Origin of the sequence: Ruminococcus flavefaciens MA2007, assembly GCF_000621845.1 — a bacterium.
Taxonomy (GTDB): domain Bacteria; phylum Bacillota; class Clostridia; order Oscillospirales; family Ruminococcaceae; genus Ruminococcus; species Ruminococcus flavefaciens_E.
Genome location: NZ_JHXF01000009.1, coordinates 1 through 115,343, shown reverse-complemented (window position 1 = coordinate 115,343; position 115,343 = coordinate 1). Strand labels below are relative to the sequence as shown.

Sequence of the window (115,343 nt, the reverse complement as noted above, 5' to 3'; positions counted from 1 at the left end):
CTCAGTTGTGCCGCCGCTCTTTTTCTTGTTTATGAAGCCGCTTACCTTGTCGATAATTGCAGGCACTTTCTCGATAGCGTTGCTGATAGGATCGTTGGAGCCCTCCATATTTACCATTTTAGCAGAACCGTCGGGAGAGATAACGAGGAATCCCTCGGGCTTTATGGAAACGCCTGCGCCTGCTCCGCCGCCGAAAAGGTCCTTATCGTACTTTGAAGGCAGGTCTGAGCCGCCCGAAGCAAAGCCGTAGCTTACCTTGGAAACGGGAATGATAGTTGTGCCGTCGGGGAGCTTTATAGGCTCGCCGATAATAGCGTTGACGTCAGCCATTTCCTTGATCTTCTCGATAGAAATTCCTAAAAGTTCGCTTACAGGTGTGTTTTTTGCACTCATTGTATATACCTCACTTCTGCCTTGCGGCTGATTTTTTCATTTTGCGTTTTCTGAGCTTATCAGGGATAAATGTCCTGAAAATATATGTCAGCAGGAACCATGCTCCTGCGATGACTGCTGTACCGAGTCGGAAAGAAAGCTTTCCGGATGTGTCCCAGCGTCCCTTTGATACGCCGAACTGCGGACGGACATCAATAGTTTTCAGCCTTACGGTAAAGAGCTGGCTGAAAAAGGCAATGCCGTTAAATATCAGAGTAGAATATCTTCCGTATTTGAGGGCGCAGTCATAGGCGTCCTCGTCGGCGATTATGAAGTCGATGTAGAAGTCCTTGAGCTTGAAGCCCTTGAATATTTTCAGCATGGGGCGCTGAGCGCTCTCCCATATTCCCACAAGGAACTCAACCTTGTCGCTGAGGGACTTCTTTTCCTCGTCATTTTCCTTATCGTCATCATCTGACTCGAATGGATCGTCGTCGGCTTCGTCTTTTTTCTTTTTATCGTCTTCCTTAGGAGCTTCATCGGTATGCGCCGTAACTCCAGAAGAACTGTTTTCAGCAGTTTCCGTATGGGCTCCGCTGTCCGAATTCTCCGTGACCGCAGGCACCATATCTGCCTCGGGATTGTTTACGGGGATATCGTCCAGTTCCTTTTCCCATTCGTACTTTTCACGCTGTTTTTTCTTCTTTTTGGACTTCTTTTCCTTTACAGGCTTGGGCTTTTTTTCTTTTTTTGGCTTCTTCGGCTTGTCTTTCTTATTGGCTTTGCGCTTTTTCCACCAGCCATAAAGACCTCCGCCCTCTGAATCCATAAGATTTATTATCCAAAGCCTGACTTTATATCTGAATTTACCGTCGATATAGCTGAACTCTCCTCCCGCAGGAGTTATGAGCACGACTAATATCAAAGCCAATACGGCAAGAAGTATATACAGCAGAATTTTGAGAATTATCATTCCTGCCGCTCCTTTACGTTTATTTTATTCCTGATTTGACTCGGAAAGCTCTCTTTCCTCGAATTCGTCCTCTGTTTCCAGCACGAGGTCTCCCTGACCGGGTAACGGCGGAAGATCGGCGACTGAGCTGAGTCCGAAGCTTCTCAGGAATACCGATGTTGTCCTGTAGACTATGGGCTTTCCGGGGACGTCAAGACGTCCTGCTTCTTCAACAAGTCCCTTTTCCACAAGATTGTTGATAACAGACGAGCTGTCTATGCCGCGGACGTTTTCCACGAAGCCCTTTGAAACAGGCTGATTATAGGCAATTATGGTCAGAGCCTCCATTGCCGCATTTGAAAGGGGCGCAGACCTCTTTGTTTCAAGAGCCGCCCTCACCTGCTCGCCGAACTCCTCACGGGTACACATCTGATAGCTGCTGTCGAATTTCTTGATGCAGATACCGCTGCTGTAGTCCTCATAGCGCTCATTGAGCAGTCTTATCATTGACGGCAGAGTACCTGCGTCAACTCCGCTTGCCTCCGAAAGGCGGTATATCTCGATTGGCTCGCCGCTTGCAAAGAGGATAGCCTCTATTGCTCCGAGCTTTTCTTTGATCTCCAAGCTTTTCTCACTCCGTTCTTATTTCCCTTGAAGTATATCATCATATTATCTTCACTGATGGTGATACGTCCGTGTCTGGTGAGCTCCAGAACTGCAAGGAATGTCGCCACTCTTGCGGAGCGGTCGGTAACTCCCTCGTAGAGCTTATCCATGTACACCTCGCCCGATTCATAGAGCTGTCTGAGAATATGTACCACCTTGGTCATTACCGAAACGATACGGCGCTTCACGACAGAGTTTATCTTGTTCTCAACGTGGAGCTTTGCGTGCTCGGACTTGATATTTTTAAGGGATATAGCACTGTATGCAAGTGCAAGTCTCTCAGGCTCATGGACAAGGGTATATGTCATATCAGCCTTTATCTTCATGGGCTCGCGGACGAATATATTACCGCCAACGTAAGCCTCGGCAAGCTTCTGAGCCGCTATCTTGCAGAGAGAATACTCGATAAGAGCACCCTCCAGCTCGCGCTTCATCTGCTCAGCCTCCTCTGGCTGTGGCAGCAGAAATGCTGTTTTTATGTATATGAGCCTTGCAGCCATTTCAAGAAATTCGCCTGCAAGCTCCAAATTCTGCTCATGTGCCTGATCTATATAGATGAGGTACTGCTCCAGCAGCTTGGATATCTCGATATCGCAGATATTCAGCTTATGCTTGGCAATAAGGCTCAGCAACAGGTCGAGAGGTCCCTCAAAGACCTCCAGCTTGAATGAAATACTTTCCATATTATCCTCTGATCGTTTTGATTATAAAGCGAAAAGCTTTGGTATCCACATAACAGAGAGCCAAAGCAGCTCCTCGGCTTTTTCCCTTACAAAGATATACGGCATCATAAGCTCAGGGATACGCAGCGAAAGAAGCAGCAATACGATAAATGCTGTGTTGATAGCCCTGAAATTCCTGAATACCCACATATCGAACTTCGCAGGCATAAAGGAACGAATTATATTGAAGCCGTCCAGCGGTGGAAGCGGTATCAGGTTGAATACAGCAAGGCTGATATTTATATAGGCGAAGGAATACAGCAGTGTTCCCGCTATCTGCGCTGCCGATGTTTTGGTGGATATCTCAAGAGTTTCCACATTTGTTACAACCGCAGCACACGTTAAAACCATGTATATCGCCATTCCGATAAAAGCAGCGAGGAGATTCGACAGTGGTCCTGCAAGGGATACCATTGCCATGCCCAGACGTCTTTTCTTGAACTTTGAGGGATTCACAGGAACCGGCTTAGCCCAGCCTACTCCCAGAATGAGCATGAGTACAAAGCCTGCGATATCCAGATGAGCAAAGGGATTAAGTGTTATTCTTCCTGCTTCCTTTGCCGTATCATCGCCGAACCAGTGTGCAACAAGTCCGTGAGCTGATTCGTGTAAAGGGACAATAAGCAGAAATACCGCCGTTCTTACAACAGCAGTAAGCAAAATTTCGCTTATACCTGTTTCAAACATATTTATCCTTTCAAAACACAGGGCAAAACTGCCCCGATATAGTTATACAATATATATTATACTACATAGCGGTATATATTTCAAGTAAAAAAAGCAAATTAAGTGCCTCAAAAAAATTTTTTTCATTTTTTTTGAAAAAACACTTGCTTTTTTTCTGATTATGTGTTAGAATAATCATGTTGTATTTTTACAGGTTAGTTAAGGAGGTGCAACCTAATGGCAAAATGTGATATCTGCGGAAAGGGCGTAACCTTTGGTATCAAGGTTTCCCACTCACACAGACGTTCCAACAGAACATGGAAGCCTAACGTAAAGCGCGTAAAGGCTATCGTCAAGGGTACTCCTTGTCATATCTATGCTTGCTCAAGATGTCTGCGTTCAGGCAAGGTTGAGAGAGCTTGATCATGTAACGGTAAATTAAGAGCGTTCCTTTGCGGAACGCTCTTTTTTTAAATATCTGACTTAAATAACAAGGAGCCACTATGAACAGCGAGCTGATAAAAAATATTGACAAGCTTCACACCACAGAGCTGGGAGAAGTACGCATAAAGCGAAATCTCTCCCTTGAATGTGATGATACGGTCAGATGGTGCAGAGACAGGATACTCTCCCCCGAAGCCGTTATTGAGCGTAAAGGCAAGAACTGGTACGTGACCGTGAACGGCGCTGTCATAACCGTAAATGCCTACAGCTATACCATAATCACCGCACATAAGCTCAGAAAGGAGAAATAAAATGAACATAAGACGATTTAAAGAATCAGACGCGGCCGCAGTTTCGGCTGTTGTTATAAAAACTATAAGAATATCCAATGTTAAGGATTATCCTGCCGAACTCATGGAGGAGATAGTGAAGTCAATGCAGCCGCAGAATATCCTCGAACGCGCCGGCTGGACGCACTTTTATGTAGTCGAGGATAACGGACAGATAATAGGCTGCGGTTCAATAGGTCCTTTCTGGGGCAGGGAGGATGAGAGCGGTCTGTTCACTATATTTGTACTCCCCGAGTATCAGGGAAAAGGAGTGGGCAGGCTCATCATGGAAACTCTCGAAAATGACGAGTTCTTCCTCCGTGCAAAGCGTATAGAGATACCTGCTTCCATTACAGGCTTTCAGTTCTACAGAAAGTTCGGCTACGACTACAAGAACGGCAAAGCGGAGCTCGACGAGGAAAGGCTCTACCGTCTTGAAAAGTTCAGAACTCCTGCGATACCTGCAATAAAAGCCATAGCAAGAAATAATATTCCAGAATGTACGAAAGTCATAAGAACGAGCTTTATGACCGTTGCCGATGAGTTCGGCTTCACTGTGGAAAATGCTCCCAGATTTGTTGCCTTTGCAACGACTGATGATAAACTGTACTCGCAGTTTGACAGCGAGCACCGTCCAATGTACGGCTATTTTTCCGAAAGCGGAAGAATTATCGGATATTATTCCCTGCTTCTGCTCGAAAACAATGAATGCGAACTGAATAATCTCTGCGTTCTTCCAGAATACAGGCATAGAAACATTGGCAGCGCTCTGTTCGCCGATGCCTGCGCAAAAGCAAAGGATAAAGGCTGCGAAAAGCTTGTATTCAGCATAGTTGAAGAAAATGAGAAGCTCCGCAAATGGTACGAAAAACAGGGAGCTGTACATACAGACACGAAAAAATTCGATTTCTTCCCGTTTACCTGCGGATACATGGAAAAATCACTATAAGAAGGAGTAAACTATGTCCGACCGTTTTTCAAGAACCGAGCTTCTTTTCGGCGAAGAAGCAATGAAAATCCTTGCAGCCTCCCGTGTGGCAGTTTTCGGCGTAGGCGGCGTGGGCGGCTATGCCGTTGAAGCTCTTGCGCGTTCGGGAGTTGGAGCACTTGACCTCATTGACGACGACAAGGTCTGCGTTACCAATATAAACCGCCAGATAATCGCCCTTGACAGCACTGTCGGTATGTACAAGGTGGACGCGGCTGCTCAGCGCATACGTGAGATAAATCCCGACTGCAAGGTGAGCTGCCACAAGATGTTCTATATGCCTGAAACTGCCGATAAACTTGATTTTTCCCAGTACGACTATGTCATTGACGCTATCGACACGGTCACAGGCAAAATAGAGATAATCATGCAGGCTAAACAAGCAGGAGTTCCCGTTATAAGCTCAATGGGTGCAGGAAACAAGCTCGATCCTACGCGGTTTGAGGTCGCGGATATTTACAAGACCTCCGTATGCCCCCTCGCAAAGGTCATGCGTTATCAGCTTAAACGCCGCGGCGTTAAAAAGCTCAAAGTCGTCTACTCAAAGGAAGAACCCATCACTCCACAGGGACAGGCTGTTGACGACGGCTCGGGCAAGACTGATATGCGAAGCGGTTCTGCAAGGCGTTCCACGCCTGCTTCTGTGGCATTTGTGCCCTCGGTTGTGGGACTTATCATCGCAGGCGAAGTCATCAAGGATATAGTGAAAAAAGCCGCAAAGGAGAATGATACATGAAAATAACCGCCGCTGCGGAATCGGACTTTCAGACCGTTAAAGATATAACTCAGCAGACTATAAAGGCTGTCTATCCCAACTATTACCCCAAGGGCGCTGTGAACTTCTTTCTCGCTCACCACAGCTATGAAAAAATAATGCGCGATATCCGAAGCGGCGATGTTTTTCTGCTCTATACCGACACAAATGAAGCGGCAGGCACTGTTACCACCGAGAAAAACGAGATAAACCGCCTTTTCGTGCTTCCCGAGTATCAGGGACATGGCTTCGGCGGAGCTCTCCTGCTCTTTGCCGAGGAGCGTATCGCTGAGAATTATGATATTGCAGAGCTTTCCGTATCTCTGCCTGCAAAGGCTATTTATCTCAAAAAAGGCTATGTTTTTAAGGAATACTGCGCGATCAAGACCGAAAACGGCGATTATCTGTGCTTTGACAATATGGAGAAGCACATGTTAAAACAAAAATAAATATCCCAAGGACTTGATTTATGTCCGTTTTTTTGTTATAATATTTTAGTGAGTTTTTGGGGTATAGCCAAGCGGTAAGGCACAGGACTTTGACTCCTGCATTCGTGGGTTCAAATCCCGCTGCCCCAACCACAAGCTGAGCCAGCTTGACCGCGTCCACGTTGTCGCTTGCAAGCTCGCTCACTCTAAAAAGAAATGCTGCTTGTACATCGCTTACAGCACTATTGCGCCCTGTTTTTTCAGGGCGTTTTTTATTCATTTAAGAAATAATATATCAATTGCGGGACGCCGAGGGCGGCGTCCCCTACAGACTACTAAGCACTAATCACTAACAACTCCAAACTAATTGACTTTTTCAGCGAGATATGCTATTATAAATTATCATTTACGAATAATTCCGAGGTGAAAACAATGAAAAGAACCGATTACATAAGCTGGGACGAGTATTTCATGGGCATTGCAATGCTCTCCGCACAGCGCAGCAAGGACAACTCCACACAGGTAGGCGCTTGTATCGTCAACGACCAGCACAAGATAGTTTCCGTAGGCTACAACGGTATGCCAACAGGCTGTAACGATGACGATATGCCATGGGAACGCAGTGCCGAGTCCCCTCTCGATACCAAGTACCCTTTCGTATGCCACGCAGAGCTCAACGCTATCCTCAACAGCAGCTTCGGAAGCCTCAGCGGCTGCACTCTCTATGTAACACTTTTCCCCTGCAACGAGTGCGCCAAGGCTATCATACAGTCGGGTATCAGGCGCGTGGTCTACTACAGCAATAAGTACGCAGATACCGACGGTGTCAAGGCTTCGTGCATACTTTTCGACAAGTGCGGAGTCAAGACCGAGGAATACAAGCCCAGCGGCAAGAATATAACTCTTTCAGTGTAAGGTGAAAACAATGGTGATAAAACGAATTAACTGCTCGGTGCAGTAATAAAGGGAACGTCCCACCGAGTAAGAATAGTTCCCATACTGCGCCCATATTTGAAAAATAATATTAAAGGAGCAGTTATTATGAATGAATATGTAAATCTTGAAAGAATAGAATTTGTAGTTACAATGGGCTGTACAGGCAGGTGCAGACATTGCAGCGAGGGCAGCCACGATTTCGGCGGCGAGCACATCGACGGCTCAGCGGCTGCAAAAGCCGGTGCCGAGGTCTGTCGACACTACGACATAAAGTCGCTGATGACCTTCGGCGGAGAGCCTCTCCTATACCCCGAGGCCGTCTGCGCTATCCACAGCGCCGCAAGAGCTTCGGGAATACCTCAGCGTGATATAATAACCAACGGCTATTTCAGCAAAAAAGAAAGCAGGATACGTGAAGTCGCTGAAATGCTTGCGGAAAGCGGCGTGAACTGTGTTCTGCTGTCCGTTGACGCTTTTCATCAGGAGACTATCCCACTTGAGCCTGTGACGCTTTTTGCAGAATCTGTGAGAAATGCGGGAGTTCCCATTTTTCTCAGTCCTGCGTGGCTGAGAAGTCCCGATGACAACAATCCCTACAACAACGAGACTCACAGGCTGCTGAAGATATTCACGGACAAGAGCTTCGGAGTTTCTCAGGGAAACATAATATTCCCACAGGGCAACGCAAAGGTGCTTCTTGCGGAGTACTTCGACGAGGATAATACTATTGCAAATCCCTATGAGGACGATCCGAGGCATATCCGTGCTCTGTGCTTTGAGCCAGACGGCAGCGTTCTCGGCGGAAATGTCTATGACACGGATATCATGGATATAATAAAAAACTACAAACCATAATAAAAGTTGAGAGTTGAGAATTAAGAGTTGAGAGTTATTGTATCGCCTGCGGCGATATATTTTAAATAATATGAGCGGAGCAAATACATAAACTCTCCCCTCTCAACTATAAACTCTAAACTAAAAGCGGCTAAGTTAACCATAGTACTTATATAGAAGTTTTATGTTTATTATTGAGAGAACCCCTTTTGAAAAAGGGGCTTCTCTCAAACTCTCTCCCTAAAACTTTCGTTTTGTTTTTTCACAGATAGGGCGCTCCTGCATTTTGCAGGACTTTTTTATTTATGAAGCGCCCTATCTGTGAAAAAACCAGATAAAAGTCTTTGGAAAGTGGTTCGGGGGATAACCTTTCCTCAGAAAGGTTTCCCCCGATAAATAAATATAAGTTTCTATATGAGTATCACGGTTAACTTAGCCGCTTTTGCTATAAGGGAGGTTTATTTTGCACTTGGAGCAAGGTCCTTGACCTTACCGAGAAGAAACTCCTGTATCCTCAGGGCGTCATTGGAGGTAATGCCCTTTACAGATACATCAACGTCGCCGTTGAGCTGTCCCTTTGCAGTAATATGACTGTCCTCAGAGCCGTTCAAGCCAAACTTATTAGGATTTGCAAGGCTCTGCATAATGAGAACAACGTCTGACATATCCACACTGCCGTCGCAGTTAGCGTCGCCGTATTTCACATCAGTAGGCACGGGAGCTGTTGTAGTAGTGGTCGTAGTTGTTGTAACTACAGGCTTTGATGTAGTTGTAGCCGATGATGTGGAAGGCTCAGAGCTGCCCTTGTAAAGGTCCTTCGGGAGCTCGGATAGTGAGATACAGAAATCACTGTTGTAGAGTGCCTTTACTGCGTCTGCGTCCTGATAATCCTTGCCGCAGAGGAAGTGAGCCTGCTCCGAATCATACCACGGGCAGAAATACAGCCAGTAAGCGTGCTCAACCTGCATATTGTTAAGTCCGGGGATAGAGTCATTCTCAGGCATAGACACCATTTTATTGCCCTTTACGAACTTGTTGAGAGTATAGAAGATACCTGCCTCGGCGTCCTCGTTAGGAACGCCCTGCTGCTTGCCGTCGTGACGGTTGTACTGGCAGTTGTACTTGTCAAAGCCAACGATATCAACCTTGTCATCGCCTGAGTACCACTTAGCGGAGTTGTCAGACCACGCATAGAGGTTCTGCTCCCAGATAAGGTTATGGAGACCGTACTCGTTGGTGAGAGTGTCCTGTAGGAAAGCCCAGAGCTGATTGTAAACTACAGCTCCCTCCTTCGACCACCAGAACCATGCTCCCGAACCGTCTATAGGATCGTCGGTATGGCTGGGGTTGCCCTCTGCCTCATGGAAGGGACGGAAGATAACAGGAACACCTGCGTCCTGAAGCTTTTTGAGCTCGGCTGCAAGGTTCTTCATACAGAGCTGGAAGTAATCGTACTCCATAGTGCCCTTCTTCATGCAGTTTGCAGTTACGAAATCTGTATTCTGGGTGTATGTTGTCTTTGCGAAATCAAGAGGCTCGCCGAGAGTATAATCAGCCTTCTGAGTAGGTACGTTTACGTGCCATGAAGCTGTACAGATACCGTTTTTCTTGGTCGCCCAGTCTATCATACGCTGTGCAACGCCGTCGTCCCATGCATAGCACGGACAGTAGCTTCCGAAGTCAAAGCCGCGGATAGCTGGCTCCTCGCCTGTGAGCTCCTTGAGGTATCTCACCTCGAAATCATAGTCGTTATATGTGTAGTTGCGGTTCTGGGTGCTGTAGGTGTAGACCTGTCCGTCGGGACCTGTGCAGTGCCACGGGAACTTCTCGCCCTGCTCCGTCTTGTCCCAGCTCTCCTCGTCGATGACATACTCAACGCCTTTCTGGTCTACGCACTTATTTGCGTTTGCGTCATAGCGGATAGTGGTCTCAACAGCATGACCGCCGCCGTATATCTCCTGCTGACCTGAGAGGATATGCTTGCCGTAAACGCTCTTGAGGTACTTCATGAGAGCCTTTGTCTCGGGAGTAGCCTTAGCGTCAACAGGCGCGTCGCTTGCCTTTGAAAGGTCGGGGAATGAAGCGTGGTCTACGGTTACGGTATCAATAGCCATATAGCCGTACTCGTTGATGAATTCGATAGTATTCACGCCCTTGTTCATACGCACCATTCCAAAGTCATAGTCTATCCACTTATCGGAATAAGCAGCCTGTGTGGTGTACTTTACACCGTTTATCTTGATCGCCTGCTGTCTGCCCTCCTTATTGAGTATCTGTGCGCCGTGAACAACGATAGAATACATACCGTCCTCGGGAACATTCACCTCAAATGAGCCGGGTTTAGCAGTGAGATAGTAGAAGCCCTTTCCTGAGTATCCGGGTATTTCTGTCTGATAGATACTTGTCCAGAGCTCTGCGCCCTCCATGTCCTCGCCCTCGATAGTGTAAGGGAACTTTGTTGCAGCAGACGCCTCACCTGCTGCAAAGGAATTGAAAAACGAGAGGGAGCTGCACTGTACTGCCGCCATAACGCCCGCAGCCGCCAGTGCCAATGATTTTTTAAGCATATTTTTCATGTTTTCCTCCTTTATTGGGAATGCCTATAATTTACCGACTTTATTATACTATCTTTTAAGTCCGATGTCAATACAAAAAGTCCATTTAATATGTAAATAATCTGTGATTATTTAAGTAATCTGCTTAAATAATGAAAAAAGGAACTTATGGGGGGACATAGTTCCTTTTTTCACGTCATTATATTAGAGAGAACCCAAATCTATCAGGATTCGGGGAGAGCTGGCACGAGTCCGAGAAGATATCTCTGAATAGAAAGTGCGTCGGCGTTGGTTATGCCGTTGCCCCTGCGCTCAACGTCCGCATTATCGCGATTTTCGGGAGCGATAGTGTACTTGTTCGGATTTGCAAGAGACTGCATGATAAGTACAACGTCAGACATATCTACCTGACCGTCGCCGTTTGCGTCGCCAGCCTTGCCGACAGGTGCAGGAGCTGTGGTTGTAGTTGTTGTCACAGCAGTAGTGGTTGTGGTTGTGGTTGTCGTCGTTGTAGTTACCGTGGAAGTTGTAGTCTCAACAGGAGTAAGGTCTACATCATATGGATTAGGAGCAGCAGTCTGTGAAACTCCGCCGCTCATGTGGTAGCCAATGCTCTTGTACTGGCTTGAACCAGATGTCTCGGCAAAGCCGTTCGGCTTCGGAGAACCGTCTGCGTTTCTCCACTGCTTGTGAAAATCAGTTCCCAGACCGCCTACATTGAGGCTGATGAAATCGCTGTCAGCAGGAGTGATTATATCGCCAAGCTTAGCACCGTTTGTCATAGTTGTATTTGACTTCGCAAAGTAGTATTTGCTGTTGTAGTAAATGGAATTGCTCATATTTCCTACGAACTTGTCGTTGGAGACCTTGATACCTGCCGCATTGGTCTTTGTTACCTTGCCTGTGTTGATGTAGGACATCATACCGTTGAAAGTAGCAGATGTATCACAGCGGTATACCATATAGTTAGCCTTGCCCTTGCCGCCGATACCGTTGTTGTATGCTGTACAGTTTTTCATATCGCCGAACTTGGGGTTGTTATTGTCTGTGAAGCCGCAGTTGAGGTTCTCGAATGCGAGACAGTTCTCAACATAGTGACGGGTACCTACTCCGCCGCCGCCAAGCTTGAAGCCGTTTCCGTCGCAGTCGCCGTAGCCCTTGCCGTCCTCGGTAAAGCCGTTGCGGAATGCGATACAATTCTTGATAGTTACCTTGCCGATAGGACCTGTTGCCTCCTTTGCGTAGAGGTCCCAGCCGTCATCGGAATTACAGTAAGCGATACAGCCGTCAAATACATTGCCCTCGCCGCAGGTGAGCTTTGCAGCAAAGCCGTCGGCGTTCTCCATAGTTGCATCGTCGCAGTTGTTCCGCGATGTACAGTTCTTGACGAGGTTGTTTGTGGGCCACTGTGCCACTGTATTGTAGGAGCCGTTATATCTTGATATCTGGAGACCTGTATCCTGATTGCGGTCGAATATCATCATCTCGATGATATTATTGTCGCCCGAAAGGAGCATACCGTTGTCGCCTGCGTGTGATATCTCGAAGCCATAGAAATGCCAGTAAGAGCCGTCCAGTACGAAGCCGCGGTTTGCACCGTCAACAGCCTGTCCTGTGAAATCGAACTTTACTGTAGCATTCGGAGCAGCTGCAATTGTCTTGTAAGCGCCTGCCTTACCCGAATTGCTCTCCTCGATCATGATAGTTGAGGTATACTTGTATGTACCGCCGAGAAGGAAAATAGTTCCGCCTGCTGGTACTGACTTTATAGCTGTAAGAACGTCTGTAGGCGAATTCTCTGTCTTTCCGTCACCGCCGCCGTTAGGTGAAGCATATATCACCTTTCCGCCTGATACGGGAGTTATCACGGGAGCAGCTGTAGTAGTTGTTGCCGCAGGCTGCTGAACAGTTGTAGTTGCAGCAGTTGTTGTGATATCGGTAACAATCGGCTGAGTTACGGTAGTAGTTGTAACTGTAGGCGCAGGAGCGTTGTCCTCCTTGAAACCGCTGCCGATAGCTGTTACAGTGCCCTTGTATGAGGTAAGCGCGGATTTGAGTCCCTGATTTACAGCATAGCTCTCGTCGTCAACAGCGTTGTTGAACTGCCACTTGAAATCGCCGCCGTCAACACGGCCTGCCTTTGCAGTAACTATAGCAGGAACGTCGCTTGCCTTATCGGGAGTATAACTGTACATCACGCTTGATGTATCGAAGTTATTATAAGCAGTTCCGCCGCTTTTAGCCTTAACGTCGCCGCCCAGCTTCTCTGTTCTTGAAGAAGCCTCGTAAGCGTCGAAATCTGTTTTGTTCTGCTGATAAGTTGTATAAGCCTTCTGTCCTGTCATATAGTTTCCGAAGGACTTGATAACGCCGCCTGCTTCACTTGAGAATGTTCCGCCTGTTATACCGTCAGAGCCCTGCATAGAAATGAGCATAGGATATTTACAGTTGCGGAAGTAGTTGTTCTCAACGAAACATGAAGCGCCCATTGTTACGCCAACGCCGTACTTTGCATTGCCGTCGAAATAGTTATTGTAGCAGTGTACCGAGCAGGTCCTTATTCTGGGGTGGCGTGAGTCTGAGTGGTCATACCAGTTGTGGTGGTATGTTATATAGTTCTCTGTAGACTCAGACTTCATACCCTGCAAGTTACACTTGCCGTTGTCCCAGAAATGATTGTAAGAGTGAGTAATATAAGTAGAGGTCTTGGTATCAAGTGAACCGTCGCCCTTTGCCTGATCGGCGTCGGAGCCTGCGTCGCCGTAGAAGAAGTCGCAGTTATGCACCCAGATATGATTATTGTTCTGCTGGAGTCCGCAGTCGTCGCCCTCATTGCTGTTGCAGTTCATAAAGCCGAGGTTCCTTACCTCAACATTTGAGCAGTTCTTCAGTACAAGACCGAAGCCGTTGAGAGTAGCGTCGTTTCCGATACCCTCGACAGTGAGACCAGCCTTTACCGAATCGACCATGAGGTCGCCCTTTGTCAGAACAGAGGGATCTGTAATGTTTCCTATAAATCTGATATTGAGAGGTCTTGATTCTTTCCCTTTCTTGTAGCCTGTGATGATATTCTGAACGCCTGTAAGAGTCTCTGCACCTTTACCTGTGGCGTCGATACTTGCCGTAACGCTGTCTTTGTTTCCGTTGGTAACGTATACGACTATTGCATTGCTTTTGAGTGTACCGTCGGCATTATAAGCTCCGTTTGAATTTCCGTTCACGAAGCCGAAGCCACTTCTGTCATGTGCATAGGCATTTGCCTTTGCCTCGGCAGCCTTGGAGCCGTCCTCCTTGCCGCCGATAACGGGAACTATCTTCATTGTGTGACTGCCTGCCTTGAGACCTACAGCGTCTGCTCTCATATAGCCGCTGTACTGTCTTATAAGCATTGTATCTATCTTTGTGCCGTCCACATAAACGTTGTAGCCCGAAGCTCCCGAAACAGAAGACCATGTGGCATACATACCCTCGCCGAAGCCTGCGCTGCTGAGCACCTTTACGCTGCTTTCAGCTGCATAAACTGTGATGACAGACGAGCTCAAACCAGTGCCGAACATTGAGGCCGTTGTTCCCACAGCAGCAGAAACAGTCATCATTGCAGCAGCTGCAACGGAAGCTGCTTTTAACTTCATCACATTATTTCTCATGACGATCCCTCCAGATTTTAATATCCTCTGAAAACGCACCTATCGTGCGCTCTTCTTTTTACTGACTATATTATATATCCCTGCGGAACACTTTTCAATGACATATAGTACTTATAAGCTGACACTTTATGCTATTATGTTCAAAATATCATACACAATCAGTCAATTACGCTTATATAAAAACATATATGTGAATAACCGAGCAAATCTCATATGCTGATTTAGTCATTCCTACAAAGTATTGATAAAGTATGAGAGTTTTTGAGTGCTCAAACGTCTAATAAATAGAAACATATTTTGAATCAACAGAGGGTTTATCCAATGGCGATGTGAACGGCGGCGGAATAACCGTTCAGGACGCAGAACTGATACAGGAAAAGCTTCTCGGAAAAAATTGATCTGTCATGATATAGCAGAAATGCTCCCCGTTTGGGGAGCATTTCTTATAAAACACAAAAAGCTCCGCATAAAGCGGAGCTTTCATAATTCTTAGAAAAGATCAAAATCGCCAAGGATATCGCCGTTGACAACATAGTAAACCTTGTTTACCTCAGGTCTTACATAAACGTCAACCTTCTTGACAGTCTTTGCGCCTGAAGCCTTAGTAGCCTTAGCAATAAGCTCAGCTGTGTTTACCTCTGAACCCATAGCCTGAATAACTACCTTGCTGTCTACAGCAGCTGCAGCTGTTTTCTTAGCAGCGGGCTTCTTAGCAGCTGTAGCCTTCTTCTCAGCAGGCTTCTTAGCAGCAGCAGCCTTCTTCTCAGCAGGCTTCTTAGCGGCAGCAGCCTTCTTCTCAGCAGGCTTCTTAGCGGCAGTTGCCTTCTTCTCAGCAGGCTTCTTTGCAGCAGGCTTCTTCTCCTCAGCAGGAGCAGCAGCTGTTACCTCTACCTTTGTTTCTGCAGTCTTCTTATCTGGCATGATAGTATCCTCCTCGAATTACTTGTTTACAGCGTTCTTGAGAGCCTGACCAGCCTTGAAAGCAGGAGCCTTTGAAGCAGGAGCAGTCATCATCTTCTTTGTCTGAGGGTTGATAACCTGCTTCTCCTTACGGTCACGAACTTCAAAAGTACCAAAACCAACGATTGATACCTTCTCACCGCTTGCGAGAGCGTCTGTGATTGTTGCAATGATAGCATTTACAGCAGTCTCAGCGTTCTTCTTTGTGAAGTCAGCCTTCTCAGCAACTGCACTGATTAATTCGGTCTTTGTCATAGTTTTATCCTCCATAAAATAGATTTTACAATTGAATTATATACCCTTTATAACAATTTGTCAAGAAATTTCCGAAAAAATGACAAATCGACGTATATTACGCCATTTGCGGCCCCGTTTTTATACAAAACAAACATAGTTTAGGGCTATTTTACGTTCCAACGGGCAGAAGGTCCTACCAATTATTATTACTTGCAGTATAATATACCTGATATATTCCGAAAAATAGAATGTTTTTCGGAATAAAAAAGCCTGCAAAAAACGACTGACGTTCATTTTTACAGGCTTTTTTCATAAAATTTTCAGTTTTTATATTTTTACATTAGGATTTGTGTACTGTCCGTGCTTTTTTGTTGCGCCGTTCCAGAACTGGATAGCAAACTCAGGACAGTGGTGCAGACATCTGAAACACAGCGCACATCTGTCCCGAACCCATACGGGCTTGCCGTCCTTTATCCTGATAGCCTTTACGGGACATTTCTCGGCACAGAGACCGCAGCCGATACAGCTGTCCTCCACGGAGAGATTCTTTGTGCTTCTCACCTTTGCGAACACCTTATCCGTAAGCGGATAGATAGCATAAGGCGTTTTCAGATTCATATAATTACCCTTTTTTCTGTGGAGTATCTTGGCTATAGTCCTGTCGATGTTGACCTCAGCCTTTTCGTTCTGCCTTGCCACCTTTTTCGGATCGGACAGATCAAAGGTCACAGTCCAGTTATCTGGCATTTTAATATTGTAAGCCGCACTCAGCCTTATCCCATTTTCTTTCAGCAGTCTGCGAGTCTCCTCACCGCTGCACCCGGGCGTCGTTCCATAAGTAGAAACCACAAAGACGTAGTGTTTGCCGCTTCTTTTTAAATTGAGCTTTTTAAGAAAGGCTCTCACAGGTATAGGCAGTGCCCACCAGTGAGTAGGCGTAACTATGCCGAAGTGCTCGTCCTCCTCAAGAGTTATATCAAAGACGCCCTCCTCGATAGACATTGTCTTTTCTCCTAAAGCCTCGGCAATGCGCTGTGCCGCATACTTACTGTTTCCTGTTGCCGAAAAATATACGATCATATAGATATCCCCCTATACGTTATTATGTCATATTTATTTCTGTCAGGTTGTTTTCTCGAACTGGTCTGCGCCCACACCGCATATAGGGCAGATATAGTCGGCAGGCACCTCGTCACCGATATACTCGTATCCGCAGACCATACATCTCCATACAGTTTCGCCGCTTTCGGTCTTTCCAACAGGTACAGCATCATGTCCGCCGTCCGATACCTTTTCAAAATCAGCTTTGCCGTGCTTGCATATAGGACAGACAAAATCATCGGGAACTTCCTCACCTACGTATTCATAACCGCAGATAACACACCTCCAGATAGTCTGACCGTCGGAGGTCTTTCCAACAGCCTCGGGCTTTGGCTTTATATTGTTCTGATAGTATTCATAGGTAGCAGATGGAGTATCGCTGAGGACCTCCATATCCGTAACATTACCGATAAACATTGTATGTGTGCCAAGATCTATGCTGTGCCATACAGAGCATGAGATATAGGCATTTGTGCCCTTTGTTACAATAAGTGTGCCGTTTTCAGCACGTTTGCAGTCAGTAAAGTCCGCAAACTTGTCCACATCGCGTCCCGACTGGAAGCCGAAGTGCTTGAACAGTGAGAAATCTGCGTCTGTACTTATTACAGAAGCTGTGAATCTTCCTGTAGACATTATCATATCATGAGTAAGATTGTTCTTGGCAACGGTAAGGCTTACCTTATTGGGAGTTGATGTCACCTGCGCAAGAGTATTTGTGATACAGCCGTTGTCTTTGCCGTCACAGCAGGCTGTAACAACGAAAAGTCCGTAGCTTATTTTGTACATAGCTTTCTTGTCCATATATGATACCTCCGATTATATAAAAATTTGCACCTACTATTCGCACTATCTTATATTATAATTTTACCAAAACATTTTCGCGCAGTCAAGTATATTTTGTGAACATTTTAGTTCCTTGACATTTAGCTGAAAAGTGGTATAATAAATATGAAAAAGGGAGCTTGTGTAACAGGCTGAGAGGGAGTTTCAAACTCCGACCTAACCTGATTTGGATAATGCCAACGTAGGGAAATACTTATGAAAAATAGGTGTGTCTCTATGCGGACACACTCTTTTTATTTTTCGAGCTTATGCTCGAAAAAGTTGAGAGCTGAAAGATGAGAGTTCAGAGCTATTGTATGCCATTACAGACAAAGATTTGAAAAAATCTTCAAATAACTCTCAATTCTCAACTCTAAACTCTCAACTGCAAAGCTTTGCTTTGCAGAGGGACATCGGGGGCACCACTTTGTCTCGCTATACAAAATTAATGCTGGGGCATTCGCCCAAAACGATCACAAAGGAGAAATGAATATGAGAACAGCATTAACAATCGCAGGAAGCGACTCCTGCGGAGGCGCCGGCATTCAGGCGGACATGAAGACCATGACCATGAATGGTGTTTTTGCCATGAGCGCGATAACCGCTCTCACTGCGCAGAACACGACCGGCGTAACAGGTATTATGGAGGTATCGCCTGAATTCTTAGCCATGCAGCTTGACGCTGTGTTCACGGACATTCGTCCCGACGCAGTAAAGACAGGCATGGTATCCTCCGACAAGCTAATCCGCACCATAGCTGCAAAGCTCCGCGAATACAAGGCGGAGAACATAGTTGTGGATCCTGTAATGGTAGCTACCAGCGGTTCAAAGCTCATTGCTGATGAAGCCGTGGAAACTCTGAAATCGGAGCTTCTGCCTATCGCCGCTGTAGTAACGCCAAATATCCCCGAGGCTGAGATACTTGCGGATATGAAGATAGCTTCACAGGACGACATGATAAAGGCTGCTCAGATAATCGGCGAAAAGTACGGCTGTGCAGTACTCTGCAAGGGCGGTCACAGTCTCAGCGACGCTAACGACCTGCTCTGGGACAAGGGCAGCACAAAATGGTTCAACGGCAGACGTATCGACAACCCAAACACTCACGGTACCGGCTGCACTCTTTCAAGCGCTATCGCTTCAAACCTTGCTAAGGGCTTCACACTTGAGAAGTCCGTTGAACGCGCCAAGGACTACATCTCGGGCGCTCTCGCAGCAATGCTCGACCTCGGCAAGGGCAGCGGTCCTATGAACCACGCTTTCTCTCTTACAGGCGAGTTCGCCAAGGAGGCAGAATAATGGAACAGAAGCGCACCTCAGTTTACGAAAACGGACTTATATGGTTCGGCGCAGGCGTTTCAATTGCCGAGATAATCACAGGTACATACTTCGCACCTCTCGGCTTCGGAAAAGGTCTTCTCGCCGTAATAATCGGTCATATCATCGGCTGCACTATGCTTTTCCTTGCCGGTCTTATCGGCGGCAGGACTCGCAGGAGCGCTATGGAGACAGTAAAAATGAGCTTTGGCAGCAAGGGTGGTATCTTCTTTTCGATACTCAACGTGCTTCAGCTGGTGGGCTGGACCGCGATAATGATATACGACGGCTCACTGGCTGCAAACGGTATCTTTGACGCAGGAAAATGGGTATGGTGTCTCGTCATCGGCGGACTCATTATCCTCTGGATACTCATCGGTATCAAAAACCTCGGCAAGATAAATACTGTGGCTATGGCTGCACTTTTCATACTTACACTGATACTATGCAAGGTCATCTTCTTTGACGGCAGCGAGCTGCCTGTTTCAGAGGAGAGCATGAGCTTCGGCGCTGCTGTGGAGCTCTCGGTAGCAATGCCTCTTTCATGGCTGCCTCTCATCAGCGACTACACAAGAGAAGCCGAAAAGCCCGTGGCTGCAACCGCTGCAAGCGCTGTAGTTTACGGTATAATCAGCTGCTGGATGTACGCTATCGGCATGGGAGCCGCTATTTTCACCGCTGAATCCGATATCGCTCAGATAATGGTAAAGGCAGGTCTTGGCATAGCAGGTCTCCTTATCGTGGTATTCTCAACAGTTACAACTACATTCCTTGACGCTTACTCGGCAGGTATCTCGGGAGAGTCCATACTTGCAAAGCTCAAGGGCAAATGGGTGGCTGTTGCAGCTGCCGTTATCGGTACAGCAGGAGCTATACTCTTCCCTATGGAGGATATAACAAACTTCCTCTATCTTATCGGCTCGGTATTCGCACCTATGATAGCTGTTCAGATAGCAGACCATTTCATACTCAAAAAAGACAGCTCAGACAAGAGCTTCGACATAATAAGCTGTATCGTATGGGTACTGGGCTTTGCCCTTTACAGATTCCTTATGACCAAGGATATCCCCGTAGGAAATACACTGCCCGATATGGCTGTAACTATTATCATCTGCGTTGCCGCAAAGAAAATATTTGCAGGAAGCGCAAAATCACTCAAGGCTAAAACAGAATAAATGCTAAACAGGAGAATTATATTATGAGAAATTATCATACACAGATGGAAGCAGCTAAAAAGGGTATCATAACTCCCGAAATGGAAGTAGTTGCCAAGAAAGAATATATCACACCCGAGGAGCTCCGCGCTCTCGTTGCAAAGGGCGAGGTTTGTATCCCCTGCAACATCAACCACAAGTCCATATCCCCAGAGGGTATCGGTACTAAAATGCGAACCAAGATAAACGTAAACCTCGGTATCTCAGGTGACGCCAAGAACTACGACGTGGAAATGGAAAAGGTGGACATGGCGCTGAAATTCGGCGCTGAGGCTATCATGGACCTCTCCAACTACGGCAAGACAAACACTTTCAGAAAGGCTCTTATCGAAAAAGCTCCTGCTATGATAGGTACTGTTCCTATGTACGACGCTATCGGCTACCTTGAAAAGGACCTCCTCGAAATAACCGCAGAGGACTTCCTCAGAGTTGTACGTGCTCACGCGGAAGAGGGCGTTGACTTCATGACTATCCATGCAGGTATCAATCGCCGTGCTGTTGAGGCTTTCCGCAGAGAGGGACGCAAAATGAACATCGTCTCACGCGGCGGCTCACTGCTCTTCGCATGGATGATGATGACAGGCAACGAGAACCCGTTCTACGAGCATTACGACGAAGTTCTCGACATTCTCCGCGAATTTGACTGCACTATCTCCCTCGGTGACGCACTCCGCCCGGGCTGTATCGACGACTCTACAGACGCAGGTCAGATATCCGAGCTTATTGAGCTTGGCGCTCTTACGGAAAGAGCATGGGCAAAGGACGTTCAGGTAATGGTCGAAGGTCCCGGTCACATGGCAATGAACGAGATAGCTGCAAATATGAAGATACAGAAGCGTATCTGCCACAACGCTCCCTTCTATGTTCTCGGACCTCTTGTAACTGACATATTCCCCGGCTATGACCACATCACATCTGCTATCGGCGGTGCTATTGCAGCTGCAAGCGGTGCAGACTTCCTCTGCTATGTTACTCCTGCCGAGCACCTTCGCCTGCCTGATACAAACGACGTTAAGGAGGGTATCATAGCAAGCCTTATCGCAGCTCACGCAGCTGATATCGCAAAGGGCATACCACACGCTACAGACCGCGACAACGCTATGGCTGAGGCTCGTCACGCAGTTGACTGGGACAAGATGTTCGAGATAGCTGTTGACGGCGAAAAGGCTCGCGCATACTTCGAGAGCACTCCCCCTGCTGACAGACACACCTGCTCAATGTGCGGCAAGATGTGCGCCGTAAGAACTACAAATATGATACTCAACGGCGAAAAGGTCGAGTTCTGCACTGAAAAGTAATATCCAAGGCGCACTTCATGTGCGCCTTTTTAGTTATTAGTGATTAGTGCAAAGTGATTAGTAAGTAGAAATATCTACTCCGAATTTACTCGCTGATAGTATGAACGGGATTCCTAAGGGACGTGTTCCTTAGGCGGAGTCCAGAGGCAGAGCCTCTGGCGGGTTTGGGCAGAGCCCATGATACGAAGGCGCTCCGCAAGGGTGAATCCCGAAAACAATCCAGTGAATTGTTTTCGGGAGAGGGACGCCCTGCAATTGAGGGCGTCCCCTGACGGGCGGCGAAACGCCGCCCCTACAGTCTTAGTTCTTAGCTCTTAGTTCTTAGCTCTTAGTTCTGACAATTTTGTATATATGCACAAATCAGACTGTGCACTCCTGTTAATTATGCACTTTTTTTGGACAGAGCCGAAAAATTCGTCGTTTCTCTTGATTATTATTTTTATATGTGATATAATGTACTTTATAGTATGGCTAATTTTACTTATTTGAATAAAAGAAAAAAATTTCTCGGAATGGTGAGAGTTTTTTCTTTCCCATACGTCTAATTATTATAAAGCATTTTTCGGAGCTCACCGCTCCGTGGAAGGGAAAAGGTAATACATCATGAAAAAAGTCATTATCATCGGCGCAGGACCTGCCGGTCTTACCGCTGCATATGAGCTTCTGAAGGACGGCTCGGGAGAGTACGACGTTACCGTCCTTGAGGAAACTACCGCTATCGGCGGTATCTCCAAAACTGTAAACTACAAGGGCAACCGTATGGATATGGGCGGTCACCGCTTCTTCTCCAAGATCCCCGAGGTAAATCAGTGGTGGAGCAATATGCTTCCTATGCAGGGCTCGCCGTCATCGGACGACAAATTCCTCAAAAGACACGTAAACGTTGAAGCAGGCGGTCCCGATCCTCAGAAGGAAAACCGCGTAATGCTCAAGAGACGCAGAGTTTCACGTATCCTTTTCAACGACAAGTTCTATGATTACCCTGTTTCACTGAAGCCCGAAACTATCAAGAACTTCGGATTCTTCACAACAATGAAGGTCGGCTTCAGCTACCTCAAGGCTGCTATCCACAAGCGCCCTGAGACAAATCTTGAAAACTTCTACATCAACTGCTTCGGTAAGGAGCTCTACTCCATGTTCTTCGAGTACTACACCGAGAATCTCTGGGGCAGACACCCCAGCGAGATAGACGCTTCATGGGGCGCTCAGCGTACAAAGGGACTCTCTATCGTAGGTATCATCAAGGACTTCTTCGGAAAGCTCTTCAAGGTAAAGAACCGTAAGGTAAATACATCTCTTATCGAGGAATTCAAGTACCCTAAGCTCGGTCCCGGACAGCTCTGGGAGGTAACTGCTGACGAGGTTCAGAAGCTTGGCGGTCACATCATCATGGAGGCTGCTGTCAAGAAGCTTCACAAGAACTCCGACAACGTTCTCACAGGTGTTACATACATCAAGGACGGTCAGGAAGTTGAGCTCAGCGGCGACGTTGTTATCTCATCAATGCCTGTAAAGGACCTCGTTGCTGGAATGAACGATGTTCCCGAGGACGCTTCACGTATCGCAGCAGGACTTCCCTACCGTGACTACATGACACTCGGTGTTCTCGTTCCCAAGCTCAAGCTCAAGAACAAGACTACTATGAAGACTGTGGGCAACATCGTGCCTGACTGCTGGGTTTACGTTCAGGACAGACGTGTTAAAATGGGACGTTTCCAGATATACAACAACTGGTCTCCTTACATGGTAAAGGACCTCGGACATACTGTATGGGTAGGTCTTGAGTACTTCGTAACAGAGGGCGACAAGTTCTGGAACATGACTGAGGAGCAGTTCTCTGACTTCTGCGTTAAGGAAATGGTAAAGCTCGGTCTTATCGACAGCGCAGACGAGGTCATCGACACGCATATGGAAAAGGTTAAGAAGGCTTATCCTGCTTACTTCGATACATACGAAGAAATGGACAAGCTCATCAGCTACCTCGATACTATCCCGAACCTTTTCTGTGTAGGACGTAACGGTCAGCACAGATACAACAATATCGACCACTCTATGGTAACCTCCTTTGAGGCTGTAAAGGCTATCAAGAACGGCAGCACAGACAAGTCTGCTATCTGGAACGTTAATACCGAAAAGGAATATCACGAGGAGAAGCAGAAGTAATGGACGAGATTAAGCAGATATTCCGCGACAAGCAGTTCAAGAAGCTGTTTGTCGGTGATACGGATAATACGCTGATACAGTTCTTCCGCTACCTTTTCGTCGGCGGACTTGCATTTGTCGTTGACTTCGCATTATCCTATATACTGTTCAGATTTGCTTTCGGAGAACAGAAAGAATTCGGCTGGATAGCCAATTCCCTGTCATTTATCGCAGGTCTTGCAGTAAACTATGTTATAAGCACATTCTGGATATTCAAAAACTCAAAGGTAGAGAACAAGTTTGTTGAGTTTATCAGCTTTGCCGCTATCGGTGTTGTGGGACTTCTCATAACCATTGGCATTACAAAGCTTTTCGAGATATGGCTTGGCGATACAACAAGCCTCTTCCAGATAATCGCAAAGGTAGTTTCAACTGCGGTATCGTTCCTCTGGAACTTCTTCGCAAGAAAAATACTCCTTTATACCAAAAAGGAAGACAAGAACTGAAATTAATTATTATAGGCGGATAGTATCCGCCTATAAAATTCTAAGGAGTTGATATCATTGTCAAAAAATAATAAAAACAGCGCCGCAGAAAACACAGAAGACGCTGTTAAAAAGGCTGCCGAAGCTGCACAGGAGGTCAGTGAAAATGCTGAAAAGGCGGCAGAAACCGCTGAGGAGACTGCTTCCGACGTCATAGACCTTACAGAAGACGCAGCTGACGCAACCGAGAATATCCTCGACCTTACCGAGGACTCCGACGAAAAGGCAGATGAAGCCGAGGAAGCTCCCGAAAAGGCTGACGAAAAAGTAGCCGAGGAGGAAAAAACTGAGGAAAGCAACGAAGCTGAGGAAGCTGAAAAGGCTCCTGTTTCTCTCCGTGAGAAGTATCACTTCGACCTGCTCAGCAAGATAATCATCTGGGTAGTCGCAGGCGTCATTTTCCTCGGAGCTGTATGCGTTACTATATACTACGTAACTACTGCTCAGAAAGCAGAGTTCCACGCAGACTGCACAGATACTATCATGTGGGCTAACGCTACCGCAGAGAGCGGTCATGTATACGATCAGGAGTTCAGCTATGCCTGCTTCCTGCCGTTCAGCACAAGCACTATCATGTATCCCCTGCTCCACTTCTTCGGACTCTCAATGACCGCGCATATCGTCGGCATGATGTGCTTCTTTGTACTGCTGACTGTATTCCTTGTATTCATGATACATGAGATGACAGGCAGCTATCCCATGTCACTTGTAGCAACGGCTATTTTCCTTTCCATTACGCTTTCTACTCAGAAAATGAGAGAGATATTCTGGGGACATACCATTTACTACAGCTTAGGTATCCTCTTCCTTGTAATAGGCGCATTCATGTATTTCCGATACCTTACTGTCAGCAGCAAGGCAAGAACCCTCAAAAAAGACGGCAAGAACAATAAAAAGACAATTATCCACAAGCTCGTTATCTTCCTCTGTATCTGCTTATTCATGCTTCTTACAGGTACAGACGGCATCACAGGCTTTACTCTGTTTGCTCTCCCATTCGCAGGAGCTATCTTCGCAGAGCAGTTCGTGAACACCAAGCACCCGATACTCAGCGGCAAGACATTTTCCGTTGCTTTCAGATGTGTGGTATTCCTCGGTATGGCTGTCGCAGGAAACGCTATAAACAACAAGCTCCTCGGAGGCATGACAGCAGGCTATCAGGATGCAAATTCAAACTTCTCACCTATGGAGGAATGGCTGGAGCATTTCCATAATCTCCCGTTTGCATGGATGAGACTTCTCGGCGTAAAGAGCTTACAGTATGTAAAGTTCACAAGCGAAGAGGGTATCCCGAATATGATATTCCTTATGGCTGCTGTCCTTATCGCTGTTATCCCTGTAATCGCTACCTGCTATTACAAGAAGTTCGGCGATGACCGCAGAGCTAAGATGCTACGTATCTGGATATGGATGCACTGGGCTGTTACAGCTGTAAACATCATGGGATATGTTTTCGGTGTTCTTGCAGCAGCAGACTGGCGTATTATCCCTATGATAGGCACTGCCCTTATAGTAAGCATACTCTTCCTTTCATGGTCTGTCACAAGAAGCGCAGATGTTTCGAGAATTACTGTAATACTCTTCGTGCCTATATTCATGGCAGGAGTGCTCCACTGCAACGACGTCAGAAAGATGAAGAAGGACGAGTACAAACACAATACTCAGTATATGATCGCTGATTTCCTTGAGGACGAAGGCGTAAACAGAGGCTATGCTACTTTCTGGAATGCTAACTCGGTAACTGTTATCACAGGCGAGAGCATAAAGGTAAGCGATGTAGACGTAAACGAAAGAGGCGTATTCATGCGTCACTATCAATCCTCTAAGAGATGGTATGAGACTGATCCTGAGCAGGGCGAATACTTCCTGCTTCTTTCAGGCTACGAAATGGATCAGATGAATCTCTCAGACTTCCCGATGTACCATGAGCCGATACGTACAGCTTATAGAAATATCAACGGAACTGATTTCAATCTGCTGGTATACGACCACAATATAGTTACTCCATAACGAAAATGGCACCCGAAAGGGTGCCATTGATTTTATATGCTATTATTCAGCAAGCTTCTGGTTGATAGCGTTTACAAGCTCGTCTGCGTTTACTCCGTGGACCATTGCTGCTTCCTCGATGGACTCGCCCTGTGATGCAGGACATCCGAGGCAGTGCATTCCGATACTGAAAAGAATTGGTGATACGTCCTTATCAAGCTGGAGAAGCTCGCCTATCTTTGTTTCCTTTGTAACCTGTGCCATATTGTGACCTCCGTTTTTTTATTCAGGGCTTGACAAATGTCCAGCCTGTTGTTATAATATTATCATAGTCTTTGACATTTGTCAAGGAGCTACCGTCAACTTTTACAAAGCGAGGTATTTTGTCCATGTATAAAGGCAGCAATAAATCCGCTCTCCTGTCTCAGAAGCTTATCTCAGAAGCGCTTCTGCGGCTTCTTGAAACAATGCCATTCAATGATATAAGCGTAAGTGACCTCTGCCGCGAGGCTCAGGTATCACGCCAGACCTTCTATTCACTTTTCGGCACAAAGGAAAACGTCGTAGTATATGAGCTGAGCCATAACTGCTGCTTTCTTCCCGATAAAAACTCCCCTACCTGTCATTCTGCGGCATTTCGCTCATTCTGCGAGGGCTACAGCAGATATATCGTGGATAACAGCCATATCATAGAGCTTCTGGTGCGAAACGATATGATACACTTTCTCTATGATGTACAGTATAAGTCGCTCCTTGAATGCGAGCATTTCATCGGGGACGTTTCCGACGATGACCGCGTATTTATCGTGGACTTCATAGCCAGCGGCATGAACAGCATAGCAAAGAACTATGTTCTTCAGGGCAGCAAGGCTGACGTAGCATTTCTCACAAGGCTGATGTTCAGTCTCTTCGGAGGACTGTATTTCAAGAATTACAGCAAAAAAAAGGACGTCTGAGACGTCCTTTTTCTTATGTATTACTGAGCAGCAACAGTTTCCTGTACGGGAGCTTCTGCGTTTTCATCAGACTGTATATCTGTTCTGCCGTTTACCAGCTCGATTATCCTGTCGCCGTATGAAGCACACTTGTGGGAGTGTGTTACCTGAAGGATAGTTATGCCTTTCTCCTTGTTTATCTCAGAGAACAGCTTCATTATCTCGGCGCCTGCATTTGAGTCAAGGTTACCTGTGGGCTCGTCTGCAAGGATTATCTCGGGATTGCCGATGACTGCTCTTGCGATAGCTACTCTCTGCTGCTGACCGCCCGAAAGCTCTGAGGGCTTTGCCTTGCGCTTTTCGGTAAGTCCTGTTATACGGAGTATCTCGTCGAGCTGATCTTTCATCTCAGCCTTGCTCTTGCCCTTTACGCTTGATGGAAGAAGGATATTGTCCTCAACGTTGAGATTCTGGACAAGATTGTAGAACTGGAAGATAAAGCCTATCTTATCAAGTCTCATCTTTGAAAGGTCTTTCTCCTTCATCTTGCCGATGTCGTTTCCGCACACATTGATCGTTCCGTTGAAGTATCTGTCAAGTCCGCCTATGAGATACAGAAGCGTAGATTTGCCGCTTCCCGAAGCTCCCATAAGTGATACGAACTCGCCCTTTTCAACGCTCAGCGAAGCTCCTGACAGTACCTTTGTCATGCTCTCGCCCTTGCCGAATGCTTTATATACATTGTTTACTTCTATTACATTTGCCATTGTACTCTCTCCTTTATTCGTATTTCAGCTGTGAAACTACGTCCATTTTCTTCAGTGCTCTTATGGGGAAAAGCGATACCAGTGTGAATACCGCAAACAGGAATATCGCATAGAATATGCACTTGATCACAGGTATGCGGACAGGCATTACCTGCTCCAGAATGTCCATTATCCTGCCAAATTCATAGGACATGAATATTCCCACAGGCACTGCGAACAGAAGCGCTGTTCCCGAGGATATCATATTTTCGATGAGGAACATCTTTGAAAGCTTTTTTCTCGGCATAGCCACCGAGGTCATTACAGCGCACTCACGCTTTCTGCCCTCAAGTCCGATAAGCTGATTGCTTACAACTCCCGCAAAGGTAAGTCCTACGCCAATGAGAATAAGGATATTGAGTATCATCTTTATTGCAGCTCTTGTAAGGGCGATATTAAGGTCATATTCGCTCTTTGTGTAGGCTATCTGTATAAAGTCTCCCGAATGATCCTGTATGGTCTTTTTAAGAGCCTTTGCGTCATCGCCGCGCACAAGCATGAACTGCGGGAAGTCGTTGTATATCTCCTTGTATACTTCCTCGCTTACGATAACGGAGGTTCCTGTTGCTGCCATATAGTCTATCTTGACCTTAGCCTTGATAGTGAACTCTCTTACGATAGGAAGATAGCCCTTATCCATAAAGGTTATCTTTACCTTGTCGCCCTCTTTATAGCCATACTTTTTCATGAGCATTCTGTCGAGGCAGACCTCGTCCTTTTCAAGATGGTCAGCGTCAAGGTCAAATGCAGATAAAAGCTCTGCTCCCTCATTGTTGAAGCCGTAAACATAGCAGTCAACCTTTTCGTTGTCAAGCTTGAGATTATCAACGGTAAGATAGAAGTATTCTACCTTGTCAACTCCGTCAAGCTGCTCGACATAGGATAACAGGTCGGATTTGCAGCCGCTGAGAGTACAGATAACATCACAGTTGAATGCTGCGTGGTCGTACATTGAAGCAAGTGAATTTGAGAAAATATAGATAACGATAGCAAGTGCAGCAGCTGTTACGCACAGTACCGAGCTTCCTACGGTGCTCTTTTTGTTGCCTGCCTCTACTGCCGCAAGGTGTGCGATAGGGAAATTGCGCTTTGCAAAGAGCTTTGCAAGAAGTCCTGCGATACCTCTCTCCACATAGTTGAAAAGCATTGCAACGCTTGCAATAAAGCAAACAAAGCAGGTCATACTGAGCACGAAGCTGTCCTTGAAGAAGAATGTCACAACAGATACTGCCAAAAGGATAATGCCTATTACAGTAAATACTCTGCTTGGACGGTATTCTGTTTCCTTTGTATTGAAGATAATATCGCGGATAGGAGTTTTTATCGCCTTTATAGCCTCCTTTATGGGGCAAAGGCACTCGATGAGCATTGCGCCGATAATAACTGCCGCGATAAGATACCACTTCGGCATAGGCACGGGAGGCTTGATAGCGTCAGTACCGCCTATCACGAAAGCGCTGTCAAAGAAAGGCTTCTTGATAAGACAGTAAGCTATGATACCTATGATACTGCCTACAAGACCGTACAGTGCGTTCTCGAACATGAGAGCAAAAGTAGTCTTCTTAGCTGAGATACCAAGGCTTCGGAATGTTCCTACAACTGACATCTTATCTACTATCATACGCTCGGAAACGGAAATAGTTACAAAGATAACAAGAAGCATACATACTGCAAAAAGCACAACAAATAATCTTGTTACGCTTTTGATAGCGTCGGTCACTTCCTTGCTTTCAAGGAAATTCGTTACCTCAGCTGTAGGATACTTTTTCTTGAAGAACTTCTCGGCTTCGGCTACACGGGCGTCGTCCTTGACGTCAATGAGAACGTCTGTTATTTCAAGCTCGCCGCTGAGAGTAAGCTCCTTCATATCCTCATAGCTGATAACGGCTATCTCGCCCATATTGAAGATACCCTGCTTCTTTTCGATGCTTCCCACGGTAAACTCTACAGGCTTATCCTGCTCGCCGTGGAAAACTATCTTGTCACCGACCTTGTATCCGAATTCGTCGGCAAAGCTCTCGGAAATAGCCGCCTTTTTGCCGCTGAGGTCTGTTCCCTCGCGGATAAGGCTCATCTTCTTGGCTGTATCCTCTTCAAAGCCGAATACTGATATCATTGAACGGTTTACATATGAGCTGTCAAAATCAATATGTCTGTCAAATGCGCTGCCCATTACAGCCATTTTTATAATATTACAGTCGGGAGCACCCTCACCGAAGCTGTCGTCTACAGGAGACTTTGTCTCCACCTCAATATCCGAGGTTCCAAGGGTATTTGATAATACGCCCTTTATCATTCCGTTCAGCGAGCCGCTCATATCAAAGCTTATCATTGCAGTAAAGCTGCACACGGCTATAATAAGTATGAGCAGGACAGTTCTGAGCTTATGCGCCCATATATTCTTGAATAAATGCTTAAATACCAATCTCATCGCTTACCACCTGCTTACCCTTTCCTCGGGAGCTACGTACATTCCGTCACCCTCTTTCAGATCGTATACCTCATTGAACTTTTTGTTCGAAGCAAGGACAGCATTGACTCTGGTCTTGGCAGGACTGTGGGGATCGAGTTTAAGTGAGCTTATAGCGTCGGAATCCACCATTAATGTACACCATGCCTGAGCATAAGCCTTGAAGAGCTTCTTGAGCTCCTCCTCGTCGTCAACAAGATTGGTAACGCACTCGATACCGCTGAGATCGGCATAGTTCTCGCCGTTGGTGAGTTTGCCGTCTACGTGATAGACCTCCATAATGGTAAACTTGCTGTAGTACTCGGCAAGAGCGTCTGCACGCTCCTTGAGCACCTGTTTATCGGTATCGTTTATCCAGCTCGGATCGTACTTTCCGTCAGCATTGTAGTTTATGCAGGTAGAGTCAAAGGCATGACCTATCTCATGTCCAACGACACTGCCCAGTGCGCCAAGATTCTCAGCATTATCGCCCTTTGGATCAAACATAGGCTTCTGCATGATAGCCACTGTGATATTGATACAGTTGCTTGGCAGATACTGAGCATTGAAATCAGCCGCAGACATATCTACCTCGTCAAGGCTTACCACCTTGTCAAGCTTTGCTATCTTGTCATCTGTGAGCTTTTTCTTGATACTTATAACTGAATGATAAAGATCAGCACCTATGACCTTTGCGTCTTTTGGATCTACCTTGTGAGGCGTAGGCGTTGTAAGAAGCTTTATCCCGTGAAGCTTTTTAAGAAGAGCATTTCTTGTCTCGGCAGTCAGCCAGTCAGCCTTGTTGATAAGGTCGTCGTAGCTTTCTATTATCTCGTCGAACAGGTCATGTATGCCCTTGTCCAGCTCGGGAGTATAAAAGCGCTCTGCATAGAGCTCGCTAATAGGAGTTCTTAGGTAATTCTCTACCAAAAATGCCGCAACCTTTTCGTCCTTTTCCTTGCTCTCGGGATTGTAATCCCTGAGGATAGAGTTGCTTTCGGGAATATATGCACCCATTTCCTTTAAATAGCCTGCAAATATGTATGAACGCCATTTTTCAAGGTTTTCATCAGTAATAAGGTCGTTTATAGCCTTGAGCTGGTCGGGATCGTATATGTAAACTCCGTCTGTTTTGCTTACTGCGCCGCCCAGGAACATCTCAACAACAGAGCCGTCAAGATTGCTCATTATGCTGTCAAGCTCGGCAAATGAGCTCTTTGGAGTAGCAAGCATCTCATCTAAGGTCATATTATGCTCGGTATCAGTTGCATTTGCAATATCGATCGCAAGATATACCATTTGCTTGCCCTTTTCATCGGCAGTCTCATAGTCGTCTCCCATTACTCTGTGCATATCTCTTGCAATAGCGTTAGCCGCAGAGCAGTTGCTTGAATCGTCCATTATGTCCTTTAGCGATGTGCCAAGAAAATCATTTGCGCCGTAAAGCTCGATACAGTAACGGGTTCCGTCGGTATAGTCTCTTCCGATATTAAAAGTAAAAATAGACTGAGCGCCATAGTTTGTGCAAAGGTCGCCCCATATCTTAAAAAGCTCCTGAATGTCCTTTGCCGCAAGTATCCTGTCACAGTTGCCCATTATAGTCTTTACTACATCGTCGTTTTCCTTGTAGTCAATAGCCTGTTTGTAAAGATCATGGACAAGCTGTTCATTTGAGCCGTCGGCAAACTTCTCGTTTGAATTTCCTATCTCAACTATCATATTCTCGATAACATCTTGTATCTCCTCACCTGCGAAATATGATGCAGCAGATTCACCGTAAGATATCTCCATGTTCATAAGCTTATCATAGTTGATATAGTCGTAAAAATCGTCCTGAGGGCGTCTTTCCTTTTTGGTATCCTTGTCCTCGGACTTATCCCCGTCGTCTTTTGAGTCCTCTGCTTCGGTCTTTTTGCTGCCTGACGAATCGTCATTAGCCTGCATGGAACAGCCGCAGACATTGACCGTCAGCAGTCCGGCAAGCAGGAGCGGCAGCAGCCTGTGTTTTTTCTTCATTTTGATCCTCCAATAATTATTGTGACATATAAAATAAATATGCAGCAATAGTAATTATACATCAATACGCAGCAGATGTCAATTATTGTTTGCCAGATACCGCCACGCAAGTGTATATATACATTATACACATTGATAACAAGCTTGTCAAGTATTTAACGAAAATTTTTGAAAAACAGGAAACAATAAAAACAGGCATAAAGGATAACCGCAACACTTATATAGAAGCTTACAGTTAATTATGGGGGAAACCTTTCTGAGGAAAGGTTCTCCCCCATACCCCTTTCCAAAGACTTTTATCTGGTTTTTTCGCAGATAGGGCGCTTCTTAAATAAAAAAAGACCTGCAAAAATGCAGGTGCGCCCTATCTGTGAAAAAACAAAACTAAAGTTTTAGGGAGAGAGTTTGAGAGAAGCCCCTTTTTCAAAAGGGGTTCTCTCAATAATAATTATAAAACTTCTATATGAGTATCATGGTTACTCTTTATGCCTGTTTTTATTTGAACTTTAATTATTCGCCGCAGGCGAAACCATAACTCTCAACTTTACGCTCTCAACTCTCAACTTTCATACGTGCGATATAATAAGCTGTGTTCCCAGCAGAAGCACCAGAAGCGTCACGTTCACCAGTGTGAATACGCCCATATACTTGCCTGTCTGAGCTCTTTCAGAGCCGCGGTATATCTGAAATGCGATAAGACTCGCCATTGAAGCGATGATAGTTCCGAAGCCGCCGATATCAACTCCAAGGAGGAGCTGTGTGCCGTTGTCCGTGAACTCCGCAAGCATTACTGCCGAAGGAACATTGCTGATAACCTGTGAAAGAAGCGCCGATACTATCAGCTCCCTGCCTGTAAGTATTCCAGAGAAGAATTCGCTTACCGCGTCGATTCGAGCGATATTTCCTACGAAAACAAAGAAGCAGACGAATGTTGCAAGAAGTATGTAATCTATTTTCAGAAGAAGCTTCACGTCACAGATAAGCGCCGCCGCTATTGCCGCTATTAGACACCCCCAGTCTGGAACGAGCCTGAATACTGCCGCGATACACAACACGAATACGCCCGTATATACTGCCGCCTTTATCACAGGAAGCTTTGCTTCGCTGCGCTTTGGAGCTTCGCATTTGTCCTTTGGCAGGAACAGTGTCAACAGAAGCACCGCCGCAAGACCAAGAGCTCCGACGGGGAGCATGGTTTTCACAAAGGTCATAGCCGTGAGCCCGTATTTATCGTAAAGGAAAAGATTTTGCGGATTGCCGACAGGAGTCATCATGCTGCCCAGATTAGCCGCCGCCGATTCAAGAACAATGGTAAGGATAAGGCTCTTGTCGTCCTTGATATTGCTGTAGATAAGAAGCGTCAGCGGTACAAATGTAATGAGAGCCACGTCGTTGGTGACCAGCATTGCGCTGAAAAAGCATATGAGTATCATCACTGCGCCAAGTCGGCGGACTGTACCCGTCTTTTGCAGTATCACTCTCGTCACCGTGTCGAATATGCCTATGCTGCGCAGTCCCGCTACAGCCGCCATAAGGGCGAACAGCTCGATAAGCACCGTCCTGTTGCAGTAGTCGATGTACCCCCTGTCAGGCGGAACGATGAACATTGTCGCCACAGCAAGAATGAACGCGATGACCAGTACAGGCTGTGCCTTTATAAACTTCCAGACCTTCTCCATAAAACCGTCCTTCCAAATTTTCATGCCTATTGATTATACCACGTTTTTCGGCAGACGTCAACAGATTTATTGAGCAATGACGTCCTGTCGCCCGCTTTAAAACATCGCTTACAAATTGCTGCCTAATTGAAAAGGGCGGATAGCTCCGCCCTTTCATAAAACTATTTAAAATGACTTTATCTCGCCGAGAATGAACTTCTTGAGCAATACAAGGTCTTCACCGTCGATAACGTCGTCAGCATTGATATCAGCCGCCTCGAAGCGCTCTGCGTCGCCCTCAACTGCCGCTCTTCTCATCTGACACATATCGAAGCTGTCAACAACTCCGTCGCCGTTAAGGTCGCCGAGAATAACTTCAGCGGCAGGTGTATTCGGCTTCCACCAGTTCAGATTAAAGAGGTAGCTCTCTCCGCCTGTGAATACCAGATATACATCATGCTTGCCTGAGGTCGGCTCGATAGTGCAGGTCTTGGTTGTCCAGTCCTGCCAGCCGCCTGTGCTTCCGACCTCTGCCTTGCCTATGAGCTTGCCGTCAGCGCTGTCAAGTCTTACCTCGATATTGCCGCCCGAGCCGTTTGAAGCTACACGGAAGTCTGCCTTATCTGCGCCTGTAAGGTCGATGTTCTTGAAGCCGATATAGTCGCCGTCCTCGATGTAGCCCACGTCTGTGCCGCCCTCTGAGCAGGTCTCAGTTTCGATACCCGACTTGTAATCGCAGGATTCAGCCTCGATAACGCCCTCAGCCTCAGCGCTTCCTGTGCCCTTGAGTCGGAGGAGGTGTCCTGATTTGCTCAGTACCTTGCCGCTTGCGTCAAGAACGTATATCCTGTACTCGCCCTCCTTGGACGGAGTCTTGATAGTGCCTGCTGTGCCCCTTGACTTGGTCATATCAGCGCCTGCCTTGAAGCTTGTAGTGCCGTCGGGAGCTATCCATACTGTGCCGTCTACCTTTCTTATGGGGAGCTTGCTGCTGCAAGTCGTTGCACAGCTTGCAGGGAATGCATAGTCCGCAGCCGATTTCAGCCATGTAGGCATCATCTTGCGGTAGTCATCGCCGATACCAGAGTTAAGGCATATCTTGTACTGTGCGAATGGCCACACATTATCGGAAACAACGATAGGAGTGTCAATATCGCTTGTGGGAGGATTCTTGCCCATTTTGTTTACTGTAGCATATGTGCGCTTGATAGTGAGATCGTGTTTCTGACCATAGTCCTCACAGTTGATGGTATAGGTAACGTTAGGGCTTATTTCAAGGACGTTGTCAAGCTCCTTGATGTAAGCCGTGCCCTCGTCATTATGGAGACCGTATGTAGGCCAGCCGGGACCGCCTGCTGGTATACCCTGAACGTAGTTCTCGTTGATTATAGTTCCGGGCATCTGTCCGATAGTGTAGATACCGCCGCTGTCGTGGAGACGGTTAAGTGAGTTTATAACTCTGTTGTAGCATATCTGGTTGTCACGGCAGGTAGTGCTGTCCTTGAAGTTGCACCAGCCCCAGCCGAGGTGGATACCGTTGTATGCTGTCTTTTCGATAGTGTTGTTGAGTATCTTCACGGAGTCAACGAAGTATGCAGTAATGGCTGCACAGCCGCCGAAGCCGTGAACAACGCTTATATCATAGAGAAGATTCTCGGTGATGAGGTCGTTTTTGCATAAGCCCTCAACGCCCTTAGGAAATTTCTCCTTGTTATTGCCTGCTGCGTCCCCGATATAGATATGCTGCGGATGACCGACAGTAATACCGCTTGAGGTGATGTCGGTAACGAAGTTTCCACGGACCTCAGAATCCACAACATCATTGGTCATGGAGATACCGTCTGCACCTGTGTGCTTAACAACATTGCCTTTGAGCTTGATGTTGCTGCTGCTTGTGATATGGATAGCAGCAGGCAGAGTATCAACCATTTCGTATTTCTTGTTGTGCCAGTTTGAATCAGCAAATGCAGTGTAGGTCTGTGCCGCCTGACAGGTAGTTTTACCGTGAGAGCCTGCTACATCTGTGAGCTGATAATCCGTATTGGCAAAGGTAATGCCGCTGAAGCTTATATTCGATACACGGTCTGATGTGGACTTACCTGCAATCTTGATAAGACCGTCAGCAACAGGAGCTTCAACGTCAGCTGTTGTCATATCCTCGCCGTTTCTCGGATAGTAGTACAGCATCTTGGCGGTCTTGTCGAAGAAGAACTCGCCCTCGCTGTCAACGAATGAGAATGCATTGTATATGGTGTGAGTGCCGCCTGTTGTGAAGCCTGCGCCCCAACCAGGAGTCTGAGCGATAGCGCCGTAAGGCTGCTGCATAAGGAGTATCATGCTGCCTCCCTCGTACTTTATATTTCGGGAGCATACAATATTCTCATTCCATGTTGTGCCGTTTACGACCTCCAGGTCATCAAAGTTTGAGGTTATCTTTGGCAGCGAGCCTGCATCATACTTGATGCCGTCGCTCTTTTTTCCAGAAACCCAGGCCCAACTTGCCTGACCTGCTGTTATATTGTAATCACCGTAACCGCCCTTTGCCTGTACCTGAACGCTGCCCATATTGGCGCGGCGGTCATTAACGTAGAGATTGCGGAGCTTATAGTCTCTGTCCAGAGGGGCAGCCCACAGCTTGTCGTTGTACTTCTTCCAGCCTGTGACCTGTGTAGCTCCGTTGATAACGGGAGTTTCTCCCTGATACGCTTCATAGCGTATGGTGTAATCGCCCTTGCCTGAGTCCCTTGTGTCGAACTCAACGGGCTTTGTGATACGGTAATCGCCTCCGCGGAGATAAACAACGATGTCGCCTGTCATCGAGCTGTTTATCTTTCGCACCTCGTCTCGCGCCTTTTCGAGAGTAGCAAAGGGCGAGCCGATAGAACCGTCACCGCTGTCGCTTCCGTCGGGAGCAACATAGAATACAGCCTGCACGTCAGCCGCTGTAGCTGTACTCTGGGGCACTGCAATATCAAACGCTGATATTGCAGCTGCCATGCTGACAACAAGTGCTAAAGCTCTTTTTGTCATATTCATAAGTATTCCTCCTTTTCGGCTCAACAAACTCAGCCTTTGCCTAAAAGACTGTTTTCTTGTTATTAAGGCTGAGTCCGAAAAAGCCAATTTTAATTCCCCTGCTATCATTCACCTCATTTGTGCATGATAGACTAATTTTAACATAATTTTATTATAATATATCATCACAATTTATAATACAAAAATCATGATTTTTATGGTAATTTCCTATCATTTCATGGAAATTTTCCTCCTATACTCCGTTATTTTTACTAAAACAGGAACTGCTTTTTCGTCAATTTAAAATAAATGAAAAAAATTATTCATTTCCCTTGCATTTTTAAAAAATATCCCTTATAATATAATCTGTGTTTAAAACACGGAAAAATATAGAAATAAGAGGTAATGGGTATGAAAAAAATGATTTCTTGTCTCACAGCACTTACTCTTTTTGCGACTATGCCTGCAGCAGCAGTTTTTGCAGCTGATACGACAACAGCCGCATCAACAGCAGCAAGCAGCGTGAGCGAAACAGCTGTTGCAAAGCTCAAGGATATGAATACTATCCTCAGTCTTACCGACGGCGCTGACAGCACTCTGAACGACTTCGTCAAGGTCGAGGATTCACGCTTCAAGACTATCGCAAGCGTAAAGGCATTTATCACCGACACCTGCACAGGCGACCTCAAGGAAATGTTTATCGCAAGCTGCGCAAACTGCCTGAAGGAAGAAAACGGCGCTCTTTACAAAAGAAGCTCGGGACGTTTCTTCTATACATTTCTTACGGACAACGGCGTTGTCATCACAGATCAGACTGATAAGTCATTCAGAGCCGTAACTCAGAAAAGCGACGAGATGAATGATTACGGCAGAGCTGCATTTGCCCTCGAAGACGGCAAATGGAAGATCAACGACTATGAATTCGGCTACTTCACTGTCAATAAATCCACAGAAGACCTTGCAGACGCTGCATATGTAAGAATGTTCCACCTGCAGAGCATACTCGAAACTCTCGCATACGGTGCTCCTGCTGATTCAAAGGATACAATAACAGTCAACGGCAAGAAATACGGCAAAGCAAGCGACAATATGCAGAGCTTCTCGATGTACCTTTTCAAGGAATACATCACCGAGCAATGCACAGGTGAGCTGCGCGACAGCCTAATAAAGCAGGCTGAAGACCGTTTCGTTGAAAAAGACGATGTTGTTTACGCCGCTATTGGTGCAAGAGGAGCATACAGCTTTAATATCAACGAAGGCGTGACCGTTTCAAATGTTACTGCAAACGGATTTACAGCAACTACCGCTGAAAAGAGCGACAAGGACGGCTACGGCAGAATAAATCTTGTTGCTGAAGACGGCAGATGGCTCGTAAAGAGCTACGACTTCGCCGAGACCAACACCGCTCCGAGCTATAACTTGGGAGATGTAAACAGCGACAGCAAGATAGACGCAGTTGACGCCTCAGCTGTACTCAGCTATTATGCAATGGTATCCACCAAAAAGGACGGCGGATTCAACGAAGCTCAGAAGCTTGCCGGAGACGTGGATAAAAACGGTACGATAAACGCAGTTGACGCCTCAAATATCCTTTCCTACTATGCTTATACAGCAACAACAAAGGAAAAAGTAAAGACCTTTGAGGAATTCCTCGCAAAGTAAGAATAAATGATACGAAAAACACCGCAGCTAAGCTATTGCTGCGGTGCTTTTCTTTGAGGAAGTTAAAATGTATGGTAAGTATTCAATTATGCCTTGAAAGCCGCACGCACAAAGTTATAAATATGAGCATGGATAGAGTTATCACCGTGATAACCGCCGTTTACGTAGTGCCAGATGTGAGGAACACCGTTCTTTGTAAAGCTGTCGTGATAGCCGTTAGGTGTTGTATAAACGACCTCGTCATTGCTTCCTGCTGTCATGAACAGAAGATGAGGCTCTTCGCCGCTCTTCCACTTGAAATCGCCTGTTACACCGGGTGCAGGGCAGATAGCTCCGATATATCCGAAGAGGTCGGGGCGCTTCATGCCGATAAGGAGAGACTCGCGTCCGCCCATTGAGAAGCCTGTGATAGCAGTATTGTCTCTGCCTGTCTTTACGCTGTAATTCTTCTCGATGTAGGGCATGAGGTCCTTTGTGAGGTCATTGATGAAGTTGTCGTATGCACGGTTATTATTGTCGTCCATACCTGAGCAGTCCTTCTGTGTTGCACTTGAATAGATATACGGGAATACGCATATCATTTCCTCTGCCTCGCCCTCAGCGATAGCATTGCCGATTATCTGGCGTGTGTACATAGTACCGTTGCCCTTGATTATCATTCTGTCCTGATTTTCATAGTAGCCGTGCATGATGTACATTACAGGATACTTCTTATTCGGATCATAGTTTGCAGGAAGCAGGATATTGAAAGGCTTCTCGCGGTTGCAGGTAGTTGAAAAATACTTGTCGCTCTTTACTGTGCCGTACTGAACTCCGCCCTTTTCCTGACGTGCGGAATCAGGCTCCTTGTTTGCGACCTTTGGCTCCACAAGCTTGGTGTACTCAGCCATTGTATACTTTGTAGACGCAGTCTGTTCTTCTACTTGTCCGCCGCTACTGGCACTTTGGGAGTCGGACTTGCCGAACTCCGAGATCTTGCCCAGTACAAAGCTCTGAATCTGAACCAGATCACTCATCTCTACCTTGCCGTTCTTGTCAACGTCAGCTGCTCTCTTAGCTCTGTCATCAGCGAACTTCTCCGAGAGCAAGCCTTTTCTTGCAGCAACGATATCGAAGCTGTTGATAACTTCGTCGCCGTTTACATCACCGAGGATAACGCTTACTGCCTTTGGTCCGTCTACTACAGTTCCTGCAACACCGCCTACAGCCTCGTCAACATAGAAGCTGTAATCGTCGGAATCTGTCTCAACGTACATCTGTAAATTAGAAGCACCCTCAGGTATTTTATAGTTTGTATTTGCCAGCTGAACCCACTCGCCCTTTGGCAGCTCGTCAACTGTAGCTATCTTGTCGTAGTTTACATCGCCGTTTGCTTCATACTGGAGAGTGAGGTAGAACTTCTGAGAAGCAGGTCCTTCTGTGTACTTTACAACAGTGCTGAAGCTGTACTCCTCGCCTGCCTTGAATACGCTGGAGGAAAGTGACTTTGAAGCGCCGTTCCAGCTTGCATTTCTGCCTGTACAAGCAAGAGAGCCCGAGCCGTCGTAAGCCTCTGTCTTATCCACAGCAACGCTTGCAGAGCCTCTGCCCGTCCATGATTCTGTGCCGCTCTCGAATGTATTATGGAAGTAGTAGCCGTTCTCGTCGGGCTCGATGATAACGGGAGTGCCGCTGAGGACCTTGCTGCCGTTACAGCCGTTCCATGTCTGACGGTCATACTCAAAGAAGTCGATATCAGCATATCCGCCTGTGGACTTTGTAGGATAGCTGTAGATACCGCTGCGGTAGCCTGTGAAGAGCTTAAGGTCGTAGGACATTGAGAGCTCCTGACCAAGCTTGTTCCAGTTCTGACCGTCGTATGAATAATAGAAATTAGCCTTGTCTATGTTGTTTGAGGAGCTGCCGTCAGAATTAACGTTAGCGAACTTGAAGTCGACCTTGAGGTAAACCTCGTTGCCGTTCATATTCTGCTCTGCAACTATCTTGTTGGAGCTCGTCGGAACATCGCTGCCGGTATTAACAGACATATAGACCTTCTTATTGCCGCTGTCGTCAACGCGGACACCGATACAGCCGTATTTCAGCTGGAATGCCGAAAGACCTGCGTAGTCTCCTGGCTTCATATTTGAAGCGTCAAGCTTGATATAGCTGCTGCAGGCAGGTCCCTCTGTACGCATTGTGAGGGTATTTCTTGCATTGAGCAGATGTGACGCCATATTCTTGTTTTTAAGACGGAGCCAGCCGGGACGCTCAGTAACAGACCATGCGCTGTTATCTGGGTTATGGTTCCAAGACCACTCAAGAGCGAGGTCGTTTGTGGTGTAGTCAAAGCTGTCGTCGCCTGCCACATCAGTACCCTTTGTTGTACCGAGGTCAAGAGTGAGAGGCGCCTTGCCGTTTACGCCCATCATCGGCCAGTCATTCTGCCAGTTTACGGGAACAAGGACAGGGATACGTCCCACTGCGCCGTGGTCCTGGAAAAGAAGTCCGTACCACTTGCCGTCAGGAGTATCAACGATACCGCCCTGAGCGCAGCCGCTTCCGTATGAGCCAAGTCCTGAGTCAAGAATAGTCTTGCTCTCCCAGTTTCCTGTAAGGCTCTTTGAACGGTATACGAACTCAAGTCTGCCGTGACCTGACGGCCATGCGATACCGAATATATAATAATAGCCGTTTATCTTCTGGATATGCCAGCCCTCACCTGCAAGGTTGTTGAAATTGGTCTTGAAGAGCTGCTTTTCAAGTCCGCCGGACTTCCAGCCTGTCATCTCCGAGTTGAACTCCTTGATGCTGCAAGTGCCGCCTGCGCCTGAAACGAGGTAATTTCTTCCGTCGTCATCAAAGAGAATCGAAGCATCGTGGTACATACCGTTGAGCTCAACTCGTGACCACTCGCCGTTTTCTATATCATCAGTAGAGCATATGTATGACTTGTTTGAGCCGTAGCTTCCGAAGAAAGCATAGTACTTGCCCTTCTTCTCATTGTAGCGAAGGCTTGTAGCCCACTGTCCGTGAGAGTAGTCGTGCTTGCCGTTCTTCAGGTTCTGCACATCGCCGTTAGCGTAAGTATCGAAGACGTAGTTGCATATCTCCCAGTTAGCCAGATCCTTTGACTTCATAATAGGAGCACCCGGGCTGAAGAACATGGTCGTGCTGACCATATAATAAGTGTCACCGACTCTGATGATGTCATCATCGGGTACATCTGCCCATATGATAGGGTTGTTAATTGTGGACGCTGCCGATACAGGGGTGCTGATAAGGCTTGACGAAGCCGTTATCGACGGCAGAGCAACAGCTGCTGCTACAAGAACAGATGCGGCAGCTCTCCTGAGTTTTAATTGTTTCATGAGAATTCCTCCTTCAATTTTAATATCCCACTTTTCATTAATACTATTTTGTACACAATGACAAAAAAGTTTTTCTCCGATACGTCATTATAAACGTATATTATTACTCCAATTTTAATTAATTCTAACATTTTGTTCAAAAAATCGCAACCGAATAAATGCGGATTAGGTGGACAAAACGAATATAATAGCGCAATATAAATAATTTATAACATGATTTTTTTATTATGTTCGGAATATTGACATTGTTACATATATATTTTTATATCAATACTTTAGCAGAAAAGCAGCATATCAGTATTTGTGAAATCACATGAATATAAAAAAGCTGCGGAACAGTTGATACCATTCCGCAGCTATGTGCTTTTGATTATTACTTCTTTTCAGGCTCTTCTGCCTTGTCCTCGAAGTCCTCGATAGTAAGATCGTCGTAATCAAACTCAAGGAGCTCATCACAGTTAGGGCAGTTCATGGAGCCCTCTTCGATCATGCCCTCGTCAAGGAGAATAGTATCTCCGCAGGTAGGACATGTGATCTCATAAAGCTCATCGTCATCATCGTCGAAGTCGAATTCGTCGTCATCGTCCCAATCATCATCTTCGTCGCACTCATCGCAGTCGTCGCAGTCATAGTCGTCATCATAGAAATCGTCCTCAACTGCGCCAAGATCCTCATCAAGGATATCGCAGAGCTCTGTGAGCTCGTCCACCTGTGACTGAAGGTCCTCAACGTAGAGTACCAGCTCTGACATTACCTCGGACATCTGCATAAGAGCCTTTCCCTCCTTAGTGGAAGAATCGATCTCAAGACCGTCGATAAGTCCCTGTAAATATGACATTTTCTCGGTAAGCTTCATAGCAAGCTCCTCCTCTCGAATTATAGTATAGAAAGTATATTTCCGAGCTTATGCTCTTGACATATACTCGCCTGTTCTTGTATCAACCTGAATGATCTCGCCCTCGTCGATAAAGAGAGGAACCTTGATCTCTGCACCTGTCTCAAGTGTAGCAGGCTTTGTAGCGTTTGTAGCTGTATCGCCCTTGAAGCCCGGATCAGTCTGTGTAACCTTGAGCTCTACGAAGTTAGGCGGCTCAACGCCGAATACGTTGCCCTTGTATGAAAGGATCTTACAGATCATCTCTTCCTTAACGAACTTGAAGCTGTCGCCGAGGATAGAAGCGCTGATCGGAACCTGCTCATATGTCTCAAGGTCCATGAAGTAGTAAAGGTCGCCGTCGTTGTAGCTGTACTGCATATCCTTTCTCTCAACGTAAGCTGTAGGGAACTTAGCTGTTGGGTTGAAAGAAGTTTCAACAACTGAACCTGTGATAACGTTCTTATATTTTGTTCTTACAAAAGCAGCACCCTTACCAGGCTTAACGTGCTGGAATTCGATGACCTGAACTACCTGTCCGTCAAGCTCAAAGGTAACGCCGTTTCTGAAATCTCCTGCTGAAATCATTATAAATACCTCCGTATTTTTCAAATTAATATGATACTTTATTTTATCACATTTTCGGGATTTTTGCAATACCTAATGTGATATTATTATAAAGATATGAGAGTTTTTGCCGTTTTTGTCAAGTTTTCACAGCCGTTTTCAGTCAAAATGACAAAATCTTCTATTCTCACACCAAACTTGCCTGCGATATAGATACCGGGCTCTACGGTAACTACTGCTCCCTCATTGAGAGGCAGCTTGTAATTCGGCGAAGCATTGGGCTTTTCGTGTATCTCCATGCCAACTCCATGACCAAGAGAATGTCCGAAGCAGCTTCCATAGCCTGCCTGCTCGATGATATCACGGGATACCTTGTCAAGGTCGCTGCCCATTATGCCTGCCTTAGCAGCTTCAATGCCTTCAAGCTGAGCATTAAGGACGATTTCATAGACCTTTTTCATCTCGTCATCGGGCTCGCCAACGCAGACAGTTCTTGTCATATCGCTGTGGTATCCGTTATACACAGCACCGAAGTCCATGAGCACGAACTCGCCGCTCTCAACCTTTTTGTCCGAAGGCACTCCATGAGGCATGGAAGTGTTTGCTCCTGCGAGAACAATGGTGTCAAAGGACAGGTCCTCTGCGCCGTAAGCGTACAACAGACGGTTCAGCTCCAGAGCTATCTCACGCTCGGTAACGCCGACCTTGATGAAGCCTAAGAGCTCGTCAAAGGCTTTCTCGGCAATTGCCTGAGCCTTTCTGATACACTCTATCTCCTCAGCGTCCTTGGTCATTCTGAGTGCTGCTATTGCATTGCTCAGGGATTCATTCTGAATAAACTCAAACTCCGTGAAGAAATGCTCATAGGCGTGGAGTTCCTTGACAGTCATTGTCTCGGACTCGATAGCGATAGTCTTTGCGCCGTGATTTTTCAAAAGCTCCATAAGCTGTGGATAGAGCTTCTTCATCTCGATTACCTCGGCGTCCTTTACTGTAGCTCTCGCCTTTTCGATATAGCGGAAATCAATGAGCAGATACGCCTTTTCGGGAAAAGCAAGAACTACTCCAGCTGAGGACTTCATGCCTGTGAAATATCTGCGGTTTATGTCAGATGTTATGAGTACGCAGTCAGCTCCCTCAAACACCTCAAAAAGCTTTTCAAATCTGGTCATTTCTCACCTCTCAGAGCTCCGCAAGAGCCTGAACTGCAAGGTAGTAGCTTCCGAAGCCAAAGCCGCTTATACTGCCCTTGCATACAGGTGCGATAACGGAATTGGAGCGGAATTCGTCGCGTGCGAAAACATTGCTGATATGTACTTCTATAACGGGTATCTTGATAGCTGCGATAGCGTCGCGGATAGCGTAGCTGTAGTGTGTGTAAGCTCCTGCATTGAGGATAACGCCGTCGAATGTCTTTCTTGCGGCGTGAAGCTTGTCGATGATAGCTCCCTCATGGTTGGACTGGAATATCTCGCACTCCAGCCCCTGTTCCTTTGCACGGTCGATTATGTTGCTGTTGAGAGTGTCGATGTTTGCGTTTCCGTAAACACCGGGCTCGCGCTCTCCCAGCAGATTAAGGTTAGGACCGTGTATAACAAGTATTTTCTTTATCATAATTTCTCCTTTGTATCGTCGGCAAATTTTTTAGGAAGAAATGGCTTTTCAAGAACTCTCTTGAAGCGTATGAAGCGCTTTGACTTTGGTTCAAGCTCCATAGGCTCGACGTAGAGCATTTTCACTCCTGCGAAGTTTGCTCCCCACACATCGGTAAAGAGCTGGTCGCCTACTGCGGCGGTTTCCGACGGAGTAAGTCCCATTTTCTCCATGGCTGCCTTGTATCCCCTTTTCAGCGGCTTGCCGCTGTCGCTTACGAAGTCCAGTCCCAGCGGCTCCGCAAAAGGCTTGACTCTTTCAGCGCAGTTATTCGATACTATAATAAGCTTTATGCCGTTATTTTTCATATTTTCCAGCCACTCCCTGATACCCTTTGCAGGTACGGGGTGGTCGTGTGTCGTGAGCGTGTTGTCGACATCGAGTATGAGACCCTTAACGCCATGCTTCTTCAGAAAATCGGGAGTGATATTTACCGTTTTCCTGAACGCAAAATCCACGTCAGTCCTTGTAATTTTGTGTTTGAATCCCAAGCTTTATGTCAACTCCGTTCAACAAATGAAAAAGCGAGCCGCAGCCCGCTTTTATCAACATTAATAATTCCGCAAGATCAATACTTACGCTTACGAGCTGCCTCAGACTTCTTCTTACGCTTAACTGAAGGCTTTTCGTAGTGTTCTCTCTTACGAACCTCAGCAATTACGCCGTCCTTTGCACATGATCTCTTAAATCTCTTAAGAGCTGTGTCTAAAGACTCGTTTTTGCCAACACGAACTTCTGCCACTAAATTTCCCTCCCTTGTTCAGAGGTTGCTCGGAGCAGTGCTCCAAAGCTCTATACTAAGCACCAAAAGGTGTTAGTCATCATATACCCCACCGTATAGCAGATTTACTTAAATTAATATAAAAGAATATAGTATAAGTTTACCACATTTTCTGCTCGTTGTCAAGCATTTTTTCTTTTACTTAAAAATTCGTTATTTTGCAACAATATTAACAAGTTTATTTGGTACATATATCTGCTTGACTATGGTCTTTCCGTCGATAGACTCCTTGACCTTTTCATCAGACATAGCCATTTCCATTACGGAATCCTTGTCAGCGTCAACAGCGATGTTCAGCTTTGCCTTTACCTTGCCGTTTATCTGGACAACTATCTCGATAGTATCCTCCTTGCAGAGCTCCTCGTCGTAAACAGGCCACTGCTCAAAGGCGATAGTATCATTGTGTCCCATAATGCTCCAAATTTCCTCGCCCATGTGAGGTGTGATACAGGACAGCATCTTGATAAGTCCCTCGGCGTACTCCTTGGGGCACTTGCCGTTCTTGTATACAGCATTTACGAATATCATCATCTGGCTGATAGCTGTATTGAAAGCAAGCTTCTCGTAGTCGTCGGTAACCTTCTTGACTGTCTGGTGGTATACCTTTGTGAGACTGCCGTCGTTGTCGTCAGTGAGGTTCTCGGCTTCTGTGAAGAAGTTCCATACTCTCTGGATAAATCTCTTAGCGCCCTCAACGCCGTTCTTGCTCCATGGCTTGCTGACCTCGAGAGGTCCCATGAACATCTCGTAAAGACGGAGAGTATCTGCGCCGTAGTCTCTTACGATATCGGAAGGATTTACAACGAACTCAGGGAAACGCTTACCCATTTTGATGCCGTTCTCGCCAAGTATCATGCCCTGATGTACAAGCTTCTTGAAAGGCTCCTTTGTAGGTGCCAGTCCCTTATCGTAGAGGTATCTGTTCCAGATACGTGAGTAGATAAGGTGTCCTACAGCGTGTTCCGGACCGCCTATGTAGAGGTCTACAGGCATCCAGTGCTTCAGGAGCTCCTGATTTGCGAACTCCTTGTCGTTGTGTGGATCGATATATCTGAAGTAGTACCAGCTTGAACCTGCACTTCCCGGCATAGTTGAAGTCTCTCGTGTGCCCTTTATGCCGTTCTTGTCGTACTTCTTCCACTCTGTTGCATTTTCAAGAGGAGCCTTGCCGTTCTTGCCCTTGTAGTCGTCAAGCTCGGGAAGAATGAGCGGCAGTTCTTCGTCGTCAAGAACGTGTATCTCGCCGTCCTCACCGTGAACTATCGGAACAGGCTCGCCCCAGTAGCGCTGACGTGCGAATATCCACTCACGGAAGTGATAGTTGACAGTGCGCTTAGCTCTGCCCATTTTTTCAAGCTTCTGTGTGATAGCTTCCTTGGCTTCCTCAACGGTAAGACCTGTGAACTCCTCGGAGTTGATGAGCTTGTAGCCCTTGCCGAGATATTCGGTCTTTTCCATAGCGGCTTCGGAAACGTCGATGTGACCATCCTTGCCGTCGATTACCTGAATCATGTCAATATTATGTGCAATGGCATACTCGAAGTCACGCTGGTCGTGGCTCGGAACAGCCATAACTGCACCTGTACCATAGCTTGCAAGTACGAAGTCGCCGATGAACATACGGACTTCCTTGCCGTTTACGGGATTTATACAAGTTACGCCCTTGAGCTCGCAGCCAGACTTGGTCTTGTTGAGCTCTGTACGGTCCATGTCGTTCTTCTTCTTGGTCTCAGCAATGTAAGCCTCGACCTCTTCCCTGTTCTGAACACGGTCAAGGAGGCTCTCTGTGATAGCTCCGTCGGGAGCGAGAACCATGAATGTGATACCGTAGATAGTCTCGATACAGGTGGTGAAAATAGAGAACTTTCCGCCGCCGACGATGTCGAATTCTACCTCGACGCCTGTGGACTTGCCTATCCAGTTGCGCTGTATAGCCTTTGTGGACTCAGGCCAGTCTATCTCGTCGAGTCCTTCAAGGAGCTTCTCAGCGAATGCAGGCTGGTCGATTACCCACTGCTTCATGTTCTTTCTTACTACAGGGAAGCCGCCGCGCTCGGACTTGCCGTCGATTACCTCGTCATTGGAGAGAACTGTTCCCAGCTCCTCGCACCAGTTTACAGGCATATCGATGTACTTTGCGTAGCCGTCCTTGTAGAGCTGCTTGAATATCCACTGAGTCCACTTGTAGAACTCAGGATCTGATGTTGCTATCATCTTTGACCAGTCATAGTCAAAGCCCAGCTCCTTGAGCTGCTTTGAAAAGGTCTTGATATTCTCCTGAGTAAAGCCGTTGGGGTGGTTGCCTGTGTTTACGGCATACTGCTCTGCGGGAAGACCGAATGAGTCATAGCCCATCGGGTGAAGGACATTGTAGCCCTGCATACGCTTCATACGGGAAACTATATCGGTAGCGGTATAGCCCTCAGGGTGTCCTGCGTGGAGGCCTACTCCCGACGGATAAGGGAACATATCCAGCGCATAGAACTTAGGCTTGCTGAAATCCCATACATCAGTCTTGAAGGTCTCATGTTCTTCCCAGTATTTCTGCCATTTGGCTTCAACAGATGTGAAATCATATCTGCTCATTGTAATATCATTCCTTTATAATATAATTAATAATTTACTGATCTGTAGAATACGCTCTTGACATCGCGGTTAAAGCACAGCAGAGCTGCACAGCCGAGGTCGATAACGCCCTCTAAAAGATAGATCCAGTTACTGCCGATATTGGCTATATTCTGCGGCAGATAAACTATCGCGATAAGCGCGAGGACTGCGGCAAGAACGTAGTTCACATACTTGAACCTTGCAAAGAACAAAGCCGCCTCTGCAAGGGCTATAACTAAAGTAAGAAGTACAAAATGCTTCGCCAGTATCATGTTAAGCACAGCCTTTGCGACAACGTATACCGCCATAGCTATGCATATCTTGTTTCCTTTTTCCTTCTGATCGAACAAATAACTCACTCCTTGGTGATAAGGCTGCTGATATCCATCTGCTCGCCGTCAGCCCACAAGCCCTCCAGCTTGTAGAAATTACGGGTATCCTTATAGAATACATGAACGATTATATCAGCATAATCAAGGATTATCCATGTGTTTCCCGTATCAGCCTCACGGCGCTGAGGCTCAATGCCCTTCTGTGAAAGGACGAACTCGACCTCGTCTGCAAGTGTTCTTGCGTGAGTATTGCTGGTACCGTTTACTATTACGAAATAATCGGCAAGTATGGTGAGATCGGCTATCTTTATTGCCTGTATGTCCTCGCCTCTTTTGCTGTCGAGAGTTTTTATTATAAGTTCAAGCTTTTCCTGTTCGGTCATTTATTCTTCATACTCCTTCCATGCAGGTCTCATTTCGGGATTTCTCATAGGCTCGGTAGCTGTTTCAAGCTCCTCAAAGGTCATTCCCGTATCGTCGTACAATTCGTACTCATATTCATATTCGCTTACATATTCAACGATGTTGCTGTCAGACAGAAGCATAGGTCTCTGATATGGTCTGAAGTTCTCATTGAGCTTATCTATGGTAGCTCTCTTGTGTATTGAGTAAATGCTGTACACCTGACCGTTATAGGCAATGTATTCAGCGTCCTCACCCGGCACCATATCAACCTTTACGTTTTCCATTTGCAGTGTCGAGCCGAAATCAGCAAGCTTGCTGAGATCCTCGACGCTCATATTCGTAGCTATCCACTTGTTCTTGTAGATAGTATTGAGATAGCTGTAAAGCTTCATCTTGCCCTCGTTCTTGACGATATCAAGAAGCTTCTTCATAGCAGCCCGCATGAAGCGGCGCTGGTTCTGTACACGTCCGATATCGCCCTGGAGCCACTCGTGACGGAAGCGGACGAACCATTCAGCCTGATTACCGTCAAGGACAACATCTCCTGCAGGGATACGCTTGTCAGCCTCATAGATTATCTCGTTGTCGAGATGGATCGGGATTCCGCCGATAAGGTCAACGATATCAACGATATCAAAGCAGGCAGTCGTTATATATGCGTCTATCGGTATACCGAAGTTTTCCTGTACGCAGTTTACGACGCGCTGTATCTTGCTTATCTGGGGATCACCGCAGCTGTATACGCTGTTTATCTTGGTGGTCTCGTTGCTTGTATAGTTTGGAACTGCGCAGTCACGGGGAACCTGTAATATATTGAGCTTTCCGCCTCCGATATCGAACTGGCATATCCAGATAACGTCTGTATTCTCAACGTCCTCGTCAAAGCCGAGGAAAAGCACGGTATACTGTCCCTCAACAAGCTGAGGAAGATCAAGTCCGTCTGTGAAGTCCTCCTTTACGATATCAGTATCAACATTGAGGTCCATCTGGGGCTTTTCAAGCTCTCCCTCGATGTCAACAGTAGGCTGCCAGCGCTTGAAATAGGTCATTATGGACACTCTCTCATCGGGCTGACCGCTCTTTTTATACCAGAGTATGGGCATATTCAGGAAAAGAGCGATTATTGCTGCGATACTCAGCAGTATTGACGTAAGCTTTATGAGCGCGTCCTTTTTACTCTTTTTCTTTTTCGGCTCGTCGTCAAAGTCGTCGAGATCGTCATCATAATCTGCCGATTCCACGTATCTTTCCCTGCCCTTTTCGTGGAGCCCGTGATACTGCTGCTCTCTTATCTGCGGTCTCGGAGGCTCTTCCCCCTCGATCCTTATATCTATTGAAGGAGCCTCGTGCAATCCGTGATACACTGGCTCTGTCGGTCTATGGTCATCAACTCTTTTGAGCTTGCGAAGAGGTTTTACCTGCCTCGGAGCTCCGTTTGTTCTGCTAAATAACTCCTCGTTACGTTCTTCTCGGTTCATTTGAGTCCTCTTTTCAAATTCCCAGTATTTTTATTTCTCTGCTTTTGAAAGTCGGGTATAAAAATTATATCCCTCTGCGGTACAAATAGGTATTACTCCGCCTTTTTTTATAACCGATTTCATGGAAAACGCAAAAGCCTCCAGCATAGCCGCGTTAAGGTCGGTATATGCCAGTTTGCGCATTTTATCCACGTCCTTGTAGTCTCTTTCGGCTGAAATGAGGTCGCCGATATAAACTATCTCCTCAAGTCGTGACATTCCTGCCCGTCCAACTGTATGAAATCTGATGGAATTAAGGATATCTATATCCTCTATCCCAAACTCTTTCTTAATAAAATATGCTCCTGCAATACCATGAAGCAGTGAGCGTGTTTCAAGCTCCTCGCGGCATACCGTGTAGCCGCTCTCCTCTACAAGAGCTCTCTGCTGATCGTCGGGCATTTCCTTGCAGATATCATGAAGAAGTCCTGCAAAATATGCCTTTTCTGGATCCTCTCCGTACTTTTCCGCAAGCTTTCTGCACTCGTCGGCAACATTCAGAGAATGTGTATATCTTTTCACTGATAAATTAGCTTTCAGATATTTCTTTTTATCGTCTGCATCGTAATGCAATTTTCCTTCACCTCTGACTGAATATAATCCCTTCGATCTTATATATTGTACTACATTTTCGTCAAGATAGCAAGCGAAATCCTTATTTTTTGCAATTTTTTTTCTGATCTCGGTGCTTGAAATCACCGTAGGATCAGCCTCGGATACCAGTATCTTGCCGAATTTGCTGAGTTCCTCTGCCTTTGCTCTCAGAGCAGGCAGGTCTCCGCTCTCACGGGATACGACACATAATGTTACCTGTGCCAGTATCTCCTCAAAACGGTGCCATGTATCGAAGCACATGAGCATATCGCTTCCCACCATGAGGAAAAGCTCTGCCTCGGGAAATTCGGCGCGGAAGTGTTCCACCGTGTATATAGTATAGCTCACGCGGTCACTTTTTATCTCATAATCGCTGACAAAAAGCCTTTCGTCCGTCTTGCAGGCAAGTCTGAGCATTTCAAGTCTGTCCTCGTCGGGAGCGTACTCCGCAATGGAGCGGTGGGGAGACTTCTTCGACGGCACCAAATAAAGCCTGTCGAGAGAAAAATCGCGGAGCGCCGTCTGCGCAAGATGTATATGACCGTTATGTACGGGATTGAAGCTTCCGCCGTATATTCCTATGCGCATTTCATCACTCCATTCATTTCCACGGACGCTTGCCTTCTGTCCAGCCCTTTTCCTTCCAGTAGTCCACGTCGGCTTTGTTCCAGCCGTTTTTCTGCAAAAGGCTCATTATCTTGAAAAAAACCTTTGTTTTCAGTGAAACAGGTACCTTTTCCTGCCTTTTCAGTATCTTTTTTGCGATACTGTCGGCTTTTTTATTGATTTCGTCCTTTATCTTCGGCTTTACGCTCTGCCAGTCAACTGCCGCAACAGCTCTGCCCAGCTTATAGGTCTGAGGTATTCCCCAGAAGAAGCAGCTGTCCGCCATGTCCTTCATAGTGGACTTCACGCCTGCTCCCGCAGCTGTTGCAACCACTACCGCCTGCTTGCTGAACATTTTCTCCTCGGGGCGGTGCGCCATCCAGCGCCAGCCGTAATGGTCGAGGAGCGCTTTCATCTGTCCCGTACAGTGATAAACGTACACAGGTGATGTCAGTATGATAACTTCCGAGCTGTCAATAAGCTCCGTTATGGAACTTAGTTTCGCAGCATGAGGGCATTTGTCCTCTCCTTTTGTGAAGCAGCTTGTGCAGCCGCAGCAGAACTCATCAAAATCACGGGGCAGGAACACCTCTCTGATATCCTCGGGCTTGGTCAGCTTCTCAGCCATGATACGCCCGATATTGTAGGTTGAGCCCTTGTGGTTTGTGCCGCTTATTATAAGAACCTTCATGACTTACTTAGCCTTTGGGATATTCTCGATAACAGGTTCTTTCTCGTTTCGCTTGAAAAGCACGAACTTGCTGCCGATGACCTGTACTACATCGGCGCCTGTCTGCTCTGCGATAGCGTCGGCAGCCTCTCTTGCTGTCCAGCCCGAATTGTCAAGAACTCTCAGCTTTATAAGCTCTCTTTTTGTAAGAGCAGCTTCGATGTCCTTGCACATAGCCTCGGTAACGCCGCCCTTGCCTACCTGATAGATAGTCTCATATGTGGAAGCGATACCGCGCAGGTACGCTCTCTGTTTGCTTGTAAGCATATCATTCACCAAATCTTTCTTTCAGATACTTGTACAGCTCCCTGAGAGCCGCACCTCTGTGGCTTATAGCGTTCTTTTCATCTGCAGTGAGCTCCGCCATTGTGCGCTCGCCTACCATGAAAACGGGATCGTAACCAAAGCCGTTGGTGCCGCGCTGCTCATGTCCGATAGCGCCTCTGCACTCCCCTGTCATGGTGTGGCTGCCGCTTTCGTCGATGTACGCGATAGTACACTCAAATGCAGCTCCGCGCTTACCGTCGGGAACGTTCTTCATTTCCTCAAGGAGCTTCACGCAGTGCTGTCCCTCGGGAGCATATCTTGCGGAGTATACCCCTGGTCCGCCGTCCATAGCGTCAACGCATAGACCGCTGTCGTCTGCGATAGTCGGGAGCTTTACAGCTTCGTAAACTGCTTTTGCCTTGATAAGTGCGTTCTCGGCAAAGGTAGCGCCGTTTTCCTCGGGATCGCAGTTTGCTCCTGCTTCGCGCTGTGAGAGGACCTCTATCCCGAGAGGCGCAAGTATCTCTCTTGCCTCGCGGAGCTTGTTTGCGTTGTTTGTAGCCATTACAAGCTGCTTAATCATTGTCCTTACCTCCGAACAGTCTGCTGAAGAAGCCGCGCTTTTTCTTCTTTTCGGGCTCGGCAGCAGTCTCTGTTTCTTCCTCAGCTGTCTCTTCTTCATCAGCTTCGTCAGTATCCTCGTCGTTATCGGATTCTTCCTTATCGGACTCATAATCTGCTCCCTCAGTCAGCTCGCTTTCCTCTGCCTCTGTGTCCTCGTCAGCTTCTGCCTCGTCCTCGGTATTGTCCTCAGACTCAGCCTCTTCGCTCTCGGTTTCTTCGTAGTCCTCCTCTTCCTCATACTCAGGCTCTGCTTCATCGGCTTCTTCGTCTTCCTCATAGGCAACGAATGCGCCGTACTCGTTGTAATAGCCCTTTACGCCGTCTATCTCAACGGTATCCTCGTCCTCTTCGTACTCGGTATCCTCAGTGTAGCCCTCGGACTCGTTCTCCTCGTCCTCCTCAGCGGCAAGCTCTTCAAGCTGCTCAGGACTTGCAAAGAGAGCGTCAACGAACATATTGCTGTCAAACGGCTGTAAGTCGTCTATCTTCTCGCCTACGCCAATGAGCTTTACAGGTATGCCCAGCTCGTTCTTTATGGAGATAACGATACCGCCCTTGGCTGTACCGTCGAGCTTTGTGAGAACTATACCCGTGATAGGTGCAGTCTCGCTGAAAAGCTTAGCCTGATTTACCGCATTCTGACCTGTTGTAGCGTCAAGTACAAGGAGCACCTCACGAGAGCAGTCCCCTGCCTTTGTGTCGATGATACGGTTTATCTTTTTGAGCTCCTCCATAAGGTTCTTCTTGTTGTGGAGACGTCCTGCGGTGTCGATAACTACAACGTCGCACTCTCTTGCCTTTGCAGCTTCGAGAGCGTCGTATACTACCGCACCCGGATCTGAGCCCTCGGCGTGCTTTACGATGTCAACTCCTGCTCTCTGCGTCCATACTTCAAGCTGGTCGATAGCTGCTGCACGGAATGTATCCGCGGCGGCAACGAGGACTTTTTTGCCCTCCTGCTTGAACTGGTGACAAAGCTTGCCGATAGTTGTGGTCTTGCCTGCGCCGTTTACGCCGATGACCATGATAACTGCGGGAGATACAGACAGGTCAAGTCCTGTGTCGTTGCCCATTATCTCTGAGATGACCTCATGGATAAGTCCCATTATCTCCTTTGGATCGGTGATACCGCGCTCCTTTATCTTCTTGCGGAGCCTGTCGCATATCTCCTCGGAGGTCTCAACGCCGATATCGCTCATTATCATCTGCTCCTCGAGCTCGTCGAAGAGGTCTTCGTCAATGACGGTAAACTGATTCAGTACCCTCTGGATACCGCCGAAAAGAAAATCCTTGGTCTTTTTGAGACCGCTGGCAATTTTAGAAAAAAGTCCCATTATATCCTCCAAACATGGTCTATTATACATATCGAAATGAAAAACGAATTTGTGACAAAAAAATTATTGAATATCCGCAACGTCCTCCTGGAAGTCCACCTGCTCCATTTTCAGAAGCTTGGAAATACCGTCCTCCTGCATGGTGACACCGTAGAGAACGTTGGCTTCTTCCATAGCGCTTCGTCTGTGGGTAACAAGCACGAACTGAGTGGTATCAGTGAACTTTTTGAGGTACTGTGCGTACTTTCTTACGTTTACCTCATCGAGAGCCGCGTCTATCTCGTCAAGAATACAGAAAGGCGCAGGTCTCAGCTTGAGTATAGCGAAATAGATAGCTATAGCTACGAAGGACTGCTCTCCTCCCGACAGTGAGATAAGGTTCTTGATGACCTTACCGGGAGGCGCTACGCTTATCTCGATACCCGATTCCAGAACGTTCTCGGGATCGGTGAGTATCAGCTCAGCCTTGCCGCCGCCAAAGAGCTCCACGAATATGCTCTTGAAGTTTGAATTTATTATCTCAAAGCTCTCGGAGAATATCCTGCACATCTCCGATGTAAGGTCTGTGATTATCTTTTCGAGCTCTGTCTTGGACTTCTGCACGTCGGCTATCTGCTCGGACATGAACTGATAACGCTCGGATACTTCCTTGTACTCCTCGATAGCGTCAACGTTTACGCTTCCGAGGGCGCGTATCTTGTTCTTTATGGTGGTGAGCTCTGCCTGTGCGGCTATCATATCGTCTATCTTCTCAGCCATGGCAACAGCCTCGGAGCGCGTCAGCTCGTAGACCTCCATGAGCTGTCTGATGATATTGTCGGTATCGCGGCAGACTGTCTCCTTGCGCTCTTCAAGACGGGTGATATCTGCTGACAGCTTTTCCTTTGCTTCGTTGATAGTTTTCAAGCCATTCTGCATCTCATTTACGAGACGGTTCTGCTCTGTATGAGTTGCGTGACAGCGCTGTATCTCGGCATTGTATGTCTCGGTATTGTCCTTGAAATCGGAGAGCTGTTTTTTCAGTTCATCTATCTCAGCCTGCTTCTGTGAGATTATCTCCTTCTGGCGGAATATCTCCTCCTCGAAGCGGTGAGCGCCGTATTTCAGTTCTTCCTCTCTGCGGTCGATACGGGAGAGCTCCAGCTCCTGAGCCTGCACGTCCTTTGCAAGCTCCATACCCTTTATCTTCAGCTCTGACAGCTTATCGGACAGCTCCGCACGCTGTAATCTCAGCTTTTCACGGATATCCTGTCCCTGTGCAAGCTTTTCCTCAGCCGCCTTTATCTCGGCGTCGGTATCGGCAAGAGCCTTTTCAGAATCGACTATGCTCTGCTTTGCGGCAGCTATGCGCTGCTGTATCTCTGCTGCTGCTTTCTCGGAGTTCTCCGACTGTGCGCGGAACTGCTCCTCCAGTGAAGCAAGACTGTTGAGCTCTGCTCCAATGCGGACTCTGTCAGCCTCACACTGTGCCTGTTCTTCCTTTGCAGCCTCCGTATCAAAGCGGAGCTTCTCGGATTCGGCGCGGAGCTTCTCTGCTCTTTCGCGGAGAGAGTCCCGCTCTGATTCCAGCTTTACTATCTCGGCGTCGAGAGTGTCTATCTCGTTCTTACGGGTTATGATACCGCCCGAACGCTGTGCGGAACCGCCTGTGAAGGAACCGCCTGCGTTGATGACCTGTCCGTCGAGAGTTACTATCTTGAACTTGTAGCCGTATTTCTTGGCTATAAGAGTTGCGGTGTCGATATCCTCTGCGATGACTATGCGTCCCAGAAGTGAAGCGATTATGCCGCTGAATTTCTGGTCATAGGTCACTATCTTGTTGGCATTTGCCACGAAGCCCTCGCAGTTTTCAAGCCCCTGCTCGCGGAGCTCGTAGCCCTTTACAGATGTGATAGGCAGGAATGTGGCACGTCCGCCCTTCTGCTCTTTAAGGAAACGGATACAGCGCTTTGCGATGTCCTCGTTTTCGACGATGATGTTCTGCATTGCGCCGCCCAACGCAGTCTCAACTGCTACTGCGTACTTTGGCTCAACGCCTATATTCTGAGCTACAGTGCCCATTACTCCGCCGATTCGTCCCTGCTTGGAGGCTTTCAGAACCTGCTTTACGCTGCCTGCGAAACCCTCCATATTGTTTTCAAGGTCGGTGAGTATCTTGCGTCGCTGCTGCTTGTCTTTCAGCTCATATAGCGCCCGCTCGAAGTCGTTCTTAGCCTGCTCGAAGCCCTCGCGGCGCGACTTGTAAAGCCTTTCAAGTCCGCTGAGCTTGTTGCGGAGCTCCTCGGCTCTCGCTGCATTCTTTTCCTTTTCTGCCTTTATCTCGGCAGCCTGACTCTGATACTCGCTTAGCTTGCGGCTGATATCGCCGCTGCTCTCGCGGAGCTCGGCAAGACGGGCGGTCTGCTCCTCTATGGTCGCCTTTGAGGACTCGATAGTGAAGCGGTGCTCGCTCTGCCTGATGTACATAGCGTTTATCTCGCTGCCTGCCTTGTCAACGGAGTCGCCCAGCTTTGAGCTCTCGCTCTCGGCTTTCTCGAAGCTCTCCTCGGCAGCCTTTATCTCGGCCTCAAGAGCCTTTTTCTTTGCTTCAAGCTCTGCAAGTCCGTCAAGAGCAGCCTTGCGCTCCTGCTCCAGAGCTTTCTTGGCTTCTTCTGAGCTGTCGATGTTCTTCTGAGCAGCTTCAACTGCCTCGTTGCAGTGCTTTATATCGTTTTCGAGAACGGCGATACCAGACTTCATTTCAGATGAGGTCTGCTCTTCCTCCAGCATTTTGCGGCGGAGCTCGTCAGCACGCATGGTGCTCTCCTGCATCTTTCTGATACCGTCAGCTATCTTCTGCTCCTCGCGCTGGATATCGTTCTCGATATTCTCGTACTCGTTCTTGCTGACGAGTATCTTGCTCTCTATCTCGTCAAGCTTTATCTTCATCTCGTCCAGCTTTGTCACCCAGACGGAAATTTCCAGCTTCTTGCGCTCCTCGGCAAGCTTTATGAACTTCTCAGCCTTTTGCGACTGTATGCGGAGAGGCTCAACTCTTCCCTCTAATTCTGACAGGATATCCGTCAGACGAAGCAGGTTTTCCTGTGCGGCGGTGAGCTTTCTCTCAGCCTCCAGTTTCTTGTAGCGGAACTTTGAGATACCTGCCGCTTCCTCGAATATGTCACGGCGCTCGGAGCTCTTTGCGCCGACTATCTCGGCGATACGTCCCTGTCCGATAATGGAGTAGCCGTCACGTCCCAGACCTGTGTCCATGAAGAGCTCGTTGATATCCTTGAGACGGCAGGGCTTGCCGCATATCATGTACTCGCTCTCGCCGCTTCGGTAGAGCTTACGGGTGATAGCCACCTCATCGTCCATATCGGGGAGAGTCTTGTCGGAGTTGTCGATATTCAGCGTAACTGCCGCAAAGCCCATTGGCTTTCTCGCAACAGTACCCGAGAAGATGACGTCCTCCATTTTGTTGCCTCGGAGCGTTTTTGTGGACTGCTCGCCCAGTACCCAGCGCACTGAGTCGCCGATATTGCTCTTGCCGCTTCCGTTAGGACCGACAACTGCGGTAAGTCCCTTGTCAAAGGTCAGACTTATCTTATCGGGAAAGGACTTAAAGCCCTGTATTTCCAGTGATTTCAGGTACATTCGCTCACCTCCTCAGCATACATCTGTATTTCGGGACGCTTTCGTCTCCGATTATCTTGATATCTGTTCCAAGATTCTTGAAATAGATGATATTTGACTTTTTCTGTCCTGTTGCCTTGCTGATACAGGACGGATTCACTGCAATTACAGCAGTTTTTGGCATTTCGCCTGCGCTTTTCAGCTCAAATTCCATATTATGGCGGTAAATAAGCGCTTCACACAGCTCTCTGAAAGCAGGGTGGTAAAATCCGCCAACCATGTCATGCTCAACGAATTCGCTGGCGTGAAGTCCGCATTTTATTACTCTTATGCCGCTGTCCTCGAACATAGCCATTGCAGAAGCGGCCATCTCCACCGCCTTGTCAAAGCTGAAAGGCTTGTATTCTCCCGACAGCAAAAGCTCTCCCAGACGGGTGCTTTTCAGCACAACTACGGGATAGATACGGACCGTATCGGGGCTGAGAGCAATTATACGCTCAATGGTCGCCCACTCCTTTTCTGGAGTGCTGCCGTAGAGCCCTATCATCATCTGCAAGCCCAGCTCAAAGCCGAATGCTCTTATAAGCTGACAGGCGTCCTCAACGTCCTGTGCGGTATGTCCGCGCTCGTTAAGGGTAAGCACCTCGTCGTCAAGTGATTGCGCTCCCAGCTCTATGGCGGTGACGCCGTACTCTTTTAGGAGCTGCAAAACTTCAAAATCTATGCAGTCGGGACGTGTGGAACAGCGTATACCGCTGAACTTTCCCTCGCCTATAAACTCATGCGCCGCTTCAAGGAGCTCCACCATATAATCACGTGGAATTGCGGTGAAGCTGCCGCCGAAAAAGGCTATCTCAGCGTTTTCGGGCTCTTTTACCTCACGGACAGCCCTTTCGCATATCTCCCTGACCTCGTCTCCTGTAGGAGCGTGCTGTGCTCCGCTGATAGTGCGCTGGTCGCAGAAGCTGCACATATGAGGGCAGCCGATATGGGGAATGAATATGGAAATATTACTGTGCTTCATAGCCCATAAGCTCAAGCGCTTCCTTTGCTGCAAGCTGCTCGGCTTCCTTTTTGCTCTTGCCTCTGCCCTTGCCTATTACCTGATCGTTGAGACATACCTCAACTACGAAGCTCTTATTGTGGTCGGGACCTTCCTCGCCGATGAGGACGTACTCCACCTTTTCCTCGGGATTCTGCTGGACTATCTCCTGCAAAACTGTCTTGAAGTCGTTGAAAACAGGCTTCTTTGCGTGCTGTATATCCTTTGGCATGAAGCGGAGTATGTGCTTTGAAGCAGGCTCTATGCCGCCGTCAAGATATATAGCCGCGATAACTGCTTCAAAGGCGTCTGCAAGTATTGAAGGACGCTGACGTCCGCCTGTGTTCTCCTCGCCCTTGCCGAGGAGCAGATAATCTCCCAGTCCTATCTGCTGTGCGAAGATATGCAGGGACTTCTCGCATACCAGAGAGGCTCTCATTTTTGTGAGCTCGCCCTCTGCAACGTTGAGGTTCTTGTATAAAAAGTCCGATACTACTATTGACAGTACGCTGTCGCCGAGAAATTCAAGGCGCTCGTTGCTGCCGTTGGGACGCTTTCTTTCATTTGCATATGACGAGTGAGACAAAGCCTGCTTGAGCAGCTCGATATCCTTGAATTTATATCCTAAAACTTCTTCAAAACTTGAAAGGTCTTTCATTTTAATCACTCCTTGTCTGCGGCTGACATACGGGCAACATAGCCCTCTATTACGCCTGCGACATTGCCGTCCACACAGCGTTTAGCCTGCCTTACGGCATTGAAGAACGCCGTACCGTCAGAGCTGCCGTGTGCTTTTATAACGGGCTTTCTTACGCCTAAAAGCGCCGAACCGCCCACTTCCTTGTAATCCATTTGCTTTCGGAATGTGTTTATCTTGCTCATTGCAAAAAGAGCGCCTATCTTGCCTGCTCCCGAGAAGAACCATTTCAGCTTCTTTGAGAAGAAGCTGCCCATGCCCTCGTAGAGTTTAAGTGCGATATTGCCTGTGAATCCGTCGGTAACGACTACCTGCACCTCGCCCTTCGGCATATCTCTTGCCTCGATATTGCCTGCGAAATTGAGCTCGGACTCCTGTAAGAGCTTATATGCTTCTATCTCCAAGTCTCTGCCCTTGGTCTCCTCAGCTCCGATATTCAGCAGGGCTACCTTGGGAGACTTTACTCCCATGACCTTTTCCATGTAAGCGCTGCCCATAACAGCGAATTGCAGCAGCATATCCGCACGGCACTCGGTATTTGCACCTGCGTCCACAAGCACGAAGCTGCCCTTGTCGGCAGGCATAACAGGTGACGGAGCTATACGCTTGATACCTTTGATACGCTTGACGATGAAGGAGGCTCCCATAACGAGAGCGCCTGTGCTGCCTGCGGATACAAAGGCGTCGCCCTTGCCCTCTGCCAGCAGACTGAGACCAACAGCCATGGAAGTATTCTTCCCTGACTTGATTATCTCCTTCGGTTCCTCATGTATATCAAAAATATCATCGGTATGAACTATCTCCATGCCGTCAAGGCTGAGTCCGTTCTTCTCTGCACAAGCCCTTATCTCGGGCTCTCTGCCTGTGAGCACTATGCTCACGCCAAGCTCTCTGACTGCTCTTTCACATCCTCGGATAACCTCCAGAGGAGCGTTATCTCCTCCGAAGGCGTCAACTATAACTCTTACAGCCAATTCTTTCAAGCTCTCCTCTCAGCGAGTTTACTGCACGCTGGGCATATGCGCCGTAGCGTTCCTTTTTGTCCTTTATCCTAACGCCGATGTCGGGTAATACACCCATATTCGCACCCATAGGCTGGAAGCTGCCGCTGTTGAACGGATCGCTTATATAGCCTGAAAGAGCGCCTGTCATCGTATCTCTCGGGAGCTTCAGCGGCTCCAGTCCTTTCAGCTTTCTTGCAGCGGCGATACCTGCTATAAGTCCGCTTGCCGCCGATTCCATGTAGCCCTCAACGCCTGTTATCTGTCCTGCGAAATATATCTCGGGACGGCTCCTCATGGAGAAATCGGAGTTGAGAAGCTCGGGGCTGTTGATAAAGGTATTTCTGTGCATTACGCCGTAGCGCATGAACTCGGCATTTTCAAGTCCCGTTATCATTGAGAATACACGCTTCTGCTCGCCGAATTTCAGATTTGTCTGGAATCCTACAAGGTTGAAAAGCGTACCCTCGCGGTTCTCCTTGCGGAGCTGTACAACTGCATACGGTCTTCTGCCTGTTCGTGGATCGTCGATACCCACGGGCTTCATAGGTCCGAAGCGCATGGTGTCCACACCTCGGGAGGCAAGCTCCTCGATAGGCATACAGCCCTCGTATACGCTGAAGGGATGTGTCTCGAAGTCCTTCAGCTGCACCTTTTCAGCGCCGATAAGCGCTTCATAAAATGCAAGGTATTCTTCTTTGTTCATGGGACAGTTGACGTAATCTGCGTCGCCTCTGTCATAGCGCGAAGCATAGAAGGCTCTATCCATATCTATGCTCTCGGCAGTAACAATAGGCGCAGCCGCGTCATAAAAGCTTAGTCCCTCGCCGCAGAGCTCCTTTATTATATCAGCCATAGCGCCCTGTGTAAGAGGACCTGTAGCGATAATGGTCGTACCCTCGGGCAGCTCGGTCACCTCGCCGCCTATAACTTCAATAAGGGGGTGGCTCTTTATCTTTTCCGTAACTGCGTCGGAGAACTTCTCACGGTCTACTGCAAGAGCGCCGCCTGCTTCAACAGCGTTTGCCTTAGCGCAGGGCACTGTCAGCGAACCGAGAAGCTCCATTTCGTATTTCAGAAGTCCCGCAGCAGATTCAAGTCTTGCGGCTTTCAGCGAATTGGAGCATACAAGCTCCGCAAATCCGCCGTATTTATGAGCAGGAGAAAACTTCTCGGGCTTCATCTCATAAAGCCTTACGTTTATGCCTGCTTCGGCAACAGCCCATGCGGCTTCGCAGCCTGCAAGTCCTGCGCCGATAACATTTACTATCATTTTTTCAGCTCTCTTTCATAGCCGCAGCCCTCGCTCTCACAAACGAGCTTGCCGGATTTTCCGCCCTTCATAAAGAGACTCTTGCCGCACTGTGGACAAAGCTCCTTTGTTGGGACGTTCCATGTCATGAAGCTGCAATCGGGGAAGCCCTCGCAGCCGTAGAAGCTTCTGCCCTTCTTGGACTTTTTGAGAAGCATCTTTTTGCCGCATCTCGGGCAGCTGCCCTCAGTCTCGGTAACTATCTTCTTGGTGTTCTTGCACTCGGGGAATCCCGGGCAGGCAAGGAATTTTCCGTACTTGCTGTACTTGATGACCATGTTCCTGCCGCAGAGCTCGCAGACCACGTCGGTCTCCTCGTCGGGTACCTTTACGCGCTTGCCGTCCATAGCCTCCTCGGCTTTTTTCAGCGTTTCGGAAAAGTCATCGTAGAACTCGCGGAGAGTGCTTACCCAGTCCTTTTCGCCGTGCTCGACTTCATCGAGATTGTTTTCCATTTCCGCTGTGAACTTTGCGTCAACTATCTTCTTGAAGTGGTCCTTCATAAGCTCGGTGATGACCTCGCCGAGATTTGTTGGCTTGAGAGCCTTACCCTCATGCTCCACATAGCGGCGTGAAGTAATGGTTGTTATTGTAGGAGCATAGGTACTTGGTCTGCCTATGCCGTTTTCTTCAAGAGCCTTGATAAGTGAAGCCTCTGTGTATCGCGGAGGTGGCTGTGTAAAGTGCTGATTGCCTGCTATAGACTTTAATTTGAGCTTGTCGTCGTTTTTTAGCTCGGGCAGCATCTTCTTGCTGCCGTCCTCGGAGTCTGTAGACTCAACATACAGTGCCATAAAGCCGTCGAACTTTACAGAATATCCCGAAGCTCTGAATGTACAGCCGTTTGCTTCGATATCGGCAGAAACTGTATCAAGGAGAGCGTTTGCCATCTGACTTGCAATGAAGCGCTCCCAGATTAGCTTGTAGAGCTTATACTGGTCGGAGCTGAGACTGGACTTTACTCTTTCGGGAGTGAGCTCGGGAGTTGACGGACGAATAGCTTCGTGGGCGTCCTGAGCGTTGCTCTTGGTCTTGAAGTTTCTTGGCTCGGGCGGCAGATAATCGCTGCCGTAAACAGTTCCGATATATTCAGCGGCAGCCTTTTTAGCCTCGTCGGATATACGCAGGCTGTCGGTTCTCATGTATGTGATAAGACCTACTGCGCCAACGCCCTGTACGTCAACACCTTCGTAAAGCTCCTGTGCAGCCTTCATGGTACGCTTTGCGCTGAAGCTGAGCTTACGTGAGGCTTCCTGCTGCAATGTTGATGTAATGAAAGGAGGTGCAGGCTGCTTCTTGGTAACACGCTTCTTTACAGAGGTTACTGTGTATTCGGCGTTCTCCAGTCTTTTCAGAAGCCCGTCTGCTTCTGCCTGATTGGGTATCTCCAGCTTTTCGCCGTCAACGGCTACCAGCGCTGCGTCGAATACCTTTCTCGACGACGGAGCTGTGAACTTGGCGTCGATAGACCAGTATTCCTTGGGAACGAAAGCTCTTATCTCGTTCTCGCGGTCAACTACAAGACGTACAGCGACTGACTGTACACGGCCAGCGGACAGACCTCTCTTGACCTTTTTCCACAGGAAAGGACTGAGCTCGTAGCCTACCAGACGGTCAAGGATACGGCGAGCCTGCTGAGCGTTCACAAGGTCAACGTCTATCTTGTGAGGGTGGCTCATGCCGTTCTTTACGCCTGTTTTTGTAATTTCATTGAATGCCACGCGGTTGTCGTCGTTCATATCAAGCTTCAGCATCTGTGCTATATGCCATGATATAGCTTCTCCCTCGCGGTCAGGGTCGGTTGCGAGATATATCTTGTCGCACTTCTTGGCGCGTTTTTTCAGTTCTCTGATAACGTCTTCCTTGCCCTTCATATCTGTGTACTGAGGCTTGAAATCGTTATCTTTGTCCACGCCCATTTTGGACTTTGGCAGGTCGCGGACGTGTCCCATTGAGGCTATTACCTCATAGCCCTGTCCAAGGTATTTCTGAATAGTTTTTGCCTTTGCAGGCGACTCTACTATAACTAAATCTGACATTTATAGTTCCCCTTATCTGATAAGTTCATACATTTTTCCGGGGAGCGAACGGACGATACCGAATATCTCCAGCTCTGTGAGCTCCGTCATAAGCTCCGAGGAATCTATTTCAAGGCGTGCAGCAAGCTCGTCTGCGTGCATAGCGCCGCTGAGAAGTTCTTCCGAAATACGCCTCTGCTGCTCGGTCAGGTCGTTGGGCAGCTCAAAATCATCATCTGAGGCTTTTTCCTCACGGACATCGTCCGCGAAAATATTAAGGTGTTCCATAGCCGAAGCTATCTCGGCTTCACTGATATCCGCCTGTATCTCAGGCTTTTCAGCTTCTCTTTTAACTACAGGCACAGGCGCTGAAACAGCCTTTTTGCCCGTTATGCATTCTATGACATCGGAAGCGTCATACATTGGAACAGCACCGTCGCGGAGCAGCTTTATATTGCCTGCATAATCGCCGCTGAATATGTCGGCAGGCGGCAGACACAGTACGTCTCTCCCCTGTCCTGCGGCAAGATTAGCGGTTATCAGCGAACCGCTCTTGGCTCCTGCCTGAAATACTACCGCAGCCTTTCCCAGTGCTGCAAGTATTCGGTTTCGCTTTGGAAAATTAGGCGAATTAGGCGGAGTTGCAGGCGGAAATTCGGATATAAACACTCCTCCTGCGGATATTATGGCGTCTCTGTAGGCAAAATTCTGTTTCGGGTAGTCCACGTCCACACCGCAGCCCATTACGCATACGGTAGGACGTCCCATATCAACGGCAGCCATGCTGCAAGCAAGGTCGATACCTACTGCAAAGCCGCTGATTATAACAGCTCCCCGAGCGGAAAGCTCCGAGCATATCTCCTTTGCGGCTTTAAGGCTGTAGGCAGAAGCCTTTCGCGTACCGACAGCCGTAACAGTCAGCTCAGTTTGCAGGCAGCCGATATTGCCCTTGTAATACAGCACCGACGGCGGATTATATATATGCCGCAGCTGCTCAGGATATTCGGGACTTGTTATGGATATGACTCCGATACCGCGCTTTGAGCAGTTGGCAAGGAATACCTCTGCATGACGCAGCTGTACCGAGTGGACATTTTTGTTTTCGTTCTCGTTGAGACTCACTACGGAGCTGTCCGTACTCAGTGAAAGATACGCCTTTTCAGCCGTGCGGAAAAAGCTCATTATCTCCCAGATACGGTGATTTCCCGTGCCGAATACCATATTCAGCCACACCCAGTATTTAGTCTCCTCCATAGCAAAGCCCCCCTTTTGCCAAAACGTCAAATAAAATTTACTTGCTGAGCTCCCACATAAGAATACCTGCCGCCATAGCAGCGTTGAGGGAGTTAATATTTCCGTGCATAGGTATGATAACGCGGCGCGTACAGCGCTGTGCGATATCGGCAGGAAGTCCGTTGCCCTCGTTGCCGATGAATACTGCCTGCGTGCCGTCAAAGCTGCAATCAGTAACAGGCTGCGCGTCCTTGTCAATCACAGCGGCAGATGTAACGGCTCCTGCCGAATCAAGCTCCTCAAAGAGCACATCTGCGTCGTTTTCAACAGCTATTTTCATTCTGAAAACCGAGCCCATAGTCGAGCGTATCACCTTTGGACTGTACAGGTCGCAGCTGCCAGACATGATAACGCCGTCTATGCCGAGAGCGTCGGCAGTTCTTATCATCATGCCCACATTTCCGGGGTCCTGCAAGCCGAAAAGCACAAGATACTTTCCGCCGCTTTTCATTATGCTGCCGACATTCCGTGCCGCAGGTATCCTGCACATGGCGAATACTCCCTGAGTGGTGTCTGTAGAAGCGATTTTGTTACCAAGCTCATTTGAAATGACAATTGTCCTTGTGTTTCTCAAATCAGCCTGCAAAAGCTCCTCGCCGAAACGCTCCTGCGCTTTCTGGGTAAGTATCAGCTGTGTTATGCCGCTGTCCTCACGGAGTGCGTCTGTGACTATCCTGAGCCCCTCCAACACGAATAAGCCGTACTGAAGCCTTTCTTTTTTCGATGAGGAAAGCTTCTGATACAGCTTGACTGTGGGATTATCTTTTGAAGTGATGATGTTTTCCAATAGCACAACACCGCCTGTTCAGACCGTATGTATGCGGTCAGAGCGCGAAGCTCCGCCGCATATCACGGATCACGAATTAACAAAAACACGCTCTTAATGTAATTAAGAAGCGTGTTTATTTTCTTGAATTAAAGAGCAGCTTTTGCCTTGTCAGCAATTGCTGTGAAACCAGCTGCGTCTGTGATAGCGATCTCGGAGAGCATCTTTCTGTTGAGAGAGATACCAGCCTTCTTACAGCCGTTCATGAATGTTGAGTAGTTCATGCCGTTGAGCTTAGCAGCAGCTGAGATTCTTGTGATCCAGAGCTGTCTGAACTGTCTCTTCTTCTGCTTTCTTCCGATGTATGCATAGTTGCCTGACTTCATTACGGCCTGCTTAGCCATCTTGAAGTGCTTGCTCTTTGAACCCCAGTAGCCCTTAGCAAGCTTTAAAGTCTTGTTTCTTCTCTTACGAGTCATCATTGCACCTTTAATACGTGCCATAGTCTTTTACCTCCAAATATTAAAATTACGGGAATTAGCTCAAAACTTTGCGGATACACCGCACAGATTACATATAAGGAACGAGCTTCTTGATTGTAGGTGCATTTGTGCAGTCAGCAACACCTGCGTTACGAGCGATTCTCTTGCGCTTTGTATCCTTCTGAGTAAGTCTGTGTCTCTTGTTGGTGTGCTGGTACTTTACCTTACCGCTTCCTGTAATCTTAAAACGCTTCTTAGCGCCCGAATGAGTTTTAACCTTTACCTTTGCCATTATATTATCCTCCTTACTTAGCGGCCTTTGGTGAAACGAACATTACTATGCTGCGTCCCTCCATTTTAGCCGGCTTATCCACAGTGCCTGCCGCAGAAACTGCCTCCTTGAAGCGATCAAGAAGTTCGTTGCCAAGTTCGGGATGTGCAATAGCTCTTTTACGGAATCTTACGGATACCTTGAGCTTGTCGCCGCCCTCTAAAAATTTGACAGCCTGATTTACCTTCGTCTCAAAATCGTGAGTGTCGATAGTGGAGAACATTCTGATCTCCTTGATAGAAACGACCTTCTGATTTTTTCTTGCTTCCTTCTCACGCTTAGCCTGCTCGAAGCAATACTTACCGTAGTCCATGATGCGGCATACGGGCGGTGTTGCCTGCGGAGCGATCTTTACGAGATCCAGATCCTGATCGAATGCAATCTGCTGAGCCTCTTTGGCGGACAGTACGCCGAGCTTTTTTCCGTCAGCGTCGATTACGAGAACTTCCTTGTCTCTTATCTCTTCGTTGATCTGCAGTTCCTGTTTGCTAATAGTCAAGCACCTCCAAGCAATATAATTTAAAAACAAAAATGAGTGCAGAAATTATCCGCACTCACCAATACACACTGATATATCACAGCTGCCGCAAGAACAGCCCGATTACCGATACATATTGACCGTTTCAGCATAGCCCGACGGTGAGAACGCATAGTTCTGCTTTGTTTACTCAAATATTATATACCCTTTTCCTGTAATTGTCAAGGCGTCTCTTGATTTTTGGCATTTTGCACATCATCATCGCTGATAATACTTTTTATTTTGTCCCAAATTGCAAATCTAACCTTGTATTTTCTCGGTTTGTGAAGTATATCCAGTTCTTTTTCGTCAAAGTTCGCCTCTGCCGCGGACTCGTCCTCACCTACTCCGTCCTCTGCTTCACAGGCGGCTGGCAGACACAGCGGCGGATACATGACGCACCACCAGTTATGTCCCTGAGCGCTTCCTATTTTAATGCGCAGAGCGCGGTATCTCCCCGCAGGCATGGTGATATCGCCGTATGTCCTGTCGCCGAAGTCAACGTCCGCAAGCTCCGCGGTCACCTTGTGGTTACAGCCGTTTTCGCGGAGAACTCTCTCCGCAATATCAGTTATCTTATCAAGCTTTTCCTCTGCTATAGCTTCGGCTTGAGAAAGGCTCTCCGCCGACTCAAACAGGCCGCTTTCAAGCAGCTTATCACGCACCATGAGCTTCAGCCGCTGGTCTTGCTCACTGTCGGAATTGGCAAGGATATGCAGTCGGAGCACACTCCCCCGAAGCTCGTCAAGCTTTCGCCCGTCACTGATAAAACTTCCGATATTAGAAATAAGTATAGCCAGTATCAGACCTGCCGCCATGACAGCTCCCACCTGTTTTCTCATAAATATCACCTCAGGAGCTATAATTGGCAGATACTGTCCTGATTATACAGCAATTGCGGCTTTTTTGTCAAGTATCGCCGTAAACTCCTCGCCCGTTATGGTCTCGCGTTCAAGAAGATACTGTGCCAGCTCATGGAGCTTTTCCCTTTTGTCGGAAAGTATTTTCAGTGCTTTTTCATGTGCACTTTTTATAGTACTCCTCACCTCTTCGTCAACCATTGCCGCAGTCTCCGCAGAGCATACAAGCGAAGTATCACCGCCTAAATATCGGTTGTTCAGAGTTTCCAGTGCCGTCATATCAAAGCGCTCGCTCATTCCGTAACGAGTTACCATTGCACGGGCAAGCTTGGTCGCCTTTTCGATGTCGTTTGCCGCTCCAGTGGTACAGGTGTTGAAAACAAGCTCCTCCGCAGAGCGTCCACCCGTGAGAACAGCTATTTTTGCAAGAGCCTCCTCCTTTGACAGCAGGAACCGCTCATTCTCGTCCACTTGCATGGTGTAGCCCAGAGCTCCCGATGTTCTTGGGATTATGGTTATCTTATGTACTGGTGCGGAGTCCTTCTGCATTGCCGCCACAAGTGCGTGTCCTATCTCGTGATAGGCTATGATCTCCTTTTCCTTTGGGGATATGACTGCGTTTTTACGCTGATAACCTGCGATCACAACTTCAACGCTCTCTTCAAAGTCGGACTGCTCCACAGAGCTCCGCCCACTGCGTACAGCTCTCAGTGCCGCTTCATTTATAATGTTGGCAAGCTCAGCACCCGAAGCTCCTGCGGTAGCCCTTGCAATGGCGCCGAAGTCGATATCGCCGCTCAGCTTCACCTTTTTGGCGTGAACGCGGAGAATAGCTTCTCTGCCTGCAAGGTCTGGGAGCTCCACGGGTATGCGCCTGTCGAAACGTCCCGGGCGCAGCAGCGCAGCATCGAGGGAATCGGGACGATTTGTCGCAGCCAGTATCACCACGCCCTTGTTGCCGTCGAAGCCGTCCATTTCCGTGAGAAGCTGATTCAGCGTCTGCTCGCGCTCATCGCTGCTGCCCGACTGTCCGCCGCGCTTCTTGCCGATAGTATCTATCTCGTCGATAAACACGATACAGGGCGCTTTTTCCGCAGCCTGTCTGAACAAGTCCCGAACCTTTGCCGCGCCAACTCCCACGAACATCTCCACGAACTCCGAGCCCGATATGGAGAAAAACGGCACATTCGCCTCCCCTGCCACAGCCTGTGCGAGGAGTGTCTTTCCTGTGCCCGGAGGTCCCACGAGAAGAGCTCCCTTGGGCAGCTTCGCGCCGATATCCGCGTATTTTTCGGGACAGTGGAGAAAATCCACTATCTCCGCAAGAGCCTCTTTCGCCTCGTCCTGCCCTGCCACATCGGCAAATGTCCTGCCCGTCTGAGCCTTGACGTATATCTTCGCACTGCTTTTCCCGAAAGCCATGGCATTGCCGAAGCTCCCGAACAAGCCGTATCTTCTGTTTTTCATGTATGCTCAACTCCTTTATGGATTACGGTAAAATTATAACATACACAAAAATCGAAAACAACAAGTAAATGTTGGCATAAAAAAAGCTGCACTTTTCAGTGCAGCTTTCGGTATTTTACAGAGTTTTTACCTTGCCGAGAAGGAATTCCTGTATCATAAGAGCGTCGTTTGCTGTGAGTCCCTTTACCTTTGTATCAACGTCTGCATTTGCAGAGCCCTGCTCGGTAAGGCGCTTCTTTTCGCTGCCCTCAAGACCGTACTTGTTGGGGTTTGCAAGAGCCTGCATGATAAGAACAACGTCTGACATATCTACCTGTCCGTCGCAGTTAGCATCGCCGGCCTTTGTTACCTTGACATCGCTGTTCGGCTTGCCGCTTGCAGTTGTTGTAACTGTTGTAGGACCTGCAGTTGTGGTAGTCTTGGCTGTAGTTGTTGTGCCGCTCTTTGTTGTGGTAGTTGTAACAGTCTTTGGCTTTGTAGTAGTTGTGGTCTTGTCCTCTTCCTTAGCAGCGGGCTTTGTTCCGTCAGGCTCGGTACCGCCTACGAGAACGCCGTCGTCGTATACGCAGATATAGTCTGTGCGCTGCTCCGGCGGATCGTCAACTGCGAAGAAGTCTGTACTGTCGCCTATTTTAAGATCCTTGTAGCTCCAGTCGTTCTTAGGATCCCATACGTCGCCGTAGTACATACCGAGATCGAACTGGTACTTCTTTCCTGAGTTTGCGATAACGTAGTCCTCCCATGTTATCTCAACATAGTAGGTATCAGCGACCTTGTCGTACTTGAAAGGACCTGTGAGCTTACCGTCAGCGCCGATAGCTCCGTCCTCAGTGCTTGACTGATCGTAGAGCTCGCGAACCTCGCCGAGGCCGTCGATGCCCTTAGCCATTTCGCTTACATTGAAGAAGTAACGTACTGATGTCTTCTTTGAAGGATTGCTCTCGCCTGAGAGGACCTTGAAGGATACCTGTGTTGTACCTGAACCGTCGCCGTTGAGGTTTGGCTTGTCAACGCCGATAGCCTCTATCCAGTAGCCGCTTCCGCCGCCGTCGCCGCCGTTTGTGCCGTAAACTCTCTTCTCGTCCTCAGGTGGGAAGTTTGGAGTTATAGCCATTTCTGGAGTGCCGTATACAGCATAGAGAGCTGCTGCTGCACCCGGGAGACAAGCGTTATAGTCGATAGTTACCTCGTTCTCTGTCCAGTCCTTTGTAGCGTCGTCATGTCCGTCGCTTGCGTCAGGACCGCCTGCAAGAGCGCCCCAGAGAATGTGCTTCTGCTCACGGGGATCCTCAGCCATGAGGAGTCCTGAAGCTGCACGGTGATGAGGATTCTTTACAGCGCTGTCATTATAGCCGACAACGAATGCTCTTGGACCGTGAGTACCGTTCTTGCCTGCAAGAACTGCGTACTTGGCATCTTCCTTGTACTTGATATCGTTCTTTCCGAGAACGTAATCCATCTGCTTCTTAGCCCATTCGCTCCACTCGCTTGGCTTGCTGTCATTTACGTACTTATCATAGATGAGGCAGATGAACTGCATAGCAGTATTGTAACGGCAGCTGCCCCATGTGTCAAGGTGAGCAAATCCGCCGGGAGTCTCCTTCTGCTTCCATGCCTTGAGGCACTTGCCTACGCAGTCGTCGTCCCAGAAGTTGTCGAAAACATACTGGTTCTTGCCCTGTGCGTCTCTGACCTTCTGAACGAGGTCGAGCTCAGGGTGCTGCTGGTTTACTATAGCCCACATAACGCCTGCACCGCTCCACATATCGTTCCAGCAGTAGCACCAGCCCGAAGGAGCGTAGTAATCGAATATCTTAACAGCGTAATCGAAAGACTTCTCGTCCTCTGTTACAATATACATCCATGCAGCAGCCCAGCAGTAGTCGTCTTCCCACTTGCTTGACTTGTAGAACTGTACAGGACCGTCAGCGTTATCTGAGATAAGCATATCCTTGTCCTTTGTGCTTGTAGGACCGTACTCTTCGATAGCGTCGTTCGCAAACTTCCAGAGAGCCTTTGCGTATTTCAGCGACTTGGCTGCGTAATCGGGATCGCTCTCCTTGAAGTTGAGGTAGTTGATAGCCAGTGAAGCACAGGCTGAAACAACATAATCGATCTGCGGCTTCTCAGCTGTAAGGAAGAATGCCGGACGAGGCATAGTATCAACCTCAGGGCTGTTCCAGATCGCGTGGTCTATGTTACCCTCGCCTACCTGATAGCAGTGAGCGATGACCTTGCCGTCATCGTCGATAAATGTACACTTCATAAGATAATCGTTGAAGTGGCGGAGAATAGTCTCCATGTGTTCGTCCTGCTTGAGCTTCTTGAATACGTCGCCGTACTCATAGTATTCCCAGCCGAGAGTAGCAGCTGTGTAGTTCTCAGGCATACCGAACTCAACGTGGTCGCCTGCGTCGTGGAAGCCGCCTGCAACGTCGATAGTACCGTCACCGTCAGGATCGAGAATGTCCTTATACTTGGACATGAATTCTGCTGAAAGGTTAGTACCGCCTGTGCTGGTCTTTGTAGTAACGCCGTCCCACTCTATCATAGGAACATGAGCGTCATAGGTGTGGCAGCTGCCGCGCCATGAGAGCCTGTTCTCGTTTTCTTTGAATTCTCCGCACATATTTGCGTCGTAGAAATAGAGCGAGTACTGAAGTGCACGGGCATAGTCGATATCAAGTCCCGAGTCCTTAACGACCTCGCTTATGGGAGCGCAGAACTGCTGCTCCTCAGTAGTGTCAGCGTCTACCGCATTTACAGGCGATATCACCGAGCACAGTGAAGTTGCCGCAGTAACGATACTAAGTAACGCTGCGGTCAGTTTTTTGTGATTCATCATAATTCCTCCCTTTTAATGTGAACCAATATTTATTTTTTATTTATCCCACTTTGAAAGACCGAGAAGATACTTCTGTATCTCCAGAGCGTCGTTTGAAGTGAGTCCTTTGCTTGTGGTGTCAACATCGGCGTTTTCCGCGCCCAGCACAGTGATGTGTTTTGCGTCGGAGCCGCTTGTGCCGAATTTATTGGGATTTGCCAGAGACTGCATTACCAGTACAACGTCGCCCATATCAACTGAGCCGTCGCAGTTTGCGTCGCCCTTCTTATACTTTCCGTCAGTGGGCTTCACTGTTGTAGTGGTAACCGCTGAAGAAGTTGTTGAAGTCGGCTTAGGAGCTGTTGTGGTAACTGCTGTAGTAGTTGTACTACTGACAGGCTTTGCTGTTGTGGCAGTTGTAGTCGTAACAACAGGCTTTGCAGTGGTAGTTCCCGAAACAACTGTCTCACCGCCGCCGCTTATAGGATACTTCTTTAAGTCGGGCAGCTCGTCAAGAGTGATACAGTAGTCGCTCTGGTATATCTCGATAAGGTTGTCAACAGGATTGTTCTGCTCGCTGGTGAGGTAGTTCATGTACCACGGGCAGAAGTAAAGCCATGCAGCCTTGTCATTCACGAGATTTTCAAGTGACGGTATAGAGTCGTTCTCGGACATGGTCACCATTTTCTCACAGTCGGTTATCTGTACCATGCTGTAGAATGTGGACGACAGCGAGCTTAGATTTGCTACACCGTCAGCGCAGTTGTACTTGTCGCAGCCGAGGATATCCACAACATCATCGCCGGGATACCAGTCCTTTGCGGCAGGTGAAGTTGAGCTTGTCCATATCCAGATGATATTATCCAGACCATACTCGTTGGTCAGCTTGTCATAGAGGAGACGGTAGAGCTTCTTGCAGGGCTCAGGTCCCTCAGCTCCCCACCAGAACCATGCGCCCTCAGCCTCGTGGAGAGGTCTGAAAAGTACAGGAACATCGGCGTCCTTGAGCTTTTTGAACTCGCCTGCTATGAGCTCGATATCCTTCATTATGACTTCGTTTTCCCATGTTCCCTCTTCGAGAGCCTTGGAAATACTGAATGTAGTAAACTTTGGATTTGCAGATTCAACATAAAATGCAACGTCGTCGCTTCCCTTTTCGCAGGGCACGTTCCAGTGCCATGAGACAGTTGCGATGCCGTGGTACTTGTTTACCCACTCGATAACACGCTCTGGAGCGTGGTCGCGCCAGTCCGAAGAGGTGTTGTAGGCAAGGAAGTCGATACCGCGGATAGCAGGCTGCTTGCCTGTCTTTTCCTTGATGTACTCGAACTCCGCCTCATTGTCCTTGATGAACACATCGGGACTGTTCCACAGATTGTAGTTGTGGTCGCCGCAGTACTCCTGCTGACCTGAGATGACGTGCTTTCCGTAGACGTCGCAGAGGTAGCTGTAAAGCCTCTTTGTTGACTCGGAAGCCTTTGGGTTGCAGAGCTCTCTCGTAGGTGAGAGATTTGTCAGCTTCTCGGAAGCAGGCTTCAGGGTAAGGTAATCAAAGAAGGTATAGCCCCAGTAAGCCTTGAGCTCAATGGTGTTCTTGCCTTTTTTGAGGTTTACCACGCCGCCTGAGGTCTCGGCGAACTTGTTGGTGTAGGGACAGGTCAGCTCTCCCTGATTGACGCCGTTGACATTGAGGTACTGCACCTTCTTGCGCGGATCGCTGGGCTCGCAGTAGCAAATGGTCAGCTCATAGAGACCTGCCTCGGGCACATCGACCTCAACGCTGAGGGTAGTACCCTTCTGGTCGAGGTAAGCAAAGCCTTTTCCCGAGTATCCGCTAAGGTCGGTATCTTCGGGGAAGTCGCCAAGCTTTACGTCTGAAACTCCGTTTGAATGGATCTTTCCTCCGCTGGTCTTGCCGTCCTCGAACTCATATTTGAGGACATTGTCGGCAGCCGATACTCTCGCAGGAGCTTTCGGCGCAGAGGGAAGGCTCATCGCCGCCGCAGCGATGACAGCAGCCGCTACAGTGCTCACGGACCGCTTTAGTTTTTCTTTCTTCAATTTGATCCCTCCAGATCATTGTATAATATTTATTAAACCGATAATTTAAGTGCCTAATCTTAAATATCGGACTTAACGCATACACACATATATATCATAGCATATTTTTACAGAAAAAGCAAGCTATTTCTGCAAATATTCCTCAAAATGGTAAGCATTTTACAAAGCGCAATTTATGGTCAGAGCCGCTGTAAGCGTTAATTATTTAAGCTATTGGTCTGACCAATCAGTAAAAACAATTCTCAGAAAGGATAATATCAGTATCAAAACTATAACAGCTCCCACAAACACCTCACATAAGCGGTTTCCCTCAGTCCCATTATCAGTTCCCGTCACCGAAAATGCCTCCGAAGCCTTTTCTGCTTCATAAAAGCGAAAACCGTTTTCTTCGGCATAGCGCTCCGCGACAGAACCTTTACTCCCCTTTACGAGGAGCTCCCGCTGACGAAGCACTATATTCCCGTCACAGGTATAGCCAACAGCCTGAGAGCCAATTTGCTTGCAAACAGGCGGAATGTAAAGGCTTTTAAGCCTGCCGCACATAAAAAAAGCCCTCTCCCCGACTGAAAGCAGTTCCTCCCCTGTCTCGGCTTTTTCAATGGAGGTGCAGCCTGCAAAGCAGAAATTTCCTATCTCTTTCAGCTGATTTGGCAGCTTTATCTCCCTAAGCGATGTGCAGGCTCGAAAGCAGGAATCGGGCAGTATCTCCAGAGTATCGGGTATCGACGCAGACGTCAGTCCCGTACAGCCGCAGAAGCAGCCCTCGCCAATCTCGGCAAGTCCCTCAGGAAGTTCCGCACTTTTCAGTGAATAACAGCCATAAAAGCTGTGATGTCCTATCTTCATAAGAGTGTCGGGCAGAGTCATGCGTTTCAGCGACGTACAATTACAGAATGCGTTGTCACGTATCTCAGTAACGGGGTAACAGCCGATAAAATCGGGGATTTCGACCTCTGTCGGCTCCCCCTTGAAGCCGACTATCACCGCTTCGCCGCCGATAATGGAATATTCAAGATCATCTTTTTCCGCTCCGTAAGCTTTGAAAACTGCGGTCATAAGCAAAAAAACAGCGGCAAAAATGCCGAAAAGAATCCTTTTCACTTCACTCACTCCTTTTAAAGCAAGTATAACAGCTCGGGAGCTGCCTGCAAAGCAATTATTCTCAACATTTTCCGCCGCATTATCCTTTTTTTCTGTGGGTTCGGACATTTCTCAGCATTCAGAAACAGCTTATTCAGGTAAAAAAAGTCGGTTCCTCCCGAATTATTCCCGCAAAAGCCGTCGTAAACGCACGAAGCTGCCGACAAAAATCGGCAGCTTCATTATCCTCTTTCGATTCCCCATCTATACTTTTCATTTCCGATGTTCAGGCATCGGATAAGTCAAGTACTTTTCTTGTATACATTATAACATAATACTCTCAGTAAGTCAAGCATAAATTGGAGGTTTTTGCATTATTTCGCTGTTTCAGCTAAACACAAGCGTTCTTTTTATATATTATAACGAAATAAGAAGCCATCATTTATACGCGCAGTAAATCAAATATAAAGTATTACCCAGCGGTATCAAACTTTGCCGCAGTTTTTATCGAAAGAAGGATTGCAGGCATAGAAGTTCTTGGAGTTCAGCTTATCCTGCGCTATCCTCAGAGCTTCTCCAAAGCGCTGATAATGAACTATCTCGCGTTCGCGGAGGAAACGGATAGGATCGCGTACATCGGGATCGTCAGCAAGTCTGAGGATATTGTCATAGGTGGTTCTCGCCTTCTGCTCGGCAGCCATATCCTCGGAAAGATCGGTTATGATATCGCCCTTTGACTGGAAATAAGTTGCAGTAAAGGGAGTTCCCGAAGCCGCTACAGGATAAATGCCTGTGGTATGGTCTACAAAATAAGTGTCAAAGCCGCTTTTCTTTATCTCTTCCATGGAAAGGTCCTTGGTAAGCTGATAAAGTATAGCTGATATCATCTCGAAGTGAGCCAGCTCCTCAGTTCCGATATCGGTCAGAAGCCCCTTTACTTCGCCGTAGGGCATTGCATATCGCTGGTTGAGATAGCGCAGGGACGCAGCAAGCTCGCCGTCAGGACCTCCAAGCTGTGAAATAATGACCTTTGCCAGCTTTGCGTTGGGTGTTTTTATCTTAACAGGGTACTGTAATTTATTACAATATCTTTGTTGTACATATAGATCACAAGAAGTCCGCACTCAGCGAAAGGTCTGAGAATGGCTTATTTCTGCACATTCTCTCGGTCTTGCAATAGTATATCTTCCTGACAGCTGTATGAAGCAGTCTGTTTTTTTCTTCGGCGTCTGAGCTTTCAAAATTATCTATGACGTATTGCAGCCGTTTGACGGCTTTATCAGGCAGCAGCGCAGGCTTTTGTTCTCTTTCAGCTTCCATGACAGCCGCTTCGAGCATTTTTATTCTGTCATTTACTATTTCCGAGCGTTCAATGAACGTTTCCTTATCGTAGACCTCCTGTTCCAGCAGGTCATACAGCCTTAAAAGCTGACGTCTTGCCTTTTCCAGCTCCGCCGCAAGCGCAGCTTTTATATTAGGCTGGCTGCCGAACTCGCTGGTGCCTTTGCATTTTAGATTTTCAAACTGCTTGATACGATAGCGTAATGCAGCTATCACAGCCTCGTCAACAGCTTCAATAGCGGAGCTGACTATCTTACCTCGGCACTCACTATGTACGCAAAGCATATGCTCTTGACCGCTGCTTGCAATGAGGCGGCGTTTCAGCTGATGTCCGCAGTTTTTGCAGTAAAGGATACTGTGATAGTAATTTTTCAGCTTGGCATTTGGGCGCAGCTGAACCGCAGGAGCTGTGCGCTTTTTCTGCTGAGCGTTGTTGAAAGTTTCCTCACTGATTATCGGCTCATGAATTCCCTTGTAGAGAGTATCGCCGTTGGACTTGCTTTTCCAGCCAACAAATCCGCAGTACAGCGGATTTGAGAGTATCTTCTTAATGCTCGGCGGCTCCCAGAATGCGCTCTTTTGCGGACTGACGCCCATACGGTTCAACTCGTTTGCGATGAACTTTGCGCCGTGTCCGTCGAGATAAAGCCTGTATATAAGTCTGATTATTTCGGCTTCTTCGGGAACAACTTCAAGGGTATGCACCTTCGGCTCGGGATTGATTTTGCGGTAGCCATAGGGCGCTGACGCACTTATATAATTTCCCTCTTTGACAGAAGCAAGTCTGCCGACCTGCATACGGCGCTTGATAGTCTTGTACTCGCGTCGGCTCATAAACAGCGAGAACTCGAAGTATTCCTCATCAAATTCATTATCAGGATCGTATGTCTTTACAGGAGTAACTATCTTAGTCGAGGACTCCCGAAACGCCTGAGCTACTATGCCTTGGTCAATGGTATCACCACGGGCAAGACGCTCGATCTCCACAACGAGGACTCCTGCATATTTCCCCTGAGTGACGTCCGCAAGCAAAGCCTGCATTTGCGGACGGGCAGCTATACTGTCTCCGCTGACTATCTCCTTATATATCTTAACTACGCTGAGCTTCTGCCTTTTTGCAAGCTCAATGAGCATATTCTGATGACGGGCCAGAGTTTCGCCCTCGCCTCTTGCCTCGGCTTCAACATCAGCTCTCGACTTTCGCAGGTACATACAGTATTCTTTCATTTTTGTCCTCCTTTCGTGCTATTATATTACCGGTAACACAAGTATAGTACAAGTAATACCGCATATAATTCACTGAAAGGAGGGTAATTATGAACAAAAAGAAAAAAGCCCTCCCCTCTTTGTGGGAGCGCTCTGAATATGATGTGATAAGCGAGACCGAGAATGGCACCGAACTAATCGCCGTTCTGCGCACACGATACAGCGGCACAACGGTCACCTGCCGCATTCCAAAGCACACTAAGGAAGAGGAAGAAAAGCTCGCAGCAGACATTACATATGCGCTTATGCAGATAGCCTGCACAGGTCAGGACATATCACATATAAAAAATATGGAGATACTTATAGACTGAACTGAAAAAAAGTCCCGAGGTTAACCGCAATACTCATATAGAAGCTTATAGTTAATTATGGGGGAAACCTTTCTGAAGAAAGGCTTTCCCCCATACCCCTTTCCAAAGACTTTTTTAGCTGATTTTTTCTCATATAGGGCTCGCCTAAAATAAAAAAGCCCTGTAATAATACAGAGCGAGCCCTATATGAGAAAAAATAAAACTGAAAGTTTTAGGGAGAGAGTTTGAGAGAAGCCCCTTTTTCAAAAGGGGTTCTCTCAATAATAAGCATAAAACTTCTGTATAAGCACTATGGTTAAACGTGATACTTTTTTAGATGTTCATACTTTTTAACGGGCGCGTTCAAGAGCTTTTATCACGTTCTTATGGACAGGGAATCTCCTGCTTCTCGGATAATCCTTTTTGTACTGTTCAAGGAGCGCTTCGGCGTCTCCTGCCGAAAGCCTTTCCGCCAGCTCCAATGTAAGGCTGTGAACTGCATTCATCGGCATTACAGCGCTCTGTGGCTGCTCCTCATCGCAGGGCACACGGTACATGAAGTCCAGTACAGCACGTATATCCTCAGAGGAAGGCTTCTCCTCCGCAAAAGCTTTAAGGAGCTTTTCAAGCTCCTCGTAAAAGCGGTCATGGCAGGGATCATCAGAGAGCTTCTTCCCCATTCCTAAAAAACCGTCCCAAGCCTTTCTCTCGCCCTCAAGCTTTGCTACCTGTGAAGTGTACTCCTCATAGACTGCGCGAATATCATTCAGTATCATTCCTCTTCCTCGCTGTCGTCGGATCCTTCTATAGCTTCGGGAGCTTCCTCGGTGATAACAGCGTCCTTCATCTCTCTCTGAAAGAGATTATATGAATACACAATAAAGGCAATATCTGCCGCTATGAAAACTATTCCGATTATTCTGCATAATGTAACGCTCATGGTAGTATCCTCGGCAAAAAATATCTTGAATGCAAGATATGCGATATATGCTCCCACAATTGCCCTGAGGAGCGCACCCTTTCCTGCCTTTGTACGCTTTGCCATATCGTATTTTATACCGTTCATCATTAAGATCCCTTTCCATTATAAACTGCGGCTCGGAGCACAGAACTGTCCCGAGCCGCACATGGTATCAGCTTAACCTGCCTTACCGGTCTTTTTGTTGGATACAACGTCAAAGATAACAGCTACAAGAAGAACTGCACCCTTGACTACGTACTGCCAGTTGTTGTCAAGTCCCTTGATAGACATACCCTGATTGATAACGCCGAGGAGGATAGCTCCGACTACAACGCCTCCGACAGTACCGCTTCCGCCGTATGCAGAAGCACCGCCTATGAAGCATGAGCCGATAGCGTCCATTTCAAAGGAGTTACCTGTATCGCCGTTGATAGAACCGATACGAGCGCCGATAAGAAGTCCCGAAAGACCTGCAAGGAGCGACATTGAGGTATAAGCTAAGAAGTAGACCTTGTTTGTGTTGATACCTGAAAGCTTTGTAGCCTTTTCGTTTCCGCCGACTGCATAGAAGTAGCGTCCGAATGCTGTCTTTGAGGTAATGAATGCATAGATGAATACAATAGCAAGTACCCACAGAGCCATTACAGGAATGCCCTTGTAGTGTGCAAGCTTCCATGTGTAAGCGATGACCAGAAGGTCGATAACAGCTATCTTAGCGAACTGTGATACAGCAGAAGCCTGCTTGTAGCCCTTCTTTGCCTTCTTTATACGATTGAAGGCTGTTACGACAACAAGTATGCAGGCAACAGCTATACCTGCGATAAACGCCGACCATTTAACGTCCTTGTCAAGCCCCGGTATCTCGATATAAGAAGCAAAGGTATCGAGGAATGTCTTGTTGTTGATAGCTATGGTCTTTGACTCAAGTATAGCACGACCTATACCTCTGAACAGGAACATTCCCGCGAGAGTACAGATAAAGGGCGGTATGTGGATATATCCTATCCAGAAGCCCTGCCACATACCAATAACGACAGACAGAAGCAGACAAAGTATTATGACCGCATAGGCGTTCATATTATGCTTCGACATGAGCTGCGCCGCTATGGCTCCGATAAGGCAGACCGTTGAGCCTACCGAAAGGTCGATGTTACCGCCTGTAAGTATACATAAAAGCATACCGCAGGCCATTACGAGCACGTATGCATTCTGGAGCAGAAGATTCGACATATTCTGCGCAAGCAGGAGCTTGCCATCTGTCCAGAATGAAAAGAATATGAATACCACGACCAATGCAATGACCATGGTGTATTTTTTTACGAATGTTTTGACGTTCATATTATACTCCTTCGATCATTTATTTTTTATCAGACTGTAGGATAGCCGCCATTATCTTCTCCTGCGTTGCTTCGGAAGCAGGCATCTCGGCGACCATTTTGCCCTCGTTCATAACGTAGATACGGTCACACATACCGAGAAGCTCGGGCATTTCCGAGGATATCATTACCACGGACTTTCCCTGTGCCACAAGGTCGTTCATGATGCAGTATATCTCATACTTTGCACCTACGTCGATACCTCTTGTGGGCTCGTCGAGAATAAGCACCTCAGGATCAGCAAACATCCACTTTGAAAGCAGTACCTTCTGCTGATTTCCGCCCGAGAGATTTCCAACAGCCTGCTGTACAGAAGGAGTCTTTGTTCTGAGCTTTTCCCTGTATTCTTCTGCCACAGCATTTTCTTTGTCAATATTTATGATACCCTTGCTGCAAACCTTTTCAAGGCGCGACATTGTTACATTCTTGGCAATGCTGTCTGCAAGTATAAGACCATTGCCCTTTCTGTCCTCAGTAACATATGCAAGTCCTGCCTTGATAGCGTCACGAACATTTTTCAGTTCCTTCGTCTCACCGTCTATCTTGAGTTCTCCGCTGATATCCGAGCCGTAAGACCTGCCGAAAATAGACATTGCAAGCTCAGTGCGTCCTGCGCCCTGAAGTCCCGAGAAGCCTACTATCTCGCCGCGGTGAACGTTGAAGGAAACGTTGTCGACAACCTTTTTCTCCGTATATAACGGGTGGTGAACTGTCCAGCCCTTGACCTCCATGCCGACCTTGTCGCTGATATTGTGCTCGCGTGATGGATAGCGGTCACTGAGCTCACGTCCGACCATTCCGCTGATGATACGCGCCTCGTCCACATTGTGGTCTGCGTTGTCTATGGTCTCGATAGTCGAACCGTCACGAATAACAGTTATCTTATCCGCAACATATGATATCTCGTTGAGCTTATGGGAAATAATGATAGAGGTCATGCCCTTCTGCTTGAAGCTTATGAGCAGGTCAAGGAGCATCTTTGAGTCCTCTTCGTTCAGCGACGAAGTAGGCTCGTCGAGGATAAGCAGCTTAACGTCCTTGCTGAGAGCCTTTGCTATCTCAACCAGCTGCTGCTTGCCTGTACCGATGTCCTTGATAAGAGTAGTTGCCTCTTCTTTAAGACCTACCTGCTGCATATGTTCGCTTGCCTCGTGGTAAGTCCTGTCCCAGTCAATACCAAGAAGTCCCTTGCGTTCATTGCCAAGAAACATATTTTCGCCTATAGAAAGTTCAGGAATGAGCGCAAGCTCCTGATGAATGATAACTATGCCCTTTTCCTCACTGTCATGGAGAGTCTTGAATTTGCACTCCTCGCCGTTGTATATGATATCACCTGTATACGAACCGAAAGGATAGGTTCCGCTGAGTACGTTCATTAGAGTGGATTTGCCTGCTCCGTTTTCTCCTACGAGAGCGTGTATCTCACCTGGCTTGACTTGCAGATTAACGTTATCGAGAGCCTTTACACCGGGGAATTCCTTTGTTATGTTTTTCATTTCGAGAATATATTCTGCCAAGTATATCCCTCCTTTATCCTGTCTGTCATGCTGTTCCGAATATGCCTGAATATTCAGAAAAGGGCGGGCAGAGCCCGCCCTTTTACAGACAATATAGCAGTATTATTCGTCATCAAGTGGTCTTAGCTGTTGACTCAAGATACTTATTGTCGCTGTCCCACTTATAGAGACCTGTATCTACGAGAACATCGAGCTTATCCTTTGTGATAACATAAGGAACGAGGAGGTATGAAGGAACTACCTTTACACCGTTGTCGTATGACTCTGTATCGTATGTAGCCTCAGCAGAAAGTGAGCTTACAAGACTTGCGTCAGGAGTCTGACCTGAAAGGATAGCCTTGGAAACTTCGAGAGTTGCAGCTGCCTCGTCATTTACGTTCTTGTAAACTGTCATTGACTGCTTGCCGTCAACGATGTTCTTGAGGTTAGCGATATCGCCGTCCTGACCTGTTACGATAGGAGTATTCTTACCGCTGTAGTCGGAAGAGATAGCCTGAGCTACACCAAGAGCTGTTGAGTCGTTGGAGCAGAGTGCAACGTCGAGCTGTGTGCTTGTGTAGTAAGAAGCAAGAGTGTTCTGCATATTCTCAAGAGCCTTGTCTGTTGACCAGCTGTCTGTAGCAACCTGCTCGAACTTAGTCTTGCCCGACGGGATCTTGAGCTTGCCTGCATCGATATAATCCTTGAGAGCGTCGTAAGCGCCGTTGAAGAAGTAGCCTGCGTTATTATCAGCAGGATCGCCTGCGGTAAATTCGATATTGAAAGGACCGTCGCTGTTCTTGAGGTCAAGAGCGTCGATAACGTATTCGCCCTGAAGCTTACCAACTGTGTAGTTATCGAATGAAACGTAGTATGAAACTGCGTCTGTATTCATGATAAGACGGTCGTAAGCAATTACAGAGATACCTGCATCCTTAGCATCGGCAAGAGTCTGTGAGAGGGTGTTGCCGTCGATAGCAGCGATAAGGAGAAGGTCTACCTTATCGGCGATCATGCCCTGGATATCATTGTTCTGCTGGTTTGTATCGTTGTCTGAATACTTCAGCTCAACCTTGTAGCCTGCCTCCTCGAACTGTGCCTTGAGGTATTCACCGTCACGGTTCCAGCGCTCGAGAGACTTTGTAGGCATAGCGATACCAACAGTCTTTCCGCCGCTGCTGCTTGAAGAATCGTCTGTCTTTGAAGATGAATCATCGGCAGGTTTAGCGTCTGTTTTGGATTCAGTGTTTGAGTTTGTGTTTGCACCGGCGCCGTTGTCGGAAGAAGATGTTCCGCCGCATGAAGCGAGTGTGCCTACCATCACCAGTGTAGAGAGTACTGCAAGAAACTTTTTCATGATAATAATCCTCCTTATGTTAAATTTAATTTGTGAAAAAATTGTTGCCTTACATTATGTTATAACAAATGCTTATGTAAACATTTTACACAGGTTTACTGCTCGTGTCAATAGATTATCTGGCTTTTTTGTTTATTTTAGTCAAAACTTTGGCACATTGTATAAGCACGTACATTCAAAACTGTAAAAATTGACAAGCTTGCAAATAACTTACAATGCCATAAATATAACATTTTGTGCAAGTGGCTAAAAGCATTATAAAAAGAGCATGATCTCACAGCATATGTACAACATGGATACGATGATTTTTTCTCATACTGCCACATAAATTATCTCCTTTCCCACGGCCACGGATCGTCTGTCCATATCCAGCGCTCGCTGCTGATGACCTGCTCGGGTGTCAGCGGTCCGAATTTCCGTGTATACTCGTCAACGGCATTCTCACGGAGTTTCCTGTACTTCTGGAACATAGCCAGACCGCGGCGGCAGTTCGGGTGAGTATCAAGATAGAGATTCAGCTCCTTGAGAGTAAAATCGTATTTTTTTATCTTGCCGAGAAGCATTTTCTGTTCATTCATCTGCTGTCGCCTCCTCCCGAAAAGGGTAAGTCAAGCTCGGGGAAAAGCGTTCCTCTGCTGAGCGCTTCATCGTCGCCGTAGGTCTCTCCCCACTGCTGATACGGCACGTAAGCCATTGCAAGAGGAGTGCTTGCAGGGAAACGGGATACGTTATCCTGCCCTTTATTGGTAATGTTGACCTTCATTTCCATAGCGCCGAGGGAATTTTCACGCTCATGGAGAATCAAGCCGTCCATATCGTCAAAAAGATCCAATTTCATTGATATGTCCTCCTTTCCTGCGCGGAGAACAAGTGCAGATGTCCTCCGCACATTACATACTATGAAAAAGGAACCGACGGGGTTACAAAAGAAAAGTCCGGACACGCAAACAAGTTACGTATCCGGACTCATATCACTTATTTTTTCTCTTTCTGCTCATAAGAAAGGCAAATACAGCTATGGGCACAGCCGCAAACACAGCTCCCGACCTGTCCCCTGTTTTCGGACTGTCTGCGGAGTTCTTTGCCTTTGCAGCTGACAGTGCTGTGGTAACGCTTGCCGCTGTTGTTGTCACAGCAGGCTCGATGAATTCACTTTTTGCCTTGATATCCCTGTGACGGACGGTCTCGCCGTCAAGGTTCATGATATTGTAGGAATAATGGTCTCCGTCACGGTAAATCAAACTGAAACGTGCATTTGCACTGCCTATTGTCGTTGACAGAAATCCCGAATTGCCGTAAGTGAAGCTGAGTTTCTGCGAATTATAGCTTGAATCGGCGTATTTTTCGGTGCTTATGAGAGTATCGCCGTCACTGAGTATGAACTCTGTCTCTCCACGTGAGTGGTCGTGACCGAACAGGTACATTATATCCATATCGTACTTTTCGGCATAGCTGTTGATAAGCTTCGCCAGCTCGTAGGAATAGTCGACATTGTACTGATTCTCACCTATCCATTTGCCGACAGACCAGCCGTTTGCATTGACTGATTCAGGCTGAAGTCCCAGAACATGAAGTCCCGAATGTGCCGATATCACCACAAGCTCGCCGTTGTAGCTTTCGGCTGTCTTTTTCAGGAAGCCGTCAAGGTCTTTCAGCGTTCTGTCGTAAGAATAAGTAAATTCATTGCCATTTTTGTAAAGAGCATTCTCGAAGTTCAGTCCGTATACCGTGATGCCCTTGGCATATTTACTGTTTCTGCCCTTTGCTTTCGCAGCCTCGGACATACCGCGGAAAACCTGTCCGCCGCCGAAGCCGTTATCCTTATCAGCTCCAAGACCTGCCCTGAGTGACATTACAGAAGCCGCCTCTCCCGAGTCATGATTTCCCGAGACGAACACCGTGTCAAGGCCGCCTAAATGGGACACTATCTGAGGGTAATACCTGTTCAGCATTCTGTCCTTGTCCGCTGTAGGACCGTTTACAAGGTCGCCTGTGCAGACCACCAGTGACGGGATATAGCCGCCTGTGCTCTCCATTATCTTCTCAACGGCGCGGTCTATGAACTCATACTGCTCATGGATATCCGAGAACGACATGAATGAATCTGGCAGAACTCCCTTTGCAATGACAAAAGCCGCGTCCGCAGAGCGCTCCCTGTAGTGAACGCCGTCGGCATCGTGTCCCTCGATAAGACAGCCCACGCGATGAACTCCCACAGGCTTGCCCGTCAGAGAATCTGCCGTGAATGTAAGCTTTGCGCAGTCCTGCTCTTCGCCGTCCACGAACCATTTCACGCTGTCCGTGATGATGTTTTTATCAGACAGCTCCACCGAGAATTTCGGTGCGGCATAGCCGCTGCCCTCTATGACGTAGCTCTCCGCGGCAGGCTGTTTCCCTATACAGCGGCTAAGCTGCCCGCCCTTTGCGTAAATACAGACCTGAGCCGCCTCTGCCGCATTATCAGTGCAGGAAAAAGGCTCATTGCTGTCCTCGGTGTATTTCAGATAATGGATACTGCCGTTTTCGCTGAAGTTCAGAGTACCGCCGCTGTAATCCCACACATTGTCGCCTTCAGTCCACCAGTCTGCGGAGGTATAAAGCTGCCCCTCATGGTATGTAAGGCGGAATGAACTTGACGACAGCGTGGTATACTTCGGAGCAACGCTGGTGACGATAGTTCTTCTGAAATAATGCCAGATATACTCGCTGCTGCGGCTGTCCTTGGCAGTGAATATCTTCTGTTCGCCGTCGCTGCCCTTTACGCAGATGATGTAGTCGTTTTCATCCTCAAAGCCGTTGACTTTGTACCATTTCTGTCCGTCTTCAAGAGTCAGGACTCCGTTCTCCTCACTCTGCGGAGCTTTAACAGTGTAGTATGGCTCATCAGCCGCATATGCATACATATGGATACCGAATGAGCATAAAGCGGCAGCCGTTATTATCACAGTTCTTTTCTTAAAAATGTCCATAAAAAACTCCTGTTATACCAAGAAAGCCATAGCACATCATGTACTATGGCTTTAACTTTTGTATTATCAATATTCCGAAAGCACGATATTAACAATGCCCTGATAAAGGAAACCTGTCTCACTGGCGAAATTAAAGCCGAAATCCGCAGGATTCTGAAGCTGCATAACGATTATGTATGAGCCGTCCTGAGCGTAATTGCTGTAATCACTGTAAACAGGCTTTTCAGCCGACTTGTCGGCAACGTTCCTGAGACAGCCTGTGATATACAGGAAGTCCCCTGCTCCTGTCTCCGCAGTTCCTGTTTTGGCGAAGAATTCATAGTTTTCGGGAACGTAAACGCCTATATTGTTTGCAACGCCCCTCATGCCATCAAGAAGATTCTGTCGGTACTCCTTTGGTATGCTTGCAATAACTTCATAGGGAGCGCTTCCCTTTGCGCACTCCTTGTTGGGATCGGTGGTATCAACTATCTGCTGTACCACAAAGGGCTTTACCATATCGCCGAAAACAGCCTCTCTGCCAAGAGCCGCAAGATATATCGGGCAGGTCTTTACATAGGACTGACCGAATGCGCTCCTGCGCAGGTCGTCAAGGCAGTATATCTCGATATTGTTCTGGATTGTTCCGAAATCGCAGTCTATGGGATCGCAGAAGTGGAAAATGCTGCCAAGCTCTTCAAGGACTTTTTCCGAGCCAAGCTGGTCGAAAACCTTTGCGAAGAAGATATTGCTGGAACCCACAAACGCAGAGCTGAGAGTTCTTTCGGGGATAGGATACATACCCGAATCGTGATCCCAGTTCACGATAGTAGCGCCGCTGTCGAACCACTCGCCGTCGTCATAGACGGTGTGTATGCCGTTCTTGTCGGCAATGACCTCGGACATTATCTTGAAGCACGAACCCGGTGAAGCGTTCTGGAACGCCTTGTTCTGCAATGTGCCGCTGTAGAGATTGCTGCTGTACTCCGTATCGGAGTAGAACAGCTCGGGATCGTAGTTAGGGTAAGAAGCCTCCGCCATTATGGAGCCGTCCGTTCTCAGCACGACTATGGAGCCTGCCATACCCATATTAGCCATATATGTACATAATTCGTTCTGCTTATCTGCGTCAATGGTAAGTCTTACCGACTCGCCAACATTATTGCTCTCATTAACAGGGGTTGGATTCTTGGTGCAGAGCAGGTCTTTAAGTGCCTCGTCAAGACCTGACGAAGCCACACTGATTATATTACCGAATGAATAACCGCAGTCCTCGCCGTAATAGCGCTGATCCTCGTTTTCATAGGCATATGTGCCATAGGTCAGAAGCCTGTGATTGGTATCGTATATGTTCCCCCTATATACGAATTCAGTTGTAGTAGTTACAGTGATTTCGGGAGCAGCTGTCTCTTCTGTAGTTTCTTGCCTTGCCGAGCGGGAGCTTTTATCATTGTGGACTTCAAACTGTCCTACCTCTGCTGAACAGGACGGAAACGACAGCGCCGCTGCTGCTGCTGCTATTAACAGCGGCATAAGTCTTTTTCCCCTGATTATCATTACTGATTACCGTCCTAAATTGATATGTGTGCTTAGCGCCGCAGACCGCAGCGCGGAAAGTCTACTATTATTATACATTTATTTCCTTAATTCGTCAATACGTTTTAAAAAATATTAAAAAATAATGATAAAAAATCCCTTTCGCGGCTGCAAAAGGGATTTTTCGACATTTATTTACCTGCAACGATATTCATGATACCGTTATAGAGTCCTGCGGACTGTGATGCAAACTCAAAACCGTGGTCTGCGGGGTTCTGTATCTCCATAACAACTACATAAGAGCCTGTTTCACCGTAGTTATCATAGTTTTCATAAGTCTGTGAGCCGTTGTCGCTGTTGTTCTTAGCGCAGCCTGTTATGTAGAGATAATCGCCGCGCCAGCCCTCGGCTGTTCCTGTTTTAGCATAGAAGCTGTAGTTTCCTGCCACGTAAACGCCGATATCAGAACCTACTCCTCTCATGCCGTTAAGCAGATTATCGCGGCACTCGGGCGGAATTGAAGCTATAACGTCGTAAGCCTTTGAGCCGTCCCCTATCTTTGTATTGGGATCGCTGCTGTCAACGATGTCCTTCAGCACGAACGGAGTTACCATATCGCCGAATACAGCCTCTCTGCCCAGAGCGGTGAGGAATATGGGACAGGTCAGGACTTTTGACTGACCGAACGCGCTTCTGCGGAGATCGTCAACGTCCTCAATTTCGATATTATTGCTCAAAACTCCGAAATCGCACTTGATATCGTCGGAATCATCAGCTCCGAAGTGAAAAATGGTCTTTAAATCGCTGAGAACAGCGTCCTCGCCGATATTATCGAAAGCCTTTGCAAAGAAGATATTGCTGGAGTTTATAAATGCGGAGCTGAGTGAGCGCTCCATAGGGTAGCTTGCCTTGTTGGTCTCGTGATCCCAGTTTACAATGGGGTGGTCGTTGCCGAAATCCCATGTTCCGTCGTCATGAAGGGAATAAACGCCGTGCTTGTCTGAGATGACCTCGGACATTATCTTGAAGCATGAGCCGGGCTCATAGTTGCTGAAAGCCTTGTTTCCCACGTCGCCCCATGCAAGGTCCTCGTCGTATTTCTGGTCGGCAACTGCATTAGGATCGTATGAGGGATAGCTTACCTGCGCCATGATAGAGCCGTCTGTGCGGAGAACTACAACCGCGCCCACGATGTTATTGCTCTCCATGTAGCTGTATATCTGGTTCTGCACGTCGCCGTCCAGCGTCAGCTTTATTGCCTGCGGACTTCCGCTCGGGGAAGTCTTTGTAAGTATATCCTCAAAGGCTGTATCGTAGCCCTCGGACATGGTGGTGAGGATATTGGCAAAGGATACCGCATACTCGTCGGCAAATACTCTGCGCTTGCCGTCCTCGGAAGTTGAAACGAGAAGATGTCCCTTTGCGTCGTAGATATTTCCCTTTGCACCTGCTGACTGCGGTACTGTAGTTGTTTCAGCTTTGCCTGTAGTTGTTGTCACGGGAGCTGTAGTCACCTCGGCAGCCGTTGTTTTCTCGGCAGGACCGTCTGCGCCCTCTATCTTTCCCACTGATTTTGAAGAGCAGGAAGAAAAGCCTGCAAGCATTGTAAGTGAAGCGGCAAGAGCCGTTATTTTTCTTATTTTCATAATAAACTTTCCTTTGTTATCATAAATTTTCAAACAATAATATTATATACTATAGCCGTGATTTCGTCAACTGTCCGCAGAAAAAATAAAAAAATCCCGAAAAAGCTTGACTACAGACAAAAAATATGCGATAATAAGACTTGTGAATTTTTAAGAAAGCGAGTTATATTATGTTAAAATATCTTTTGACATTTCTTATTTCAATGATCCCTATCGTAGAACTCAGAGGCGGTATCCCATTCGGCGTGAGCATGGGAGTAAAATGGTATCACGCTGTTATTATCTGTATGATAGGCAATATGATACCTGTACCGTTTATTTACCTTTTTGCAAGAAAGGTCCTTGAATGGGGCGCTGACAAGCCCGTTATCGGCAAGTTCTTTACATGGTGCCTTAAAAAGGGACACAGCGGCGGCGAAAAGCTCAAAGAAAAGGCAGGAAAGGGTATGTTCTGGGCACTTCTCCTCTTTGTTGGCATTCCGCTCCCCGGTACTGGCGCATGGACAGGCACTCTTGCAGCAAGCTTCCTTGAAATTGACTTCAAGAAGAGCATTGTCGCAGTTGCCTGCGGTGTTGTTCTCGCAGCAGCCATCATAACTGTTGCTACACTTTGCGGTGTTGCAGCATTTACCGCAGTAAAATAAGCAAAAAGCGCAGCGCAAAGCTGCGCTTTTTTAGTTGAGAGTTGAGAGTGTAGAGTTGAGAGTTTAGGTGTTCGCTCTGCTCACATTATTTAAATAATGTCTCCGCAGGAGACACCATAACTCTTAACTCTCAATTCTCAACTCTCAACTTAGCGGAACGCCGAGGGCGGCGTTCCCTACATTGGGACTTTACAAATAACTACAAAAGTAGTATAATATGAGTATATCTTATTAAACGGAGGAATTTATTATGTATATAACCTGTCTCGACCTTGAAGGAGTTCTCGTACCTGAGATCTGGATCGCTTTTGCTGAGGCAAGCGGCATTCCCGAACTCAAAAAGACTACCCGTGACGAGCCCGACTACGACAAGCTCATGAACTGGCGTCTCGGCGTCCTCAAGGAGCACGGCCTCGGACTTAAAGAAATACAGGACACTATCGCTAAGATCGAGCCTATGGAGGGTGCTAAGGAGTTTCTCGACGCGCTCCGCGAGCTTGGTCAGGTAATCATCATCAGCGATACATTCACACAGTTCGCAGCTCCTCTTATGAAGAAGCTGGGCTGGCCTACAATTTTCTGCAATTCCCTTGAAGTTGCTCCCAACGGCGAGATAACAGGCTTCAAGATGCGCTGTGAGAAGTCCAAGCTCACCACAGTAAAGGCTCTCCAGTCTATCGGCTACGATACTATCGCAAGCGGCGACAGCTACAACGACCTCGGCATGATAGAGGCAAGCAAGGCTGGCTTCCTCTTCAGAAGCACAGAGCAGATAAAGAAGGATCACCCTGAGCTCCCTGCTTTCGAGACCTACGACGAGCTCCTTGCAGCTATCAAAAAGGCAATGGTCTGAGACCATTCCCATACAGTCCAAAAACTTTATCTAAAGGAGGCTACCCCCATGAAAGTACTTATCGTCATTGATATGCAGAACGACTTCACCACAGGAGTTCTGGGCAATCCCCAGACTGCCGCTGTTACGGCAAATGTCGTTAAGAAGATAAACGAGTTCCGCAAGTCAGAAAAGGACGGACGCATAATCGCTACCCTTGATACTCACACCGAGGACTACATGAATACTCAGGAGGGAAAGAATCTCCCTGTTCCCCACTGTATCCGCGGCTCTGAGGGCTGGAAGCTCGTTCCCGAGGTGGAAAAGGCTCTCGGCAAGGACTGCACTATCGTGGAGAAGCCTACCTTCGGCGCAATAAACCTGCCTGAGATAATAGGTGACGGCAAGGATATCGAGGAGTTTCAGTTCATCGGCGTATGCACCGATATCTGCGTAATTTCAAACGCTATGATAATCAAGGCTGCATATCCCGAGATACCCGTTAGGGTAATCTCGGACTGCTGTGCAGGAGTTTCTCCCGAAAGCCACGAAAATGCTCTGAACGCAATGAAGGTCGTTCAGATGATAGTTGAATAGATAGGAGCGTATAAATATGAGCTATAGTTTCAACGCTGAAAAGGTCACAAATGAAATAGTACAGTGGATACGCGACCTCTTTGAGAGGACGGCAACTCCGCAGACAAAGGCAGTTATCGGTATATCAGGCGGCAAGGACAGCTCCGTAGCTGCTGCGGTATGCGTAAAGGCTCTCGGCAAGGACAGAGTTATCGGCGTCCTCATGCCTCAGGGCGAACAGGCTGACATCGCATACAGCCGTCTGCTGGTGGATACTCTCGGCATAAAGAGCTACACTATCAATATCGGTGAAACAGTTTCCACATTCATGAACGAGCTGAAAAAGCACATGGAGCCCTCAAATCAGGCTGTTGTGAATACTCCGGCACGAATCAGAATGACTACTCTCTATGCAGTTGCAGCAAGTCATAACGGCAGAGTTGTAAATACCTGCAACCTCTCCGAGGACTGGGTGGGCTATTCCACTAAATTCGGCGACGCGGCAGGAGACTTCTCTCCCCTTTCAGACCTGACAGTTACCGAGGTATTGCAGGTTGGCGAATATCTGGGACTTCCAAATGAGCTTGTCCACAAAACACCTATAGACGGTCTCTGCGGCAAGACAGACGAGGAGAATCTCGGCTTCACATACGCTATGCTGGACAAGTATATCCGCGGTCTTGACGACCTGAGCTCAGTTCCCGAGATAAAGGAAAAGATAGACCGTATGCACAGAGCTAATCTCCATAAGTTACAGCTCATGCCAAAGTACGAGCAGAACAAATAACAGCTATAAAACAAAGCCCGAGACATCTCGGGCTTTTCATTATTTCATGTTCTTTTTTTTATTCGGGAACAAGTCGTCATATGTTTTCTGCGGACGGGTAGAGCCGTACATACTTGCTGTACTCTTGTACTTCTCACGCATCAGCTGCTCCGCACGTTCTGCATATGCCTTTTCCTGCTCCATCTCAGCTTTGAGATGCTTGGCAAAATCAAGACTGTGCTGACCGCTTATATCCTTGTCGAATACATCCTCTATAAGTTCCTCTTTTCTGTATGTTGACCTGTTCTTATTGCGGCGGCGGATATTATCACGAAGTCCTTCCTCTGCCCGCGAAAGGCTGCTGAAAAAATCAAATAATCCCATTGCTTTTCTCCCTGTTTCATGTTTTGAATTCAGCGAATATGATATATTATATCATATTTCCCCTCGGATTTCAAGCTCTTCATGTTGACTTTTTTTCTGCGATAGTGTATAATTTTTACATGAACAGGAGATGATAAAATGCGCTCAAAAGGTACTAAAACTATTGCCGAAAACCGCAAGGCAAGACATGATTATTTCGTACTTGAGACCTACGAAGCAGGCATCGAGCTTGTGGGCACCGAGGTAAAATCTATCCGTCAGGGCGGAGTGAACCTTAAAGACTCATGGTGCTCTATAGATAAGGGCGAGCTTTTCGTCCGCGGTATGCATATCTCCCCATACGAAAAGGGCAATATCTTCAACCGTGATCCGCTGAGAGTGAGAAAGCTTCTCATGCACAAGCGAGAGATAAATAAACTCTACGGAACTCTTAAACAGGAGGGACTTTCCCTCATTCCGCTTAGCCTTTACTTCAAGGACTCCCGTGTAAAGGTGCAGGTAGGGCTCTGCAAGGGCAAGAAGCTGTACGACAAGCGAGCTGATATAGCAAAGCGCGACGCTAATCGCGAGATAGACCGTAATCTCAAATCACGCAATAAGTAACGTATTTCTGCGAGGCAATATTTTTTATGAGAAAATCTTTTCTAACAATATTTATCGCAACTGCTACATTATCGGTCGGTTGCGGACAAGATATAAAGCCGTCTGCAAATAACAGCAATATTGATACTACATCTGAAATAATCAGGACAACTTATGCTGATAAACAGGATATTGTTCTCAAAATGCTTGATAATGTTATCGTTTACGGCGAAAAGCTCTCATTACCTTCGTCATTCGACTTGCTCTCAGATGATTATACTGCGGCTGAGCCTATCCCTTATGAAGGAACTGATATAGCACTATATAAGCTATACTACAAAGAAAAGAATATAGGCTTTGCTGACCTCTCCGCAAACAACGAGCTGCACGGATTATACATTGACAATGATGTTCCAAGCAGCGATTTCAGTATCTGCGGTATCGGTTATGACTCATTCAAAGATGATATTCTTCAAGCTTATGGAGAACCGACTGACCAAACAGAAGAAACATTAATTTACGGCGAAAACTCAGATAAACAGGTCGTATTCAGTTTTAACGGTGACAAAATAAGATCTATCAAGATTTTCTGCTAATGGAGGGGCTTCCCTATGATATACCCACAGCCACTGAAAAAAGGCGATAAGGTCGCTGTAATATGCCTTTCAAGCGGAATTATCGGCGAGCCATACTGCGCTCACGAAAAAGAGCTGGGCTTAAAAATGCTCCGTAAATTCGGTCTCGAACCCGTTTTCACCGAACACGCCCTCATGGGCAGGGACTATATCCTTTGTCACCCCGAGGCTCGCGCCGCAGACCTGAAATCCGCCTTTCTCGACGACTCCGTAAAGGGTATAGTAACCGCTATCGGCGGTATCGAAACATTCCGTACTTTCCCCTATCTCATGGAGGACGAGGAGTTCATAAACGCAGTCCGTCAGCACCCTAAGTTCTTTCTGGGATTTTCGGATACAACAAATAACCATTTCATGCTCCGCAGACTGGGCTTGCAGACCTTCTACGGTCAGGCTCTCATGTGCGACTTGGCGGAGCTCTCAGGTGATATGCTCCCCTACTCAAAGGCGCAGTATGAGAGCTGCTTCAAGCCATATCACGGCAGGAAGATTACTTCCTCAGATGTGTGGTATGAGGACAGAACAGACTTCTCTGCCGCCGCTGTAGGAACTATGCCTGACTCTCATAAAGAGGAGCACGGATATGAGCTTTTGCAGGGGGCTCCCGTATTCGAGGGCGAGCTCCTCGGCGGCTGTATAGACAGCATGGGTGAAATGCTCATTGCGGGCAACGCCGACAGATTCGCTGAGCTACTTGCCAATGAATTTGAGATATGTCCGCAGCTTAAAGAGGACTTCGCAAAACAGAACGAAATAACCCGAAGATACAATATCTTCCCCACTGCCGAGGAATGGTGCGGCAAGATACTCTTTGCTGAAACAAGCGAGGTAATGCCGACTCCCGAAATGCTGAGAGAATACCTTGAAGCCCTGAAAAACAAGGGCGTTTTCGACAATATCAACGGCATTATCATCGGCAAGCCCATGAACGAGAAATATTACGAGGAATACAAGGACGTCTGGCGCGATGCGGTAAATAACGCAGAGCTCCCCATACTCTATAATGTGAACTTCGGTCACGGAACTCCGAGAGCTATACTCCCCTACGGAGCTATGGCTCACATTGACGCTGAAAATCAAGAAATTACCTTGCTATGATATCCGACGGGCAAACACTGTGCGCCTCTACAAGCTAATTGCCTGAAAAGACACGGTTCGTCATTTTTAGCAGTTGACAAATCTTCCAAAACAAGTTATAATATTATTCGGAGCACTACAGCTCCCCAACCTGTACCCTCATTGATATGGGGGCGTAAAGGTTTCGACGGGGGTTTTGAAGTGTGATAAGCGAGCGGAGAATGGCGTGATCTCCATAACCTGCGCCACGTTTAAATATAAACGCAAGAAATAACATTACAGTTTCTAGAAATAGCGAACTGGTAGCTGCTTAAGTCAGCTTCTGTCCACCGAGGGAGTACCGCGGCTCTCGCTTGGGCATCGATGAGCGGTGAACGATTGGCGGAAGTGTCCGTGTCCGTCAATTGTATACGGACTACCTGTTTTTTCAGCCCGTTTATCGGCGGTGATCACAGGGAATCATAATAGGTAAAATACGCTCGTAGAAAGTTGCATGAATGAGCTTTCGGACGCGAGTTCAATTCTCGCCGCCTCCACCAAAGTGGTATTAAACAAACTTTATTTCTATAGCGGCGGATCTGCCGCTACTATTTTGGTTTGATGCCAAATCAATCCCCCACTCGTTAAACGGGTGGGGCAAAAAAGCCCTATAAGAGTTTTATATCGACATCGCCTCTTAAAAGGGTAAAAAGACTGCTCTTTATTCTCCGCTTTCCATTATAGCGGAGATTTCTTTTTATACTTTTTGCTTTCATACATTATCTGCTATATCACTGCAGCTTTTTCTCAGTTTTCAAAAAAGCTTGACCAACTCTACGTTTTGTGATAAAACATTATTGTACTGCGGAGCTGCCGGCTTTACAGTCCGCCTCGATAAGTCTGAAATGTAAAAAAATATTGGTCTCACTGTTATGTGAGACCGTTTTCTATAATAACTATCTGTTATTATAGAAAAGCTCCGCTGTATGCGGAGCTTTTCCATATATTGCCGTATCAGCATTCACCTGTGTCTCTGAATTCAACAAGCTCTGAGCTGATACCATTCTCTTCCATAAAGCCCTTCATCTTCTGTATGTCTTCCTCTGGAGTATGCCAATTATAGATGATTATTACCTTTTTGTTTATTGCGTCCTGTTCCTTGTCGGTATTGTTTACTGACAATCTTACACCGCTTTCAAGGATATAGCAGAATAGCTTCTCTCTTATGGAATTAAGCTCGGAATCGTCGTTGATATCGTATGGTATGCGCCTGAAAAGTGAGGTATCAATGTCCTGCTTCTGCAAATAGTGGTCAAAGCTTGAATAATCACTGTGATTTGCGCCGTATTTTCTTACAAATACATACTTGTCCGCAAACTGCTCGGGCATTTTATCCTTAGGAACGACAGTGAAGTTTACGTTCTGGTCTGCGCAGTGAGCCGTTGTCATCTTCCTTATGGTATCAAGGTCTGTGATATAGTCGATGATACCGAGGAGCCGCTTCTGTATTGCCTGAGCGTCGCCCACTGTCACACCGTCACCGTTGATATCGGCATTTGCCTTGCCTGCTTCTGAGAGAGCGTATTTGTCGGGATTTGCAAGGGACTGCATTACCAGTACAACGTCGGACATATCCACTTGATCGTCGTGGTTTGCGTCGCCTTTCAGCGTACCCTTGTCGTCTGCGCCGTAGCAGGGTATCCTGCTGTCATATTCAAAGCCTGCGAACTGCTCATCGAACTGAACGTAGTTGAGAGCTGCTGCGAGCTTTTTGTTTGCTTCGTCACGGGTAAACTTACTGCCTACCCTGCCGTTTATCTCTATCTGTATGTATTGCGCCGTTTTTTCGCCTTCATTTATGTAGCGGTAGTGTCCGTCAAGAGCGCAGAGCGAGCAGATATCGGTGTCGAGACCTTGCAGATAAATGCTGAGCTTCTGTACAAATTCGTCCTCTTCATGCGTATTGGACAGGTTATTCGCAGTTTCCTCGGGAATATTTACAAGGAATGAGATATAATAGTTTTCAAGAGCCTTTGACGCTGATTCCGCAGTCCATACTCTGTAGCCCTTTTCCGCGGTCATGCCCTTTCCTGCGAATATGGCATTCAGCTCCTCCTCGCTGCCGTTGAGGATACTCTTGAAGAAGTTATCATTGAGGAAGTTTTTTACATTATGATAGCGCAGGTCAATGAAATCAGCGGCGTCCTTGTTGTAAAGCCTTGCCATATCGGGCTTTTTGGGAGGATTGCCTGCAACGACAAGGTAATATCCGTCCTCAAGGTCGAATCTGCCTGTATGAGTATACGCGTCTGAATCTGTCCACTCGCATTTATAGTCTGCGAAGTCAGACCATGTTATATTCTGACGTTTTTGGGCTATCGCCTTAACATCGTCGAGAGTCATGGTCTTTGTGCCCTTTGTAAGGTCGGGTATCTCATCGGAAGTCTTATCGGAAGCGGTATTATCGCTTTTTGTCAGCTGATATGGGATATTGCAGAAGTATACCAGACCTTCCGACTGTGCCATCTCGGTGGTAATTATAGAAGTTGAGTACCTGTAACCATTGTCAGCAAGGTACTTAAAAAGCTCATAGGGATTTGTGTCGTCGTGGCTGTCGGCTTTTGATATGATAATATCATAATCTCCTATAGGAGCTCCCTGATAATCCGCACTTGGTCCTGATTTAAAGCCCAGCGATAAAGCCAGATCCATGAGTTCCTTATTCTCATCGCCGTCTGCGCCTGTGCCCGACGGCGAAATAATGCGTATTTCATTGGGTGCTGACGCATAATTGACGGTGTCCTCATAAAGTGCGATATGACCTGTTATGGATTCCGCACCCGGGATTTTTTTCAGCATTCCCAGAACGATATCGAACTGTGATTTTGATGTGCAGCCGTATAAGCGGAATATCCTCCTATCCTCACTGATACTTGATGGTACTTCCTTGTATCCCTTTTCCGCAAGCTCTTCCCTGATATCTGCCACAGGGATATCCGCTCCCTCTTTCAGCTTTACAACTATCTCGGGATACAGAATATGTAGAAAATGTATCTTGCCGTTTTTATCCATGAAAAAACAGCGGTCAGTACCTTGATGTACATAATAATCTCCATATGATGAGACTCCTGCGTATTCACCGCCGCAGAGTTTTGCGAGCACCTGCTCCAGAGTAAAGTCCTCGTAATCGTGTATATCCACGTTCAATGGCTTCTTTGACAGATTATAGAGCTCGTCTATCTCCATGTGTTTGCAGTATGTCTCCCTCGCAGCGGTGTTTTGTACTTCATCAGCCGCCGTATCGGCAGCTGCAGCTGTAAAGGGCATTGCAGCATTGCCCGTCAGCATGGCAGCAGTAAGTAATATACTTATAAGCTTTTTCATAGTATCATCTCCTTTTTTTAAGGGTAAGAACGGATAATTTTTACCTTTCACTATATTAGACACATTTTTTCTGTGTTTTTCTCACCTGTTTTCAAAAAAATTTTTTGTTGACTAAAATTTTTCCGCAACGCTGTCATTTCATACCTTCATTATAAGCTTTTTTTCAAAAAAGTCCATTAACAAATCGGAAACTATTGATCAACATATCCTTTGTTGACAATTATTCAAAAAAACTTTATAATCAAGGTGAGAAAAAACGCATAAAAATGGTACTAATAATATAGAAGGATATTTTTACGGATAATTTATACTTTTCAATGAAAGGAGCTGTCTATGGATAACGGTGCAAGTAGCTACCGCCGTTTCCTTGATGGTGACAGAAATTCTTTTACCGAACTGGTCACAGAGTACTGGGACGGTCTTACTCTATATCTTTCAAGTTTTACCGACAGCATTACCGAAGCCGAGGAATTCGCCGAGGAGGTCTTTCTCAAGCTCTATGCGGACAGGCCACAGTTCTCGGAGAAGAGCTCCTTCAAGACGTGGCTTTATGCTATCGGGCGCAATACCGTGCTGAATATGCTGAGGAAACGGCGCAAAGCCCACGAAACGCCTCTCGATGATTTCTACGATGTTTCGGACAGGGAAGATATAGAGCGTAACCACATACACGATGAAAACAAGAAGCTCCTGTACAACGCTATGGAGAGCTTGCACGCTGACTACAGGCAGATACTGTATCTGGTATATTTTGAGAATTTCGGAGTTGCCGAAACGGCTGAGATAATGCATAAAAGCGAACGGCAGATATATAATCTTCTGTACCGCGCAAAGGCGTCGCTAAAGAAAACACTGGAAAAGGAGGGCTTTGAGTATGAGGAGCTATGAAGATATTTCCAACAGAATAATGGAGCGCGGCAACAAGCTCATAGAGAAAAGAAAAGTCAGAGCTGCAAAGATAAGACATACCTCCTATGCTGTCTCGGGTATGTGCGCCGCTGCCATAGCAGGCATAGGCGTATGGCATATAGCCGCAAATATTAAGAAGCCCGATGACGGCTTCAATGGCTCGGGTATAGTGCCCGCAACAGAAATTGTTACAGAAAACACAACGGCTTCCGAGATAACAGCGGCGGTCACCACTACAGCCGAAAAGACAACAGCGGCAGTCAAGACAACGGCTGTGACTACAGACAAGAAAAACAGCGAAACAACATCAGCTAAGCAAGCTTCTACAACAGCTCCAAGAACAACAGCAGCTTTGCAGACAACTTCTGCAAAGGCAAGCAATGTATCCGCAACTACAACGAGAAGCCAAACAAATGAGACAGCTGATACCAAAGCTCCTGTAACGACTATTGTTACAGATGCGCCTGTCCCTGTAACTACCACGCTGAGACCTGTATCACCTGAAGGCAATTCAGGAAATACAGGCGAGGAATCAGCACGAATAACTACTACTGCCCAAAACGAAGATGGTCCGGTTACCACCAGTTATGTTCATCAGGAAACGGCATATGTTATTACTACTACAGTACCGACAAGTGCGTCAATGGGCGACGGCAATCACATGACGACCACGACAACAAGCCTACAGGACGTATTCCGTGCAAATCCGTCTTATTTCAAGATGAACGGTATTCGCTACGAAAAGCAGACTATTGTGGAGGCTGAAAGCGTAGGCGAATACTTCCGCAGAGTCGATATGCATATCGTGAATAAGAGGCAAGAGATAAAGGCTGTAATGAAATCATATCTGATAGATAATATCGATACGGAAGAAGCTGTAGCAGTAAGGCTTAACGATACAGATGAGTATTACCTGTTCAGGAATATATCCTATAAAAAAGATGAGGACGAATAAACCTTTGAAAATACAAAAAAAGCTCTGCCTTAGGCTGCTCCCCTTAACGGAAAAAGTGGGCTACCGAGCCGTAAACTTACGGCTCATATTTAGTAACCTGCGAATCCGCCAGAGGGGGCTCCCCTTGCGGAGCTTTTTTTATAACATATCTATTGCCGGTATTTCCTGTAGACGTTAAATTACAGTTGATATATTTTTTTATTTTAACTTGAAATATACTTAGTGTTTTTCGGCGGAAATTACGTCTAATAAGTAAGAACACAGGATCATGTGCGAAAGGAGTCTGAATAATGGGCAACGGTGAAAGTAGCTACCGCCGTTTCCTTGCAGGCGATGACAGCGGTATGGTTGAGCTGGTGCATGAGTTCAGAGACGGACTTATGCTGTATCTGCAAAGCTATACCCATAATATCAGCGATGCAGAAGACTGTGTACAGGACACATTTATCAGACTTGCAGTAAAGAAACCCAAGTTCAGCGGAAAAAGCTCATTCAAGACATGGCTTTATACAATAGGAAGAAACATCGCGGCTGATCACCGCAGGCGTGACAAGCGAAACAGGAACGTCTCACTGGACGATCAGGCTCCCATTGCTGATGAAGCCGATCTTGAAAGATCTTATCTGGTAAGCGAACAGAAAATAAATCTTCGTCACACAATGCAAAGTCTCAAGGAGGAATATCAGCAGGTGCTTTACCTGACTTATTTTGAGGGCTTCAGCAACGATGAAACTGCAAGGATAATGGGAAAATCAAGGAAACAGACAGAGAATCTCCTGTACAATGCAAGGAAGGCGCTTAGAACAGAACTCGAAAAGGGGGGCTTCAGCTATGAAAACATATGATGAAATGGCAAAATACGTGCTTGAAGTCCGCGATGAACACGAGAAGAAAAGAAAGAGAAAAATATATATCGCAAAAAGAGCAGTTCCTGCTTTTGCGGGAGTTATAGGAGCTTTTATCATAGGTTTTGGATTGTGGAATAACTACAGGAGACCTGATATGCTGCCGACTCCAAGCACTGTCGTTGAGAGTGAAACTACAGCAATAGCTTCAACTGCACAGACTACGCAAAAAGCAATGACAACTGCTGTGACAGCATCAGCTGTGACAGCAAAAACAGACGCAAATACAACGACAACAGCGGCTGCGTCTTCTACAAAAGCATATGTGACCACAAATATGGTGACAACAGCTGCAAAAACCGAAACTGCTCCTCCGCCGACAACATCGAAACCAGCCACTGATACCACATCGTCAACTACAGTCCGCGCAACATCAACAACGACTCTAACGCAGACGGTAACAACTACTACGACTGATACCGAAATGACGGGCAATCCGCCTGCAAAATCAACTCAGCCGCCCGGATGTGGGACAACGACAGGCAGTGCCCATAATCCGTGGTATGATATGCCTGTTCACAGGCAGTATTATAATGCCTTTCTGGAGGGCTATGTAGCTGAACTGACTCCGATATACCGCAGCGGATATCCAATATCCCCCGAGCTGATAGGAAAACATATCAGCAGCGCAGATATGAAAAGTCAGTATTATGTTGACGGAGAGGTAAAGCGCTGCAAAGCAGAGGCGTATTATATAAACGGATTCAGTGATGATGATATTGTGGCGATCAAATTCGACGGACATGATGAATATTATCTGTATCACACAGATAAAACTGATTTGTACAGTTTAATGAAGATTATTCCGCCTCTTGAAACCTGATTTTATTATGAAAGGGTGACTTTTATGAGAAAAACCAAAAAATGTTTAGCTGCTTTAATGGCGGCAGTAATGACAGCGGCTTCATCGGCTGTAATGCCTGTTATGGCTGACGGCGAAAACAGAGACAATGTTTATGATTCGTCGCTTATACTCTCCGATGATACTATAAGCACTGATAAGGCAATAAATGCTTTTCTTTGGGACAGTGAGACAAATACAAGAAATATAAACGCCTATACAGCTTTGAATTCGGATCATAAAACAATTGAGGTACACAGCGTTGAACCAGCTGTTATTGAAGCTGTGAAAGAATATGTAAAGGCAAATGCTATCAACGAAGAACTGATAATGTATGTTATTGACGAAGAGGAGGAACAGCTTACAGGCACTTATTTTGATGAACTTCCCTCCAGTGACAGCACACAGGAAGCTGCACTGCGTTTCATGCTCACAAATTATATAAATGATAATAATATCGATGCATGGATATACGATAAAGAGTCTACGCCTAACGGTATAATATTCATAGGGTATTATCGCAAAAACGAGAATATCCCCCTTGACATCATAAATCAGGTCGAAAAAAAAGGATTCGATCCGCAATTGGTCAATTTTGTAAAGGAAGATCATGAAAAGGACGGTCTTATTGAAGATATAGACGTTATAAAAAGGCTTATCAACTGGTATATCTCCGAGAATAAACTGAATGCAGGGATAGTTCCCGAATTTGAGCTTCTTGACGGTCTTGGCAGCAATGCTCTGTACGTGGAGTACACTGCGGAAAAGACCGATATTCCCGAGAAGCTTGCGGCATACATCAAAGACAGAAAGATCGATCCCGACCTTGTAAAAACAGGTGTTTCGGGCAGCTTTTCAAAGCAGAACGAATCCGTTGTCGGGATCAGCTTTGAAGAATTCAGCAAGCTCACCGAGGACGAGGTAAAGGCTATGTTCGAGGAAAAGGGCTTGACCGATTCAATGTACTACAGGCTGTGGACAGAGGAAAATATCAATGATGAAGTGGGGCATGAAGCAATATGGGTGATTCTTAAACCCAATCCGTTCCCCGTATCAAATCCCGAAATTGCTGACAGCTATAAGGTATGCTGGGAGGACGACAGATTTGCTTCGGCACTGGGGCTTCCTAAAGAGTTGTTTGAGTTCAAACAAAACACACCTGTTCGCATAGGCATCGGTGATAATAATGGCAAATACTGCTCGTGTAATATAAACGCTAAGGCTGCAAACAGCTCCGATACTGAAAAGCTTCTGGCTGCTGCACTGAATTATGTTCAGCTCAGTCCATACTTTGTCAGCTTACATTACGATTATCTTGGTTGTAGAGTTGCTCCCGCAGTACAGGTAAAAGGCGATGTAAACGGCGACGGCAAATTCACTATTGCCGATGTTGTCACATTTAAAAAGTGGCTTTACGGTATTTCCGATACTCCCCTCGCAAACTGGGAGGCTGCCGACTTCTGTGAGGACGGAGTGCTGGATTCCTTTGATTTCTGCATAATGCGCCGCAAAATAATTGAGAAATATGGCATAACAGCTGACGAAAGCGAAAAAACAGGCGCAGTTTCTTCTGCAAAGCCTGCCGTTCCAAATGCAGTTCATACAAATTTAAGCGTAAGCTATGACGAAGCAAAAGAACGCTTCGGCTATCCTATAGAGGAGTGCACAAGAAGCGATTTCCTCGGCTATAAAGTCGGAATAGTCAGTCAAAACGAAAAAACCGACTCCAAGGAGGCTTTCTGCCTTGACCTGACATACGAATTTGAGAATGGACTCGTCTATATCGCAGATCAGGACAGATCGGCAGGAAAAATAGCTGATAACGGTGTAAAACAGTATGAATACAAGGGCAGGATATTTGTTGAAGAACAGGATTCAGGCACAGACGGAAAGATATATATCGGCTATTATCCGACCGATATGGGCGGACTTGGCTATCGCGCCATATTCGATAAGGACACCGATATCAACGAGATAATGGATACCATAATATCCTTAGAGCTGTAAATAAAATGGCAAGGAAACAGCCGTGCTTAATGCACGGCTGTTTTTTAATGCTGTAAATATTCTTCCAGTGTCATAACATCACCATTTGCTGTTGCTGTGTAGGCATAGTAGGAAAGTATCTGTGACGCGTCAACGGCGTTTATGCTGCCGTCTTTGTTGACGTCGGCTGACTTTTTCTGTGTCTCGTCAAGGCTTGTGCTCTGACCTGTAGAAACTTTTGAATAATGCTCCAGAACCAAAGAAGCGTCTATGGCATTTACTTTGCCGCTATTGTCAACGTCGCCGAGTGCGTTTTCACCTGTAATGTATTTCTTTATCATGCCATCAACATTTGGACTGTTAACTCTCATTAGTCTTTCTTCAGCACAGTAACGGAAATAACTAAGCGGTCTAACACCTATCTTATCAAGATAAAGCATAAGATTCAGCAAATCATCTTCATCAATTTTTCCGTTAAGGTCAATATCACCATACTGCTTTATTCTTTCGCTTACCTCAGCCGGCAATATGTCCTCAGACTTTACACCCTTAGCTACATCTTGTGCGTAAGCAATGTAATACAAAAGATCGTAGCTGTCATAAAAATTGAACTCTCCGTCGCCGTTCAAATCTTTTTCAACATCATCGCTGTCAAGATGTCTGAATACTTCAAGCTGTTCCTCTGTATAAGCTTCATCTATAGTTTCGTTTCTGAGTTCTTCCATAAACTCGATGAACCTTTCAACATGATCAGGACCTTCAACGGTCAAAAAGTCGTAGTCTCTCAATATTTCTCTTATTTCATCATTTGTGGGATATTCGCCGTTCAGATAGAGATAATACCTTGCTACGTTTTTTGCGTCAATTTCAACATCGAGATGTCTCACAAGCTGGCTTTTGTCTTCAACTTTCTTTTCACGCCTATTTTCACGCTCATCTGGATTAAGATCAAGACCAGCGTATATGTTCATTAACGCTTCTTCGTCGTAAAGCTCAAAAATTTCTTTATAATTTTTGAAATCCTTCGCAAACCAACCGTATTTTTCTCTGCACTCCTCATCGTGTTCAGCATAAAGCTCAATTTCAAAAATGTCCTTTACATCAAACTCGCCGTCATCATTAACATCATAATACCAATGGTTGACCTTCCAGAGACTATAATAATACATCTCCCTAAATATGTGTTCCAATCTGGTCTCGTTTGCAGCATATACGCCTGTCGGGTTTGCTGTAGCTGCTATTCCCATAGCAGATAAAAAAGCTATCATTTTTTTCATAGTAACACTCCCTTCTACTTCTTCATAAATGGTTGTTGTCGTCACAGCCGCAGTAGTGATAGGCGGCTTGACTGTTGTTCCTGCCTGCCCTGTTGCCTTTGCTGTGCGGTTTGGGTTTGTTTTGACGGCTGTGGTGGTCTGAGTCTTTGCGGTGGTCGCCGACTTTTCAGCCGCAGTCGATGATACTGCGGTCACTGCCGTCTCTGTGGAGGTCTTCGCCAGAGTCATTACGCTTGCAGATGTCGTTGCACTTACGATAACATTATCGTTATTCGGAAAATCTACAGGCTTTTTGTTTTTTACTGATGCAAAGCATACCGCAATGCCAAAGCATAAGCTCAAAGCTACAGGAGCAATGCGTTTCAGATAAAGCTTTTTACGCTCTTGCCGCTCTAAATGAGCGTCTAATTTTGCGAGGACGCTTTGATACATCTCGTCATTATTCTTCATATGCAAAGCCCCTCCTTTCAAGCTCAGTCTTTAATGAAGCCTTGGCGTTATAGAGCAGATTTTCTATCTGCCGTCTTGACTTTTTCATAATTGAAGCAGCTTCTTCATTGCTAAATCCCTCAAAAAACGTCAGATACAGCACCTGTCTGTACTCCAGTTTAAGATCATGCATAGCCTTGTGCAAGACCTGCTTTTGCTCGCTTTTCAGGTATTCATCTTCAATATTCTTTTCGTCAGCAAAATATTCCTGTGATTCCAACGGTACGACATCAAGTTTTGTATTTTTGCGAAGATATGTAACGGAAGTATTCCTGCCAATTGCATAGAGCCACGTTTTAAAGGACGACTTTTCCGAAAATTTCGGCTTTTTTATTGCAATGACCGTAAAAGTCTCCTCCGTCAGGTCTTCGGCTGTATGGATATTTTGTACAAAGCTGTTCAAATACAACATCAAGCCCACACGATATTCACATATTATCTCGCGCAGTCCTTCTCTGTCGCCCGCAAGAAAACGGCGGTAGCTACGGGCACCGTTATCCATGTGGGTTCCTCCTCTCAGGGATATTATTTATCCCTTCACTTATTAGTACCTTTTTTTCATCAAAACTCTAAGTCATCGAAGATATTTTTTATTTTTAACCATTTTATCACGGTTTTATAGTCATTTCAATAACTTTTTACAGTAATAAACCAAGTATTTATAAGTTTCTAAAACAATCACAAAATATTTTTCTAAAAAAGCTTGACAAGCTCTCCGTTTTGTGATAAAATATTATGGTACTGCGGAGCTACTGGTTTTACAGTCCGCCTCGGTAAGTCTGTGCCGTGTGAAAAATTTCAGACATATGCGGATATGGCGGAATTGGCAGACGCGTATGGTTCAGGTCCATATGAACGCAAGTTCATGCAGGTTCAAGTCCTGTTATCCGCACTTATAATGAGGGTTCGCGCTTCACTTTTTGGTGGAGCGCGGATTTTTTTGCCCAAAAGTGAAATATCTCCCTGCCAAAATCGACTATATAAGCAAGAGGGACCTCAACCTCCCGAAAGGAGGAGCACACATGAATGATAAAAGTATAATCGAACTTTTCCGAAACAGAGATGAACAGGCAATTACCGAGCTAAAGCTGAAATACGACAGATTATGCTGTCATATCGCAGGCAATATCCTTTCCCAGCGCGAGGACATAGAGGAGTGCATAAACACCGCCTATTATGACATATGGAACAGGGTACCGCCCGACGAGCCTGACGACCTGAAAACATATCTGTGCCGAATAGTCAAGAACAAGGCTATAGACCGCCTGAAATACAACACCGCAGCCAAGCGCAGCTCACAGCTGAGCGTATCGCTGGACGAGCTTGCCGAGTGTATCCCCGACAAACAGCAGGACGATATGTCCGCAAAGAAACTGGCGGAGGTCATAAGCCGCTTCCTGCGAACTCAGGACGAGCGTCACCGCAAAATTTTCGTGCGGCGCTACTGGTACGGCGACAGCCTTTCAAAGATAGCCGAGTATTTCAGCATGAACGAGAAAACAGTTGCCACATATCTTTTTCGGACAAGAAAGAAGCTAAAGGAATTTTTGAAGAAAGAGGGTTTCGAGCATGAATAAAATGAAATTATTTGAAGCCATTGACCTCATCGACGACGACCTTATCAGAGAAGCCGAGATAAGCTCCGAAACATCGACAAAACGCTCCACAGAAGATGAGTCTGCTATTACTGTATCAGGAGTTGAAGTCCGCAGCGGTATAAGGTGGCAGCGCATAGCCGCTCTCGCCTCGGCATTCATACTTATAGCAGGCTTCGGCGGTATAGGAGCTCTGCTACACAAGCACCGTCCCACAAGGCATATCGAGCCGTCTGAGGTAGTGATACCTCCTGCTACGGAAAGTACCACGGCAGCCGAAGATAAGCAGACGGAAAGCACCGAAGCTGCAACCAAGAAAGAAAAGGATAAAGAGAAAGAAACAAAGGAAAGCACAAATACAGCTCCCACAACTAATGCAAATGAGGAGAAAAAGCCTGCTGTTGTGGACTCCCAATCCGCTACCGATGAAAAGAAGTCAACAGTTTCAGAAAAAGGCACCTTTCCTCAGACAACAACTAAGATTACGACTAAAAAAGCGTCAACGAGCACTGTCACAACTGTTGCCGAAACAAAAACAAACACATCAAAGTCCGAAATATTTGCAAGACTTGCAAACCTTAACTATATTCCCATTACCTGTGACGGACTTCCCGAGTATAAGCTGACAACTGATGACGGACAGATATACTGGATCAATTTACATGGCAAATATATATGGAAAAACGGTATTGATGCAGAAGCTGTTCTGCCAGACGATATAATTAACTGGTTGACTGAAAATATCAACTCTATCAATATGCAGCCTACAAGGTACTATCAGGAAGAAGAAACTCCCGATACAACAGAGCCTTGGGTAATACATCTGCCATGTACCAAAGCTTCAAATGTAACATGGCGTTCGTACCAGTGTCCAGAAATGTTTGAGATACTCAGAAGCATCCAATACAGACAAATCACCGCAGCTGAATTTGCGGTAACCGAATATGAAGCACCAAATACTTATCTCATAGATAGCAATGATAACAACAGAGTATACGCACTTAACTTTGAACATAAATGGGTAATGAGGTATGGAACAGACGGAACTGACTGTGGTGATGCTCCAATGCCCGACAGACTCTACGAGCTGTTCTGCGGTTCATAAAAACACGAAAGGTCTCCCTCGGGAGACCTTTTACTTTTATTATCCGCCATAAAAGGACAAAAGCTGTATTCGCCTATGAATACAGCTCCTCTGATTTGTCCATTACAAAGAAATTACCTCCGTACAGCTGTTGTGCAGATAGCCGACTTTGGTCACGCTCAAATAATAACCCAATTATTTTCGCAAGTATATTATAACATTTATATTCACTAATGTCAATAAGGGGAAGCATTATTTGGAGATTCTTAACAAATATTGCACCTTATTTTATATTTATGTAAAAAATTCACTTAACTATCTTATCACTGCGCACAATAAGTATATCATTTTGCTTGATACGTAAGTCGTCCACAGGCATTATGGTCAGCTCTCCGCGGAGGATCACAAGGATACGGACGTTGAACCTCTCGTCAGCCTCCACAACTGTCAGTCCCCTGAATGCACTTTCCTTATCAACAAGGACCTCCCCGACTTCGTCAATGTCGCTGAAACGCACGTCGGAGTACTGCTTCTTGGTGTACTGCTCAACGAAACCTGCACTGATGATACCTGTAGGGACAGCAACTGCTCCCACGCCGAGAAAGGCGCTGAGGATAGCCATTATCTTGCCTATGGCTGTCACGGGATAGATATCTCCGTAGCCCACGGTGAGAAGCGTGGAAACGCTCCACCATATACCCGAAAAGGCGTTTTTGAACACTCCCGGCTGAGCATCATGCTCGGCGCTGTAGATACCCAGCGACGAAGCCAGCATAAGCACGATTATTATAAATACCGATGATATTATCTGGTTCTTTTTCTCCACAAGAACCGTGGTTATGACGTGGAACGAGTCGTAATGGGCGTTTACTCTGAACAGATGAAGTATCCGCACAACTCTCAGCATACGGAACACGATAAATCCGCTGAGGAAGAAAAACGGCAGTATGGTCAGCAGGTCAACGATACCGTCAAAGGAGCGTAGAAAACACAGCCTTGCACCCATTGGACTTTTCTTGGGATAGAGCAGGTCGGCAGTCCAGATACGCAGGATATACTCGATACAGAAAACTCCCACGGTAACGGTCTCAACGGCTCGAAACAGCGTGGAATAGCCCGAAAGCTCGTCAAATGTACCGAGAAAGACTATGGTGATGTTCAGCAATATGACCGCCACTATGAAGTAATCGAACAGCAGGCTGGGCAGGTCGTTTCTGTTGCCTATCTGGATAATGTCAAAAATGCGCTTCTTTGCGCTTTTTCTTGTCTTGTCACTCAATTCCGCTCAGCTCCCTGTAAAGTTTTCTCGCGTAGCCGTCGGTCATGCCGCAGATGTAGTCTGTCACAAGCATAAGGCGGAGATAGAGCTTCTCAGCCTCGGACTTTCCCTCGGCGCTGACCTTGTAGGCGCGGATATAGTTCTCGGATATGAGCCGCATGACGCGCTGTTCAATGGCAGAGCTTTCAAGCTCCGTATCGTAAAGCACAGCCGCACGGGTGAACTTGTCAAGGAGAAATTCGTATATCTCCCCTGCCGCCACTTCAAGCTTGTATATCTCCTTAGATTTAAACACGAAGCGGTAAGCCATATCGCCCAGCGCATAGGCAAGAGTGCTTCCGTAAGAGACTGCGATTATCTCCTTGGGGAAAGTTCCCTCCATGATAGCGCTGTAGTTGCTGGTGAAGCCGTAAGCGGCACATCTCAGCAGAACGCCCTGCACATAGATTATCCAGCGCTGGACTGCATTCTGCTCGGGAGATGACAAACCGTTCTCCAACGCCTGTGCATAGTAGGATTCAAGCTTTTCAACAGCTCTGCGGTACTCCTCGTGCTCGCCCTCGTCGGCACACTTGTCCATATAGGTATTTTTCAGCTCATAAAGAAGCTGGGAATAGCTGATAAAGCCCTTTTTCACAGCGTCCTCGGTATCGGCAGTCTTGTATGCGATATCGTCGGCGGCTTCAAGGATAAACGCCAAAGGGTGACGGCAGTCCACTGCTCCCGTGGAGCTCACGATATCCTCGAATATCTCCCTGTCTGCGTAGTAATAGCCCATTTTCTTGTCCTTGATATTGCCGCTTTTCTTGTTTATCCCTGTGGACGGCACGGGGTACTTTATAATAGTATTGAGCAGCGGATAGGTCAGGTTCATGCCGTTGCCGTCAACGAGAAAATGCAGCTTTGTCAGCAGTCTCAGCGCCTGCGCATTGCCCTCGAAATTGCACAGGTCTCCCATCATCTGCGGCGTGAGTAGCTCGTCAAGCTTCTTGCCGTCAAACTCCATTTTCGGGAGATTTCTCCTGAACCAGTCACGGACGTAGTCCTCGCCGAAATGACCGAAGGGAGGATTTCCGATATCGTGTACAAGTCCTGCACATTCGAGAATACTGCATATCTTCTCAATATCGGACTCCTGAAGCTCGCTGTCCTTTTTGTATTGCAGTATATTACGGAATATCATCTGTCCAAGGGATTTTGCAAATGATGAGACCTCCAGCGAATGAGTGAGACGAGTACGGACGAAGTCTCCCCTGTCAAGTGGGAATACCTGCGTCTTGTCCTGCAAACGTCGGAATGAAGCGCTGCCGATAATTCTGTGGTAGTCTTTCTGAAATTCGTTTCTCGGATCGGCGCTGACAGCCGATGTCGAGTAGCTCCTGCGTCTTTTTTCGCAAAGCAGTTCTTTCCAGTTCATATATTCAGCTCCGTTCTTATGGGAATTGGTTTATCTATAGTCATGCTGTCGGGAGTAACTATACAGTCGTATGCAAGTATCTTAACGCCCTCACGCTCTGCAAGCCTCAGAGCGTCGCCGAATGCTCTGTGTGTAGCGTCATTGGGGCGAAGCTCCCGAATCTCTTTCATCTGTACCACAAATAGGATATATGCGCCGAAGCCCTCTTTATGTGCGCGGATAAGCTCGTGGATATGCTTCACACCGCGCTCAGTGGGAGCGTCGGGAAAGCTTGCTGTACCGTCGTTTTCAAGGGTAACTCCCTTGACTTCAAGGAACGAGACCTTTCCCCCGTCCTCTATGCGGAAATCGAAACGAGACTCCCCGTATGTAAACTCGCGGCGAATCTCAGCCTGCTTTGAAAAGAGCTCCCCTTTTCTCAGCCATTCCTCAGCTGCGGCATTGGGTATCTGGGAGTCCATATTCACCAGCAGTGGCGACTTGCCGCTTCTCAGCTTTTCCACAGCAACAAGGTCGTATCTTGTCTTACGGTTTGGATTGTCCGACTCTTCAAGATAAACGGTACAGCCCTCTGTAAGGAGCTCTCTGCATCTGCCCGTATTCTTAACGTGAACAGTCTCCTCGTTTCCGTCTATACGCACCTTAGCAATAAATCTGTTGGGACGGGATATGAACTCCGCCGCCTTAATATTTTTGTACTTCATTCAGCGCTTCTGCTCCTTTTTGTCGGCTTCGATGACGTCCATATAGTGCATTTCCCTGTACTTCTTCGGAGTCATGCCGTTGACCTTTCTGAAAACGCTGATAAAGGCGCTCTGGGAGGAAAAACCAAGTGCAAGTGATATATCAAGGCAGGTGAAATCCGAATTTTTCAGCAGGTTCTCCGCTGTTGAAATCTTCGCCTTAGTGACAAAGGACTTCACACTCATTCCTGTTTCCTTTGAAAAGAGTTTGGAAAGGTACGACTGATTCAAGCCTACATATTCCGCAAGGACACTCAGCGTCAGCTCCTCATGCAAGTGCTCATATATGTAGTCGATACATCTGCGCACATGGATAGATATGACGTTTTCCTTTTTGAGGACTCTCATTCGTTCCGCAAAATCCAGCTGCATTTCGAGAAAGAGGTCTATCACCTTTTCCACGTCTTTGAGCTTATCGGCTCGCTGTATATAAATATCGCTGAGAGTATAAGCCGTATCATGGGGCAGTCCTCCCTCAACGCAAAAACGGCACACAAGTGCTACTGCCGTTACAAAATGATAGACTATATTTCGCACAGGATCGTCAGAAAGAATTCCCTTGCCTGCAAAAAAATTCTTCCGTACTGTCTCAAAGCGTCGTTTTACGCCCTCCACATCCCCTGCCTGTATAGTTCTGTAATAGCTCAGCTCATTCTGGAACGGATTCCGCGTAAAGCCGTCGCTGCGCTGGATATACAGCCTGTAGTTAAGGTCACGGTCTGTTTTCATAAACTCCCCCCTTCAGAAATTGCGATATTATTTTCATATGTTGCTTTGATTCTATTATATCCTATTTTTGATATAAAAGCAATAGTTCTGATATAATTTACTGAGAGTTTTGATTATAATAGAGTCAGAAAACAACACAAAGGACCAAAGCTTCAAGGGGGTATGGATATGGCAAAGGCAAACGACCTCACACAGGGAAAAGTAAGCTCCCTCATTCTCAAATTCTACTTCCCCATGCTGCTGACAAATATGCTTCAGCAGATGTACAATATCGCTGATACAGCCATAGTCGGCAAAGGACTGGGCGACAACGCTCTTGCAGCGGTAGGCAATATGTCCTCACTTACATTTCTTATATTCGGCTTTTCAATGGGACTTGCCAACGGCTTCTCGGTGATCACCGCACAGAGCTTCGGCGCAAAGGACTACTCAAAGCTCCGCCGCTCCGTTGCTTCATCGGCAATACTCTGCTTTATCATAGCAGCGGCACTGACAGCGCTGAGCACAGCCTTTTTAAAGCCCGTACTCCACCTGCTCCGCACAGACGAAGCTATAATGCACGACGGTCTTGTATACGGCTACTTCATCTTCGGCGGACTTATCGCCACTATCGCATACAATCTCTGCTCCTGCATACTCCGCGCACTGGGTGACAGCAAAACACCCTTTGTAGCTATAATCATATCGACCATAGTCAACATCTTCCTCGATACATTCTGCATATTCGTGCTGAAAACAGGCGTTGAGGGAGCTGCAATAGCAACTATCTTCTCACAGATAGTATCTGCGGCAATATGCTTCAGACGTATCCGCAAGATAGATGTCCTCAACATCACAAAAGAGGACTTCCGCGGCAACGGAGCTCTCTACGGCGAGCTTTTCAGCAACGGTCTGCCAATGGCGCTTATGAACTCCATTACAGCTGTTGGCTGCATGGTAATCCAGTATTTCGTAAACGGTCTGGGAGTTGCCTATACTACTGCATATTCCGCTTGCAGCAAGTTCATCAACCTCTTTATGCAGCCGGCTTGCACAGCAGGCTTTGCAATGTCTGCATTCAGCAGCCAGAACTACGGCGCACGCAGATTTGACCGTATCCGCGAGGGACTTCACGTATGCCTTACAATAGCTACTATCGCCTATGTGGTACTCGGCTCTGTAATGGTATTCCTGCCCACATATCTTGCAAAGATAATGGTAAGCGGTTCAGAGCCCATAGCCATAGCAAAGACTTATCTCCCAATATGCGGAATATTCCTCTTTGCAGTTGACTTCCTCTTCATCTTCCGCAACGGCAATCAGGGCTTTGGAAAGCCTATGATACCAATGATATCGGGAATCGCTGAAATGGCACTGAGAATAGGCGTTATCGCCCTGTTCATACCTGTCATCGGATTCCGCGCTACTGCTTATGCAGAAGCCTCGGCATGGATAGGAGCACTTCTCCTCAACATGACCGCTTTTGAGCACACACTCAAAAAAAACATGGCAGCTCCGCGGGCTATGCCTGAGAAGCTCAGTCACGCAGCCTGATCCAAGATCGATACGCGATCTGTTCTATATCACCATTCCTCTATCCTCCGCTGTCTGCAATTCCCCCCGCAGACAGCATCTTTTTTTGCATAAAACCAGCCCTACGTAACCATAGTACTTATATAGAAGCTTATAGTTAATTATGGGGGAAACCTTTCTGAAGAAAGGTTCCTCTGACGGAGGCGCGCCCCTCTGTCACTGCGTGACATCTCCCCGCACTGCGGGGAGTCACCCCCATACCCCTTTCCAAAGACTTTTATCTGGTTTTTTCGCAGATAGGGCGCTTCTTAAATAAAAAAAGACCTGCAAAAATGCAGGTGCGCCCTATCTGTGAAAAAACAAAACGAAAGTTTTAGGGAGAGAGTTTGAGAGAAGCCCCTTTTTCAAAAGGGGTTCTCTCAATATTAAGCATAAAATTTCTACATGGGTATTATGGTTATTCACGTAGGGCTGTATATT

99 protein-coding genes, 2 tRNA genes, 1 other RNA gene, 1 pseudogene and 1 riboswitch (1 of these 104 running past the window's edge) are annotated in these 115,343 nt (G+C 47.0%); of the genes and pseudogenes, 34 read left to right on the top strand and 69 right to left on the bottom strand.

The genetic code is table 11. From position 1 onward, the window contains the following. The 5 genes in view from T497_RS0105835 to T497_RS16000 are tightly spaced (at most 24 nt apart) and all read right to left on the bottom strand, a layout consistent with a single transcriptional unit that may run on beyond the window. Nucleotides 1–393, bottom strand: partial view of a GerW family sporulation protein gene (locus tag T497_RS0105835; RefSeq protein WP_028514805.1) — the 5' portion only. 45 nt of this gene lie to the left of the window's left edge; only the first 393 of its 438 coding nucleotides appear in the window; the start codon lies at nucleotides 391–393; the stop codon falls past the left edge of the window. Between the two features lie 10 nt (nucleotides 394–403). Beyond that, entirely contained in the window at nucleotides 404–1,345 is a 942-nt protein-coding gene (locus T497_RS0105830) for a hypothetical protein (protein WP_028514804.1), read from the bottom strand. 24 nt (nucleotides 1,346–1,369) lie between these two features. Next, nucleotides 1,370–1,948 carry an SMC-Scp complex subunit ScpB gene (scpB, locus tag T497_RS0105825; protein ID WP_028514803.1) on the bottom strand — a complete coding sequence of 193 codons (579 nt, stop codon included), beginning with the start codon at nucleotides 1,946–1,948 and terminating at the stop codon, nucleotides 1,370–1,372. Continuing rightward, the gene (locus tag T497_RS0105820) at nucleotides 1,918–2,673 is read right to left on the bottom strand and encodes a segregation and condensation protein A (protein ID WP_028514802.1); all 756 of its coding nucleotides are present in this window, start codon (nucleotides 2,671–2,673) and stop codon (nucleotides 1,918–1,920) included. Before T497_RS0105820 ends, scpB begins: the two co-directional genes overlap by 31 nt. 21 nt (nucleotides 2,674–2,694) lie before the next feature. Continuing rightward, nucleotides 2,695–3,399 (bottom strand): site-2 protease family protein, encoded by a 705-nt coding sequence (locus T497_RS16000; RefSeq protein WP_051530548.1) that lies wholly within the window; start codon nucleotides 3,397–3,399, stop codon nucleotides 2,695–2,697. A gap of 216 nt (nucleotides 3,400–3,615) precedes the next feature. Between T497_RS16000 and rpmB the strand changes: the two genes are divergently transcribed. From rpmB to T497_RS0105770, 8 genes are all read left to right on the top strand, one after another. Then, on the top strand, nucleotides 3,616–3,801 hold the full coding sequence (gene rpmB / locus T497_RS0105810; RefSeq protein ID WP_019678047.1) for a 50S ribosomal protein L28: 186 nt from the start codon (nucleotides 3,616–3,618) through the stop codon (nucleotides 3,799–3,801). Between the two features lie 80 nt (nucleotides 3,802–3,881). Next, entirely contained in the window at nucleotides 3,882–4,133 is a 252-nt protein-coding gene (locus tag T497_RS0105805; protein WP_028514801.1) for a DUF3781 domain-containing protein, read from the top strand. A gap of 1 nt (nucleotide 4,134) precedes the next feature. Continuing rightward, on the top strand, nucleotides 4,135–5,100 hold the full coding sequence (locus tag T497_RS18770) for a GNAT family N-acetyltransferase (RefSeq protein WP_242839976.1): 966 nt from the start codon (nucleotides 4,135–4,137) through the stop codon (nucleotides 5,098–5,100). 13 nt (nucleotides 5,101–5,113) lie between these two features. Further along, nucleotides 5,114–5,875, top strand: coding sequence for a tRNA threonylcarbamoyladenosine dehydratase (locus T497_RS0105790; RefSeq protein ID WP_028514800.1), 762 nt, complete (start codon nucleotides 5,114–5,116; stop codon nucleotides 5,873–5,875). Beyond that, on the top strand, nucleotides 5,872–6,342 hold the full coding sequence (locus T497_RS0105785; RefSeq protein WP_028514799.1) for a GNAT family N-acetyltransferase: 471 nt from the start codon (nucleotides 5,872–5,874) through the stop codon (nucleotides 6,340–6,342). The genes T497_RS0105790 and T497_RS0105785 overlap by 4 nt, the downstream gene beginning before the upstream one ends. A gap of 57 nt (nucleotides 6,343–6,399) precedes the next feature. Continuing rightward, nucleotides 6,400–6,474, top strand: a tRNA-Gln gene (locus T497_RS0105780). Nucleotides 6,475–6,753: 279 nt separating this feature from the next. After that, complete coding sequence (locus T497_RS0105775) at nucleotides 6,754–7,236, top strand: deoxycytidylate deaminase (RefSeq protein WP_028514798.1); 483 nt, start codon at nucleotides 6,754–6,756, stop codon at nucleotides 7,234–7,236. A gap of 126 nt (nucleotides 7,237–7,362) precedes the next feature. Continuing rightward, nucleotides 7,363–8,112 carry a radical SAM protein gene (locus tag T497_RS0105770; RefSeq protein ID WP_028514797.1) on the top strand — a complete coding sequence of 250 codons (750 nt, stop codon included), beginning with the start codon at nucleotides 7,363–7,365 and terminating at the stop codon, nucleotides 8,110–8,112. A gap of 437 nt (nucleotides 8,113–8,549) precedes the next feature. Here the strand turns inward: T497_RS0105770 and T497_RS0105765 are convergent, their stop codons facing one another. From T497_RS0105765 to T497_RS15980, 6 genes are all read right to left on the bottom strand, one after another. After that, nucleotides 8,550–10,667 (bottom strand): glycosyl hydrolase, encoded by a 2,118-nt coding sequence (locus T497_RS0105765; RefSeq protein WP_028514796.1) that lies wholly within the window; start codon nucleotides 10,665–10,667, stop codon nucleotides 8,550–8,552. A 203-nt stretch (nucleotides 10,668–10,870) separates the two neighbouring features. Further along, nucleotides 10,871–14,293, bottom strand: coding sequence for a right-handed parallel beta-helix repeat-containing protein (locus tag T497_RS17410; RefSeq protein WP_051530547.1), 3,423 nt, complete (start codon nucleotides 14,291–14,293; stop codon nucleotides 10,871–10,873). A 489-nt stretch (nucleotides 14,294–14,782) separates the two neighbouring features. Beyond that, nucleotides 14,783–15,214, bottom strand: a complete 432-nt coding sequence (locus T497_RS15985; RefSeq protein WP_037324518.1) for a DUF6465 family protein — start codon at nucleotides 15,212–15,214, stop codon at nucleotides 14,783–14,785. Nucleotides 15,215–15,232: 18 nt separating this feature from the next. Next, nucleotides 15,233–15,508: an HU family DNA-binding protein gene (locus T497_RS0105750; RefSeq protein WP_028514795.1), complete on the bottom strand. Its 276-nt coding sequence runs from the start codon at nucleotides 15,506–15,508 to the stop codon at nucleotides 15,233–15,235. Between the two features lie 309 nt (nucleotides 15,509–15,817). After that, nucleotides 15,818–16,570, bottom strand: a complete 753-nt coding sequence (locus tag T497_RS0105745) for an EFR1 family ferrodoxin (protein ID WP_028514794.1) — start codon at nucleotides 16,568–16,570, stop codon at nucleotides 15,818–15,820. A gap of 42 nt (nucleotides 16,571–16,612) precedes the next feature. Beyond that, nucleotides 16,613–17,392: a flavin reductase gene (locus T497_RS15980; protein ID WP_037324517.1), complete on the bottom strand. Its 780-nt coding sequence runs from the start codon at nucleotides 17,390–17,392 to the stop codon at nucleotides 16,613–16,615. A gap of 143 nt (nucleotides 17,393–17,535) precedes the next feature. Further along, nucleotides 17,536–17,639: riboswitch (TPP riboswitch) on the top strand. A gap of 266 nt (nucleotides 17,640–17,905) precedes the next feature. On the opposite strand from T497_RS15980, the gene thiD reads away from it, so the two are divergent. The 6 genes from thiD (at nucleotide 17,906) to T497_RS0105710 (ending at nucleotide 25,939) form a co-directional block, all read left to right on the top strand. Next, nucleotides 17,906–18,712, top strand: a complete 807-nt coding sequence (thiD, locus tag T497_RS0105735) for a bifunctional hydroxymethylpyrimidine kinase/phosphomethylpyrimidine kinase (RefSeq protein ID WP_028514793.1) — start codon at nucleotides 17,906–17,908, stop codon at nucleotides 18,710–18,712. After that, complete coding sequence (cytX, locus tag T497_RS0105730) at nucleotides 18,712–19,905, top strand: putative hydroxymethylpyrimidine transporter CytX (protein WP_028514792.1); 1,194 nt, start codon at nucleotides 18,712–18,714, stop codon at nucleotides 19,903–19,905. Before thiD ends, cytX begins: the two co-directional genes overlap by 1 nt. Before the next feature lie 23 nt (nucleotides 19,906–19,928). Then, nucleotides 19,929–21,242 carry a phosphomethylpyrimidine synthase ThiC gene (gene thiC / locus T497_RS0105725; RefSeq protein ID WP_028514791.1) on the top strand — a complete coding sequence of 438 codons (1,314 nt, stop codon included), beginning with the start codon at nucleotides 19,929–19,931 and terminating at the stop codon, nucleotides 21,240–21,242. Between the two features lie 603 nt (nucleotides 21,243–21,845). After that, nucleotides 21,846–23,405, top strand: a complete 1,560-nt coding sequence (locus tag T497_RS0105720; protein ID WP_028514790.1) for an NAD(P)/FAD-dependent oxidoreductase — start codon at nucleotides 21,846–21,848, stop codon at nucleotides 23,403–23,405. Continuing rightward, the gene (locus tag T497_RS0105715) at nucleotides 23,405–23,890 is read left to right on the top strand and encodes a GtrA family protein (RefSeq protein WP_028514789.1); all 486 of its coding nucleotides are present in this window, start codon (nucleotides 23,405–23,407) and stop codon (nucleotides 23,888–23,890) included. Before T497_RS0105720 ends, T497_RS0105715 begins: the two co-directional genes overlap by 1 nt. A gap of 57 nt (nucleotides 23,891–23,947) precedes the next feature. Next, entirely contained in the window at nucleotides 23,948–25,939 is a 1,992-nt protein-coding gene (locus tag T497_RS0105710; RefSeq protein WP_028514788.1) for a hypothetical protein, read from the top strand. Nucleotides 25,940–25,981: 42 nt separating this feature from the next. Here T497_RS0105710 and T497_RS0105705 read toward each other — a convergent pair whose 3' ends face one another. After that, nucleotides 25,982–26,182 carry a DUF1858 domain-containing protein gene (locus tag T497_RS0105705; RefSeq protein ID WP_024859968.1) on the bottom strand — a complete coding sequence of 67 codons (201 nt, stop codon included), beginning with the start codon at nucleotides 26,180–26,182 and terminating at the stop codon, nucleotides 25,982–25,984. A gap of 125 nt (nucleotides 26,183–26,307) precedes the next feature. On the opposite strand from T497_RS0105705, the gene T497_RS0105695 reads away from it, so the two are divergent. Next, nucleotides 26,308–26,874 carry a TetR/AcrR family transcriptional regulator gene (locus T497_RS0105695; RefSeq protein WP_028514787.1) on the top strand — a complete coding sequence of 189 codons (567 nt, stop codon included), beginning with the start codon at nucleotides 26,308–26,310 and terminating at the stop codon, nucleotides 26,872–26,874. Nucleotides 26,875–26,894: 20 nt separating this feature from the next. Here T497_RS0105695 and T497_RS15975 read toward each other — a convergent pair whose 3' ends face one another. The 5 genes from T497_RS15975 to T497_RS0105670 all read right to left on the bottom strand — a co-directional run bounded on the left by T497_RS15975 (nucleotide 26,895) and on the right by T497_RS0105670 (nucleotide 36,818). Beyond that, nucleotides 26,895–27,620, bottom strand: a complete 726-nt coding sequence (locus T497_RS15975; protein ID WP_037324516.1) for an ABC transporter ATP-binding protein — start codon at nucleotides 27,618–27,620, stop codon at nucleotides 26,895–26,897. 13 nt (nucleotides 27,621–27,633) lie between these two features. Then, nucleotides 27,634–30,090 (bottom strand): ABC transporter permease, encoded by a 2,457-nt coding sequence (locus T497_RS0105685; RefSeq protein WP_028514786.1) that lies wholly within the window; start codon nucleotides 30,088–30,090, stop codon nucleotides 27,634–27,636. A 3-nt stretch (nucleotides 30,091–30,093) separates the two neighbouring features. Continuing rightward, a complete protein-coding gene (locus T497_RS0105680) occupies nucleotides 30,094–32,124 on the bottom strand; it encodes a M13 family metallopeptidase (protein ID WP_028514785.1) in 2,031 nt (676 codons plus the stop codon). A gap of 566 nt (nucleotides 32,125–32,690) precedes the next feature. Beyond that, nucleotides 32,691–33,803, bottom strand: a complete 1,113-nt coding sequence (locus T497_RS0105675; protein WP_037324515.1) for an SLC13 family permease — start codon at nucleotides 33,801–33,803, stop codon at nucleotides 32,691–32,693. 165 nt (nucleotides 33,804–33,968) lie between these two features. Beyond that, on the bottom strand, nucleotides 33,969–36,818 hold the full coding sequence (locus T497_RS0105670) for a carbohydrate-binding protein (RefSeq protein ID WP_037324514.1): 2,850 nt from the start codon (nucleotides 36,816–36,818) through the stop codon (nucleotides 33,969–33,971). Nucleotides 36,819–37,208: 390 nt separating this feature from the next. Between T497_RS0105670 and T497_RS0105665 the strand changes: the two genes are divergently transcribed. Continuing rightward, on the top strand, nucleotides 37,209–38,459 hold the full coding sequence (locus tag T497_RS0105665; RefSeq protein WP_028514782.1) for a dockerin type I domain-containing protein: 1,251 nt from the start codon (nucleotides 37,209–37,211) through the stop codon (nucleotides 38,457–38,459). Between the two features lie 86 nt (nucleotides 38,460–38,545). On the opposite strand, the gene T497_RS0105660 is transcribed toward T497_RS0105665, so the two are convergent. The 34 genes and pseudogenes from T497_RS0105660 to T497_RS15930 form a co-directional block, all read right to left on the bottom strand. Further along, nucleotides 38,546–41,809, bottom strand: coding sequence for a family 43 glycosylhydrolase (locus T497_RS0105660; protein WP_028514781.1), 3,264 nt, complete (start codon nucleotides 41,807–41,809; stop codon nucleotides 38,546–38,548). Nucleotides 41,810–42,182: 373 nt separating this feature from the next. Next, on the bottom strand, nucleotides 42,183–42,665 hold the full coding sequence (locus T497_RS0105655) for a CD1247 N-terminal domain-containing protein (protein WP_028514780.1): 483 nt from the start codon (nucleotides 42,663–42,665) through the stop codon (nucleotides 42,183–42,185). A gap of 48 nt (nucleotides 42,666–42,713) precedes the next feature. Continuing rightward, complete coding sequence (gene efp, locus T497_RS0105650; RefSeq protein ID WP_028514779.1) at nucleotides 42,714–43,271, bottom strand: elongation factor P; 558 nt, start codon at nucleotides 43,269–43,271, stop codon at nucleotides 42,714–42,716. Between the two features lie 86 nt (nucleotides 43,272–43,357). Then, nucleotides 43,358–44,422, bottom strand: a complete 1,065-nt coding sequence (locus tag T497_RS0105645) for an aminopeptidase P family protein (protein ID WP_028514778.1) — start codon at nucleotides 44,420–44,422, stop codon at nucleotides 43,358–43,360. 10 nt (nucleotides 44,423–44,432) lie between these two features. Continuing rightward, nucleotides 44,433–44,864: a type II 3-dehydroquinate dehydratase gene (gene aroQ, locus T497_RS0105640; protein WP_037324512.1), complete on the bottom strand. Its 432-nt coding sequence runs from the start codon at nucleotides 44,862–44,864 to the stop codon at nucleotides 44,433–44,435. Next, nucleotides 44,861–45,394 (bottom strand): YqeG family HAD IIIA-type phosphatase, encoded by a 534-nt coding sequence (locus tag T497_RS0105635; protein WP_051530546.1) that lies wholly within the window; start codon nucleotides 45,392–45,394, stop codon nucleotides 44,861–44,863. Before T497_RS0105635 ends, aroQ begins: the two co-directional genes overlap by 4 nt. Nucleotides 45,395–45,471: 77 nt before the next feature. After that, the gene (gene rpsU, locus T497_RS0105630) at nucleotides 45,472–45,645 is read right to left on the bottom strand and encodes a 30S ribosomal protein S21 (RefSeq protein ID WP_009984057.1); all 174 of its coding nucleotides are present in this window, start codon (nucleotides 45,643–45,645) and stop codon (nucleotides 45,472–45,474) included. A 192-nt stretch (nucleotides 45,646–45,837) separates the two neighbouring features. Continuing rightward, nucleotides 45,838–48,270 carry a leucine--tRNA ligase gene (leuS, locus tag T497_RS0105625; protein ID WP_028514775.1) on the bottom strand — a complete coding sequence of 811 codons (2,433 nt, stop codon included), beginning with the start codon at nucleotides 48,268–48,270 and terminating at the stop codon, nucleotides 45,838–45,840. A 26-nt stretch (nucleotides 48,271–48,296) separates the two neighbouring features. Further along, the gene (locus T497_RS0105620; RefSeq protein ID WP_155266849.1) at nucleotides 48,297–48,641 is read right to left on the bottom strand and encodes a hypothetical protein; all 345 of its coding nucleotides are present in this window, start codon (nucleotides 48,639–48,641) and stop codon (nucleotides 48,297–48,299) included. Nucleotides 48,642–48,646: 5 nt separating this feature from the next. Further along, the gene (gene rsfS / locus T497_RS0105615) at nucleotides 48,647–49,006 is read right to left on the bottom strand and encodes a ribosome silencing factor (protein ID WP_028514773.1); all 360 of its coding nucleotides are present in this window, start codon (nucleotides 49,004–49,006) and stop codon (nucleotides 48,647–48,649) included. Further along, complete coding sequence (locus tag T497_RS0105610) at nucleotides 49,007–50,506, bottom strand: LCP family protein (protein ID WP_028514772.1); 1,500 nt, start codon at nucleotides 50,504–50,506, stop codon at nucleotides 49,007–49,009. Nucleotides 50,507–50,536: 30 nt separating this feature from the next. After that, a complete protein-coding gene (locus tag T497_RS17980) occupies nucleotides 50,537–51,727 on the bottom strand; it encodes a nicotinate-nucleotide adenylyltransferase (RefSeq protein WP_028514771.1) in 1,191 nt (396 codons plus the stop codon). Between the two features lie 13 nt (nucleotides 51,728–51,740). Continuing rightward, nucleotides 51,741–52,436, bottom strand: coding sequence for an NAD(P)H-dependent oxidoreductase (locus T497_RS0105600; RefSeq protein ID WP_028514770.1), 696 nt, complete (start codon nucleotides 52,434–52,436; stop codon nucleotides 51,741–51,743). Between the two features lie 3 nt (nucleotides 52,437–52,439). Then, on the bottom strand, nucleotides 52,440–52,742 hold the full coding sequence (locus T497_RS0105595) for a YhbY family RNA-binding protein (RefSeq protein WP_028514769.1): 303 nt from the start codon (nucleotides 52,740–52,742) through the stop codon (nucleotides 52,440–52,442). Nucleotide 52,743: 1 nt separating this feature from the next. Then, the gene (gene rdgB, locus T497_RS0105590) at nucleotides 52,744–53,325 is read right to left on the bottom strand and encodes an RdgB/HAM1 family non-canonical purine NTP pyrophosphatase (protein ID WP_028514768.1); all 582 of its coding nucleotides are present in this window, start codon (nucleotides 53,323–53,325) and stop codon (nucleotides 52,744–52,746) included. 475 nt (nucleotides 53,326–53,800) lie between these two features. Continuing rightward, nucleotides 53,801–54,700 (bottom strand): annotated as a pseudogene (gene ftsY / locus T497_RS15965) (signal recognition particle-docking protein FtsY); the annotation flags it as partial. Between the two features lie 63 nt (nucleotides 54,701–54,763). Further along, nucleotides 54,764–58,336, bottom strand: a complete 3,573-nt coding sequence (gene smc / locus T497_RS0105580) for a chromosome segregation protein SMC (RefSeq protein WP_028514767.1) — start codon at nucleotides 58,334–58,336, stop codon at nucleotides 54,764–54,766. A gap of 4 nt (nucleotides 58,337–58,340) precedes the next feature. After that, a complete protein-coding gene (locus T497_RS0105575; RefSeq protein WP_028514766.1) occupies nucleotides 58,341–59,339 on the bottom strand; it encodes an elongator complex protein 3 in 999 nt (332 codons plus the stop codon). Then, entirely contained in the window at nucleotides 59,326–60,015 is a 690-nt protein-coding gene (rnc, locus tag T497_RS0105570; RefSeq protein WP_028514765.1) for a ribonuclease III, read from the bottom strand. Before rnc ends, T497_RS0105575 begins: the two co-directional genes overlap by 14 nt. A gap of 5 nt (nucleotides 60,016–60,020) precedes the next feature. Continuing rightward, nucleotides 60,021–61,028 (bottom strand): phosphate acyltransferase PlsX, encoded by a 1,008-nt coding sequence (gene plsX, locus T497_RS0105565; RefSeq protein ID WP_028514764.1) that lies wholly within the window; start codon nucleotides 61,026–61,028, stop codon nucleotides 60,021–60,023. Further along, nucleotides 61,006–62,328, bottom strand: a complete 1,323-nt coding sequence (gene trmFO / locus T497_RS15960; protein WP_037324510.1) for a methylenetetrahydrofolate--tRNA-(uracil(54)-C(5))-methyltransferase (FADH(2)-oxidizing) TrmFO — start codon at nucleotides 62,326–62,328, stop codon at nucleotides 61,006–61,008. The genes plsX and trmFO overlap by 23 nt, the downstream gene beginning before the upstream one ends. Then, complete coding sequence (topA, locus tag T497_RS0105555) at nucleotides 62,325–64,406, bottom strand: type I DNA topoisomerase (protein WP_028514763.1); 2,082 nt, start codon at nucleotides 64,404–64,406, stop codon at nucleotides 62,325–62,327. Before topA ends, trmFO begins: the two co-directional genes overlap by 4 nt. A gap of 12 nt (nucleotides 64,407–64,418) precedes the next feature. Further along, a complete protein-coding gene (gene dprA, locus T497_RS0105550) occupies nucleotides 64,419–65,639 on the bottom strand; it encodes a DNA-processing protein DprA (RefSeq protein WP_028514762.1) in 1,221 nt (406 codons plus the stop codon). A gap of 37 nt (nucleotides 65,640–65,676) precedes the next feature. Then, nucleotides 65,677–66,465: a TrmH family RNA methyltransferase gene (locus T497_RS0105545; protein WP_051530545.1), complete on the bottom strand. Its 789-nt coding sequence runs from the start codon at nucleotides 66,463–66,465 to the stop codon at nucleotides 65,677–65,679. 128 nt (nucleotides 66,466–66,593) lie between these two features. Next, nucleotides 66,594–66,947: a 50S ribosomal protein L20 gene (rplT, locus tag T497_RS0105540; protein WP_028514760.1), complete on the bottom strand. Its 354-nt coding sequence runs from the start codon at nucleotides 66,945–66,947 to the stop codon at nucleotides 66,594–66,596. Between the two features lie 67 nt (nucleotides 66,948–67,014). Beyond that, the gene (rpmI, locus tag T497_RS0105535) at nucleotides 67,015–67,218 is read right to left on the bottom strand and encodes a 50S ribosomal protein L35 (RefSeq protein WP_019678115.1); all 204 of its coding nucleotides are present in this window, start codon (nucleotides 67,216–67,218) and stop codon (nucleotides 67,015–67,017) included. Between the two features lie 13 nt (nucleotides 67,219–67,231). Then, nucleotides 67,232–67,756, bottom strand: coding sequence for a translation initiation factor IF-3 (gene infC, locus T497_RS0105530; RefSeq protein ID WP_024859998.1), 525 nt, complete (start codon nucleotides 67,754–67,756; stop codon nucleotides 67,232–67,234). A gap of 200 nt (nucleotides 67,757–67,956) precedes the next feature. Then, entirely contained in the window at nucleotides 67,957–68,616 is a 660-nt protein-coding gene (locus T497_RS15955) for a stage II sporulation protein R (protein ID WP_037324509.1), read from the bottom strand. A gap of 42 nt (nucleotides 68,617–68,658) precedes the next feature. Then, complete coding sequence (gene ftsH / locus T497_RS15950) at nucleotides 68,659–70,101, bottom strand: ATP-dependent zinc metalloprotease FtsH (protein ID WP_242839975.1); 1,443 nt, start codon at nucleotides 70,099–70,101, stop codon at nucleotides 68,659–68,661. 115 nt (nucleotides 70,102–70,216) lie between these two features. Then, entirely contained in the window at nucleotides 70,217–72,943 is a 2,727-nt protein-coding gene (locus T497_RS15945; RefSeq protein WP_051530543.1) for a glycoside hydrolase family 9 protein, read from the bottom strand. A gap of 39 nt (nucleotides 72,944–72,982) precedes the next feature. Then, nucleotides 72,983–74,920 (bottom strand): glycosyl hydrolase, encoded by a 1,938-nt coding sequence (locus tag T497_RS15940; protein WP_080693312.1) that lies wholly within the window; start codon nucleotides 74,918–74,920, stop codon nucleotides 72,983–72,985. A gap of 276 nt (nucleotides 74,921–75,196) precedes the next feature. Continuing rightward, nucleotides 75,197–76,087, bottom strand: a complete 891-nt coding sequence (locus T497_RS17405) for a leucine-rich repeat domain-containing protein (protein WP_196243015.1) — start codon at nucleotides 76,085–76,087, stop codon at nucleotides 75,197–75,199. Nucleotides 76,088–76,551: 464 nt separating this feature from the next. Then, nucleotides 76,552–77,190, bottom strand: coding sequence for a manganese catalase family protein (locus tag T497_RS0105500; protein ID WP_028514758.1), 639 nt, complete (start codon nucleotides 77,188–77,190; stop codon nucleotides 76,552–76,554). After that, entirely contained in the window at nucleotides 77,174–78,634 is a 1,461-nt protein-coding gene (locus tag T497_RS15930) for a recombinase family protein (RefSeq protein ID WP_051530541.1), read from the bottom strand. The genes T497_RS0105500 and T497_RS15930 overlap by 17 nt, the downstream gene beginning before the upstream one ends. 89 nt (nucleotides 78,635–78,723) lie before the next feature. On the opposite strand from T497_RS15930, the gene T497_RS0105490 reads away from it, so the two are divergent. Then, a complete protein-coding gene (locus tag T497_RS0105490; protein ID WP_028514757.1) occupies nucleotides 78,724–78,984 on the top strand; it encodes a hypothetical protein in 261 nt (86 codons plus the stop codon). Between the two features lie 329 nt (nucleotides 78,985–79,313). Here the strand turns inward: T497_RS0105490 and T497_RS0105485 are convergent, their stop codons facing one another. The 10 genes from T497_RS0105485 to T497_RS0105440 all read right to left on the bottom strand — a co-directional run bounded on the left by T497_RS0105485 (nucleotide 79,314) and on the right by T497_RS0105440 (nucleotide 90,283). Next, nucleotides 79,314–79,739, bottom strand: coding sequence for a hypothetical protein (locus T497_RS0105485; RefSeq protein WP_028514756.1), 426 nt, complete (start codon nucleotides 79,737–79,739; stop codon nucleotides 79,314–79,316). Next, the gene (locus T497_RS0105480) at nucleotides 79,736–80,032 is read right to left on the bottom strand and encodes a hypothetical protein (protein ID WP_028514755.1); all 297 of its coding nucleotides are present in this window, start codon (nucleotides 80,030–80,032) and stop codon (nucleotides 79,736–79,738) included. Before T497_RS0105480 ends, T497_RS0105485 begins: the two co-directional genes overlap by 4 nt. A 69-nt stretch (nucleotides 80,033–80,101) precedes the next feature. Then, nucleotides 80,102–81,262, bottom strand: coding sequence for an ABC transporter permease subunit (locus tag T497_RS0105475; protein ID WP_028514754.1), 1,161 nt, complete (start codon nucleotides 81,260–81,262; stop codon nucleotides 80,102–80,104). A gap of 19 nt (nucleotides 81,263–81,281) precedes the next feature. Then, the gene (gene mmsA / locus T497_RS0105470; RefSeq protein ID WP_028514753.1) at nucleotides 81,282–82,817 is read right to left on the bottom strand and encodes a multiple monosaccharide ABC transporter ATP-binding protein; all 1,536 of its coding nucleotides are present in this window, start codon (nucleotides 82,815–82,817) and stop codon (nucleotides 81,282–81,284) included. A 112-nt stretch (nucleotides 82,818–82,929) separates the two neighbouring features. Next, nucleotides 82,930–84,153 carry a substrate-binding domain-containing protein gene (locus tag T497_RS15925; RefSeq protein WP_080693308.1) on the bottom strand — a complete coding sequence of 408 codons (1,224 nt, stop codon included), beginning with the start codon at nucleotides 84,151–84,153 and terminating at the stop codon, nucleotides 82,930–82,932. A gap of 329 nt (nucleotides 84,154–84,482) precedes the next feature. Further along, the gene (locus T497_RS0105460; RefSeq protein ID WP_028514752.1) at nucleotides 84,483–84,731 is read right to left on the bottom strand and encodes a spore coat protein CotJB; all 249 of its coding nucleotides are present in this window, start codon (nucleotides 84,729–84,731) and stop codon (nucleotides 84,483–84,485) included. Beyond that, nucleotides 84,728–84,991 carry a spore coat associated protein CotJA gene (locus T497_RS15920; RefSeq protein ID WP_037324508.1) on the bottom strand — a complete coding sequence of 88 codons (264 nt, stop codon included), beginning with the start codon at nucleotides 84,989–84,991 and terminating at the stop codon, nucleotides 84,728–84,730. The genes T497_RS0105460 and T497_RS15920 overlap by 4 nt, the downstream gene beginning before the upstream one ends. 133 nt (nucleotides 84,992–85,124) lie before the next feature. After that, nucleotides 85,125–87,122, bottom strand: a complete 1,998-nt coding sequence (locus T497_RS0105450; protein ID WP_028514751.1) for a metallophosphoesterase — start codon at nucleotides 87,120–87,122, stop codon at nucleotides 85,125–85,127. 66 nt (nucleotides 87,123–87,188) lie between these two features. After that, on the bottom strand, nucleotides 87,189–88,634 hold the full coding sequence (locus T497_RS0105445; protein ID WP_037324535.1) for a penicillin-binding transpeptidase domain-containing protein: 1,446 nt from the start codon (nucleotides 88,632–88,634) through the stop codon (nucleotides 87,189–87,191). Nucleotides 88,635–88,828: 194 nt separating this feature from the next. Beyond that, entirely contained in the window at nucleotides 88,829–90,283 is a 1,455-nt protein-coding gene (locus tag T497_RS0105440; RefSeq protein WP_028514749.1) for a penicillin-binding transpeptidase domain-containing protein, read from the bottom strand. Nucleotides 90,284–90,453: 170 nt separating this feature from the next. Here T497_RS0105440 and T497_RS0105435 point away from each other — a divergent pair, with 170 nt between their 5' ends. The 4 genes from T497_RS0105435 (at nucleotide 90,454) to nadE (ending at nucleotide 93,122) form a co-directional block, all read left to right on the top strand. Further along, a complete protein-coding gene (locus tag T497_RS0105435; RefSeq protein ID WP_037324507.1) occupies nucleotides 90,454–90,927 on the top strand; it encodes a COG2426 family protein in 474 nt (157 codons plus the stop codon). A 250-nt stretch (nucleotides 90,928–91,177) separates the two neighbouring features. Next, nucleotides 91,178–91,780 carry a bifunctional phosphoserine phosphatase/homoserine phosphotransferase ThrH gene (gene thrH / locus T497_RS0105430; RefSeq protein WP_028514747.1) on the top strand — a complete coding sequence of 201 codons (603 nt, stop codon included), beginning with the start codon at nucleotides 91,178–91,180 and terminating at the stop codon, nucleotides 91,778–91,780. Nucleotides 91,781–91,828: 48 nt separating this feature from the next. Next, nucleotides 91,829–92,356 (top strand): cysteine hydrolase family protein, encoded by a 528-nt coding sequence (locus T497_RS0105425; RefSeq protein WP_028514746.1) that lies wholly within the window; start codon nucleotides 91,829–91,831, stop codon nucleotides 92,354–92,356. A gap of 16 nt (nucleotides 92,357–92,372) precedes the next feature. Continuing rightward, nucleotides 92,373–93,122, top strand: a complete 750-nt coding sequence (nadE, locus tag T497_RS0105420) for an NAD(+) synthase (RefSeq protein ID WP_028514745.1) — start codon at nucleotides 92,373–92,375, stop codon at nucleotides 93,120–93,122. Nucleotides 93,123–93,161: 39 nt separating this feature from the next. Here nadE and T497_RS0105415 read toward each other — a convergent pair whose 3' ends face one another. Continuing rightward, the gene (locus T497_RS0105415) at nucleotides 93,162–93,485 is read right to left on the bottom strand and encodes a hypothetical protein (protein WP_028514744.1); all 324 of its coding nucleotides are present in this window, start codon (nucleotides 93,483–93,485) and stop codon (nucleotides 93,162–93,164) included. A gap of 138 nt (nucleotides 93,486–93,623) precedes the next feature. Between T497_RS0105415 and smpB the strand changes: the two genes are divergently transcribed. The 4 genes from smpB to ssrA all read left to right on the top strand — a co-directional run bounded on the left by smpB (nucleotide 93,624) and on the right by ssrA (nucleotide 96,318). Continuing rightward, on the top strand, nucleotides 93,624–94,088 hold the full coding sequence (gene smpB, locus T497_RS0105410; protein ID WP_028514743.1) for an SsrA-binding protein SmpB: 465 nt from the start codon (nucleotides 93,624–93,626) through the stop codon (nucleotides 94,086–94,088). A gap of 26 nt (nucleotides 94,089–94,114) precedes the next feature. After that, nucleotides 94,115–94,663 carry a hypothetical protein gene (locus T497_RS0105405; protein WP_028514742.1) on the top strand — a complete coding sequence of 183 codons (549 nt, stop codon included), beginning with the start codon at nucleotides 94,115–94,117 and terminating at the stop codon, nucleotides 94,661–94,663. 15 nt (nucleotides 94,664–94,678) lie between these two features. Beyond that, nucleotides 94,679–95,800, top strand: a complete 1,122-nt coding sequence (locus T497_RS0105400) for a S66 family peptidase (RefSeq protein ID WP_028514741.1) — start codon at nucleotides 94,679–94,681, stop codon at nucleotides 95,798–95,800. Between the two features lie 148 nt (nucleotides 95,801–95,948). Next, nucleotides 95,949–96,318, top strand: a transfer-messenger RNA (tmRNA) gene (gene ssrA / locus T497_RS17975). 454 nt (nucleotides 96,319–96,772) lie between these two features. On the opposite strand, the gene T497_RS0105395 is transcribed toward ssrA, so the two are convergent. Continuing rightward, nucleotides 96,773–99,142 (bottom strand): dockerin type I repeat-containing protein, encoded by a 2,370-nt coding sequence (locus T497_RS0105395; protein ID WP_028514740.1) that lies wholly within the window; start codon nucleotides 99,140–99,142, stop codon nucleotides 96,773–96,775. Between the two features lie 333 nt (nucleotides 99,143–99,475). Between T497_RS0105395 and T497_RS0105390 the strand changes: the two genes are divergently transcribed. The 5 genes from T497_RS0105390 to T497_RS0105370 all read left to right on the top strand — a co-directional run bounded on the left by T497_RS0105390 (nucleotide 99,476) and on the right by T497_RS0105370 (nucleotide 104,759). After that, on the top strand, nucleotides 99,476–100,030 hold the full coding sequence (locus T497_RS0105390; RefSeq protein WP_028514739.1) for an RNA polymerase sigma factor: 555 nt from the start codon (nucleotides 99,476–99,478) through the stop codon (nucleotides 100,028–100,030). Next, the gene (locus T497_RS0105385; RefSeq protein WP_028514738.1) at nucleotides 100,017–101,006 is read left to right on the top strand and encodes a hypothetical protein; all 990 of its coding nucleotides are present in this window, start codon (nucleotides 100,017–100,019) and stop codon (nucleotides 101,004–101,006) included. Before T497_RS0105390 ends, T497_RS0105385 begins: the two co-directional genes overlap by 14 nt. Before the next feature lie 290 nt (nucleotides 101,007–101,296). Beyond that, on the top strand, nucleotides 101,297–101,851 hold the full coding sequence (locus T497_RS0105380; RefSeq protein ID WP_028514737.1) for an RNA polymerase sigma factor: 555 nt from the start codon (nucleotides 101,297–101,299) through the stop codon (nucleotides 101,849–101,851). Then, nucleotides 101,838–102,734 carry a hypothetical protein gene (locus tag T497_RS0105375; RefSeq protein ID WP_028514736.1) on the top strand — a complete coding sequence of 299 codons (897 nt, stop codon included), beginning with the start codon at nucleotides 101,838–101,840 and terminating at the stop codon, nucleotides 102,732–102,734. Before T497_RS0105380 ends, T497_RS0105375 begins: the two co-directional genes overlap by 14 nt. 24 nt (nucleotides 102,735–102,758) lie before the next feature. Then, nucleotides 102,759–104,759 carry a dockerin type I repeat-containing protein gene (locus T497_RS0105370; RefSeq protein WP_155266848.1) on the top strand — a complete coding sequence of 667 codons (2,001 nt, stop codon included), beginning with the start codon at nucleotides 102,759–102,761 and terminating at the stop codon, nucleotides 104,757–104,759. A gap of 44 nt (nucleotides 104,760–104,803) precedes the next feature. Here T497_RS0105370 and T497_RS0105365 read toward each other — a convergent pair whose 3' ends face one another. Next, complete coding sequence (locus T497_RS0105365; RefSeq protein ID WP_028514734.1) at nucleotides 104,804–106,465, bottom strand: dockerin type I domain-containing protein; 1,662 nt, start codon at nucleotides 106,463–106,465, stop codon at nucleotides 104,804–104,806. Continuing rightward, entirely contained in the window at nucleotides 106,455–107,006 is a 552-nt protein-coding gene (locus T497_RS0105360; RefSeq protein ID WP_028514733.1) for an RNA polymerase sigma factor, read from the bottom strand. Before T497_RS0105360 ends, T497_RS0105365 begins: the two co-directional genes overlap by 11 nt. A gap of 306 nt (nucleotides 107,007–107,312) precedes the next feature. Here T497_RS0105360 and T497_RS0105355 point away from each other — a divergent pair. The 3 genes from T497_RS0105355 (at nucleotide 107,313) to T497_RS0105345 (ending at nucleotide 109,204) form a co-directional block, all read left to right on the top strand. After that, a tRNA-Leu gene (locus T497_RS0105355) sits at nucleotides 107,313–107,396 on the top strand. Between the two features lie 130 nt (nucleotides 107,397–107,526). Further along, complete coding sequence (locus T497_RS0105350) at nucleotides 107,527–108,081, top strand: RNA polymerase sigma factor (protein WP_028514732.1); 555 nt, start codon at nucleotides 107,527–107,529, stop codon at nucleotides 108,079–108,081. Further along, entirely contained in the window at nucleotides 108,074–109,204 is a 1,131-nt protein-coding gene (locus T497_RS0105345) for a hypothetical protein (protein WP_028514731.1), read from the top strand. The genes T497_RS0105350 and T497_RS0105345 overlap by 8 nt, the downstream gene beginning before the upstream one ends. 286 nt (nucleotides 109,205–109,490) lie before the next feature. Here T497_RS0105345 and T497_RS0105340 read toward each other — a convergent pair whose 3' ends face one another. From T497_RS0105340 to T497_RS15915, 4 genes are read right to left on the bottom strand one after another with little or no spacing between them, the layout of a single operon-like run. After that, nucleotides 109,491–110,462, bottom strand: a complete 972-nt coding sequence (locus tag T497_RS0105340) for an ion transporter (RefSeq protein ID WP_028514730.1) — start codon at nucleotides 110,460–110,462, stop codon at nucleotides 109,491–109,493. Continuing rightward, the gene (locus T497_RS0105335) at nucleotides 110,455–111,879 is read right to left on the bottom strand and encodes a deoxyguanosinetriphosphate triphosphohydrolase (RefSeq protein WP_028514729.1); all 1,425 of its coding nucleotides are present in this window, start codon (nucleotides 111,877–111,879) and stop codon (nucleotides 110,455–110,457) included. Before T497_RS0105335 ends, T497_RS0105340 begins: the two co-directional genes overlap by 8 nt. Next, complete coding sequence (gene sfsA, locus T497_RS0105330) at nucleotides 111,876–112,583, bottom strand: DNA/RNA nuclease SfsA (protein ID WP_028514728.1); 708 nt, start codon at nucleotides 112,581–112,583, stop codon at nucleotides 111,876–111,878. The genes T497_RS0105335 and sfsA overlap by 4 nt, the downstream gene beginning before the upstream one ends. Then, nucleotides 112,584–113,351, bottom strand: a complete 768-nt coding sequence (locus T497_RS15915) for a helix-turn-helix domain-containing protein (RefSeq protein WP_051530539.1) — start codon at nucleotides 113,349–113,351, stop codon at nucleotides 112,584–112,586. It abuts the gene before it with no gap. Nucleotides 113,352–113,519: 168 nt separating this feature from the next. Between T497_RS15915 and T497_RS0105320 the strand changes: the two genes are divergently transcribed. After that, nucleotides 113,520–114,884 carry an MATE family efflux transporter gene (locus T497_RS0105320; RefSeq protein ID WP_028514727.1) on the top strand — a complete coding sequence of 455 codons (1,365 nt, stop codon included), beginning with the start codon at nucleotides 113,520–113,522 and terminating at the stop codon, nucleotides 114,882–114,884. Nucleotides 114,885–115,343: the final 459 nt, after the last annotated feature.

What these genes read in the sequence shown, in the direction of transcription:
- aroQ (WP_037324512.1), bottom strand. Translation starts at nt 44,864, where the DNA reads ATGATAAAGAAAATACTTGTTATACACGGTCCTAACCTTAATCTGCTG.
- T497_RS18770 (WP_242839976.1), top strand. Translation starts at nt 4,135, where the DNA reads ATGAACATAAGACGATTTAAAGAATCAGACGCGGCCGCAGTTTCGGCT.
- T497_RS15940 (WP_080693312.1), bottom strand. Translation starts at nt 74,920, where the DNA reads ATGAGCCTTCCCTCTGCGCCGAAAGCTCCTGCGAGAGTATCGGCTGCC.
- T497_RS0105705 (WP_024859968.1), bottom strand. Translation starts at nt 26,182, where the DNA reads ATGGCACAGGTTACAAAGGAAACAAAGATAGGCGAGCTTCTCCAGCTT.
- thiD (WP_028514793.1), top strand. Translation starts at nt 17,906, where the DNA reads ATGAGAACAGCATTAACAATCGCAGGAAGCGACTCCTGCGGAGGCGCC.
- T497_RS0105395 (WP_028514740.1), bottom strand. Translation starts at nt 99,142, where the DNA reads ATGAAAAAGCTTATAAGTATATTACTTACTGCTGCCATGCTGACGGGC.
- T497_RS15980 (WP_037324517.1), bottom strand. Translation starts at nt 17,392, where the DNA reads ATGGACAAGAAAGCTATGTACAAAATAAGCTACGGACTTTTCGTTGTT.
- T497_RS17980 (WP_028514771.1), bottom strand. Translation starts at nt 51,727, where the DNA reads ATGCGCATAGGAATATACGGCGGAAGCTTCAATCCCGTACATAACGGT.
- smpB (WP_028514743.1), top strand. Translation starts at nt 93,624, where the DNA reads ATGCGCTCAAAAGGTACTAAAACTATTGCCGAAAACCGCAAGGCAAGA.
- thrH (WP_028514747.1), top strand. Translation starts at nt 91,178, where the DNA reads ATGTATATAACCTGTCTCGACCTTGAAGGAGTTCTCGTACCTGAGATC.
- rsfS (WP_028514773.1), bottom strand. Translation starts at nt 49,006, where the DNA reads ATGACCGAACAGGAAAAGCTTGAACTTATAATAAAAACTCTCGACAGC.
- T497_RS0105775 (WP_028514798.1), top strand. Translation starts at nt 6,754, where the DNA reads ATGAAAAGAACCGATTACATAAGCTGGGACGAGTATTTCATGGGCATT.
- T497_RS15925 (WP_080693308.1), bottom strand. Translation starts at nt 84,153, where the DNA reads ATGAAAAAGTTTCTTGCAGTACTCTCTACACTGGTGATGGTAGGCACA.
- T497_RS16000 (WP_051530548.1), bottom strand. Translation starts at nt 3,399, where the DNA reads ATGTTTGAAACAGGTATAAGCGAAATTTTGCTTACTGCTGTTGTAAGA.
- T497_RS0105350 (WP_028514732.1), top strand. Translation starts at nt 107,527, where the DNA reads ATGAATGATAAAAGTATAATCGAACTTTTCCGAAACAGAGATGAACAG.
- topA (WP_028514763.1), bottom strand. Translation starts at nt 64,406, where the DNA reads ATGTCAGATTTAGTTATAGTAGAGTCGCCTGCAAAGGCAAAAACTATT.
- T497_RS0105405 (WP_028514742.1), top strand. Translation starts at nt 94,115, where the DNA reads ATGAGAAAATCTTTTCTAACAATATTTATCGCAACTGCTACATTATCG.
- T497_RS0105770 (WP_028514797.1), top strand. Translation starts at nt 7,363, where the DNA reads ATGAATGAATATGTAAATCTTGAAAGAATAGAATTTGTAGTTACAATG.
- T497_RS15915 (WP_051530539.1), bottom strand. Translation starts at nt 113,351, where the DNA reads ATGAAAACAGACCGTGACCTTAACTACAGGCTGTATATCCAGCGCAGC.
- T497_RS0105360 (WP_028514733.1), bottom strand. Translation starts at nt 107,006, where the DNA reads ATGGATAACGGTGCCCGTAGCTACCGCCGTTTTCTTGCGGGCGACAGA.
- rnc (WP_028514765.1), bottom strand. Translation starts at nt 60,015, where the DNA reads ATGAAAGACCTTTCAAGTTTTGAAGAAGTTTTAGGATATAAATTCAAG.
- T497_RS0105600 (WP_028514770.1), bottom strand. Translation starts at nt 52,436, where the DNA reads ATGAAGGTTCTTATAATAAGCGGCACAAACCACAAGGGCTCAACCTAC.
- T497_RS0105415 (WP_028514744.1), bottom strand. Translation starts at nt 93,485, where the DNA reads ATGGGATTATTTGATTTTTTCAGCAGCCTTTCGCGGGCAGAGGAAGGA.
- T497_RS0105345 (WP_028514731.1), top strand. Translation starts at nt 108,074, where the DNA reads ATGAATAAAATGAAATTATTTGAAGCCATTGACCTCATCGACGACGAC.
- T497_RS0105750 (WP_028514795.1), bottom strand. Translation starts at nt 15,508, where the DNA reads ATGACAAAGACCGAATTAATCAGTGCAGTTGCTGAGAAGGCTGACTTC.
- rdgB (WP_028514768.1), bottom strand. Translation starts at nt 53,325, where the DNA reads ATGATTAAGCAGCTTGTAATGGCTACAAACAACGCAAACAAGCTCCGC.
- T497_RS0105745 (WP_028514794.1), bottom strand. Translation starts at nt 16,570, where the DNA reads ATGATCGTATATTTTTCGGCAACAGGAAACAGTAAGTATGCGGCACAG.
- nadE (WP_028514745.1), top strand. Translation starts at nt 92,373, where the DNA reads ATGAGCTATAGTTTCAACGCTGAAAAGGTCACAAATGAAATAGTACAG.
- T497_RS0105655 (WP_028514780.1), bottom strand. Translation starts at nt 42,665, where the DNA reads ATGAAGCTTACCGAGAAAATGTCATATTTACAGGGACTTATCGACGGT.
- rpmB (WP_019678047.1), top strand. Translation starts at nt 3,616, where the DNA reads ATGGCAAAATGTGATATCTGCGGAAAGGGCGTAACCTTTGGTATCAAG.
- T497_RS0105675 (WP_037324515.1), bottom strand. Translation starts at nt 33,803, where the DNA reads ATGGAGAAGGTCTGGAAGTTTATAAAGGCACAGCCTGTACTGGTCATC.
- T497_RS15985 (WP_037324518.1), bottom strand. Translation starts at nt 15,214, where the DNA reads ATGCCAGATAAGAAGACTGCAGAAACAAAGGTAGAGGTAACAGCTGCT.
- T497_RS0105400 (WP_028514741.1), top strand. Translation starts at nt 94,679, where the DNA reads ATGATATACCCACAGCCACTGAAAAAAGGCGATAAGGTCGCTGTAATA.
- thiC (WP_028514791.1), top strand. Translation starts at nt 19,929, where the DNA reads ATGAGAAATTATCATACACAGATGGAAGCAGCTAAAAAGGGTATCATA.
- T497_RS0105715 (WP_028514789.1), top strand. Translation starts at nt 23,405, where the DNA reads ATGGACGAGATTAAGCAGATATTCCGCGACAAGCAGTTCAAGAAGCTG.
- T497_RS0105790 (WP_028514800.1), top strand. Translation starts at nt 5,114, where the DNA reads ATGTCCGACCGTTTTTCAAGAACCGAGCTTCTTTTCGGCGAAGAAGCA.
- T497_RS0105645 (WP_028514778.1), bottom strand. Translation starts at nt 44,422, where the DNA reads ATGACCAGATTTGAAAAGCTTTTTGAGGTGTTTGAGGGAGCTGACTGC.
- T497_RS0105375 (WP_028514736.1), top strand. Translation starts at nt 101,838, where the DNA reads ATGAAAACATATGATGAAATGGCAAAATACGTGCTTGAAGTCCGCGAT.
- T497_RS0105485 (WP_028514756.1), bottom strand. Translation starts at nt 79,739, where the DNA reads ATGATACTGAATGATATTCGCGCAGTCTATGAGGAGTACACTTCACAG.
- T497_RS0105785 (WP_028514799.1), top strand. Translation starts at nt 5,872, where the DNA reads ATGAAAATAACCGCCGCTGCGGAATCGGACTTTCAGACCGTTAAAGAT.
- T497_RS0105435 (WP_037324507.1), top strand. Translation starts at nt 90,454, where the DNA reads ATGTTAAAATATCTTTTGACATTTCTTATTTCAATGATCCCTATCGTA.
- T497_RS0105320 (WP_028514727.1), top strand. Translation starts at nt 113,520, where the DNA reads ATGGCAAAGGCAAACGACCTCACACAGGGAAAAGTAAGCTCCCTCATT.
- T497_RS15945 (WP_051530543.1), bottom strand. Translation starts at nt 72,943, where the DNA reads ATGAATCACAAAAAACTGACCGCAGCGTTACTTAGTATCGTTACTGCG.
- efp (WP_028514779.1), bottom strand. Translation starts at nt 43,271, where the DNA reads ATGATTTCAGCAGGAGATTTCAGAAACGGCGTTACCTTTGAGCTTGAC.
- T497_RS0105335 (WP_028514729.1), bottom strand. Translation starts at nt 111,879, where the DNA reads ATGAACTGGAAAGAACTGCTTTGCGAAAAAAGACGCAGGAGCTACTCG.
- T497_RS15975 (WP_037324516.1), bottom strand. Translation starts at nt 27,620, where the DNA reads ATGGCAAATGTAATAGAAGTAAACAATGTATATAAAGCATTCGGCAAG.
- T497_RS0105695 (WP_028514787.1), top strand. Translation starts at nt 26,308, where the DNA reads ATGTATAAAGGCAGCAATAAATCCGCTCTCCTGTCTCAGAAGCTTATC.
- T497_RS0105370 (WP_155266848.1), top strand. Translation starts at nt 102,759, where the DNA reads ATGAGAAAAACCAAAAAATGTTTAGCTGCTTTAATGGCGGCAGTAATG.
- T497_RS0105820 (WP_028514802.1), bottom strand. Translation starts at nt 2,673, where the DNA reads ATGGAAAGTATTTCATTCAAGCTGGAGGTCTTTGAGGGACCTCTCGAC.
- T497_RS15930 (WP_051530541.1), bottom strand. Translation starts at nt 78,634, where the DNA reads ATGAAAGAATACTGTATGTACCTGCGAAAGTCGAGAGCTGATGTTGAA.
- rpmI (WP_019678115.1), bottom strand. Translation starts at nt 67,218, where the DNA reads ATGGCAAAGGTAAAGGTTAAAACTCATTCGGGCGCTAAGAAGCGTTTT.
- T497_RS0105665 (WP_028514782.1), top strand. Translation starts at nt 37,209, where the DNA reads ATGAAAAAAATGATTTCTTGTCTCACAGCACTTACTCTTTTTGCGACT.
- T497_RS0105720 (WP_028514790.1), top strand. Translation starts at nt 21,846, where the DNA reads ATGAAAAAAGTCATTATCATCGGCGCAGGACCTGCCGGTCTTACCGCT.
- T497_RS0105490 (WP_028514757.1), top strand. Translation starts at nt 78,724, where the DNA reads ATGAACAAAAAGAAAAAAGCCCTCCCCTCTTTGTGGGAGCGCTCTGAA.
- T497_RS0105805 (WP_028514801.1), top strand. Translation starts at nt 3,882, where the DNA reads ATGAACAGCGAGCTGATAAAAAATATTGACAAGCTTCACACCACAGAG.
- T497_RS0105480 (WP_028514755.1), bottom strand. Translation starts at nt 80,032, where the DNA reads ATGATGAACGGTATAAAATACGATATGGCAAAGCGTACAAAGGCAGGA.
- T497_RS0105680 (WP_028514785.1), bottom strand. Translation starts at nt 32,124, where the DNA reads ATGAAGAAAAAACACAGGCTGCTGCCGCTCCTGCTTGCCGGACTGCTG.
- dprA (WP_028514762.1), bottom strand. Translation starts at nt 65,639, where the DNA reads ATGGAGGAGACTAAATACTGGGTGTGGCTGAATATGGTATTCGGCACG.
- T497_RS0105440 (WP_028514749.1), bottom strand. Translation starts at nt 90,283, where the DNA reads ATGAAAATAAGAAAAATAACGGCTCTTGCCGCTTCACTTACAATGCTT.
- T497_RS0105475 (WP_028514754.1), bottom strand. Translation starts at nt 81,262, where the DNA reads ATGAACGTCAAAACATTCGTAAAAAAATACACCATGGTCATTGCATTG.
- T497_RS0105425 (WP_028514746.1), top strand. Translation starts at nt 91,829, where the DNA reads ATGAAAGTACTTATCGTCATTGATATGCAGAACGACTTCACCACAGGA.
- T497_RS0105390 (WP_028514739.1), top strand. Translation starts at nt 99,476, where the DNA reads ATGGATAACGGTGCAAGTAGCTACCGCCGTTTCCTTGATGGTGACAGA.
- smc (WP_028514767.1), bottom strand. Translation starts at nt 58,336, where the DNA reads ATGTACCTGAAATCACTGGAAATACAGGGCTTTAAGTCCTTTCCCGAT.
- T497_RS15955 (WP_037324509.1), bottom strand. Translation starts at nt 68,616, where the DNA reads ATGAGAAAACAGGTGGGAGCTGTCATGGCGGCAGGTCTGATACTGGCT.
- T497_RS0105830 (WP_028514804.1), bottom strand. Translation starts at nt 1,345, where the DNA reads ATGATAATTCTCAAAATTCTGCTGTATATACTTCTTGCCGTATTGGCT.
- T497_RS17410 (WP_051530547.1), bottom strand. Translation starts at nt 14,293, where the DNA reads ATGAGAAATAATGTGATGAAGTTAAAAGCAGCTTCCGTTGCAGCTGCT.
- T497_RS0105595 (WP_028514769.1), bottom strand. Translation starts at nt 52,742, where the DNA reads ATGCTTACAAGCAAACAGAGAGCGTACCTGCGCGGTATCGCTTCCACA.
- T497_RS0105445 (WP_037324535.1), bottom strand. Translation starts at nt 88,634, where the DNA reads ATGCCGCTGTTAATAGCAGCAGCAGCAGCGGCGCTGTCGTTTCCGTCC.
- sfsA (WP_028514728.1), bottom strand. Translation starts at nt 112,583, where the DNA reads ATGAAGTACAAAAATATTAAGGCGGCGGAGTTCATATCCCGTCCCAAC.
- T497_RS0105365 (WP_028514734.1), bottom strand. Translation starts at nt 106,465, where the DNA reads ATGAAGAATAATGACGAGATGTATCAAAGCGTCCTCGCAAAATTAGAC.
- T497_RS0105575 (WP_028514766.1), bottom strand. Translation starts at nt 59,339, where the DNA reads ATGAAGCACAGTAATATTTCCATATTCATTCCCCATATCGGCTGCCCT.
- trmFO (WP_037324510.1), bottom strand. Translation starts at nt 62,328, where the DNA reads ATGATAGTAAATGTTATCGGCGCAGGACTTGCAGGCTGCGAAGCCGCA.
- cytX (WP_028514792.1), top strand. Translation starts at nt 18,712, where the DNA reads ATGGAACAGAAGCGCACCTCAGTTTACGAAAACGGACTTATATGGTTC.
- ftsH (WP_242839975.1), bottom strand. Translation starts at nt 70,101, where the DNA reads ATGAAAAACAGAAGATACGGCTTGTTCGGGAGCTTCGGCAATGCCATG.
- T497_RS0105765 (WP_028514796.1), bottom strand. Translation starts at nt 10,667, where the DNA reads ATGAAAAATATGCTTAAAAAATCATTGGCACTGGCGGCTGCGGGCGTT.
- T497_RS0105670 (WP_037324514.1), bottom strand. Translation starts at nt 36,818, where the DNA reads ATGAATATGACAAAAAGAGCTTTAGCACTTGTTGTCAGCATGGCAGCT.
- T497_RS15920 (WP_037324508.1), bottom strand. Translation starts at nt 84,991, where the DNA reads ATGAAATTGGATCTTTTTGACGATATGGACGGCTTGATTCTCCATGAG.
- T497_RS0105450 (WP_028514751.1), bottom strand. Translation starts at nt 87,122, where the DNA reads ATGGACATTTTTAAGAAAAGAACTGTGATAATAACGGCTGCCGCTTTA.
- leuS (WP_028514775.1), bottom strand. Translation starts at nt 48,270, where the DNA reads ATGAGCAGATATGATTTCACATCTGTTGAAGCCAAATGGCAGAAATAC.
- T497_RS0105380 (WP_028514737.1), top strand. Translation starts at nt 101,297, where the DNA reads ATGGGCAACGGTGAAAGTAGCTACCGCCGTTTCCTTGCAGGCGATGAC.
- T497_RS0105385 (WP_028514738.1), top strand. Translation starts at nt 100,017, where the DNA reads ATGAGGAGCTATGAAGATATTTCCAACAGAATAATGGAGCGCGGCAAC.
- rplT (WP_028514760.1), bottom strand. Translation starts at nt 66,947, where the DNA reads ATGGCACGTATTAAAGGTGCAATGATGACTCGTAAGAGAAGAAACAAG.
- T497_RS0105660 (WP_028514781.1), bottom strand. Translation starts at nt 41,809, where the DNA reads ATGAAACAATTAAAACTCAGGAGAGCTGCCGCATCTGTTCTTGTAGCA.
- T497_RS0105610 (WP_028514772.1), bottom strand. Translation starts at nt 50,506, where the DNA reads ATGAACCGAGAAGAACGTAACGAGGAGTTATTTAGCAGAACAAACGGA.
- T497_RS0105685 (WP_028514786.1), bottom strand. Translation starts at nt 30,090, where the DNA reads ATGAGATTGGTATTTAAGCATTTATTCAAGAATATATGGGCGCATAAG.
- T497_RS0105460 (WP_028514752.1), bottom strand. Translation starts at nt 84,731, where the DNA reads ATGAATGAACAGAAAATGCTTCTCGGCAAGATAAAAAAATACGATTTT.